This is a genomic window from Algoriphagus confluentis (assembly GCF_036245625.1).
GTDB lineage: Bacteria > Bacteroidota > Bacteroidia > Cytophagales > Cyclobacteriaceae > Algoriphagus > Algoriphagus confluentis.
Window position 1 is genome coordinate 115,344 of sequence record NZ_BTPD01000009.1, and the last position, 115,343, is coordinate 230,686.

Annotated in this window: 109 protein-coding genes and 5 tRNA genes (2 of these 114 cut by a window edge); 44 read left to right on the forward strand and 70 right to left on the reverse strand. The window is 44.9% G+C overall.

The window, feature by feature from the left end:
* From AAA943_RS14640 to AAA943_RS14655, 4 genes are all read left to right on the forward strand, one after another.
* A protein-coding gene (locus AAA943_RS14640) for a T9SS type B sorting domain-containing protein (RefSeq protein WP_338225016.1) crosses the window boundary here: on the forward strand, positions 1–914 show its 3' portion. It extends 2,566 nt beyond the left edge of the window; 914 of the gene's 3,480 nt are visible here — the last part of the coding sequence; its start codon lies beyond the left edge, outside the window; the stop codon is at positions 912–914.
* Positions 915–1,057: 143 nt separating this feature from the next.
* The gene (locus AAA943_RS14645) at positions 1,058–3,760 is read left to right on the forward strand and encodes a T9SS type B sorting domain-containing protein (RefSeq protein WP_338225017.1); all 2,703 of its coding nucleotides are present in this window, start codon (positions 1,058–1,060) and stop codon (positions 3,758–3,760) included.
* Between the two features lie 227 nt (positions 3,761–3,987).
* On the forward strand, positions 3,988–5,214 hold the full coding sequence (locus AAA943_RS14650; protein WP_338225018.1) for an MFS transporter: 1,227 nt from the start codon (positions 3,988–3,990) through the stop codon (positions 5,212–5,214).
* Between the two features lie 42 nt (positions 5,215–5,256).
* The gene (locus AAA943_RS14655) at positions 5,257–6,630 is read left to right on the forward strand and encodes a glycoside hydrolase family 140 protein (protein ID WP_338225019.1); all 1,374 of its coding nucleotides are present in this window, start codon (positions 5,257–5,259) and stop codon (positions 6,628–6,630) included.
* Here AAA943_RS14655 and AAA943_RS14660 read toward each other — a convergent pair.
* Together AAA943_RS14660 and AAA943_RS14665 are read right to left on the reverse strand one after the other, a co-directional pair.
* Positions 6,627–6,857, reverse strand: a complete 231-nt coding sequence (locus AAA943_RS14660; RefSeq protein ID WP_338225020.1) for a hypothetical protein — start codon at positions 6,855–6,857, stop codon at positions 6,627–6,629. The two genes, AAA943_RS14655 and AAA943_RS14660, sit on opposite strands and share 4 nt — an antisense overlap.
* A 71-nt stretch (positions 6,858–6,928) precedes the next feature.
* A tRNA-Arg gene (locus tag AAA943_RS14665) sits at positions 6,929–7,005 on the reverse strand.
* Between the two features lie 174 nt (positions 7,006–7,179).
* On the opposite strand from AAA943_RS14665, the gene AAA943_RS14670 reads away from it, so the two are divergent.
* The gene (locus AAA943_RS14670) at positions 7,180–7,926 is read left to right on the forward strand and encodes a porin family protein (protein WP_338225021.1); all 747 of its coding nucleotides are present in this window, start codon (positions 7,180–7,182) and stop codon (positions 7,924–7,926) included.
* Between the two features lie 57 nt (positions 7,927–7,983).
* Here the strand turns inward: AAA943_RS14670 and AAA943_RS14675 are convergent, their stop codons facing one another.
* Positions 7,984–8,604 (reverse strand): phosphatase PAP2 family protein, encoded by a 621-nt coding sequence (locus tag AAA943_RS14675; protein WP_338225022.1) that lies wholly within the window; start codon positions 8,602–8,604, stop codon positions 7,984–7,986.
* Positions 8,604–10,061 (reverse strand): RNA polymerase factor sigma-54, encoded by a 1,458-nt coding sequence (gene rpoN / locus AAA943_RS14680; protein WP_338225023.1) that lies wholly within the window; start codon positions 10,059–10,061, stop codon positions 8,604–8,606. The genes AAA943_RS14675 and rpoN overlap by 1 nt, the downstream gene beginning before the upstream one ends.
* A gap of 174 nt (positions 10,062–10,235) precedes the next feature.
* Between rpoN and asnS the strand changes: the two genes are divergently transcribed.
* Positions 10,236–11,687 carry an asparagine--tRNA ligase gene (gene asnS, locus AAA943_RS14685; protein WP_338225145.1) on the forward strand — a complete coding sequence of 484 codons (1,452 nt, stop codon included), beginning with the start codon at positions 10,236–10,238 and terminating at the stop codon, positions 11,685–11,687.
* A 34-nt stretch (positions 11,688–11,721) separates the two neighbouring features.
* On the opposite strand, the gene AAA943_RS14690 is transcribed toward asnS, so the two are convergent.
* The 22 genes from AAA943_RS14690 to AAA943_RS14795 all read right to left on the reverse strand — a co-directional run bounded on the left by AAA943_RS14690 (position 11,722) and on the right by AAA943_RS14795 (position 31,671).
* Entirely contained in the window at positions 11,722–12,567 is an 846-nt protein-coding gene (locus tag AAA943_RS14690) for a DUF3667 domain-containing protein (protein WP_338225024.1), read from the reverse strand.
* Between the two features lie 65 nt (positions 12,568–12,632).
* A complete protein-coding gene (locus tag AAA943_RS14695; protein ID WP_338225025.1) occupies positions 12,633–12,959 on the reverse strand; it encodes a DMT family transporter in 327 nt (108 codons plus the stop codon).
* A 75-nt stretch (positions 12,960–13,034) separates the two neighbouring features.
* Positions 13,035–14,225: an MFS transporter gene (locus tag AAA943_RS14700; RefSeq protein ID WP_338225026.1), complete on the reverse strand. Its 1,191-nt coding sequence runs from the start codon at positions 14,223–14,225 to the stop codon at positions 13,035–13,037.
* 61 nt (positions 14,226–14,286) lie between these two features.
* On the reverse strand, positions 14,287–15,753 hold the full coding sequence (locus AAA943_RS14705; RefSeq protein ID WP_338225027.1) for an NAD(P)H-hydrate dehydratase: 1,467 nt from the start codon (positions 15,751–15,753) through the stop codon (positions 14,287–14,289).
* Positions 15,754–15,756: 3 nt separating this feature from the next.
* Entirely contained in the window at positions 15,757–17,070 is a 1,314-nt protein-coding gene (locus AAA943_RS14710; RefSeq protein WP_338225028.1) for an MFS transporter, read from the reverse strand.
* A gap of 61 nt (positions 17,071–17,131) precedes the next feature.
* Positions 17,132–17,596, reverse strand: coding sequence for an ExbD/TolR family protein (locus AAA943_RS14715; RefSeq protein ID WP_338225029.1), 465 nt, complete (start codon positions 17,594–17,596; stop codon positions 17,132–17,134).
* Position 17,597: 1 nt separating this feature from the next.
* Positions 17,598–18,233, reverse strand: a complete 636-nt coding sequence (locus tag AAA943_RS14720) for an ExbD/TolR family protein (RefSeq protein WP_338225031.1) — start codon at positions 18,231–18,233, stop codon at positions 17,598–17,600.
* A 2-nt stretch (positions 18,234–18,235) separates the two neighbouring features.
* Complete coding sequence (locus AAA943_RS14725) at positions 18,236–18,565, reverse strand: hypothetical protein (protein ID WP_338225032.1); 330 nt, start codon at positions 18,563–18,565, stop codon at positions 18,236–18,238.
* 53 nt (positions 18,566–18,618) lie between these two features.
* The gene (locus tag AAA943_RS14730) at positions 18,619–19,425 is read right to left on the reverse strand and encodes a MotA/TolQ/ExbB proton channel family protein (RefSeq protein ID WP_338225033.1); all 807 of its coding nucleotides are present in this window, start codon (positions 19,423–19,425) and stop codon (positions 18,619–18,621) included.
* Positions 19,426–19,793: 368 nt separating this feature from the next.
* Entirely contained in the window at positions 19,794–20,720 is a 927-nt protein-coding gene (gene egtD / locus AAA943_RS14735) for an L-histidine N(alpha)-methyltransferase (protein ID WP_338225034.1), read from the reverse strand.
* 6 nt (positions 20,721–20,726) lie between these two features.
* Positions 20,727–21,884 (reverse strand): ergothioneine biosynthesis protein EgtB, encoded by a 1,158-nt coding sequence (egtB, locus tag AAA943_RS14740; protein ID WP_338225035.1) that lies wholly within the window; start codon positions 21,882–21,884, stop codon positions 20,727–20,729.
* Positions 21,881–23,356 (reverse strand): BCCT family transporter, encoded by a 1,476-nt coding sequence (locus tag AAA943_RS14745; protein WP_338225036.1) that lies wholly within the window; start codon positions 23,354–23,356, stop codon positions 21,881–21,883. Before AAA943_RS14745 ends, egtB begins: the two co-directional genes overlap by 4 nt.
* A gap of 19 nt (positions 23,357–23,375) precedes the next feature.
* Positions 23,376–23,657, reverse strand: a complete 282-nt coding sequence (locus AAA943_RS14750) for a DUF427 domain-containing protein (protein ID WP_338225037.1) — start codon at positions 23,655–23,657, stop codon at positions 23,376–23,378.
* A gap of 76 nt (positions 23,658–23,733) precedes the next feature.
* Positions 23,734–24,966, reverse strand: a complete 1,233-nt coding sequence (locus AAA943_RS14755) for a bifunctional alpha/beta hydrolase/OsmC family protein (RefSeq protein WP_338225038.1) — start codon at positions 24,964–24,966, stop codon at positions 23,734–23,736.
* A 341-nt stretch (positions 24,967–25,307) separates the two neighbouring features.
* Positions 25,308–25,398 (reverse strand) — tRNA-Ser (locus AAA943_RS14760).
* Positions 25,399–25,493: 95 nt separating this feature from the next.
* Positions 25,494–26,561 (reverse strand): asparaginase, encoded by a 1,068-nt coding sequence (locus AAA943_RS14765; RefSeq protein ID WP_338225039.1) that lies wholly within the window; start codon positions 26,559–26,561, stop codon positions 25,494–25,496.
* On the reverse strand, positions 26,558–27,334 hold the full coding sequence (locus AAA943_RS14770) for a TatD family hydrolase (RefSeq protein ID WP_338225040.1): 777 nt from the start codon (positions 27,332–27,334) through the stop codon (positions 26,558–26,560). The genes AAA943_RS14765 and AAA943_RS14770 overlap by 4 nt, the downstream gene beginning before the upstream one ends.
* On the reverse strand, positions 27,334–28,437 hold the full coding sequence (locus AAA943_RS14775) for a glycosyltransferase (RefSeq protein ID WP_338225041.1): 1,104 nt from the start codon (positions 28,435–28,437) through the stop codon (positions 27,334–27,336). Before AAA943_RS14775 ends, AAA943_RS14770 begins: the two co-directional genes overlap by 1 nt.
* Positions 28,434–29,060 (reverse strand): polysaccharide deacetylase family protein, encoded by a 627-nt coding sequence (locus AAA943_RS14780; protein WP_338225042.1) that lies wholly within the window; start codon positions 29,058–29,060, stop codon positions 28,434–28,436. The genes AAA943_RS14775 and AAA943_RS14780 overlap by 4 nt, the downstream gene beginning before the upstream one ends.
* 3 nt (positions 29,061–29,063) lie before the next feature.
* Positions 29,064–30,278, reverse strand: coding sequence for a PP2C family protein-serine/threonine phosphatase (locus AAA943_RS14785; protein WP_338225043.1), 1,215 nt, complete (start codon positions 30,276–30,278; stop codon positions 29,064–29,066).
* A gap of 2 nt (positions 30,279–30,280) precedes the next feature.
* Positions 30,281–30,532 (reverse strand): hypothetical protein, encoded by a 252-nt coding sequence (locus AAA943_RS14790; protein ID WP_338225044.1) that lies wholly within the window; start codon positions 30,530–30,532, stop codon positions 30,281–30,283.
* A gap of 32 nt (positions 30,533–30,564) precedes the next feature.
* Positions 30,565–31,671 (reverse strand): glycosyltransferase, encoded by a 1,107-nt coding sequence (locus AAA943_RS14795; RefSeq protein ID WP_338225045.1) that lies wholly within the window; start codon positions 31,669–31,671, stop codon positions 30,565–30,567.
* Between the two features lie 18 nt (positions 31,672–31,689).
* Here AAA943_RS14795 and ruvC point away from each other — a divergent pair, with 18 nt between their 5' ends.
* On the forward strand, positions 31,690–32,265 hold the full coding sequence (gene ruvC, locus AAA943_RS14800) for a crossover junction endodeoxyribonuclease RuvC (RefSeq protein WP_338225046.1): 576 nt from the start codon (positions 31,690–31,692) through the stop codon (positions 32,263–32,265).
* A 47-nt stretch (positions 32,266–32,312) separates the two neighbouring features.
* Here ruvC and AAA943_RS14805 read toward each other — a convergent pair whose 3' ends face one another.
* A complete protein-coding gene (locus tag AAA943_RS14805; RefSeq protein ID WP_338225047.1) occupies positions 32,313–32,858 on the reverse strand; it encodes a porin family protein in 546 nt (181 codons plus the stop codon).
* Between the two features lie 78 nt (positions 32,859–32,936).
* Here AAA943_RS14805 and AAA943_RS14810 point away from each other — a divergent pair, with 78 nt between their 5' ends.
* From AAA943_RS14810 to AAA943_RS14820, 3 genes are all read left to right on the forward strand, one after another.
* On the forward strand, positions 32,937–33,500 hold the full coding sequence (locus tag AAA943_RS14810; protein ID WP_338225048.1) for a Crp/Fnr family transcriptional regulator: 564 nt from the start codon (positions 32,937–32,939) through the stop codon (positions 33,498–33,500).
* A 69-nt stretch (positions 33,501–33,569) separates the two neighbouring features.
* Positions 33,570–34,892, forward strand: a complete 1,323-nt coding sequence (locus AAA943_RS14815; protein ID WP_338225049.1) for a parallel beta-helix domain-containing protein — start codon at positions 33,570–33,572, stop codon at positions 34,890–34,892.
* Entirely contained in the window at positions 34,889–36,007 is a 1,119-nt protein-coding gene (locus AAA943_RS14820; protein ID WP_338225050.1) for an SO2930 family diheme c-type cytochrome, read from the forward strand. Before AAA943_RS14815 ends, AAA943_RS14820 begins: the two co-directional genes overlap by 4 nt.
* Here AAA943_RS14820 and AAA943_RS14825 read toward each other — a convergent pair whose 3' ends face one another.
* The 6 genes from AAA943_RS14825 to AAA943_RS14850 all read right to left on the reverse strand — a co-directional run bounded on the left by AAA943_RS14825 (position 36,008) and on the right by AAA943_RS14850 (position 42,633).
* On the reverse strand, positions 36,008–37,078 hold the full coding sequence (locus AAA943_RS14825; RefSeq protein WP_338225051.1) for an alanine racemase: 1,071 nt from the start codon (positions 37,076–37,078) through the stop codon (positions 36,008–36,010).
* A 3-nt stretch (positions 37,079–37,081) separates the two neighbouring features.
* A complete protein-coding gene (locus tag AAA943_RS14830) occupies positions 37,082–37,525 on the reverse strand; it encodes a GNAT family N-acetyltransferase (RefSeq protein ID WP_338225052.1) in 444 nt (147 codons plus the stop codon).
* Positions 37,522–38,955: a sodium:solute symporter family protein gene (locus AAA943_RS14835; protein ID WP_338225053.1), complete on the reverse strand. Its 1,434-nt coding sequence runs from the start codon at positions 38,953–38,955 to the stop codon at positions 37,522–37,524. Before AAA943_RS14835 ends, AAA943_RS14830 begins: the two co-directional genes overlap by 4 nt.
* A gap of 270 nt (positions 38,956–39,225) precedes the next feature.
* The gene (locus AAA943_RS14840; protein WP_338219908.1) at positions 39,226–39,975 is read right to left on the reverse strand and encodes a succinate dehydrogenase/fumarate reductase iron-sulfur subunit; all 750 of its coding nucleotides are present in this window, start codon (positions 39,973–39,975) and stop codon (positions 39,226–39,228) included.
* A gap of 29 nt (positions 39,976–40,004) precedes the next feature.
* Positions 40,005–41,939: a fumarate reductase/succinate dehydrogenase flavoprotein subunit gene (locus tag AAA943_RS14845; RefSeq protein WP_338219909.1), complete on the reverse strand. Its 1,935-nt coding sequence runs from the start codon at positions 41,937–41,939 to the stop codon at positions 40,005–40,007.
* Positions 41,940–41,952: 13 nt separating this feature from the next.
* Positions 41,953–42,633, reverse strand: a complete 681-nt coding sequence (locus tag AAA943_RS14850; RefSeq protein WP_338225054.1) for a succinate dehydrogenase cytochrome b subunit — start codon at positions 42,631–42,633, stop codon at positions 41,953–41,955.
* A 317-nt stretch (positions 42,634–42,950) separates the two neighbouring features.
* Between AAA943_RS14850 and AAA943_RS14855 the strand changes: the two genes are divergently transcribed.
* Together AAA943_RS14855 and AAA943_RS14860 are read left to right on the forward strand one after the other, a co-directional pair.
* A complete protein-coding gene (locus AAA943_RS14855; protein ID WP_338225055.1) occupies positions 42,951–45,728 on the forward strand; it encodes a T9SS type B sorting domain-containing protein in 2,778 nt (925 codons plus the stop codon).
* Complete coding sequence (locus tag AAA943_RS14860) at positions 45,725–46,129, forward strand: thiol-disulfide oxidoreductase DCC family protein (protein ID WP_338225056.1); 405 nt, start codon at positions 45,725–45,727, stop codon at positions 46,127–46,129. The genes AAA943_RS14855 and AAA943_RS14860 overlap by 4 nt, the downstream gene beginning before the upstream one ends.
* A 6-nt stretch (positions 46,130–46,135) precedes the next feature.
* Here the strand turns inward: AAA943_RS14860 and AAA943_RS14865 are convergent, their stop codons facing one another.
* A complete protein-coding gene (locus tag AAA943_RS14865) occupies positions 46,136–47,095 on the reverse strand; it encodes a sodium-dependent bicarbonate transport family permease (protein WP_338225057.1) in 960 nt (319 codons plus the stop codon).
* 85 nt (positions 47,096–47,180) lie between these two features.
* On the opposite strand from AAA943_RS14865, the gene AAA943_RS14870 reads away from it, so the two are divergent.
* On the forward strand, positions 47,181–48,110 hold the full coding sequence (locus AAA943_RS14870) for a LysR family transcriptional regulator (RefSeq protein ID WP_338225058.1): 930 nt from the start codon (positions 47,181–47,183) through the stop codon (positions 48,108–48,110).
* A gap of 145 nt (positions 48,111–48,255) precedes the next feature.
* A complete protein-coding gene (gene fabD, locus AAA943_RS14875) occupies positions 48,256–49,128 on the forward strand; it encodes an ACP S-malonyltransferase (protein ID WP_338225059.1) in 873 nt (290 codons plus the stop codon).
* A gap of 31 nt (positions 49,129–49,159) precedes the next feature.
* Here fabD and folK read toward each other — a convergent pair whose 3' ends face one another.
* Complete coding sequence (folK, locus tag AAA943_RS14880) at positions 49,160–49,645, reverse strand: 2-amino-4-hydroxy-6-hydroxymethyldihydropteridine diphosphokinase (protein ID WP_338225060.1); 486 nt, start codon at positions 49,643–49,645, stop codon at positions 49,160–49,162.
* Positions 49,646–49,793: 148 nt separating this feature from the next.
* On the opposite strand from folK, the gene sppA reads away from it, so the two are divergent.
* Positions 49,794–51,560, forward strand: coding sequence for a signal peptide peptidase SppA (gene sppA / locus AAA943_RS14885; RefSeq protein ID WP_338225061.1), 1,767 nt, complete (start codon positions 49,794–49,796; stop codon positions 51,558–51,560).
* A 59-nt stretch (positions 51,561–51,619) separates the two neighbouring features.
* Here the strand turns inward: sppA and AAA943_RS14890 are convergent, their stop codons facing one another.
* Positions 51,620–52,513: a flavin reductase family protein gene (locus tag AAA943_RS14890; RefSeq protein ID WP_338225062.1), complete on the reverse strand. Its 894-nt coding sequence runs from the start codon at positions 52,511–52,513 to the stop codon at positions 51,620–51,622.
* A gap of 60 nt (positions 52,514–52,573) precedes the next feature.
* Here AAA943_RS14890 and AAA943_RS14895 point away from each other — a divergent pair, with 60 nt between their 5' ends.
* The gene (locus tag AAA943_RS14895) at positions 52,574–53,425 is read left to right on the forward strand and encodes an endonuclease/exonuclease/phosphatase family protein (protein WP_338225063.1); all 852 of its coding nucleotides are present in this window, start codon (positions 52,574–52,576) and stop codon (positions 53,423–53,425) included.
* 336 nt (positions 53,426–53,761) lie between these two features.
* On the opposite strand, the gene AAA943_RS14900 is transcribed toward AAA943_RS14895, so the two are convergent.
* From AAA943_RS14900 to AAA943_RS14955, 12 genes are all read right to left on the reverse strand, one after another.
* Positions 53,762–54,961: a phosphoglycerate kinase gene (locus AAA943_RS14900; protein WP_338225064.1), complete on the reverse strand. Its 1,200-nt coding sequence runs from the start codon at positions 54,959–54,961 to the stop codon at positions 53,762–53,764.
* A gap of 216 nt (positions 54,962–55,177) precedes the next feature.
* Positions 55,178–56,134: an L-threonylcarbamoyladenylate synthase gene (locus AAA943_RS14905; RefSeq protein WP_338225065.1), complete on the reverse strand. Its 957-nt coding sequence runs from the start codon at positions 56,132–56,134 to the stop codon at positions 55,178–55,180.
* A gap of 3 nt (positions 56,135–56,137) precedes the next feature.
* Positions 56,138–56,848: a tetratricopeptide repeat protein gene (locus AAA943_RS14910; protein WP_338225066.1), complete on the reverse strand. Its 711-nt coding sequence runs from the start codon at positions 56,846–56,848 to the stop codon at positions 56,138–56,140.
* 37 nt (positions 56,849–56,885) lie between these two features.
* The gene (locus AAA943_RS14915) at positions 56,886–57,320 is read right to left on the reverse strand and encodes an acyl-CoA thioesterase (RefSeq protein WP_338225067.1); all 435 of its coding nucleotides are present in this window, start codon (positions 57,318–57,320) and stop codon (positions 56,886–56,888) included.
* Positions 57,320–57,871, reverse strand: a complete 552-nt coding sequence (locus AAA943_RS14920; RefSeq protein WP_338225068.1) for an NUDIX hydrolase — start codon at positions 57,869–57,871, stop codon at positions 57,320–57,322. The genes AAA943_RS14915 and AAA943_RS14920 overlap by 1 nt, the downstream gene beginning before the upstream one ends.
* Entirely contained in the window at positions 57,864–58,466 is a 603-nt protein-coding gene (locus tag AAA943_RS14925) for a hypothetical protein (RefSeq protein WP_338219925.1), read from the reverse strand. The genes AAA943_RS14920 and AAA943_RS14925 overlap by 8 nt, the downstream gene beginning before the upstream one ends.
* Positions 58,459–60,381: a RecQ family ATP-dependent DNA helicase gene (locus AAA943_RS14930; protein ID WP_338225069.1), complete on the reverse strand. Its 1,923-nt coding sequence runs from the start codon at positions 60,379–60,381 to the stop codon at positions 58,459–58,461. The genes AAA943_RS14925 and AAA943_RS14930 overlap by 8 nt, the downstream gene beginning before the upstream one ends.
* Positions 60,382–61,158 (reverse strand): enoyl-CoA hydratase/isomerase family protein, encoded by a 777-nt coding sequence (locus AAA943_RS14935; protein WP_338225070.1) that lies wholly within the window; start codon positions 61,156–61,158, stop codon positions 60,382–60,384.
* A 57-nt stretch (positions 61,159–61,215) separates the two neighbouring features.
* The gene (locus AAA943_RS14940; protein WP_338225071.1) at positions 61,216–63,156 is read right to left on the reverse strand and encodes a ComEC/Rec2 family competence protein; all 1,941 of its coding nucleotides are present in this window, start codon (positions 63,154–63,156) and stop codon (positions 61,216–61,218) included.
* A gap of 85 nt (positions 63,157–63,241) precedes the next feature.
* Positions 63,242–63,814, reverse strand: coding sequence for a DUF3575 domain-containing protein (locus AAA943_RS14945; protein WP_338225072.1), 573 nt, complete (start codon positions 63,812–63,814; stop codon positions 63,242–63,244).
* A 34-nt stretch (positions 63,815–63,848) separates the two neighbouring features.
* Positions 63,849–64,283 carry a GNAT family N-acetyltransferase gene (locus AAA943_RS14950; protein ID WP_338225073.1) on the reverse strand — a complete coding sequence of 145 codons (435 nt, stop codon included), beginning with the start codon at positions 64,281–64,283 and terminating at the stop codon, positions 63,849–63,851.
* Entirely contained in the window at positions 64,255–65,241 is a 987-nt protein-coding gene (locus tag AAA943_RS14955; protein ID WP_338225074.1) for a PhoH family protein, read from the reverse strand. The genes AAA943_RS14950 and AAA943_RS14955 overlap by 29 nt, the downstream gene beginning before the upstream one ends.
* Before the next feature lie 104 nt (positions 65,242–65,345).
* On the opposite strand from AAA943_RS14955, the gene AAA943_RS14960 reads away from it, so the two are divergent.
* The 3 genes from AAA943_RS14960 (at position 65,346) to AAA943_RS14970 (ending at position 66,567) form a co-directional block, all read left to right on the forward strand.
* Entirely contained in the window at positions 65,346–66,116 is a 771-nt protein-coding gene (locus AAA943_RS14960; RefSeq protein ID WP_338225075.1) for an SAM hydrolase/SAM-dependent halogenase family protein, read from the forward strand.
* On the forward strand, positions 66,116–66,415 hold the full coding sequence (locus AAA943_RS14965) for a putative quinol monooxygenase (RefSeq protein WP_338225076.1): 300 nt from the start codon (positions 66,116–66,118) through the stop codon (positions 66,413–66,415). The genes AAA943_RS14960 and AAA943_RS14965 overlap by 1 nt, the downstream gene beginning before the upstream one ends.
* A gap of 68 nt (positions 66,416–66,483) precedes the next feature.
* Positions 66,484–66,567: transfer RNA gene (locus AAA943_RS14970), tRNA-Leu, on the forward strand.
* Between the two features lie 334 nt (positions 66,568–66,901).
* Here AAA943_RS14970 and AAA943_RS14975 read toward each other — a convergent pair.
* Positions 66,902–69,427, reverse strand: a complete 2,526-nt coding sequence (locus tag AAA943_RS14975; protein ID WP_338225077.1) for an ABC transporter permease — start codon at positions 69,425–69,427, stop codon at positions 66,902–66,904.
* Positions 69,420–70,097: an ABC transporter ATP-binding protein gene (locus tag AAA943_RS14980; RefSeq protein WP_338225078.1), complete on the reverse strand. Its 678-nt coding sequence runs from the start codon at positions 70,095–70,097 to the stop codon at positions 69,420–69,422. Before AAA943_RS14980 ends, AAA943_RS14975 begins: the two co-directional genes overlap by 8 nt.
* Before the next feature lie 250 nt (positions 70,098–70,347).
* Between AAA943_RS14980 and AAA943_RS14985 the strand changes: the two genes are divergently transcribed.
* The 7 genes from AAA943_RS14985 (at position 70,348) to AAA943_RS15015 (ending at position 79,860) form a co-directional block, all read left to right on the forward strand.
* Positions 70,348–71,034 (forward strand): arylesterase, encoded by a 687-nt coding sequence (locus tag AAA943_RS14985; RefSeq protein ID WP_338225079.1) that lies wholly within the window; start codon positions 70,348–70,350, stop codon positions 71,032–71,034.
* A gap of 168 nt (positions 71,035–71,202) precedes the next feature.
* On the forward strand, positions 71,203–72,945 hold the full coding sequence (locus AAA943_RS14990) for a GMC oxidoreductase (protein WP_338225080.1): 1,743 nt from the start codon (positions 71,203–71,205) through the stop codon (positions 72,943–72,945).
* Between the two features lie 3 nt (positions 72,946–72,948).
* Positions 72,949–73,653, forward strand: coding sequence for a gluconate 2-dehydrogenase subunit 3 family protein (locus tag AAA943_RS14995; RefSeq protein ID WP_338225081.1), 705 nt, complete (start codon positions 72,949–72,951; stop codon positions 73,651–73,653).
* Positions 73,654–73,760: 107 nt separating this feature from the next.
* Positions 73,761–74,966: a hypothetical protein gene (locus AAA943_RS15000; RefSeq protein ID WP_338225082.1), complete on the forward strand. Its 1,206-nt coding sequence runs from the start codon at positions 73,761–73,763 to the stop codon at positions 74,964–74,966.
* Entirely contained in the window at positions 74,963–76,090 is a 1,128-nt protein-coding gene (locus AAA943_RS15005; RefSeq protein ID WP_338225083.1) for a hypothetical protein, read from the forward strand. The genes AAA943_RS15000 and AAA943_RS15005 overlap by 4 nt, the downstream gene beginning before the upstream one ends.
* Positions 76,087–77,256, forward strand: a complete 1,170-nt coding sequence (locus tag AAA943_RS15010) for a hypothetical protein (protein ID WP_338225084.1) — start codon at positions 76,087–76,089, stop codon at positions 77,254–77,256. Before AAA943_RS15005 ends, AAA943_RS15010 begins: the two co-directional genes overlap by 4 nt.
* A 93-nt stretch (positions 77,257–77,349) precedes the next feature.
* Positions 77,350–79,860, forward strand: a complete 2,511-nt coding sequence (locus AAA943_RS15015) for a WD40/YVTN/BNR-like repeat-containing protein (RefSeq protein WP_338225085.1) — start codon at positions 77,350–77,352, stop codon at positions 79,858–79,860.
* Between the two features lie 55 nt (positions 79,861–79,915).
* Here AAA943_RS15015 and AAA943_RS15020 read toward each other — a convergent pair whose 3' ends face one another.
* The 12 genes from AAA943_RS15020 to AAA943_RS15075 form a co-directional block, all read right to left on the reverse strand.
* Positions 79,916–80,515, reverse strand: a complete 600-nt coding sequence (locus tag AAA943_RS15020) for a porin family protein (protein WP_338225086.1) — start codon at positions 80,513–80,515, stop codon at positions 79,916–79,918.
* 64 nt (positions 80,516–80,579) lie between these two features.
* The gene (locus tag AAA943_RS15025; RefSeq protein WP_338225087.1) at positions 80,580–80,939 is read right to left on the reverse strand and encodes a response regulator; all 360 of its coding nucleotides are present in this window, start codon (positions 80,937–80,939) and stop codon (positions 80,580–80,582) included.
* A 128-nt stretch (positions 80,940–81,067) separates the two neighbouring features.
* Positions 81,068–82,453: a sodium-dependent transporter gene (locus AAA943_RS15030; RefSeq protein ID WP_338225088.1), complete on the reverse strand. Its 1,386-nt coding sequence runs from the start codon at positions 82,451–82,453 to the stop codon at positions 81,068–81,070.
* A gap of 39 nt (positions 82,454–82,492) precedes the next feature.
* A complete protein-coding gene (locus AAA943_RS15035; RefSeq protein ID WP_338225089.1) occupies positions 82,493–83,428 on the reverse strand; it encodes an SDR family oxidoreductase in 936 nt (311 codons plus the stop codon).
* Positions 83,406–84,251 carry a peptidylprolyl isomerase gene (locus tag AAA943_RS15040; RefSeq protein ID WP_338225090.1) on the reverse strand — a complete coding sequence of 282 codons (846 nt, stop codon included), beginning with the start codon at positions 84,249–84,251 and terminating at the stop codon, positions 83,406–83,408. Before AAA943_RS15040 ends, AAA943_RS15035 begins: the two co-directional genes overlap by 23 nt.
* A gap of 1 nt (position 84,252) precedes the next feature.
* On the reverse strand, positions 84,253–85,188 hold the full coding sequence (hemC, locus tag AAA943_RS15045; protein WP_338225091.1) for a hydroxymethylbilane synthase: 936 nt from the start codon (positions 85,186–85,188) through the stop codon (positions 84,253–84,255).
* Entirely contained in the window at positions 85,185–86,096 is a 912-nt protein-coding gene (gene rimK / locus AAA943_RS15050; RefSeq protein ID WP_338225092.1) for a 30S ribosomal protein S6--L-glutamate ligase, read from the reverse strand. The genes hemC and rimK overlap by 4 nt, the downstream gene beginning before the upstream one ends.
* Positions 86,093–86,533: an ATP-dependent zinc protease family protein gene (locus tag AAA943_RS15055; RefSeq protein ID WP_338225093.1), complete on the reverse strand. Its 441-nt coding sequence runs from the start codon at positions 86,531–86,533 to the stop codon at positions 86,093–86,095. Before AAA943_RS15055 ends, rimK begins: the two co-directional genes overlap by 4 nt.
* 3 nt (positions 86,534–86,536) lie before the next feature.
* Positions 86,537–87,676 (reverse strand): DNA polymerase III subunit, encoded by a 1,140-nt coding sequence (locus AAA943_RS15060; protein ID WP_338225094.1) that lies wholly within the window; start codon positions 87,674–87,676, stop codon positions 86,537–86,539.
* Positions 87,677–87,682: 6 nt separating this feature from the next.
* Entirely contained in the window at positions 87,683–88,879 is a 1,197-nt protein-coding gene (locus AAA943_RS15065; RefSeq protein WP_338225095.1) for a GlmU family protein, read from the reverse strand.
* A 68-nt stretch (positions 88,880–88,947) separates the two neighbouring features.
* The gene (locus tag AAA943_RS15070; protein WP_026950917.1) at positions 88,948–89,193 is read right to left on the reverse strand and encodes a type B 50S ribosomal protein L31; all 246 of its coding nucleotides are present in this window, start codon (positions 89,191–89,193) and stop codon (positions 88,948–88,950) included.
* Between the two features lie 120 nt (positions 89,194–89,313).
* A complete protein-coding gene (locus AAA943_RS15075; protein ID WP_420915611.1) occupies positions 89,314–89,955 on the reverse strand; it encodes a carboxypeptidase-like regulatory domain-containing protein in 642 nt (213 codons plus the stop codon).
* A 102-nt stretch (positions 89,956–90,057) separates the two neighbouring features.
* Here AAA943_RS15075 and AAA943_RS15080 point away from each other — a divergent pair, with 102 nt between their 5' ends.
* The 5 genes from AAA943_RS15080 to AAA943_RS15100 all read left to right on the forward strand — a co-directional run bounded on the left by AAA943_RS15080 (position 90,058) and on the right by AAA943_RS15100 (position 94,950).
* Positions 90,058–90,441 (forward strand): ArsR/SmtB family transcription factor, encoded by a 384-nt coding sequence (locus AAA943_RS15080; protein ID WP_338219957.1) that lies wholly within the window; start codon positions 90,058–90,060, stop codon positions 90,439–90,441.
* Positions 90,442–90,448: 7 nt separating this feature from the next.
* The gene (locus AAA943_RS15085; RefSeq protein WP_338225096.1) at positions 90,449–91,144 is read left to right on the forward strand and encodes a YjjG family noncanonical pyrimidine nucleotidase; all 696 of its coding nucleotides are present in this window, start codon (positions 90,449–90,451) and stop codon (positions 91,142–91,144) included.
* A gap of 72 nt (positions 91,145–91,216) precedes the next feature.
* Positions 91,217–92,851 (forward strand): L-glutamate gamma-semialdehyde dehydrogenase, encoded by a 1,635-nt coding sequence (pruA, locus tag AAA943_RS15090; RefSeq protein WP_338225097.1) that lies wholly within the window; start codon positions 91,217–91,219, stop codon positions 92,849–92,851.
* Positions 92,852–92,970: 119 nt separating this feature from the next.
* A complete protein-coding gene (locus tag AAA943_RS15095) occupies positions 92,971–94,125 on the forward strand; it encodes a hypothetical protein (RefSeq protein ID WP_338225098.1) in 1,155 nt (384 codons plus the stop codon).
* Positions 94,126–94,389: 264 nt separating this feature from the next.
* Positions 94,390–94,950: a transposase gene (locus AAA943_RS15100; protein WP_338225099.1), complete on the forward strand. Its 561-nt coding sequence runs from the start codon at positions 94,390–94,392 to the stop codon at positions 94,948–94,950.
* 87 nt (positions 94,951–95,037) lie between these two features.
* Here the strand turns inward: AAA943_RS15100 and fabG are convergent, their stop codons facing one another.
* Positions 95,038–95,784 carry a 3-oxoacyl-[acyl-carrier-protein] reductase gene (gene fabG / locus AAA943_RS15105; RefSeq protein ID WP_338225100.1) on the reverse strand — a complete coding sequence of 249 codons (747 nt, stop codon included), beginning with the start codon at positions 95,782–95,784 and terminating at the stop codon, positions 95,038–95,040.
* A gap of 293 nt (positions 95,785–96,077) precedes the next feature.
* Between fabG and lpdA the strand changes: the two genes are divergently transcribed.
* The 4 genes from lpdA (at position 96,078) to AAA943_RS15125 (ending at position 99,493) form a co-directional block, all read left to right on the forward strand.
* Positions 96,078–97,475, forward strand: a complete 1,398-nt coding sequence (gene lpdA / locus AAA943_RS15110) for a dihydrolipoyl dehydrogenase (RefSeq protein ID WP_338225101.1) — start codon at positions 96,078–96,080, stop codon at positions 97,473–97,475.
* A gap of 94 nt (positions 97,476–97,569) precedes the next feature.
* The gene (locus tag AAA943_RS15115) at positions 97,570–98,103 is read left to right on the forward strand and encodes an RNA polymerase sigma factor (RefSeq protein ID WP_338225102.1); all 534 of its coding nucleotides are present in this window, start codon (positions 97,570–97,572) and stop codon (positions 98,101–98,103) included.
* A 1-nt stretch (position 98,104) separates the two neighbouring features.
* Complete coding sequence (locus AAA943_RS15120; RefSeq protein WP_338225103.1) at positions 98,105–98,938, forward strand: anti-sigma factor; 834 nt, start codon at positions 98,105–98,107, stop codon at positions 98,936–98,938.
* Positions 98,939–99,040: 102 nt separating this feature from the next.
* Positions 99,041–99,493, forward strand: a complete 453-nt coding sequence (locus tag AAA943_RS15125) for a DUF2721 domain-containing protein (RefSeq protein WP_338225104.1) — start codon at positions 99,041–99,043, stop codon at positions 99,491–99,493.
* A 270-nt stretch (positions 99,494–99,763) separates the two neighbouring features.
* Here the strand turns inward: AAA943_RS15125 and AAA943_RS15130 are convergent, their stop codons facing one another.
* Both AAA943_RS15130 and AAA943_RS15135 read right to left on the reverse strand, forming a co-directional pair.
* Positions 99,764–100,498: a LytR/AlgR family response regulator transcription factor gene (locus AAA943_RS15130; RefSeq protein ID WP_338225105.1), complete on the reverse strand. Its 735-nt coding sequence runs from the start codon at positions 100,496–100,498 to the stop codon at positions 99,764–99,766.
* Between the two features lie 7 nt (positions 100,499–100,505).
* Entirely contained in the window at positions 100,506–102,245 is a 1,740-nt protein-coding gene (locus tag AAA943_RS15135; RefSeq protein ID WP_338225106.1) for a tetratricopeptide repeat-containing sensor histidine kinase, read from the reverse strand.
* Positions 102,246–102,489: 244 nt separating this feature from the next.
* Between AAA943_RS15135 and AAA943_RS15140 the strand changes: the two genes are divergently transcribed.
* The 3 genes from AAA943_RS15140 (at position 102,490) to AAA943_RS15150 (ending at position 105,808) form a co-directional block, all read left to right on the forward strand.
* On the forward strand, positions 102,490–103,440 hold the full coding sequence (locus tag AAA943_RS15140; RefSeq protein ID WP_338225107.1) for a glycerophosphodiester phosphodiesterase family protein: 951 nt from the start codon (positions 102,490–102,492) through the stop codon (positions 103,438–103,440).
* Positions 103,437–104,450 (forward strand): threonine aldolase family protein, encoded by a 1,014-nt coding sequence (locus AAA943_RS15145; protein WP_338225108.1) that lies wholly within the window; start codon positions 103,437–103,439, stop codon positions 104,448–104,450. Before AAA943_RS15140 ends, AAA943_RS15145 begins: the two co-directional genes overlap by 4 nt.
* 95 nt (positions 104,451–104,545) lie before the next feature.
* On the forward strand, positions 104,546–105,808 hold the full coding sequence (locus AAA943_RS15150) for a replication-associated recombination protein A (RefSeq protein ID WP_338225109.1): 1,263 nt from the start codon (positions 104,546–104,548) through the stop codon (positions 105,806–105,808).
* 139 nt (positions 105,809–105,947) lie between these two features.
* Here AAA943_RS15150 and AAA943_RS15155 read toward each other — a convergent pair.
* The 3 genes from AAA943_RS15155 to AAA943_RS15165 all read right to left on the reverse strand — a co-directional run bounded on the left by AAA943_RS15155 (position 105,948) and on the right by AAA943_RS15165 (position 108,086).
* Positions 105,948–106,022 (reverse strand) — tRNA-Val (locus tag AAA943_RS15155).
* A gap of 27 nt (positions 106,023–106,049) precedes the next feature.
* Positions 106,050–106,124 (reverse strand) — tRNA-Val (locus AAA943_RS15160).
* A gap of 135 nt (positions 106,125–106,259) precedes the next feature.
* Positions 106,260–108,086: a TonB-dependent receptor plug domain-containing protein gene (locus AAA943_RS15165; RefSeq protein ID WP_338225110.1), complete on the reverse strand. Its 1,827-nt coding sequence runs from the start codon at positions 108,084–108,086 to the stop codon at positions 106,260–106,262.
* Positions 108,087–108,313: 227 nt separating this feature from the next.
* Here AAA943_RS15165 and AAA943_RS15170 point away from each other — a divergent pair, with 227 nt between their 5' ends.
* Complete coding sequence (locus AAA943_RS15170; protein WP_338225111.1) at positions 108,314–110,272, forward strand: M1 family metallopeptidase; 1,959 nt, start codon at positions 108,314–108,316, stop codon at positions 110,270–110,272.
* A 181-nt stretch (positions 110,273–110,453) separates the two neighbouring features.
* Here AAA943_RS15170 and AAA943_RS15175 read toward each other — a convergent pair whose 3' ends face one another.
* Positions 110,454–111,557: a trans-sulfuration enzyme family protein gene (locus tag AAA943_RS15175; RefSeq protein ID WP_338225112.1), complete on the reverse strand. Its 1,104-nt coding sequence runs from the start codon at positions 111,555–111,557 to the stop codon at positions 110,454–110,456.
* Positions 111,558–111,854: 297 nt separating this feature from the next.
* Here AAA943_RS15175 and AAA943_RS15180 point away from each other — a divergent pair, with 297 nt between their 5' ends.
* The 3 genes from AAA943_RS15180 to AAA943_RS15190 are packed head-to-tail and all read left to right on the forward strand — an operon-like array spanning position 111,855 to position 113,852.
* Positions 111,855–112,385: an RNA polymerase sigma factor gene (locus AAA943_RS15180; protein ID WP_338225113.1), complete on the forward strand. Its 531-nt coding sequence runs from the start codon at positions 111,855–111,857 to the stop codon at positions 112,383–112,385.
* Positions 112,382–113,089 (forward strand): hypothetical protein, encoded by a 708-nt coding sequence (locus tag AAA943_RS15185; RefSeq protein ID WP_338225114.1) that lies wholly within the window; start codon positions 112,382–112,384, stop codon positions 113,087–113,089. Before AAA943_RS15180 ends, AAA943_RS15185 begins: the two co-directional genes overlap by 4 nt.
* A 4-nt stretch (positions 113,090–113,093) precedes the next feature.
* Positions 113,094–113,852 carry a hypothetical protein gene (locus AAA943_RS15190; RefSeq protein WP_338225115.1) on the forward strand — a complete coding sequence of 253 codons (759 nt, stop codon included), beginning with the start codon at positions 113,094–113,096 and terminating at the stop codon, positions 113,850–113,852.
* A gap of 50 nt (positions 113,853–113,902) precedes the next feature.
* On the opposite strand, the gene AAA943_RS15195 is transcribed toward AAA943_RS15190, so the two are convergent.
* On the reverse strand, positions 113,903–114,379 hold the full coding sequence (locus tag AAA943_RS15195; protein ID WP_338225116.1) for a DUF4293 domain-containing protein: 477 nt from the start codon (positions 114,377–114,379) through the stop codon (positions 113,903–113,905).
* Positions 114,380–114,476: 97 nt separating this feature from the next.
* Between AAA943_RS15195 and truA the strand changes: the two genes are divergently transcribed.
* Both truA and AAA943_RS15205 read left to right on the forward strand, forming a co-directional pair.
* Entirely contained in the window at positions 114,477–115,235 is a 759-nt protein-coding gene (gene truA, locus AAA943_RS15200) for a tRNA pseudouridine(38-40) synthase TruA (RefSeq protein ID WP_338225117.1), read from the forward strand.
* A gap of 6 nt (positions 115,236–115,241) precedes the next feature.
* On the forward strand, positions 115,242–115,343 hold the beginning of the coding sequence (locus tag AAA943_RS15205; protein WP_338225118.1) for an ABC transporter ATP-binding protein. It continues 1,671 nt past the right edge of the window; 102 of the gene's 1,773 nt are visible here — the first part of the coding sequence; its start codon is at positions 115,242–115,244; its stop codon lies off the right edge, out of view.

Consider the following 115,343-nt stretch of genomic DNA (forward strand, 5'->3'; position numbering starts at 1 on the left):
GTACTTTGGTCAGCACTCAAGCGATCCTTACCACTTCGACTTATGGAACCTTTTCGCTGGAAGTACAGCCCAAAGGTTCCATTCCCTGCGGGATAACTCCAGTGGAATTTGAAATCCCTGTGCCTATTCTTGAAGTGGAGGTAGACCTGATTGGTGAGACCCTTTGTCCCGACCAGCCTGATGCCGCCCTAACCCTAAGTGCTAATCTCGAAACAGTCCAAACCATCCAATGGTGGTTTACCGACCTCAGCAACAACACCTCCCAGCTGGCTACAGAAAGCGGGAAGACTGAAATCCTAGCATTGGAGGAAGGCACCTATGAAGTCAGGCTATTCAATGCTTTTGGATGCTTGTTGGGAATGGATTCTGTTTTGGTCATCAGAAGCACTGACCAAAACCGACCGAGATTGGAGGAGTCCTATCAGATATGCCCCAGGTATGAAATAGCCCCTATGCTGAATCCCGGCAATTTCGCCTCCTATGAGTGGTATTTTGAGGATAATTTGGTTTCTACAAGCCCTACTTATAAACCTTCCCAAATCGGAACTTTCCACTTGATCGTCATCAGCCAAGAAGGCTGTGCTTATCGGACGGAGTTTGAAACCGAGGAGGAATGTGAACTCCGTGTGATATTTCCCAATGCGATCCAACCGGGGAACCCCAATTTGCCCTTTTTGATCTATACCAATTACCTGATTGATGAACTGGAAGTGTGGATTTACAACAAATGGGGAAATCCGGTTTTTCACTGTAAAAATTCCGATCTGATCAAAGAAGAATCTACTTGCTTTTGGGACGGGTATGTGAATGGAGAAAAAGCCCTTCCGGGAGCCTATGCCTACCGGGTATGGTATCGAAACATAGAGAAAAATATCAGCAAAGATGAACTGGGAGCTATTCTTGTCATCGACTGATCGGAAAAGGCAGAAATAAGTGGAACATTTTTTGAAAAGCTATTTGACTGTAATTCCAGCATTTGGAGTTAATTTTGCGGTTCACCCTTAGTATTACAAAATTCCCTTTGAATCCGACTCAATATCCAAAAAGGAATATTGAGATGTGGTCTTGGTTGCTGATCTTATTTGCATTTATCCCCTCTCTGGAGGGCAGAATTGGACACAGCACAGAAATTTCCCCAAGCGATCTCACTTTCCGGACTGACCCATTATTGGTGGGGCCGGAAAATCTATGCATTGTTTTCGGCGGAGTAGTGGGAACCTACAGCGGAGGAGGAGATCCCGATACCGATGTCTACAGCTGGCTGGTCACGGATACACAAGGCCAGGAAATCTTCAATCGAAGTGGTGGCAGGCAATTTGAAACGATAAAAGTTTCATTTAATCAAACAGGAAGGTACTCCCTTTCGCTCAATGTGAGGAGAAACAGTGCCATCATCTATTCGCAGACAATCACGGTCAATGTCCAGCAAGGCCCCAGCCTTGCCTTGCTTCCGGATTATCTTCTCTGCGGAGATACACCTACCGAAATCACGGCCATTGACCCTTCCACTCCAAATTTCGAGAATTACAACTTTATCTGGACGGATATCGGAGATAATGTAGTAGGCACGACAAACAGCATTTTTGTAAGCCAGGAAGGATTCTACAAAATCGAACTTTTCCTCAACGGGACCAGCGGAGCACAAGAATGTTTGATTTCCGGCTCCACCTACGTAGGGCCATCCCTCGATTTTGAGCCGACTGTTTCCAAATCAGTGATCTGTCAGGGGGAATCCATCACCTTGGGTTCTGACACGCCGCTCTCCGGAGAATGGTTTCTGCAATCCCCCGGCTCTTCGATAGTTGAATCTTTAGGCACTTCGTTCAGTGTGACCTTAGACCCCGGGAAAATTCAGACTCCTGGTGTGTACACTGCCAAATTCAGAGCCAATGATCCGGAATTCCAAGATTGTCCTTCGGAAAGAAAAATAACCTTTGAAGTCAATGAAACTCCGAAAATCACCATTCAAATCTTAGAAAATCCGGACAACTGTGCTGAACCAAATGGTTCTTTTTCGATAACCGCAATCAACGACTTGGATTCCTTAGTGGTAGTGGAGGCGCCACTTCTCGAACTGAATGTAGTCTCAGGCCAGCAAATCATTCTTGATGACCTCAAACCCCAGCTGTATACCGTTGCCATATATTCCAATGGCTGTCAATTCATCACTCTTTTGGATTTGGAGTCCAAAGAACCCCCAATTGTCAATCCCACCACACCGGACATTTCGCTGCCAGCATACACCTTGACCCCAGAGACCTGCTCAGATTCCGGCGTTAATTTGGGTGCTATCGCCATGGCTTTTGCCCAAGGGCAGGTCAATGGAGAGTACCGAATCCTGTCTCCGGGTGTCGGACTTATCACTCAGGGGACGATCAATGATCAGGACTCCCTACTGATCCCGGTAAAAGGAGGCAGGTACCTATTCGAATTAAAAATCGATGGCTGCACCTACCCTGTGGAAGACTTCATAATTGACTCTAAGCCCTCGGTAAGTTTTGATGTACCGGGAGAAATTACCATCTGCCAAACCTTTGACCTGATGCCTGAAACCACAGAAAACCTCATCTTCAGGCTTACCTATCCGGACCAAACTATCCGGACTATTTCCTCGGGGGAGGCATTCTCTCTCACTCAGGGAGGAGAATATACACTGAGAGGATCGCCTGCAGACCCCAACTCAACACTTTGTCCCAGAGAGCAAAAAATCCAAGCTACCCTTGCCAGGGACTTTTCCTTTGGATTGTCGCTCTATGAAGAGGACTGCTTTGGCAACCAGGTGTACAAAGCTGACCTCACCGGCCTGACCGCGGAAGAAGCTTCTATCCGATGGATCAATTCAGAAGGAGTGATAGTGGGACGAAATGAATTGTTCTTTTCCACAGCTGTAGGAGATTATTCTCTGATCGTCCAGCCACTTCAAAGTGGATTCTGTCCCAAAAACCCAATCTTCTTTACTGTAGAACCACCCATCCTTCAGGTGGACGTAAATATGGAGGCAAATAAAATCTGCCCTATCCCCGGAACCAGTACCATTCAGGTCTCTACCAATATGGACGCAGTAAGGCAAATTGAATGGATATTTTTTGATGATGCAGGTAACCGAAGGAGCCTTCCTGAGCTGGAAGGCCAATTTGAAATCACCGTAGAAGAGACGGGAAACTATGAAGCTGTGGTATACAATCGAATAGGTTGCGAAATCGGACGAAACTTTATACTTATCGAAAACAGTGACTTGCTGACTCCTCCTGACTTGGAAGAGGTGTATGGAGTCTGTTCCAAAGGAAAGAGAGGACCTGCGCTGAATCCAGGCGGCTATGCATTCTATTATTGGTATTTTGGCGAGCAGCTGGTATCCCAAGATCCTATCTTTACCCCTCGGGAGGCCGGCAACTATTCCCTAAAAGTGATTACCGAAGACGGGTGTGAATTTTTCGACAGTTTTAGGACTTATGATGCCTGTTCGTTTGAGGTGAGAATGCCTACTGCTATGATTCTGGGAGATCCTTCCAAAAATTTTGAAGTCTATTTGAGTGAAGGGGTCACCGAGGCTGAACTGTATATTTTCAATCGGGGAGGTAATTTGATTCATTTCGAAAAGTCAATGGAAATCCCCTTCGAGCAGGCCTTTCTGGAATGGGACGGCGTTTCTTTTGGTCAACTCGTTCCTTTGGGTACTTATGTAGTCAAACTTAAAGTCCGCAACCCACTTTATGAGTATGAAGAAGTGATCACTTCTTCTCTGCTGGTTATCGAGTAATTCCCCGGGGAATTGATTGAACAAACTCGGAGCTTCATTGCAGTGGGGCCCTAGGCTTCGGGAATGCTTTTTCCTTCCAAATCTTGAACAAGTGCTTTTTTGGCAAAAGATGGCAGACCCTACTCCACATAATATTTTTTGCACGGGAAAGCTAAATCGACTTTTTTTTCTATTTTGAGCGTCTTCTGAACGTTTATTTCAAACCCAAAAACCAAAAGCACGCATCTATGACTCAAACCATCAACCGAGGCGCTCTGTTCAACGCAAGTTGCCTGGCGCTAATCACGACCGCCTTTTCGTTTTCGATCAGGGCAGGTATTCTTCCTCAATTGGGGGATTCATTCGGACTGACTGCCGAACAGTTAGGTTTTATCAACTCCATGTGGTTTCTGGGCTTCCCGATTTCCATGATTTTGGGAGGTTTGTTTTACCATATCGTAGGCCCAGCCAATATCATGAGAATTGCTTTCGTCACCCATACTTTGGGGATCCTGATGACCATTTATGCAGGAGGGTATACCACCTTACTGATTTCTACCTTGTTTATCGGATTTGGCAACGGCTGTACAGAAGCTGCCTGTAATCCCATGATAGCAGACATGTATTCGGGTACTACCTTGAACAAAATGCTCAACCGATTCCACATGTGGTTTCCCGGAGGAATAGTATTGGGGAGTTTGGTTTCCAAATTTATGACAGACAGCGGGTTTGCCTGGCAAGCTCAGGTTTGGGTAATGATGATTCCGACCATCGCGTATGCTGTCCTGTTTTTTGGCAAAGCTTTCCCAAAACCTTCTGTAGAGGGAGTCACCTCTGTGGGATCCAATATCAAAGCCATGTTTAGCCCAGTATTCATCTTCCTGTTTTTCTGCATGGCTTTAACCGCAATTACCGAATTTGGTCCTCAGCAATGGGTAGGATTGATCATGAGTGCAAGTGGTGCCAGCCCGATGTTGATTCTTGCGCTGACCACAGGAGTGATGGCCGTAGGTAGATTCTTTGCCGGTCCGGTAGTCAAATCTTTGGGACAAACCGGGGTACTTCTGGGAGGATCCATCTTTGCTGCTTTGGGAATCTTCATGTTCAGCACGGTAACCGGCCCAATGGCTTACTTGGCAGCTTTGATCTTTGCTATTGGAGTATGTTACTTCTGGCCAGTCATGGTTGGGGCTGTGGCACAGCGAGTCCCACTATCCGGAGCATTGGGTATGTCAATTATCGGGGGTGTGGGCATGTTTTCTACTGCTATATTCCAACCTATTATCGGTGGATGGATAGACAGCGATAGAGCTGCTCAGGCCGCTGCAGGTCTCAGTGGAGATGCCTTGGAATTGGCCGCAGGACAAGAAACACTAATGAAAATGGTGTCTTTCCCCGGAATTCTGATTGTGCTCTTTATCATCTTCTTTATCTGGCAGCGTGGCAGTAAACCAGCCACTTCAGCCGCTCACTAATTCTCCATCGGGCAGCCCCAAGGGCTGCCTTTTTTTTATCCCATGAAAAAATTTCTGATCCTCTCCCTCACATTTATCCTGAATTATGGCTTTTCCCAGCAAATTGATGGGCCAATTCAGATTCACTCCAGTCAGCGATACTTGATGACCTCAGAGGGGGAACCCTTTTTCTGGATGGCAGACACGGCTTGGGAGCTATTTCACAGACTGGATGAGAAGCAGGCCACTTCCTATTTGGACATTCGTCAAAAGCAAGGGTTCAATGTAGTTCAGGCGGTGGTATTGGCGGAATTGGATGGAATCCATACCCCCAATGCCAACGGAGACCTCCCTTTCTCAGACTTGTCTGCTTGGAGCTACAATGAAGCTTATTTCCGGCATGTAGATCGCATTTTGGAGTTGGCATTGGAAAGAAACATCCATATTGCCCTACTTCCTACTTGGGGGGATAAGCTTTTCAAAGAATCTTGGGGAATCGGACCCGAGATCTTTACTCCCAGTACTGCCTACACCTATGGAAAATGGATCGGAAATCGGTACAGAAACCAAAAAAATCTTATCTGGGTATTGGGGGGAGACCGTAATCCAAGAGCTAACTCGGAGGATATCGAGGTTTGGAATCAAATGGCTAAAGGAATTCTGGAAAGCCAAAATCCAGACAATAAAATCCTCATCACCTTCCACCCCCAGCCTGCAGGTCCAGGGGGAAGTAGCAATTGGTTTCATCAAGCTGCCTGGCTGGATTTCAATATGCATCAGACGGGTCATTGTCCTAATCAAGCCACTTATGAGAAAATCACCCATGACCTGAATCTGGCTCCACAAAAACCAACACTCGATGGAGAACCCGCCTACGAAGAACATCCCAAATGCTTTAATGCCAAGGAATTGGGATACAATGAGGCCGCAGATATTCGGAGAATCATGTATTGGAATGTTTTTGCCGGTGCTGCCGGACAAACTTACGGCTGCCATGCAGTATGGCAAATGTATGATTTGGATAAAACACCGGTCAATGCTCCCCTTAAGCCTTGGCACAAATCCCTGGATTTGGAAGTGGCCAATCAAGTAAAGCACCTCAAAAAACTCCTACTAAGCAGATCCTATTTTGATCGAATTCCAGACCAAGGTCTGATCGATGAATCTCAAGACTACAGCGAAGCCTATTTGGCAGCAACCCGAAATCAAAGTGGAACTTATGCTTTAATCTACAGTCCTGAGGGATCAGAAATCCCCATCAATATGTCTACACTCAAAGGCGACCGATTCCAGTTGACTTGGTATGACCCAAGGACAGGGGTGCAATTCCTCGAAAATGATGGAAAAACAGTAGGAAAAGAAAAGAATCTCCGGGTGAATCCTCCCAGTTCAGGCAGGGGAAATGACTGGGTGTTACTGATTGATGCTTTGGATTAATTTCCGCAGGTATACCTTTCGTATCGGTCCACAGCAATGGACCAAAGCTTTCCGTCTTGGTCCCTGTAAGTGAGCGTTCCGGTGCTTTTGAGCAACTCGATGCCTTCTGTTTCGATGAGGGTCCCGTCTTTAAGCTGAATGGTGCAAGGGCCGTCTATCTTCTTAATATCCACCAACTCATCACAGCCTAAAAGGGCGATCAGCAAAACAACAAAAAGCTTACGCATACGGGAAAGTTTATTCGAATATGGGAAAAAGTGGGTGAAATAAAAAAGCCCAGTTTTTGCGAACTGAGCTCTGGTGACCTCGTCAAGATTCAAACTTGAAACCTCCTGAGCCGTAATCAGGTGCTCTATTCAGTTGAGCTACGAGGCCGAATGGGTTTGCAAAAGTACCTATTTTAATTTTTTCTCCAAGAACCTATTTCAAGATTTTTTATGAGACTATTTCATTTCCCTTTTTCCCTTAAGAATAATTAAGAGCTTTTAAGGGGTTTATCCTCTTGGATTTTATATTTTTGCCCACATTCCAAGCAAAGAAGACCCCTTGATGAAAAAATTATTTATTCTGGCTTTGGCCTTGTTTTCCCTGAATGCTGTCCATGCCCAGGAGACTGAAAAAAAACCAAAAACTCCCATCGGAGGCCGCCCCAATATCCCTAGCGATCTTAATTTTGAATTTGGCTTCAATGTGTTAACCAACCGCCCCGCAGACCTGAGAACAAACTTTTTCCCATCCAGGACATTCAATATTTCCTATCAATTCCCCATTGCCGTGGGAGGTGACGCATCCGGGTTTACCATCAATCCAGGCTTTGGGATTGGGTCAGACAAACTCCAGTTTGGAGATGACAACAACCTTTTCCGTAATCCTGATTTAGGCCCTGAATCTTCAGAATTGGTAGATGTCACAGAAGTATACGGGGACGACCTCATCCTCAAAGCCAATAACTTTGCGATGAATTATTTCGAGATCCCGTTGGAGCTTCGCTATCATTTCAACAAATCCAACTACAGCAAAAGCTTCAGGGTCGCTGTAGGTGGAAAAGTAGGCTTTCTCTACGAGGCACATACAAAAACCAAGTACGAAACTGCCGATACAGGCAAAGTAAAAGTAAAAACCTCCGAAAACTACGGGGTAGAAAAGATTCGATATGCTTTGACCGTAAAAGCAGGCAGTCCTGGATTTTATGCTTGGGGCAACTTCTTCCTCAATGATTTATGGCAAGCGGGACGAGGCCCATTTGCCAATCAGGCCAGCCAAATCAATTTTGGAATAGCAGTTACGGTGTTCTAATTACAAATAAAACAAGTTCTCCACCCCCGTTAAGTTTTCGCTTAATGGGGTTTTTTTTTAGGACCAAATCCAAGAAAACCCATACCAGCATACCAAAAATCCGGAAGCAAAACCTGCATAAACTTCCAGCGGCTTATGTGCATTCAGGTAAAGCCTCGAAGTAGCTATGGCCCCACTCAAGACCAAAACCAAAATGAGTGGATAAAGAGGTTGGAAATTTGAGAAATTACGGGCCAAAACCAGCACCAAGGCCATCAGCCCACCCACTCCTGTCATATGAGCGGACATTTTCCAGACAAAAGTAACCAAGGTAAGTACTACGACTGCAGTCAAAATCACTGCCATTCCCTGCCATAGAATGGGGTCTAGATCACTTTTTTGGTAAAGAAAATAGGTAGTCAAAAAGAAATAAATGCAGGTAATCAAAAAGGGAATGATCCGGTCTTTTACTTCAGGCATATGCAGGCTTTTCACTGTACCCATCAGCCGCAGTCCAATAATCGAAATCATCGGAATCAGTAAAGTAGACAGGATGATTAGGTAAAAAACTCTGTCCTTGACCTGTTCCGGAATGCTGGTTGCTTCAGGTACTGCAAACAGGATCATTCCATAAACCAAGGCAGGCATCAATAGCGGCTGAAAAACAACCGTAATTACCAAAGCAAATATCCTCCCCACTAAAGTTCCTTTCTTAATCTTGCCACCGGAATCTGAAGCTGTTCTCTGTACTTGGCGACTGTCCTTCGGGCAATATTATATCCTTTTTTATTGAGCATTTTGACCAATTTATCATCAGAAAGCGGCTTCTTCTTGTCCTCGCCATCGACCATCCCCTGCAGCACTGATTTCACTTCACGGTTACTCACATCCTCTCCGCTGTCTGTAGAAATCCCCTCTGAGAAAAAGTACTTCAAAGGATATACGCCAAATTCAGTTTGAATGGATTTGCTGTTGGCCACACGGGAAACGGTGGAGATATCCATATCGATTTTTTCTGCAATATCCTTCAGAATCATAGGGCGGAGATTGGTCTCATCTCCATCCAGGAAAAACTCATATTGGTATTTCAAAATGGCTTCCATGGTCCTAAGCAAGGTGTTTTGCCGCTGCTTGATCGCATCGATAAACCATTTGGCAGAATCTAGCTTCTGCTTGACAAAAGTGACGGTCTCTTTAAGTTTTTTGTCCTTTTTATCACTCTTGTCATAAGCGTCAAACATCTCTGCATAAGATCGGGATATCCTCAACTCTGGCGCATTGCGAGAATTAAGGGATACCTCTAGTTTGCCACTATTGTTGGTCAGGATAAAGTCGGGGATGATGTACTGAGTACGGACCAGCCCATCGGATATTCCTCCCGGCTTGGGATTGAGTCGGGTAATCAGGTTGACCGCTTCTTTGATTTCTTCCTCAGACAGGTCCAGTCTCTTTTGGATTTTGGAGTAATGCTTTTTGGTAAACTCATCAAAGCAATCGTGAATGATCAATAACGCGTGCTGCACATTGGGGTCATCGGGATGCTCTTTTCGTTCGAGTTGGATCAAAAGGCACTCCTGAAGATTCCTGGCAGCAATTCCGGCAGGGTCAAAAGTCTGGATCTTTCGCAGGATCTCTTCCAGCTCGTCGAGATCGGTCTCAATATTCTGTCCGAAAGCCAGATCATTGATGATTGCTTCCAGATCTCTGCGGATATAGCCGTCATTTTCTATACTCCCGATCAGCTGCTGACCGATGACTTTTTGTCGGTCATCGAGCTTGAGAAAATTCAATTGGGAAATCAGTTGCTCATGAAGACTGGACTGACTGGAAATCGGGATTTCCCGATCATCCTCGTCGGAATTGTAATTCCCGTCTCCCTGCATTTTGTATCCACTGTACTCATCGTCCAGGTAGTCATCCAAATTCAGCTCATGGTCGTCTCGACCCAAGTCGTCATCAAAGGAGTCTTCGTATTCCTCTTCTTGGGCCGTTTCCTGCTCTTTTTCTTTTCCCTCTTCCAAAGCAGGATTGATTTCCAGCTCCTCTTCTATTCTTGCATCCAGCTCAGCAGTAGGCACCTGAAGCAGTTTGATAAACTGAATCTGCTGGGGAGATAGCTTTTGAGAAAGTGACTGAGAAAGATTTAACTTTTGCATTGAATTGAGATAAAACCACCAAAATGGGTTTAAAAAAAGCTTTTTCACCAGAAAAAGCCCACTGACCAAATTTAGGAAAAAGAGGCAATTTTTTGATAAAAACGTGATTTAATCGTTTTTTTGCATTCCATTTTATTCATGCAGGAAATCTATTTTTCCCAAAAAAAATCATCCATGGCATTCAACAAGCGGGTCAAAATCAAGACCATACTCGAACAAACCCCAATCGGACAGGAAATCACCCTGATGGGCTGGGTTCGAACCAAAAGAAGTAACAAAAATGTCTCCTTCATTGCCCTCAATGATGGCTCTGTGATCACCAACTATCAGGTAGTCGCCGACCCAAACCTGATCCCTGAGGAGATTTTGAAAAAATGTACCACAGGGGCCTGCTTGAAAATCATCGGAACAGTAGTGAAGTCTCAGGGTGCCGGTCAAAACTCCGAGCTGAATGCAAAAACAATCGAAGTACTGGGTGAAGCCGATCCTGAAAAGTATCCCCTTCAGCCTAAGAAGCATTCTCTGGAGTTTTTACGGGAAATTGCCCACTTGAGAATGAGGACCAATACCTTCAGCGCGGTATTTCGGGTGCGTCATGCCTTGGCTTTTGCTGTGCACAAATATTTCAATGACAAAGGTTTTTTCTACATCCACACGCCGATCATCACGGCTTCTGATGCAGAAGGAGCTGGCGAGACATTCAAAGTCACCACCTTGGACATCTCCAATCCTCCCCGCACACCGGAAGGAGCCGTGGATTTCAAGCAGGATTTCTTCGAGCGGGAAGCCAATCTTACCGTATCCGGTCAGCTGGAGGGGGAATTGGCCGCCATGGCTCTTTCGGAGATTTATACCTTTGGGCCAACTTTCCGTGCGGAAAATTCCAACACCACCAGGCATTTGGCCGAGTTCTGGATGATTGAGCCGGAGATGGCTTTTTACGATGCAGAGGACAATGCCGACTTAGCAGAAGATTTCCTCAAATACCTGATCAGCTACGCCTTGGAGCATTGCCGGGAGGATTTGAGCTTTTTGCAATCCAGACTCGAGGAGGAAGAAAAATCCAAACCGGCAGACCAGCGGTCTGAGATGGGCTTGATGGACAAGCTTCGTTTTGTGGTGGAAAATGAATTTGTTCGAATCACTTATACGGAGGCAATCGAAATCCTGAGAAACTCCAATCCCAACAAAAAGAAGAAATTCCAATACCTAATCGAGTCATGGGGAGCCGACCTGCAATCTGAACATGAGCGATACCTGGTGGAGAAGCATTTCAAAAAGCCCGTAATCCTGACCGACTATCCCAAGGAGATCAAGTCCTTCTATATGCGTCAAAACGAAGACGGCAAAACCGTGGCTGCTATGGATATTCTCTTCCCTGGAATCGGAGAGATCATCGGTGGCTCACAGCGGGAAGAGCGCCTGGACTTGCTTCTGAAGCGAATGGAGGAGCTACAAATTCCAATCGAGGAAATGTGGTGGTTTTTGGATACCCGCAGATTTGGATCTACTCCTCATGCAGGCTTCGGTTTGGGATTTGAGAGAATGGTACAGTTTGTCACCGGTATGGGAAATATACGGGACGTGATTGCTTTCCCAAGGACTCCAGGAAATGCTGAATTTTAATGCTGAAATCCCCGATGAAAGTCGGGGATTTTTTTCAGGTGGCCATCCAAAAAGTGACCCAGAATAGCAAAAATCGGTAAATGGTAAAGCTGGGAATAATGAAAGCTGCCAACAATACACTTCTCCAAATAGCATCAGCAGTACCCGTAGAATAAGCCTTTTTGATCAAGAAAAACTGATAGGTAAATATCCCTACAAGAAACAAAACCGAAAGAGTGAGCTCATTCAAAAACCCGTTGAATTGAAAATCCCCTATCCAGTCGACCAAACTAATTAAGCTCGGAAATGCCACCAGAAAGACCAGAATGTAAAACCCATAGAAATAAGCAGAACCCGCAAAGAAATCAATGAGGTAAAACCTTCGGTCCCGAAGGAAAAGGAGCTTCAAAAACAAGCCCTGCAACAAAACCAGCAAAATCAAAAGTAGTTTCCCATTCGAATTGGAGGTGGCTTCATAGGATGTCCTGAAAGAAGTAGCATCTTCCGGGTGCTGTTCTAAATAGTTTTCGACTACGGGCCTGACCCAATCACTGTAGGGGAGATTGTACATTTGGATATCCAGCGAAGTATTGAAGGTAGAGATCAAGGGAAAAAGAAAATAAATCAGGTTGGCAAAGAAAAAGAGCTGAAGCGGGGATAAGTATTTTTTCCGCACTCCGTCCACGAAGCTCTTGGTGAGCTCTCCCGGCCTAGTCAGAAGCAGTCGCATGGTTTTAAAAAACTTCCCATCGGCCACAAACAAAGAAGAGATCAACTCTTCAATGAAAAAAGTAATCCTTTTGTCTTTGGGCTCGATTCGCTTTTCTCCACATCGATGGCAATAGGGGCCTTGGAGGTGAGTATGGCAACCTTTGCAGGTTGTGGATTGAATTGGAGCCATTTCAAATTGTAGTAGAATATTTTTCCCATTGCAGAGACGACTTCACCCCACTAGCACTTCCCAAATTAGTCGGAGACGATCTTCAGTCCTGCAATGGACCCAATTAAGGTAATCAAAAAGAATATCCTCCAAGCATGGGCGGGCTCTTTGAATATAAAAATACCTACCAGTACTGTGCCTACAGCCCCGATTCCTGTCCAAACGGCATAAGCCGTACCAATCGGTATAGTTTGGGTGGCCTTGATCAACAAAACCATGGAAATAATCAAGGTGACCGCAAATCCGCCATACCAGCCCCATTGCGTTAATCCAGTTGAAATTTTAGCCTTGCCCAGGCAAAATGCAAAAGCTGTTTCAAACAAGCCAGCGAGAATGAGAATAAGCCATTTCATAGGTTCTGGTATAATCCGAAATGATTAATACGTGATTCGTCAATTTTTCTATTCAAGGAAAGTGCTCGCACCAAGTCAACTGATTACCTTAACTCTCCGGGCCAAAGGGATGCAAAGCACACTGAAAAAGATAGCTAAATACCCGACAATATTAAAATTGGTCAACTGACCGGCTGCATTTTCCCCAATAATCAGCCCTGCAATCAGCGAAGCAAGTCCTGCTGCCAACTGCTGCACGGCCGAATTGAAACTGAGGAAACTCCCTCTGTTTTCAGGCTTGGCTGTGCCGGTGATAATAGCAGCAGCTGGAACATACCGCCCATTTGAAGTAACAAAAAACATCGTAGTAATCATCAGCACGAAAGGAATCGGCGTCACGCCCAAATGGGTAATCACCCCGATAGGAATCAAATTGAGCAGCATGAAAATGGTGAACACTTTTAGCTTGCCATGGCGATCCGAAAGCTTCCCCACCCAAGGAGAAGTAAACACCGTAAATCCTCCCCCTGCAATGTAAATATAGGTCAGTTGGATCTCGGTAAATCCCACATTGGCCACATTGAATGGGCTAAGAAAGGGAATGATCATAAACTGCCCAAACATCATCATCACAGAAAGCGTGATAGCCTTCATTTGATTTGAATTACTGGTGACTCGGGAAATCACCTCCATAGGGGTCGGTTTGACCAATTCTTGATCCATATGATCCCGAATAGAAGGAATGTACTTGAAAATCATTCCAAGACTGAGAAACGAAAGTCCGGTCAGAATATAAAATGGCATATGCCAGTCCGAAAGACTGGCCAAAAACAATCCGATAGGGACACCCATCACCGAAGCAAATGAAAAAGCAGACATGACCAACCCCATGGCCCGGCCTCTTCTTTCATACGGGACCACATCTCCAATAATGGCCAAAATCAAAGCTGAAGTTAATCCTCCAAAAACCCCACTGAGTACTCTAGCTACCAACAAAATGGGGTAGTTTGGTGACAATGCACAGCCTAAAGTTCCAATCGTAAAACCAACATAGACCCAAAGAAGGATCTTTTTTCGATCAAAGCGATCAAGCACAAATGCTCCCAAAAAACTGGAAATCCCAGCGCTGAAGGTGTAGGAAGAGACAAGCAGACTAAACTCACTGGGACCGATTTCAAAAATTCTCATCAACTGAGGCCCCAGGGGCATGAGAATCATAAAATCAACAATGTGTATGAAATTAATGACTGCTAGAGTCCAAAGCAGAGGTTTTTCTTTGGTGTTCATAAAAATCTATGGGTTCAAAACCGCATCAGGAAAAATTAAGTTTGGATCGGCTCTCATTTTTTCACAAAACATTTAAGAGCGTATAAGTCTTTCCTATATTTTCAGAAATATCAGAAGCGATCGTGGATCTTCGGTTCTGCTGTCCGGCGAGTTCACCGGCTTTTCCGTGATGATAGACCCCACAGATCAAGGCATTTTCAGGCGCGTATCCTTGGCCCAAAAAAGAAGTCAGCATTCCCGTCAGCACATCTCCAGCTCCTGCTGTAGCCATGTATTGTGTGCCTGAGGAGTTGAACAATTGCCGTCCATCAACCAAAGAAAGTACTGAATAAGCTCCTTTGATCAACAAATTCAATTGCCATTTCATACAAAATTCCTTGACCTTCATCAGCCGGTCAAGATGATCCGTAGATTTGCCAATTAATCGTTCCAATTCCCCGAGATGGGGAGTCAAAATACTGTTTTTGGGAATTAAGGAAATCAGATCCTGATTTGACGCTATCAAAGTGATCGCATCAGCATCCAAGACTATTGGCTTAGAACAGGCCTTGAGGATATCTTGAAGCAAATCCTTTTTGTCCAGGCCAATCGCAGGCCCTACTCCCAAGGCATCAAATTTATTCCAATCCGTGTTTTCATCGAATTCACACATCACTTCGGGAACCGCGCTTTGGATGATTCCTCTTTCATCCTCAGGTACAAAAGCCGTCACTAAGCCGGAACCAGTCCTCAATGCAGCCTTTGAGCACAAAATCGCCGCTCCCATCTTCCCTTTACTGCCTGCAACTAACGCCACTTTTCCAAAATCTCCTTTATGGGCAAATTGACCAAAAACACGGTGTCTGGATAGGATATCTTTTTCCTGTAGAAAAAAATAGGATGTCGGGAAAGATGCGTATTCCGATTCACTGATTCCAATATCTGCCAAAACCATTTTACCGGAAAAGGAGGAATTTTCAGGAAAAAGCAAAGCCAGTTTTGGGAAAGCAAAGGTTACTGTAAAGTCAGCTTTTACCCTTGGACCAAATGTAGGTGAATCGGCCAACAGCCCACTGGGAAGATCAATGGATATCTTGGTTCCTGGAAAGGAATTCATGCACTCAATAATTGGAACAGCGGAATTCCTAATTGGGCTTTTTAACCCAACTCCCAGAAAAGAATCAATTAAAAGGCCTTCTCTTGAAGAATTAAATTCCTTCCAATCATAAATCAAAACTCCTTCAGGAACCCAATCCAAATTTTTCTGCGCATCTGCAGATAAGACGCTTCCTTCTTCAAAACACCGAAAAACCTGAACCTCCCATCCCTCTTTGAAAAGAAGCCTCGCTATGGCAAAACCATCTCCCCCATTATTTCCAGCTCCACAGAATACGAATACAGGGAGATTTTTTGGAAACTCCATGGATTTCCACCAGCTGATAAAGCTCAAAGCTGCCCGTTCCATCAATTCATGACTGGAAATCCCGGCATTTTGGATGTGGATTCGATCCAGTTCTTTGACCTGATCACCAGAGAGAATCTTAAGCATGGACTAGCTTGTTTTTGGGGATAAGGAGGTTTTGGGAATACTCACCAAAAGCAGAAATCCCAGGCCTACCAGGAAAAAGATTCCCAAAGAAGCCGCAGAGTTTCGCATACTTCCAGTCAATTGTTCAATGGCACCGTAGGAGAAGGTTCCCAGAACAATGGCTATTTTTTCGGTCACATCATAAAAGCTGAAAAACGAGGCATGCTCGGTCGTATCCTCGGGAATCAGCTTGGAATAAGTCGATCGGGAAAGGGATTGAATACCCCCCATGACCATCCCAACTACAAAGGCGAGGGCATAAAACTCATATACAGAATACACATAATAAGCGGCACCGCATATTCCTATCCAGATCAAAACCATGATCATCAAGCTGATCTTATTCCCAAATTTCTTGGATACCCAAGCAAATAAATAGCTTCCAATAATGGCAACAAACTGAATAATCAATACCGTCAAGATCAACTGGTCCCCGGGCATACCCAATTCTTTATCCCCAAAGGAGGCTGCGAGATACATGACCGTTTGTACACCCATGGAATAAAAGAAGAAGGAAGCCAGATATTTTTTCATTACCGGGATTTGCTTCACTCTTTGCCAAACAGCCCTGATTTCCTGATACCCTTTTAGAAAAAGCTGACGCTCAATTTTCTTTTTGTAGGGATTGTTTGGCAAGAACCGAAAGGGAATCTGAGAAAAACCTGCCCACCAAAGCCCTGTGATCAAAAACGATAGGCGGGCAGGAAGACTGCCTTCCGACAAGCCAAACATCTCAGGAAACTGGATCATGAGCAGATTGAGCACCAATAGAATCACACTGCCAATATAGCCTAAGGCAAAGCCTCTTGCACTTAGGAAATCATATTCTGATTCATCGGCTATTTCTGGCAGATAAGCATTATAAAACACAATACTACCTGCATAGCCAATACTTGCCATCACACTGCAGAAAATCCCAAATTCCAAATTACTACCGTCAAAGAAAAATAAGCCTACACAGGAAATAGAGCCCAAATAGGCAAAGAGTTTCATGAAGAGAAGCTTTTTGCCAGATGCATCAGCTATTCCCGAAAGAAGGGGAGAAAACAGGGCAATTACAAAATAGGAAAAAGAAATAGAGTAAGAGTATAGCACCGTATTTACCACTTCCCATCCAAAAAATTGAACTCGGTCAGATCCATCCACTCCTTGGGTGACACTGTTATAATACACAGGAAAGATGGTAGAGGTGATTACCAGGCTATAAACAGAGTTTGCCCAGTCATACATGGCCCAAGCACCCTGCACCTTGGACTTATTGGTAAGTTTTATTTTCATTGTGCAACAAAAAAGCCATCCGGAACGAGCAGGATGGCTTTAAATATAAGAATTCGATTAGTTAATCTTCATAAATCTTACCAGTAGAGGCATAAAGCACCCGTCTGGCATCAGCATTTCTCAATTCGGTCTGAACGTCAGAGATAGGACCCATCTTCACTTCTTTGTCTACTTTGAGAGAGATGGTGATCAGGCCTCGATCTGCTTCAGGAAGCATATCTCTTTCTTGATTGACCCACTGCACGATATCAGGTGAGGTGATCAACACATCATTAGCCTGGACTCTTGGCTCTGAACCATAGAGTGAAGGGTTTTTAGGCTTTCCGATGTAGATATAGGAAATCAACGTTTTTTTCTGAAGCTTCTGCAGCTGAGTAGCCTGAGGGATCTTCTGCTCTACCAGGATAGTCTGCTCTCTCAACACGGTAGTCACCATGAAGAAGAACAGAAGCATAAAGATAATATCAGGCAAGGCTGAGGTAGGAATGCTTGTCGCTGTATTGGTTTTTTTCTTGAACTTTGACATATCAATTTCCTCCTATTTTATCAGGTTCTGCAATAGAGATCGCCATTGGGATCCCGGCTTTTCCACGATCCTGAAGGGCTCTGGAAGCCTCATCATCTCCGGTCAATGCTCGGTATTCATCAGCGGTCAATCCCACTCTTTCTCCGTAGATTTCGAAATATGCTTTCTTGGCTAGGTCAAAAACCTCCAAGAAGACATCATAGCTTGTACCTCTGTTGGTTTTGATAGATACCACTGCCTCTCCAGGATGATCTGAAGATTCTGGTCTTCTTAAAGCCTGAGCCTGCAAAGAAGCCGGCAAGGAATTAAACAGAGCTACGGCATCCTCATTCGGCGCGCCAAAATTCAAAACAAACTCTTTGATATCTTTATCCAAGCCTTCTGCTCTTCTTCTGTATTCGCCTTCTACAAGCAAATCGTCATTGGCATTGACCAGAATGTTAAAGATATTTCTTTCGTTTTTCTTAATGTCAGGCGGCGGAACGTTAGGATCTAACTTCGGAGGAAGGATATTCAAAATACCCTTGTCAGAAGCGATAGTTGTGGTCACAAGAAAGAAGATCAACAACAGGAAAGCGATATCCGCCATAGATCCTGAGTTTACCTCCTGACTCATTCTTCCTCTCTTCCTAGCCATAATTACTTGATTGCTTTGTTAAATTCAGTAACAACAATTCCCACCACTGTAACAATAGTGAGGATGTATGTTGTAATCAATAAGCCACCAACCATTTGGGACAGACCCGGAGTAAGGTTAAACGGCTCACCTTCAAACTTTGGCAGTACTTCATTAGTGGAAATAGAATAACTGATGAAGAACAAAACCAAGATTACTACGATACCAAGTCCTGTTTTCAACAGGGCCTTGGGATTGTCCAGTGACTTTATCAATGGTAAGGCGATAGAAACCAAGGCTCCTAATCCTACCAAAGCATAGCTCACATAGAGCATAATATCAAAAGAATCCATACTATTTTCTTTAGTTAATTAAGAATAGAATTAAGACAAACAGAAAGCAAAGATTACTTGCCAGTCAATTTGTGCTTCACCAGTACATCTACCAATGAGATAGAAGCATCTTCCATGTCATTAACCAAAGAATCAATTTTAGCAACCAAGTAGTTGTAGAACAACTGAAGAATGATAGCTACAATCAAACCCGCTACCGTGGTCAAGAGAGCGATTTTGATACCACCTGCTACGATGGATGGAGAGATATCACCAGCTGCCTCGATGGTATCGAAGGCGAAGATCATACCGATTACCGTACCCATGAAACCCAACATCGGCGCAAGAGAGATGAAAAGAGAAATCCAAACAAGACCTTTTTCCAATCTGCCCATTTCGACAGAACCGTATGCAATGATGGACTTTTCGACCATCTCAATTCCTTCGGAATATCTCATCAATCCTTGGGTAAAAATTGAAGCCACTGGACCTTTGGTGTTTCTGGTCACGTCTTTTGCTGCCTCAATACCACCGGAAGAAAGTGCATCCTCCACTTTGGAGATCAACTTCTTGGTGTTGGTTGTAGAAAGGTTCAAAGTGATGATTCTTTCCAATGCGATGGCAAGACCCAAGATCAAACAGATCAATACCGGAGTCATGTAGAACGGATCACCTTCGATAAACTTCTCTTTGATGACCTGGTGGAAGCTTTGCTCCTCAGCGACGATCTCATCGTCCACCATGGTTGGAGATGCAGCAGGGGTTTGTACTGCTGGGGTAGCTTCTGCGGCAGCAGAATCTGCTGAAGCTTCTTGTGCGTTAGCGAAAACAGGAACAAATAGAATCCCTGCAAGCATGAACAAAGCGATTAACTTTCTCATAATGTGATTTTTAAATAGACTTTTGATAAAGGTTAAATGGTTTCCAGATTAAAATCGAGTTTTAAAGTTATCATTTTTTAAATTCAAAAAACAAGCGACTCTTTTAACTTTTTTGAAAGAATCGGCTGTTTAAATCCAAATCGAGGCAATTTTTACATGAATGGGTGAAGATTTGGCCAATTCACCTTCACGCAATTATCACAAAGTAAACAGGACCAATAGATTACTCTGCAGGATGATAATTTCATCACTTTCTTCCTCAAATTAAGTTATTTTCTTCGCTTTGGAACTTTTTTGACTTATTCAAATTCCCACTACACCCCCAACAAAAGTTTTAATCAACTGATATACATGTACTAATCGGCCAATTACCGCTTAAATAAAACCCAAGAAAATAAGGATTGGGTGTCCGAATAGGCAGAATCCCATTTCAATCCCGAGCCTTCTGCCAAATCTATCAACTTTTCTTGATCATACTTTTGTGAGATCTCAGTCTTGATTACTTCATGGAGTCCAAATTCAATTTTTTCCGTCCCGATTGTTACCGTCTGTTTTTTCAAACTGACTAAAAAACTTTCGGCTGCACCCGTCATGGGATGATAAGTGGCATAATGCTCAAAGGCTGATAGGTCAAAATCCGCAGACAGTTCTCTGTTGATCCTTTTGAGTAAATTGAGGTTAAACCTAGCGGTAATTCCTTTCGCATCGCTGTAGGCATCCAATATCATCTTTGGGTGCTTTTTCAGATCTGCTCCCAGCAAGAAATAATCCCCCGGCTTCATTTCTTTTTTGATCATCTCCAAAAACTCGGAAGCCTTGGAATCAGGAAAATTCCCTATGTTGCTCCCTGCGAACAAAATCACCCTTGGAATATTTCTTTGCCTGATTTGAGAAAGCGTCAGGAAATAATCCCCCTTCATTGGCTTGACCCGAATTGTAGGTACTTGATTATTGACAAGGTTTTCATTTTCCCTTAGGATGCTCTCATCTATATCCAAAGGAAAATAAGTCAACTGGGTAACTTTTGAGCTTAATACTTCAAGAAAATGGACCGTTTTCCGACCATCTCCAGCCCCAAGTTCGATCACATCCAGTTCCTTTTTCCTGATTTTTTCAGCAATGTATTCAGACTGATTCCGAATGATCTCCATTTCTGCCTTGGGTAGGTAATATTCCGGCATATCCATGATTTCCTGAAAAATCCTTGAACCCTCCGAGTCGTAGAAATATTTGGAAGAAAGACTTTTGTTTTTTTTGCTTAGGCCCTCCAAAACCTCCTTTTTAAAATCATTCATAATTATTTATTTGGCTAAGCGAATTCCTGAAAAAATCCACCGGGAGGAAGGATGGAAAAAATTCCGATAGGTAGGACGAGAATGTCCTTGAGGAGTGGCCACGGAGCCTCCCCTTAAGACCTGCTGACTGACCATAAATTTGCCATTGTACTCTCCCAAAGCTCCGGGAGCTTTCTTAAATCCGGGATAAGGTAAATAGGAACTTCCTGTCCATTCCCAAAGCTGCCCCCAATCGAATTGCTTTGCAGCTACTTCCCACTCAAACTCCGTGGGAAGTCTGAATCCCTTCCACGAAGCAAAAGCCTGAGCCTCATAATAGCTGATGTGCTGCACGGGAAGATTCCAGTCCACTTTTTCAAATCCCCGAAGCGTGTAGTTCCACCACTCTCCCTCGACCTCATGCCAGTACAAAGGCGCACGGATTTGTTCCTTTTGGATAAAACTCCAACCCTCATCTAGCCAAGGATCAAAATTAAGGTACCCGCCGGCCTGAATAAACTCCAAATACTCCCCGTTGCTCACCAAGCTTTCGGAAATTTCAAATTCCTCCAAGAATACCCGATGTCTGCCCAACTCATTATCGTAACAAAATCCTTCTCCTTCAAATCCAATTTCAAAGACTCCCGAACTGACTTTACTAAATTGACCTTCGGAAACCGGTTTGGTTCTAAAGCCCTCTCCATAAACTGGAAAAGTAGGTTGATTTCCCAGAATATACTTCATGTCGTAGACCAAAAGCTCCTGATGTTGCTCTTCGTGGTAGATTCCTAAAACCACTCTTTCTTCCGCCTCCTGTTCAAAATCTCCTTTTTCCAACCACAGGGACAGGCGCTCTGTGACATGGGACCGATAGGCCATCACCTCTCTCACGGGCGGTCTACTCATCAATCCCCGATTGGGACGAAGAACCCGATTACCGGCATGATTGTAATAGCTATTGAACAAATAGGCAAAATCTTCTGAAAACACACGATAGCCCGGGTCAAATGGCAACAGAACAAACTGTTCGAAAAACCAAGTCGTATGTCCCAAGTGCCACTTCGGAGGAGATACGTCCGCGATTGGTTGTGGTACGTAATCCTCCACTTCCAAGGGGGCACATATTTCCTCGGTCTTTTTTCTGGTAGAAATAAATTTGGCCAAAAGGGCTTCAATTGAGTTCATCTTAGGGTAGAGTTGATTTGATAACGAATAAACTGTCCTATCAGCAAGATAAAAATCAGGCTGAAAGGCAGGGCAAAAAGGATCAATAAATTACTGACAGACTCAAGCAGGCCTTCCTTTCCCACCCAAATCAAGATGGCGGTGAAAATGAAAATGCTTACTCCCCAGAATACCCGAATTCGCGAATTGGGCTCTGCTTTTCCCTGGTCGGAAAATATACTTAGGACGAAAATGGCGGAGTCAATAGACGTAATCAAAAAGGTGGCAACCAAGACAGTTACCACCAGATTGCTGATAGGCGAAAAGGAGAAATGCGAGAAGAAAATCAGAATTGAACTGTAAATGGAGGAAAAAGCCTCAGGGGAAACTTGACCTGCCTCGATTAGACCAAAAGACCGGGTACCAAAAACCGAAAACCAAAGAAAAGTGCCCAAGGCCGGAATTAGGAGGGCTCCCGACACCAATTCCCGGATAGTTCTTCCCTTGGAGATTCTCGCAATAAAAACCCCGGTAAACGGGGCCCAAGAAAGCCAAAAAGCCCAATAGAAATAGGTCCAGTCTTTCAGAAACTGATCCCCGACCTGCGCTTTTCCAAGATTGAGACTCAGGGAAACAAAGTCTCCCAGATAAGTGAATAGCCCCAATCCCAGACTTTCGATTATCTCCCAAAAGCTTCCCAAGGTCCAGGCAAAAACCATCAATAGGGATGCCCCGGCCATATTCAGGTTGGAAATCAAACGAATCCCCTTCCTTACCCCCAGAAAAGCCGAAAGAGTCGCCAAAAAACAAATGAAAAATAAGGGAATAATGACTTGGGCAGGCAGAAAATCCCAGCCTGTCCAATACCGAATGGCCTCCATCAACTGCCTACTGCCCAGTCCTACTCCTGCGACCACACCAAATAGCGTGCAGAGCAGAATAAACAAATCAATGATTCCTGCCCAAAGCCGATGGCGACCCCTGCCAAGCAAAGATTCGGAACTTAGGGAAGAGCCCTTTTTGATATAAAGATTAAAGGAAACCACCAAAGCCATCAATCCATAAAAGGCCCAAGGGGTAAGTCCCCAATGAAAAAAGGTATACTCCAACGCGAATGTTTTTGCATCTACATCTGCAGCCCTAGGCGGATCCTGAAAAAAATAAACAGGCTCCTGAACAGCCCTTAAAATCAAGCCTCCTCCCATTCCGGTACTGTACAACATCGCCAACCATGACCACCAGCTAAACTCTGGTGGTCCTGAGCCTAATTTGATTTTTCCGGTGGGCAAAACCGCGAGCATGATCAGGACCACTACCGAGGCAAAACCCAGAAACAAATAATACCCACCAAAATATCCCAAAATCGTCAGGGTAAACTTGGCAAGCAGCTCGGCTAAGCCATCACCAAAAAAAAGAGCCAAAATCAAAAACAAGGCTAAGACACCAAAGGTCAGCCTAAGCAAAAAAGGAGAGGAAGCAATCGCTTTCAGCATTTAACACGCTTAATTTGACTCAGTGATGAACTTCTACTCCTTTCCAAAATGCCAAATAACCTTTGATCGGGAAGGCTGCAGGTTTCGGTTCGGGATAATACCACGCCGCATCGGGATTAATCTTCCCGTCTACCTCGATAGTATAATAAGAGGCGGTTCCCTTCCATGGACAAACGGTGTGCGTATCGGAGGCCGTCAGGTATTCTTTATTGACTGAATTCGGAGGAAAATAATGATTTCCTTCAATGACTAGAGTTTGATCACTTTCTGCGATCACCTTTCCATTCCAGCTGGCTTTCATTCTTTTTGATTTAAACGATGATTATTATGGATTTCTGAACATCAGTAAAGGGGAAAACAACCCCTTTTTAAAACTCTCAAGATTTAGATTCAGTCTCTTTCAATTGGGTCTCTACCTCTATCGGTTCGTGGAGGGTTTTATGAACCGGGCATTTATCGGCTATCTCCAATGCCTTTTCCCTCATCTCTTGGGTGAGGTCCTTGGCACGGATTTCTATCCAGCGGGTAAACTTTGAAATCTTCCCTCCCTTGTTTTTTCCAACCCCTGCGCTGTCTTCCTGATGCACTTTTTCATGGTTGAGGTAGACGACCACCTCTTCCCAATTCCAACCTTTCCTCTCTGAATACATTTTCAAAGTCATCGCGGTGCAAGTCCCCAAGGAAGCCATCAGCAGATCATAGGGTGTGGGACCGAGATTTTTCCCGCCTACAGATTCCGGTTCGTCGGCAATCAGGTGATGAAATGGGGTCAACACCTCGGTGGTATAGTTGTCTCCTGCAAGCCTTACTTTGACCTGATGCCCTTTGACGTCATTCTCTGACCGAAAGGTGGGAAGATACTTTTTGGACCAGGCACTGATCACTTCAGCTGCATAGCTGCTTTCTTCCGGATCGGAAAGCAGGTGGTCAGCCCCATTCAGTGAAACAAAGCTCTTCGGATGGTGGGCAGCCTGATATAGTTCGGCGGCATTGGCAATCTCTACAATCAAATCCTGGGGAGAGTGGAGTATCAGCAATGCCTTTCTCATAGTATGAAGCACTTCCTGGAGATTTTGAGACTCCAAATCATCCACAAACTCCTGGCTTAGCTCAAAAGGCCTGCCGCCAATGGTTACTTTGGCCTTCCCTTTTTCTTCAATTTCATCCAGCTCTTCCGAAAACAAGTGTTTGACATGCTCCGGACTCGAAGGGGCACCGATGGTCACCAATGCTTCCACTGTATCCAGTTGTGCCGCCGCAAATACCACCGCAGCTCCTCCCAAGGAATGCCCGATCATTAATTTGGGGGCTTCGTAGTGCTCCTCGAGAAATCGGGAGGCGTAAACCAAATCCGAAACATTGGAGGAAAAACCCGAAGTGGAAAAATCCCCTTCCGAATTGCCCAGACCCGTGAAATCAAAGCTCAATACCGCTACACCCAACTGACTCAGGGTATCAGAAATTGTGCTAACTGCCTTGAAGTTTTTGGAACAGGTGAAACAATGCGCAAAGAGGGCAAAGTACCTTGGATTTTCATCCAAAGGCAGGTACATCTTAGCAGCAAGTTGCTGGCCTTTGGCATTGGGAAAAGTAAGATTTTGGGTTTTCATGGGAAAAATCAAATGGGATGAAAGTCAAAGTAAGAATAAATCCTTTGATAAGCCACCCAAAAAAGAGCTTTGGTCCGCGAAAAGACAAGAACCAACGGCTTGAGTTAGCTCCCGGACCCTTGAAATTCTTCATTTTCAAAATTTCCAAAAAAAAACCACTCCAATGCTAAAGTTAGCTTGAACGCAAATCCCAAGAGATTACCCCTGCCCTTACTCATTCCGTGCTACCTATCGCGAATCTCCACGTGGTCGATTTCAGACCCGAGGGTTCTCATCTCTTCCCGTCAATTTATTCTGAAATGGAAAAAAATAAAGCCAACTCTATTTCTAAAGTTGGCTTTTGGCAGAGAGGAAGGGATTCGAACCCTCGATACCCTTTAGGGGTATACACACTTTCCAGGCGTGCTCCTTCAACCACTCGGACACCTCTCTGTGTTGAATTTTCCTATCTTTTCTGAATCGGAGTGCAAAGAAAAATATTATTCTACCCTTATCCAAATCAAAGGCGAAAATTCCCAAATCGATTTCTACCCGGAAATCTCTCCTGCCAAGGATTGGGTCAGTTGAGTTCGTATTTCTTCCGTAGTCAAATTCTGCCCCAAAAGAAACATCAACTTGGTCACAGCTGCCTCTGTCGTCATATCTGCCCCGCTGACTACCCCCACTGCCAACAGCTCTTTGCTGGTTTCATATCGTCCCTGAATCACCCGCCCACCATTACATTGGGAAACGTTTAGGATAATCAGTCCTTTTTTTATGGCTTTTTCCAAAGACTTCATAAACCAAGCCTCGGAAGGGCTGTTTCCGGAACCATACGTCTCCAAAACCACTCCTTTCAATCCGGGAACAGAAAAACTGTGATCGAGGATTTTTTCAGTGATCCCGGGAAAAAGCTTCAGCACCATTACATTATTGTCCAGCTGATTCATATTGACCAGCTTCTTGGCAGGCTTGTAAGGTCGGATGGCGTTGGTGTTGTAGTCGATTACAATACCGGCTTCGGCGAGAGGCGGATAATTCTCGGACTCAAAGGCATCGAAATGGATACTCTGCACCTTTTTTGACCGATTTCCCCTCAAAAGCATGTGGTTGAAGAAAATACAAACCTCAGGCACAATCGGAAGACCATTCACTTTGGCACTGGCGATTTCCAAAGAAGTAACCAAATTCTCCCGGGCATCCGAACGCATGGCAGAAATCGGAAGCTGAGCCCCGGTAAAAATGACCGGCTTATTTAATCCTTTCAGCATATAACTCAGCATGGAGGCAGAATAGGCCATGGTATCTGTGCCATGCACCACGACAAACCCATCGTAGCTGTCGTAGTTTTCATAGATAATATAGGCCATGTCCTTCCAGTGCCGGGTGGTGACATTGGATGAATCGATTGGTTCGGGAAAGGAAATAACCGTAATGGCAATGTTCATATTGGACAGAATCGGAATCTTTTCCAGAATCAATCCAAAATTGAAAGGAACTAAGGCCCCAGACTCGTCATAAGCCATGCCCAAGGTGCCTCCTGTATAGATAATCAATACCGAAGCGGTATTCCGGCCATTGCCAGTGGTTTTCAGTCGTACAATTTTATAATTCATCTTTCGAATTCCTTGAATAGGGCAAGGGCATTTTGCTTGGTATCCAAGGCGATTTGCTCTGCCGATACATGAAGTAGATCCCCCACCCGCTGTGCGATGTGGGGAAGATAAGCAGGGGTATTTCTTTTCCCTCTGTGGGGTACTGGAGCCAAATAGGGTGCATCCGTCTCCAAAACCATATTTTGTATTCCGATAAATGGAATTACCTGATCCAGTCCTCCATTTTTATAAGTGGACACTCCGCCTATTCCCAAAAGGAAGCCCAGTGAAATGATGCGTTTTGCCTGATCCAAGGTCCCGGTGAAGCAATGGAAAATTCCTTTCAGTTGCCCATTTTGGTGCTCTTCGATGATCTCTATCGTCTGGTCGATGGATTCTCTGCAGTGAAGTACCACGGGGAGGTCCTTTTCCAGAGCCCAAGAAAGCTGAATCTTCAGCGCTTCTTTTTGAATCTCAAAGGTGCTTTTGTCCCAATACAAATCAGTCCCGATCTCTCCCACTGCTGCAAAGGACCGTCTGTTCAGCCAATCTTCCATGATATAAAGCTGCTTTTGAAAATCCTCCTTCACATCGCATGGATGAAGACCCATCATGGGAATGCAGAGATCACCGTATCGGGATTCACATTCGAGCATCCGGTCGATGGTCTCCACATCTACATTGGGCATATAGATGCGCTCAATTCCGGCACCACGGATCTCCTCGATCACCTGGTCTCGGTCTGAATCAAATTTGCTTGAATAAATATGGGCGTGGGTGTCGATCAGATTCATCAGTAGGGTCTTGACTTCCAAATCGTGGGAGAGGGCCAAAAGTAATAAAGAATCGTCAGGCTGTAGGCAGCCAAAAGGTAAAAATCAAAGAAGATTAAGTCTCTCCACAAGAGTCTCTGCCCGGTTCTCATTGACATATTTCTAAAGAACAACCCCTGCAGAACCAATTTCACCCCCCAACAAACCAAGGCTAAAACCCAATTGGAGAAAAACATCATCCCAAGTCCAACAAAGAACAAGACCTGCATTCCAAGCATTATTTTCCAACCCAGATTCAAAGTCATCGCCCCGGCCATCCATCGTTTTCTTTGTTTTAAAAGTGCCTTCCAGTTGTTTTCTTCCTGGGTAAGAACCAGGTTTTCTGGGCTGACTACTTGCTCCATTCGGAAACCTTTCTTTTGGATGGCTTTGGAAATTTCCAAGTCCTCCGTCAATGAAAAAGGAATTCCCGAAAACCCGCCACAGGCTTGGTAGGCTTCCTTTCGGATGGCCATGTTATTGCCCAACCCCGTGGTAGCAAAGCCCAAATCATTGACCACTTTGACAATTCCAAGTGTATTCCACCAGTCGATTTCCTGCATTTTTCCCAGCCAAGTTTCACTCTGTACTCGGGTAATTCCTATCACCAAACCTGTTCTCTCCGAAAAACCAGCCAAGGTCTTTTTTATCCAGAAAGGAGGAACAAGGCAATCCCCATCGGTAAAAAAATAAAAGTCTCCTACTGCATGGTCTTCCAACTGAGCCAAAGCATTTGCTTTTCCGTTTCTCTGAGTCAAAGATTTTTCATCCCTCAGGGCAGAAATCCAAACTACATTCGGACGATTTTGAGCCCATTGGCTAAGGATTTCCCCAGTACGATCCGTACTTTGATCATCCGCCAACAAGATCTGAAGCTTTTCCTTGGGATAGTCCAATCGATCCAGGCTTTGAAGTAAACGGGGTAGATTTTCCTCCTCATTTCTTAAGGCTATCCAAATTGAGACCTGCGGTAAGGGTTCCGTGGCGGTTCCCCAGGATTTCCAGTGGGTTCGGGCCAAAATCAGCAGGATAAAATACTGGATCGGTACCCAAGCCACAAACAGCCAACTGATCAATTCAATCAAAACAATTGGGTTTTGAATCCTTCACTGAGCAAAAAATCAAGGTAATGCGGAAGCACCTTAGGCAATAATTCAGCAGTTTTTTCCTGATCATGAAAGACGACCACACTCCCGTTTTGGGTACGCTTACAGCTCTGTTCAATCACCCTCTCTGGTGAAATCCCCCTTCGGTAATCTCCGCTCAAGACACTCCACATGATGACCTGATGCGTGGTACGGATGGCCGAGGCCTGGGAGGAGGTAATCAATCCATAAGGAGGTCTAAAAAACCGTGTTTTTTGACTCAAAATATCCTCAAGAGTCTTTTCTGCTTTTTCAAAATTGGAAAGGTAGCTCCCCGTATCTGTTTTCCAGCCATTCAGGTGATTATGGGTATGATTTCCGACCTGATGCCCGGCTTGAATCACTTCTCTGGCAAGTGAAGGGTTTTTATTCACATTGTCTCCCACCACAAAAAAAGTGGCTTTTTGTCCTCTTTTATCCAGTTCGTTGAGTACAAAATCAGTAATCCTGGGGACCGGACCGTCATCAAAAGTGAGAAAAACCGATTGGCTATCGGGATTCCCTTCCCAAACTCTATTGGGGAAAATTCGCTGAATCAGACGGGGCACACCGTGAAAAACCATGGACTAAGAAAACCTCAAACTCATAAATGTCAAATCATCCCGAAGGGGTATGGGACCTTTGAAAGCTTCAATTTCCTTGAAAAACTCCAAATGAAACTGGTCCGGATCCATACACATATGAGAGGAAACAAATTTCTGGAGTCGTAATTCCCCAAACTCCTCATCGCTCGGATTCAGTGTCTCGGTGAGTCCGTCCGTATAAAGATGGATCGTAAAGGAATCCAAATCCTGTCTCTCCCCCATCTCCAAGAAAGGAAGATGCTCAAAGGCCCCCAAAATGGTCGTCCCTGCCTCCAGCAATTCGGTTGTCCCTTCCTTTTCCCAACAGAGAATGGGTGGATTATGCCCGGCATTGACATAGCGAAGCCTTTTCTTCACAAAATCATATTCCCCCAGAAAAAAGGTGATGAATCGTTCTCCTTTGGTATTTTCAAAAAGCGTGTAGTTCAGCTGATGCAAAATCACCTCAAGACTGGCATCGCTTCGAAGTAAAGTACGGAGTGCAGCCTGAAAGTTGGACATCAAAAGCGCAGCGGCGATCCCTTTGCCGGACACATCCGCCACACAGAAGTAGACCTTTTCTTTGGATTTTCTGATCAAATCGTAATAGTCCCCCCCCACCATACTGTGCGGAAAATAGGTCACTTTTACCTTCAATTCTTGGGTATTGGGCAGATCAGAAGGGAAAAGCATTTGCTGGACCTGAGAGGCAATGGCCACCTCCCTGTTTAGGATTTCCTGCTGGATTTGTCTACGGGCAAATCGCTTATTCTCCAAGGCCACCACCAGGATATTGGCTATAGCTTGGGTAAAGTCCAGGTCGAGTTCCACCTGGTCTGACTTTCTTCTCAGGAAGAGAAGAGCAAGAAGTTTCTCTTTATGATACACCGGGAGATAGGTTTCCAGCTCCGAAAAAGAAAAATCCCCAGGAAGATCCAATCGGAGTTCTCCACTCTCTTTTTTGTCCACTATTTGGGAAGAATGAAGCGTATCCGGAATTTTTCCTTTGACTCCGTGGGCAATTTTTTTCTCAAATTCCCCCTCTTTGGCCACATAGAGAATCATAGCTTTGATTTCCAAGTGAACCAAGCAGGTAAACTTGAAAATATTGAGCAGCACACTTTCCGGCTGATTTTCATTGATCGCCTGGGTGATCTCAAGGAGTGCCTTGAGCTCCAATTCCTTCCGCTGATATTTATTGTAGGCTTGCCCTTCCACAATCACAGTGCGTTATGGGCCATCAGCCCCTTTTTAGTGGCTAAATAATAGAGGTCTTCTCCCTCCGAATACACATCAACCTGATCAAATCGCTCTTCATCCGGACTGCTGAGGCATTTGATCAGCCCTGAAGAATAAAGCGAAGTCAGGGTTTTGAGGAGCAGCTGATTTTCCCACCCAAGGGAATCTTTGAGGTGGGAAAAATGCTGGACAAAATACAATTCGTCCAAAAGATCAAATTCAGCGTCTGTCATCGTTGGTGGTTTGAATCCAAAAATAAGCAAAATCAGTTGGACCTACCTTTCCATTCAAATTTTCCCCAAATCGACCCCAAGCTAACCCCGATCACGTAGAAGGGATGAAAAAGAGAAGTCAAGGCCCAGTATCTTCCCGGAGTTCTCCCAAAGGAACGAAGGACTTTTTGCAGGGCCCATCGTTCGATGGCCAGTTTTCCAGCCCAAAGGCCAACCAAAACCCAAATTCCCAGAATGCCTGCTAAGGGCAAAACAAAGCTAAACAGCCAAACCCACTGGGATAAAGCAGCAAGAATCGCAATCCCCCCATGCACCAAGGATCCATGCTCCTTCCACTTGCTTGCCCATCGAATCCGCTGATTAAACAGAAAATACAAACTGGGCTCCGGGAGTGTATAGACCAAGGCCTGTTGGTATGGCAAGTAAAGGCAGGACGCCGCGCCAAATTCCATGGCTATTTTTTTCAACAAAAACTCATCATCCCCTGACAGCAGGTGATCATTTCCCATGTATCCCCCTACCCGGAGAAAAGCTGATTTCCGGAAGGCGAGATTAGCTCCGCTACACAGGAGGGGTTTAAGGGATCGAAAGGAAAACTGGGTAACCAAGAGTATGCTGGCCCACTCAATCTGCTGAAACACTTCCGGGAAGATTCTTGCGTCAGCTTTGGACAGGACTGGACCTGCTACCAGCTGGACTTCAGGATTCTGAAAAGGGGTTGCCATTTCTTTGGCCCAGCCTTTGGCAAAACTACAATCCGCATCCGAGGTAAGGATGATTTCTCCTCTGGCTTGCCGAATTCCCCACTCCAAAGCTGCTTTTTTGCCGACTCCGGGGCTCTTCAATAGGTCAAACTTGGAATGGGATTGGATTTGACCGGAGAAAAGGGAAAAGGAATCATCCTCACTTTGATCGTCTACCAGGAGGATTTCTTGGATTTCAGGAGAGATTCTCTTCAGTTCTTCCACCATTGACCCCACAAGATTGGCTTCATTTCGGAAAGGAATGACTAAAGTGATGCTGGGTAGAACTGCTGGTTCATTTAAGTTTTTTCCTTTTTCTGAAGGCCATTTTCTGACCAGAAGAAGGAGCAACAGGAAATAGCCAAAAATCCAGAGGAGATAAAAATAGACCATCATTTACACTAACTTGCAGGGGTGAGTAAAGAAGTAGAAAAACCGCTGAAAGAAAAAATCATTTTGGGAATTGATCCCGGCACCACAGTGATGGGCTATGGATTAATTCTTACTGAAGGCAAAAAGTATAAAATTCTTCAGTATGGAGTCATTCATCTGAAAAAGTACGAAACCCATGAGCTCAAACTCAAAAAGATTTTTGAGCGGATCACAGGAATCATTGAAGAATTCGCTCCAGATTCTGTGGCTTTGGAAGCTCCTTTTTACGGAGCCAATGTCCAATCCATGCTCAAGCTCGGCCGGGCTCAAGGAGTAGCCATGGCGGCGGCCTTATCGAAAGAAATTCCAATCACGGAATATTCCCCAAAAAAAGTCAAGCAATCCGTCACAGGAAACGGGAATGCTTCCAAGGAGCAAGTAGCTGCCATGTTACAGACCCTTATGGGAATCACCGAGCTGCCCAAATTGCTGGATGCCACTGACGCCCTTGCTGTGGCCTTGTGCCATCATTTCCATGAAGGAAGAGTACAGTCCCGAGGCAGGACTGCCGGCTGGAAGTCTTTTTTGGAGGAAAACCCGGATCGGATCAAAAAATAACTCCCGGCCATCGCCAGCCAGGAGTTTTCCTTACCAGATTTTTAGCATCAAAAGGAATAGCCTAAGGAAACTTTGAAGGCCTGATTTTTCACTTCAGTATTGAAATAATTCAATGACCGAATACCAAAATCATAACTTGCCTGAATATTGAAATTCAAGGGCAAAACCAATTGAGCTCCTGCCACGCCAGCCAAATCATACCCGGTCAACACCTCTAGGCTATTGGAGGTCACATCGCCTAATTGGTAGTTTCTGGATGCAAGAAAAGAAATCTGAGGCCCAAGAAACACATTGACCGCGGGAATAAGACTCAATCTGAACAAAATGGGAATCTCTACATAATTCAGCTGCTCGTCGATAGACCTTCCCTGATCGTCAGTGCCTGTATACCCTTTTTGGGAATAAAACAGTCCGGGTTCTACTTTCAGGAAATTTTCCCCGAAACTGTAATATACTCCGGCGTGAAATCCTGATCTCGTATCAAAATTGGTGTCAGAGAAATTAGACGAGGTAAATCCTGCCCTTACACCAAACTGTGCCTGAGCAGATCCAACTATACCCATCACAAACAATAACAGCAAAACCTTTTTCATAAGCCTACAAATTTTTAAATTCCTCAAAACTAACGCTTGAAATCTGAAATATGATTCCTTCTTGTAATTTTTAAGTTTATGGAAAATATTTTAAGCATTTTGGACCCTTTCCCCCAAGTAGAGGAAGAAGCAAAAACTGCTTTTGGGGAAAAGCTCCAATGGATGGAACTTGAGCGTGGCGAGCTCATTGAAAAATCAGGTACCCCCTGTGATCACCTTTATTTTGTCATCGACGGATCTCTACGGAGCTTTTATCTGAAGGACGACAAAGATGTGACGGTATCCTTTACCCTCAAGGGAGAATTTACCACCTCCATGTATTCCTTTATTTCCCGAAATCCATCCTATGAAAATATAGAAGCTATGGAAACCACTCGGTTGGCGCGAATTCATCATCAAGACTTAATGGGTCTATTTGACCTCTACCAAAGCTTGGAGCGCGTCTACCGCTTGCTTTTGGAGCAGTATTACATCTCGCTGGAGGAGCAGTTGGTCTTTGCCAAATTCAAATCAGCTAAGGATAGGTATTTAGAATTAATGGAAAACAGACCCAAAATCATTCAAAAAGCCAGTGTGGGTCAGATTGCTTCCTATCTGGACATGAGCATTGAGACTCTTTCGCGAATCCGTGCCAAAATCTGATTATTTGACTTTTCTCAAACAAAATCACCTGTAGATCAAAGTACATTTGGTGCAATTATCCCCGCACAAATGAAAAACCTGAAAGCACTATCCTTTATCTTGTTCTCCTGGCTCCTCCTCATGGGTTGTGATTCATCCAATTATGAGCAGACCTTTGACACCTCAAAAATCCGAAGGGCAAGCTTGGAAGAAACCGAGGCCATCGTGGAAGCATTTATTCTTGCGGAAGATTCTACCACTATTGTCATCCCTGAGGGGTTTTACATGCTCAATACCCAGCTGATCCTGGACAATAAAACAGGGGTGAAAATCAAAGGGGCCGGAATGGACAAAACAGTTCTTTCCTTTCGAAATCTGCAGACCGGAGGAGAAGGAGTGAAAATAGTAGGCAAGCAGATCTCAATCGAAGACCTCAGCATCGAGGATGCACCCGGAGATGGCATCAAATCCCAACATACCGACGGGATCACCTTCCGACGGATCAACGTCACTTGGACCAATGGAGACAAATCCCAGAACGGGACCTATGCCATTTACCCCGTCCAGTGTAAAAATGTAACAATAGACGAGTGCATCGCTTCCCATTCCAAAGACGCAGGAATCTACGTCGGCCAATCCGAGAACATCGTTGTCAAGAATTCACTGGCCTTCGGAAATGTAGCCGGAATAGAAATCGAAAACTCAGACAATGCTGAGGTATTTGGAAACACTGCAAGGAATAACTCCGGAGGAATTTTGGTCTTTAACCTTCCCGGACTACCCAAATCCGATGGTAAAGGCACAAAAATCTACGATAACGACATCATCGACAACAATCATAAGAATTTTGCAACGCCGATTGGCGACGGTCCAAACGGAAATACTGTGACGATGATCCCTCCGGGCAGCGGAATCGTACTTTTGGCAGCCAAAGAAGTCGAAATCTACCACAACCGAATCCATCACAACAAAACCTCAGGTGTCTCTATTGCCAGCTATCAGGTTACCGGATTTCCTGCAGAAGCTCCCAATTGGTCTCCCTACACCACGGATATCTATGTACATGACAACGAGTACAAGAGAAAAAGACTTTCCACTCCTGACTTGACCAGAGAACTCGGTCAAATGGTCAGCATCTACAATGCACATGGAAAAGGGAAAACTCAGGATATCATTTATGACGGAATTTGGGATGAAAACATCAGTCCTACCATCGAGAGTAATCCTATGAGAATCTGCATTCAGGAGAAAAATTGGGAGAATCTACACTTTACCCGATTTTACCTCATGGATGGAGAAGACAAGATCACTTCATTCAAAGACCATGAACTCTTTCAGAACTGTCAGGTAAAGGTAAATACGGACATTTCCGGACTAGCGGGACTACAATTAGACGATCAATCAGGCAGATGATGAGGAGAAGCAGTAGAAATAATTGGGTATTGGGACTGATTTTGGGATTAGTCATTTCCTGTCAGGGTAAAAATGAAAACAGCATTCCGGAGACCTCCCAAGCTAAATCTGGAGAAAGAGCTTTGGCCCCTGAGGAAGCAGATGGAAACTACCCCTACCGAAGGCTATCTACCTATGGATTTTTTGAAGGAGAAATGAAAAAGCTTGAACCGGCTTCTACCCTCACCCTGTATCGACCGGCTTCGTCCTTATTTACCGATTATGCTTGGAAAAGCCGCTTTGTTTATTTCCCTGAAGGTAGCCAAGCTGAAATCGTCGGAGACGAAATGGAACTGCCTATAGGCTCAATTTTGATCAAAAATTTTTACTACCCCAATGATTTCAGAAACCCTGAAGAAGGAAAGCGAATTATCGAAACCCGTCTCATGATTCATGAGGAAGGGGGATGGCAAGCCTATCCTTACCTTTGGAATGAAGAGCAAACCGATGCCGTACTCAAGGTGGTTGGCGCTCAATTAGAGGTCAAGTTTACCGATGCATCCGGCAAAGATCAGATCATTAACTACTTGGTGCCCAATAAAAACCAGTGCAAAAGCTGCCACAACAAGGATGAAAAATTGGCTCCCATAGGCATACAACCCAAGCATTTGAACCATGAGCTGGACTACGGGGGATTCAAATCCAACCAATTGGCACATTGGGCACAACAGGGACATTTAAGTGGGTTTGAAGGAGTCGATGCCTATCCAAAGGTCATTGATTATGAAGATCAAACCCAAGCATTGGATGACCGGGCCATGGCATACCTGGATATCAACTGCTCCCATTGTCATAGAGCGGAAGGCCCTGCAAGCACTTCAGGATTATTCCTTACCTACGATCAGAAAGATCCTTTGAAACTGGGGGTAAATAAAACTCCGGTCGCAGCAGGAAAAGGAGCAGGAAGTTTTACCTATGATATCCACCCCGGCAAGGCCGATCAATCCATTTTGACCTACCGGATGAATTCCACCGAGGTGGGCGTGGCCATGCCTGAGCTTGGTCGGACCACCGTTCACGAGGAAGGCGTGGCACTCATCCGTCAATGGATCAATAGCATGCCTCAGAGCAACTAATCAGATCACGGCTTTTTCGATATACCGGGAATTCATCAATCCAAGCACGCCTAGGTATTTCAGTTTAAACTTGATCGAATCCCCGACTTTCAGCTGTTGGGGATTTTTGTTTAGGTTAAGAATCATCATATCGGAACTCGCTCCCAATACCTCTATCTCCTCATCCTCAGGCTCGAGATATTTCGGGTCAATGTCCAAAATCCCCAAGTCCAAAATAGCCCTAAAGGAGGATTTACCCAAGTTTCCTTCTTCGATTTCTACTACTTGTCCCTGTGGATTGGCGGCTAGATTCCCGATCGGCACCAAGGGCTTCTCCTGAAGTTCGATGATTTGAGCCTGAAGCTCAAAAACATCTCCATGCATGCCGTCGATCACTTTTTCCTCTACCAAATCCACTCCGAAATAGAGGGTTTCCCCGACACGAAAATGATTGACCCCCGCCGGCAGCTGATGCGAAAGCATCAATGGGATAGTCACAGAAGTACCTGCGGAAACCCAAGGAATGGATTTTCCGAATTTCAGTTCAATGATTTGTTTGTAGAGTGAAAGCTGAATCAGCTTATCAGTACTCGGCATCACACCATTGAGACAGTTTAGGTTTGTCCCCAGACCAATCACCTCAATATTGGGGAGCTCAAAAACACGGGCATAAAACTCCACCAAGTCCTGCCCCATTACACCTTCCCTGAGATCACCTGTCTCTACCATGATGATGACTTTGTGAAGTTTTTCCTGCTTGCCAGCTTCTTCACTGATGAGGCGGATGGTTTCCAACTCACTGTTAAGACTCACATCGGCGAACTCCACCATCTGAGCCACATTTTTCTTGGCTACAGGCTTGATATACACGGTTTGGATGTCTCTTTTCAGCCTTTTGACCATTGCCAAATTAGAAATCCGGGAATCATGGATTTCATCTATTCCCAGATCTATCAGCTCTTGAAGAAATCGTTTGTGTCCGCAAAGCAGCTTGGATACTACTCCCCAACTGACCTGCTTTTGTTCGAAAAGGTCTTTTAAAAAGCGATAATTCTCTTGGAGCTTTTGTCTGTTTAGCGTAAGAACAGCCATTTTTTAGTTTTTGGTTAGTCTCATTTCGAGGTATTTGTTGGTAAAGCCAAGTCGCTCGTACAACTTTCTTGCTGGATTGTCCGGCTCCACATGAAGAGCAATGGCTCCATTGGCCATTGTAATAGCCAAATCCATGATTTTGCCTCCTATTCCTTTTCCTCTTTGTGAGGCATCTACTGCTATGTAGACCAGGATATTTTCAGGAATATATCCTGACATCCCGGTTTTGTTCATCACCAAAGTTCCTACGATCTTTCCGTTTTCTCTGGCCAAAATCACAAAGCCTCCGGCATGAAGCCCTGGATCTAAAGCATAGTCCAGACATTTCATGATGTCTTCCTTAGGGTCACCGTACTTTCCCAAATGGTGAAAAAGGAAGTCTGCAATCTCGTTTTTTTCAAGAAAAGTCGCATTATTGATCGCGGAAAGGGTTTCTAATTTGATCATAGTTTTGTTGTTCTATCTTCTTTTTTTCTAAAATAATAAACCAAGCCATAACTTATTGCTGAGCAGGCTATTCCAAATAGATTAGCATCGAGACCAAAAGGCAATTTTATACCTGCCAAGGTCAGGCCTGCTGTGACACTTCCCCCAATAATCATCGAGAAAATAGCCGCTGTTGGGTTTCTTTTATTCAAGAACAACCCCGCTACCACCGGTACTAGAAGTCCGGAGACCATAAATGCGTAGGAATAAAGCATCAAGCTCAATACCTCGGTCATCTGCCAAGCAATCAAGACCGCAATAATTCCAATAGCTAAGGTGAGAAGCTGACTGATTCGTACTTCTTGGTTCATTGATTTGCCTTTGAGCTGACTGGAAAGAAGATCTGTGGTCAAGTTTCCAGAGGCTGCCATCAGACAGGAATCGGCTGTAGAAAGGACTGCCGAAAAATAAGCGGACATCATCAAACCTAAGATTCCGACCGGAAGAATCTGACTCAATAAAACGGGAAGCCCCATCTCGGGATCCATCGCGGTCGTAAAGCCCTCAAGTGCTCCCTGCTCGACCGCTACTCTGGATAAGAGTCCTAGGCTCACCCCCAAAAAAGCCATAATCGGCCATTCAAATATACCGGCTATAAACCAGGCTCTTTTGGCGGATTTTTCATCCCTAGCGGCGAAAATCCGCTGATAGAGTGTCATACCAACAAACCAAATAGGAATGATCGTCACTCCCCAATTGACCAAATCTTGCCATGTCAAGTTGCTAAGAGAGAAAAACTCTTCCGGCAAGGTCCGGGTAATTCCATCCCATCCTCCGACGAAAGAATAGGCTACAGGAATCCCGATCAACATAAGACCTAACATCAAAATAATCCATTGTACAGTGTCAGTATAAATCACGGCCTTCAATCCTCCCATCACGGTATATACCACCGCAATCACACCCATAATTAAAAGTGCAGTGTGCAGATCTAGAGATTCAAAGGTACCGGAGGCCAACTTGGCACCGGCTAGAAGCTGAGAGGAGGTAAATCCCAAATACCCAATGAAGCAAATAAGTGCGGCGATTTTGGCTGCTTTTTGATCAAAAAGATAACCGATGATCTGAGGAAAAGTGAAAAATCGGGCGAAAGAAGGATTGGCTTTTACTTTTGGAATCAACAGCACAGCAGCCAGCCAAGCACCGATCAATCCCGTAAACAACATCCATGATCCGGAGATGCCCATAGCGAAGCCTAGTCCGCCCAATCCAATCGAAAACCCTCCGCCTACGTCAGTGGCTACTACCGAAAGCCCGATATGCAGACTTCCAATAGATCGCCCTCCTACATAATAATCCTCCTGGCTGGAATTCTTTTTCATGAAATATACTCCTACGCCCAACATGGCCAGCATGTAGGCTAAAAAGATCCCCAGATCCAGTAAATGCATTATTATCTAACTTGTGTAACAAAAGAAATTTAAAATATAATTTTTCAAAGTTAATCAAAAAGAGTCAAAAGGCCAATTTTATTTGGTTTTTTGACCTAATTCGATTTATTTAATCAAATTTACCCTTGGAATAATACCATTTTAAGGCTTAAATTGAAGCTGAGATGGTGATCATATTCAGGTAGTATTTTACCCCAATCATCTAGTAGTAAGGGCAAAAAAAAACCGGAGAGATCTCCGGTTTTCTTTGAATTATTCTCTAAAGTCCAATTACAAAGATTCACTGCTGACTACTGCACTGAAATATTCTCTGTTCATTCGGGCGATGTTGGTAATGGAAATTCCCTTTGGACATTCAGCTTCGCAGGCACCCGTATTGGTACAAGCTCCGAACCCTTCAGCATCCATCTGGGCTACCATTTTTTCTGCACGGGTCTTTCTTTCCACCTGACCTTGTGGCAACAGAGCCAACTGGGAAATCTTGGCCGAAGTAAACAGCATTGCAGAAGCATTTTTACAGGCGGCTACACAGGCACCGCAGCCAATACACTGAGCTGCATCCATGGCTAAATCGGCTACTGTCTTCGGAACAGGAATCTCATTGGCATCCGGCACCCCCCCTGTGTTTACAGATACATATCCACCGGCTTGGATGATTCGGTCAAAGGCCGAGCGATCTACCACCAGGTCTTTGACTACCGGAAAAGCTTTGGCTCTCCAAGGTTCTATCGTAATGGTCTCTCCGTCGTTGAAAGACCGCATATGCAGCTGGCAAGTGGTGGTCTGCAAGGGACCGTGAGGCTTACCATTGATATACAAGGAGCACATGCCACAGATCCCTTCCCGGCAATCGTGATCAAAGTGAACCGGGTCTTCCCCCTTTTCGGTCAATTGATCATTCAGCACGTCCAACATCTCTAGGAAAGACATGTCCTTTGAAATCCCATCCACAGGGTAGGTCGCAAAACCTCCCTTGTCTGAGTTATTCTTCTGTCTCCAAATTTTTAATGTCAATTTCATATTTCTAGCTATGAATTATTGTCAAATGATTATTTATAACTACGCTGGGTCAACTTCACATTTTCAAACTCAAGCGGCTCCTTGTAAAGCTCTTCCTGAGTACCCTCTCCGACGTATTTCCAAGCGGCTACGTATGCAAAGTTTTCGTCATCACGAAGGGCCTCACCCTCTGGAGTCTGAAATTCTTCACGGAAGTGGCCACCGCATGACTCTTCTCTATTCAATGCATCATCCACCATCAATTCACCCAATTCAAGGAAATCAGCTACTCTGTGGGCTTTTTCAAGGGATTGATTCAATTCCTCATTGGTCCCCAATACTTTCACATCCTTCCAAAAATCAGCCTTCAAGGCCTGAATCTCAGCTTTTGCTTTTTTCAAGCCTTCTGCTGTTCGAGCCATGCCACATTCGTTCCACATGATTTTGCCAAGTTTTTTGTGGAAATAATCCACTGTCTTAGACCCATTAATGGATAGAATAGTCTTTATTCTATTCTGAACCTCTTCTTTAGCCTTGGCAAATTCAGGGTGATTTTCATCCACTTTCTTTGGCGGCACTTGAGCGAGATAGTCTCCTACAGTGTAAGGAATCACAAAGTATCCATCTGCCAATCCCTGCATGAGAGCTGAAGCTCCCAATCGGTTGGCTCCGTGGTCAGAGAAGTTAGCTTCTCCCAATGCATACAGCCCCGGAACGGTCGTCATCAAATTGTAATCTACCCAAAGACCACCCATGGTGTAGTGGACCGCTGGATAAATCATCATTGGCACCTGATAGGGATCCTCTCCTGTGATTTGCTTATACATATCGAAGAGGTTGCCGTATTTCTGCTCAATGATATTTCTTCCGTCCCGCTTGATCGCGTCACGGAAATCCAAGAACACCGCTTCCCCGGTTTCATTGACTCCACGTCCTTCGTCACAGACATACTTGGCATTTCGGGAAGCCACGTCACGGGGAACAAGGTTACCGAAGGAAGGATATTTTCTTTCCAAAAAGTAATCTCTGTCTTCTTCCTTGATGTCATTAGCCTTAATCTGACCTTTTCTGAGTTTTTCAGCGGTTTCTTTAGTGGCAGGCACCCATACTCTACCGTCATTTCGGAGAGATTCAGACATCAAAGTCAACTTGGACTGATGGTCACCTGACACGGGGATACAAGTCGGGTGAATTTGGGTAAAGCAAGGGTTCGCAAAGTAAGCACCGCGCTTGTGAGCTCTCCAAGCCGCTGTCACATTGGAACCCATTGCATTGGTTGATAAGAAGAAGACGTTTCCGTATCCACCTGTGCAAAGCAAAACTGCATGAGCTGCATGGGTTTCGACTGCACCTGTGATGAGGTTTCGGGTCACTATCCCTCTTGCATGGCCATCAATGACGACCACATCCATCATTTCTGTTCTTGGGTAAAGCTTTACTTTTCCATTCGCTACCTGACGGCTGAGCGCAGAATAGGCACCCAATAACAATTGCTGTCCGGTTTGGCCCCGTGCATAAAATGTTCGGGATACCTGAGCCCCACCGAATGAGCGGTTGGCCAATAGCCCTCCATATTCTCTGGCAAAAGGCACTCCTTGGGCCACGCATTGATCAATGATTTTTACAGACACTTCGGCAAGTCGGTAGACATTGGCTTCTCTTGCCCGGTAGTCACCGCCTTTGATCGTGTCATAGAATAGTCTAAATACAGAGTCACCGTCATTCTGGTAGTTCTTGGCAGCATTGATCCCTCCCTGAGCAGCAATTGAATGCGCTCTTCTAGGGCTGTCCTGGAAACAAAAGGCCTTGACATTGTATCCCAACTCCGCTAACGAGGCTGCAGCAGAGGCGCCTGCCAAGCCTGTACCCACTACGATGACATCGTATTTTCTTTTGTTTGCCGGATTGACCAGCTTGCTGTTAAACTTGTGCTTTGTCCATTTTTCGGCCAATGGACCAGCAGGTATTTTGGAATCTAGTATCATACGGGACTATGGATTAACTAGTAAAGTAAATATATAAAGGCATGCTGGCGAATAGGATCGGAACTGCAATGCAGTAAAACTGACCCACCGCCTTGATAGCAGGTAAATACTTTTTATGATTCAGGCCTAAGGTTTGGAAAGCAGAAGCGAATCCGTGGGAAAGGTGAAATCCTAGAAATCCCATGGAAATCACGTAAAGGGCCACCAGCCACTCTTGCTTGAAGGCTTCACTTACTATTAGAAACAAATTTTTGTATTCTTCTCCTTCGATGGTAACCATGGGCATCTCACCCCAGTGCATTTTGGCCCAAAAACCCTGCAAGTGAACAACCAGGAATACCAAAATGATCGTACCCAAGATTCCCATATTTCTGGAAGACCAAGTACTGCTAGTTGCTGCCTTGGATTCGGCATAACCTACCGGCCTTGCTGATTTGTTGTGTTTGGTCAAGAAAATGGAATAGATGACGTGACCAATAATAGAGATGTAGGTCAGATAAGAGAGAATTTTAACTGCCGGATTGGTAGTCATAAACTTGGCATATATATTAAATGCCTCTCCACCGTCATTTTTGAACAAAAGCAAATTACCGGATACGTGACCTGTCAGAAACAGAATCAAAAACAAACCGGTCAAGGCCATGATCAACTTTCTACCTAAGGTACTACTCAAGGTTTTTGTAACCCAACTCATACAAGTGATGCGATTAGTTTAGAACGAATTTCTTTTGCATTAATTTGAGGCCAAATTTAAAGGGGAGCAGACTAGCAAACAATGCAATCGAGTTCCATGCGCTTATTTTAATTGTTTCTAAATAATAATATTCCTAAGCTTTTTTCCCTTCATTCGTATTATTGCCAACAGCCTGTTTATTTTTATTGTTCGAAAAACTCCAAAAATTCTCTTTTCTTCCCTTCGAATCAGAAGAAATGAAAAATTACTCCGTTATATGAAGTAACTTTTACTGCTGTAACGGCGTTTTTCACAAACAAAGACCAAAGCAAACCCACATGAAGCTTAAACTTTCGATTTTCACATTTTTCCTATTTCTGCTTGGGATGATCCATGAGTCTTTTGCCACCCACATCAGGGCAGGTGAGATCATTGCAGAGCGGATTTCCGTACAAAGTTTAACCTACAAAATTACCGTGGTAGGCTATACAGACACCCGGTCCAGTGTAGTCTTCGGTCCAGGCACAATCAATTTTGGAGACGGTAGGGAAGTGCAGTTGAATACAGAAAGTAGCTTTTCCTTCGTGGAAGATGTAGGTGACTTGATCGAAAAGAATACCTTCGTCATCGAGCACACGTTTCAAGGACCTGGAAAATACAAAATCAGGTTTCAGGAATTCAACAGAAATGATCTGACCCTGAACATGGACAATTCGGTGGACACTCCTTTTTATGTGGAGACCGAGATCAACATCGACCCATTTATCGGAGTAAATAATTCACCAATTCTCACCATTCCCCCGGTAGACAATGGAGCGGTAAACGTGCGCTATATTCATAATCCGGGAGCCTATGACCCAGATGGAGACAGCCTATCCTATGCGCTAGACATCCCCAAGCAGGCTTTCCAAAGAGAAGTAAACAACTACCGTGATCCCAATGTACCCGAATTCAGTACACGGCAGGAATCAGGTGCCACTCCGGCACTTTTCGGAATAGATCCGGTATTTGGAGATTTGATTTGGGATGCTCCGGGCACAGCCGGTCAATTCAACGTTGCCTTTCGAATCATCGAGTGGAGAAAAATCAACGGGAAATTTGAACAGATCGGTTACGTGGTGCGGGACATGCAGATCATCATCGAAAACTCCAACAACCGGCGTCCCGAACTGATCTTGCCCCCTGATCTCTGTGTTGTGGCCGGTACCTTGATCGAAGAAATAATCCAGGGTCAGGATCCGGATGGAGACCCGATCAAAATTGAAGTTTTTGGAGAACCGATGGAGATCAATACATCCCCAGCCACCTATTCTCCTGAAAGTATGTTCCAACCTCAGCCTGGAATTGTCAATTTCACCTGGCAGACGGTCTGCAGCCATGTGAGAGAAAGAGAATACGATGTGAGAGTGAGAATCACAGATCAGCCTCGATCGGGGCCCAAGCTCGTAGATATCAAAACTTGGAGAATCAAAGTAATCGGTCCTCCACCGGTATGGGACCAAATTGAACAAATGCCAGGCAGAACAGCTGAACTCTCGTGGGATCCCTACACCTGTGCGGCTACTGCACAGGAAATGCAGGTTTGGAGAAGAATCAACTCAGATCCCTATCAGCCAGATTCCTGTGAAACAGGGATTCGTCCGGGATATGAGCTTGTCGGTATTACCGACATGAACACCTTCAAGTTCAAAGATCTCAATGGAGGAGAGGGGCTCGCCCCCGGAAATACTTATTGCTACCGATTGGTAGCTGCATTTCCAGTGCCTAGATCAGGCCTCAGTGTAGTCTCTGAAGAAATTTGCATCACAATCGATGTGGATGTCCCCATCATTACCAATGTTAGTGTGGAAGAAACCGATGAAACCGATGGGGAGGTTTTTGTCAAATGGACTCCTCCCTATGATATCGATGTGACTCAGTTTCCGGGACCTTACACCTATGAATTGCTCAGGAGTGATGGATTTGAAGGAAATCAGAATCAAGTCAGCTTGGGGATCACTTCCGACACCTTATTTACCGACACCGGACTGAATACTGAAAACCTCGTTTACAATTACCGGGTAGTGCTCTTGGATCAAAACATAAAAATAGACACCTCCTCGTCCGCATCTTCAGTCAGGCTGGAACCGACAATAATCAATCAGGCCATCGAACTGAATTGGACCTTTCAGGTGCCTTGGAACAATCAGGTAGCCCAATTCCCTCACGAGGTTTGGAGAAACAGAACCGATCCGGAAGCAACGGATGAGGATACCTTTGAAAAAATTGCGGAAGTAGACGTCACCACTCAAGGTTTTTCCTACTTGGATGATGGACGATTTAACGGGATGCCCTTGGACAGAGACACAGAATACTGCTATTTCGTAGTGACCAAGGGAAGTTACAATGTGGACAGAATCACCTACCCCTTGGAAAACAAGTCACAAATCATCTGTGCCAAACCGGATGACGATAGGCTTCCATGTCCTCCGGTGCTTACTTTCGAAGGTCCTGAATGCTCCGCCTACGTTGCAGAACAGCCCTGCAATTCCAATACCTTCGAGCATGAACTGAGCTGGGAACCGGATTTCTCAGGAAATTGTGATGATGAACTCAGCGGCTATCGCTTGTATTTCACTCCAGACGGAGAAGAAGGGGTATTCAATCTGGTGGGCGAATATTCCAACCTCACTCTTAATGCCACCCTTACCAATCTTCCTAACTATCGAGGCTGCTATTATATCACCGCAGTGGATAGATCGGGCAACGAAAGTGAGCCTAGCAATGTGGTCTGCGTAGACAATTGTCCTGTATATAACCTACCCAATGCATTCACTCCGAATGGAGACGGAAACAACGATACCTTTATCGCCTTTGATAATCCCTTCTCCGCTTGTCCTAGATTTGTTACGGGAGTAGAAATCTTCATCGTCAATCGATGGGGAGCGGAGGTATTCCGGTACAATAGCTTAGAAAGCAATGAAAATGATATCTTCATTCGCTGGGATGGAAGAGATTCCAATGGAAACGATCTGCCGGCTGGAACCTATTTCTACTCCGGGAAGGTATTCTTTGATGTTTTGGATCCAAGTCGCCGAGAGCGAGAATTGAAAGGCACCATTCAAATCCTGAGATGATCGAAGGCAGATCAGTCATTCTCTTTGACGGAGTCTGTAATCTTTGCAATACCTCAATCGATTTCATCCTAAAACGAGACAAAAACAATCGTTTTTTGGTTGGGGCATTGCAAAGTGAAGCAGGGAAATCCTTACTTGAAAAGCTCCAAATCACAGGAGATTATCTGGATTCTTTGGTTTTGATCGAAGGAGATAAGGCGTACTTCAGAAGTACAGGAGCCCTCAAGATTGCCAAACACCTTTCCGGACTTTGGCCTTTGCTATATCCCTTGATCTTCATTCCTTCCTTTTTCCGTGACCCCATTTACGATTGGATAGGAAAGAATCGATACCGATGGTTTGGTAAAAAAAACACCTGCCGACTTCCCTCACCTGAAGAAAAAGCAAAATTCATCAGCTGATTTTTTTCAAAAAGCTTGGATAATCATCCAATAAATCGGCATACCCAAAGTAATGTTGAAAGGGAAAGTAATGGCCAAAGCCATGGGAACGTACAATCCTTCGTCAGCCTCCGGATTGGCCAGCTTCATAGCCGCAGGTACTGCAATGTAGGAGGCCGAAGCAGCCAGAATAGAGAAAATCAACCGATCCCCTACCCCTGGTGCAATCCAATGAGTCAAAAATGCAACTGCACAGCCATTGATTAAGGGAATGACTATGGCAAATACGGTAGAAAAATAGCCGGTTTTGAAAAAGGCCTTTAGCTTTCGCCCACTGTTGATTCCCATATCCAAAAGAAATACAGCCAAAAACCCCTTGAAAATATCCGTCACAAAGGGCTTGATTCCCTCTGCCTGCTTTTCATCTGCGATCAAGCCAATCACCAAGCTTCCCAAAATCAGCAATACGGAACCATTGGTAAAAGCATGAATGATGATTTTTTTCAGCCCGCCTTCTGGTTTTTGTTCGGAATATTTCCTTAGCAAGATCACCCCTGAGATAATTGCAGGAGCTTCCATCAAAGCCATTACCGCTACCATATGCCCTCCGAAGGTAGTGCCCTGTGCGTCCAAAAAGGCTACTGCCGCCACAAAAGTCACCGCAGAAATGGAGCCGTAGGAAGCCGAGATTGCAGAAGCATTGGCGACTCCTAGTTTTTTCTTAAGAATAAAAAAAGTATAAAAAGGAATAGAAGCAGATAGAAACAAGCCGAAGACCAAAGCCCAAAGAATCCCCGAATCAAACTCACTGTGGGATAATTCCTGCCCACCTTTGAATCCTATCGAAAGCATCAGATATAGCGCGATAAACTTGGCACTGCTGCCGGGTATTTCCAGATCGCTTTTGAACCTCACCGCCAAAATCCCCAAAACGAAAAAGAGCAAACTCGGATTCGTGAGGTTGTTAATCAAAATTTGAAAATCCATGGCCCAAATATCAGGCGAGAATTTTTTAAAAAAAACAAACCATAATAAATTTCAATACGTAATGGTTTTTAAATTAAAATAATTTATGAATTTTTCTCTCCAACAACTTCGGGCCTTTCAGATTGTAGCCAAGCATCAGAGCATCACCAAAGCAGCCAAGGTGATGAACCTTACTCAGCCTGGTGTATCCATTCAGCTCAAAAATCTACAGGAACAGTTTGATGTCCCGCTGACAGAGATCATCGGAAAAAAAATCCATATCACTGAATTTGGTCAAGAGTTGGTGGATACTGCTGATCGGATTTTTTCGGAATTGGAACAGATTCAACAACGAATGCTGGAGCTGAAGGGCCTTTTGGGAGGAAAAATGAGAATCTCATCCGTTTCCACCGGAAAATATTTAGTACCCTACCTGATGGCCGATTTCATGAAAATCCATCCTCATGTAGAAATCAGCTTGGAAGTGTCCAACCGGTTTACGGTACTATCCCATCTACAGGAAAATACCACAGACTTGGCTTTGGTTTCTGTATGGCCAGAGGACATGGATTTGGAGAGCATCACCATTGCCGAAAATAAATGGTACCTCGCCTGTTCCCCGGAGAAAAAAGAGCTGTATCAAAAAGAAATCAATGAAGGAAACTGGCACAAAATCCCCTTTGTCCTCCGGGAAAAAGGATCCGGAACCCGGACAAAAATGGAGGCCTTTTTCAACGAGAAAGACATTCAATTGGAAAGCAAACTGGAATTGGCAACCAATGAGGCTGTAAAGCAGGCCGTAATGGCTGGATTGGGAGTTTCAGTCCTCTCTATTTTTTCCATGCATCAGGAGATTTATGACAAGCGGATTGAGATTCTGGAATTTGAAGGACTTCCTCTCCTTGCTGATTGGAAGCTGATTTGGCTAAAGCAAAAAAATCACCCCCCTGCTATCAAAGCCTTTATCCGATGGCTGGGAGAAAACAATAAAGCCATCATCCATGACCACTTCAAGCTGGTCGATCAGCTGATGTAATGGGTGGAGGAAGTAAAATCGCCTATATTTGCCCCTTAAACCTACCCTTCCCAGTGAAATCTAGCCCAAGGGATAAGCCAAGTTCATGGAGCTCTAGACACTTATTTAGATTTTAGGTGAGGGTTAAAATCGTTAACAAAAACACATGAAAGCATTTGTTTTTCCGGGTCAAGGCGCCCAATTCTCAGGGATGGGAAAATCACTTTATGAGGAAAACCCAGAAGCCAAAGCGCTCTTTGAGCAGGCCAACGAAATCCTGGGGTTTCGGATCTCCGACATCATGTTTGATGGAACAGACGAAGAGCTAAAACAGACCAAAGTGACCCAACCTGCTATCTTTTTGCATTCGGTTATTTTGGCCAAAACCACTCCTGATTTTGCTCCGGACATGGTCGCCGGACATTCCTTGGGGGAGTTTTCAGCCCTAGTTGCCAATGGCACCCTTTCCTTCGAAGACGGCCTCAAACTCGTTTATCAGCGAGCATTGGCCATGCAGGAAGCCTGCGAAATCAACCCCTCCACCATGGCTGCTATCCTCGGACTGGCTGACGAAAAGGTAGAGGAAATCTGTTCGGAGGTAGAAGAAATAGTCGTTCCGGCCAATTACAACTGCCCCGGGCAGCTGGTCATCTCAGGCACTAACAAAGGAATTGAAATCGCCTGCGAACGAATGAAAGCTGCAGGAGCCAAGCGGGCACTCCCTCTTCCTGTGGGAGGAGCTTTTCACTCTCCCCTTATGGAACCTGCCCGTGAAAAACTCCAAAAAGCGATTGAAGCAACTGAATTTCATACCCCATCCTGTCCGGTCTATCAAAATGTAAGTACGACAGCAGTCTCCGACGTGGCGACCATCAAGCAGAATCTCATCGCTCAGCTTACTGCTCCTGTCAAATGGACTCAATCAGTACAAAACATGGTAAAAGACGGAGCCACCCAATTTGTAGAATGCGGACCGGGAAAGGTTCTCCAAGGGCTGGTCAAAAAAATCCATCCTGAAGCCGAAGTGTCAGGCCTGTAATCAAAAAAGAATCCCGCCTTTCAAGCGGGATTTATTTTTTATAAAGCTTCACCTCGCTGGGGTCACCACATTCCTGAAGCATTTCCAGGGGAGTTTTACCTAATAGAGGATCTCTAAAGTGAGGAAGAAGCTCTGCCAAGGGGACTAGCACAAATCTCCGATCGGCAATAAAAGGATGAGGCACGGAGAGTCTCTCATTTTCAATCTTTCGATCTCCGTAATACAGGATGTCAATATCCATGGTTCGGTCGCCCCAGGGATCTTCCCGTTTTCTCCCCAAATCCCGCTCAATTTCTTGGAGGATATCCAAAACATCTTCAGGAACGAGTCCGGTGGAGATTATGGCCAACTGATTTAAAAAATCCCCCTTTGCCACTCCTCCCCAAGCCGCTGTTTCATAGATTTTGGAAACCCGAAGGAGCTGGAAATGATCATTCAAACACTCAATTGCCCGAAAAAGCAACTTTTCCCGGTCACCTTTGTTCCCTCCTAAACATAACACAACCTCTGTTTGCATCGCTTATCACTTCGGTGATTGTAATCACGGCCCAATTTGAGTTAATTTTGGGCAAATTAAAATTCCAATAGACTGCACAAAACTAATTTGCTTTTGTAGTTGTAGTAAATTGGATTTGAAAAAGAAAGAAAAAAACAAAGTATAAAAAATGAAATTTCTAGGTAACGTATTGGCCGTCATCATCGGTCTTTTTGTCTTTTCGATTCTCAGTTTTCTCGTCCTTTTTGGGATCATTGGGATCATTGCCTCCTCTTCCGAAAAAGAGGTCAAAGTGAAGGAAAACACAGTTTTGCACCTGAATCTCAATGGCAGGGTGCTGGTAGAAAGAACCACAGATAATGACTTCGATTTTGGTGGCCTCGGAAACCCTTTCGGAAATCAAATGAATGCGGGTTTGATCAATTTGAAGAAGGCAATCGCAGAAGCAAAAACCAATGATAATATCAAGGGAATTTATCTCAACACCGGGTTGATTTTGGCCGGACAGGCGGGATTATTGGACCTGAGAGAAGCACTTCTTGATTTCAAAGAATCCGGAAAATTCATCATTGCCTATGACGAAGCCTACGGAGAAGGAGGTTACTTTTTGGCCTCTGTAGCTGACGAAATCTACCTCAATCCCTTAGGAGGCATTGACTTCAACGGACTCGCTTCCGAATCTATTTTTCTAAAAGGCTTCTTCGAAAAAGTGGGAATCCAGCCTGAGGTTTTCCGTGTGGGTGAGTTCAAAAGTGCTGTTGAGCCTTTCATTTTGGACAAAATGAGCCCGGAAAACAGACTTCAGACCCAATATTTTCTGGATGACATCAATGCCCATGCTGTGAATCTCATTGCGAGCAGTCTGAAAATGACGCCGGATAGCCTGATGAGAATCAATTCCCAAATGCTGGTAAGAAAGCCTGCGGATGCAGTGACCTATGGCTTGGCTACCGAGTTGCTCTACGAGGATCAAGCGCATGCTAAGCTGAGAGAAAAGCTGGGATTGGAGGAAGATGCAGACATCTCCAGAATTAATGCTACTGATTTGGCGTCTTTGGCCAAGTCAAAAAATATCACCTCCAAAAATCGAATCGCCGTCATCATTGCCGAAGGAGAAATTGTCGGTGGAAGCGCAGAGGGAGTAATCAGCTCGGAGAAGTTTGCCAAAGAAATCCGAAAAGCACGCAAAGACGACAATATCAAAGCCATCGTACTTCGTGTCAACTCACCAGGTGGATCTATTCTAGCCTCAGATGTGATTTGGAGAGAGCTGACCGAAGCCAAGAAAGTGAAGCCGGTAATTGCATCCATGGGAGAAGTGGCCGCATCAGGGGGATATTACATCTCAGCCCCAGCAGACACGATCGTAGCTCAACCCAATACTATCACGGGTTCTATTGGTATTTTTGGCTTGTGGTTTAATGTCCAGGAACTGATCAACGACAAGTTGGGCATCACCACAGATGTCGTTGCTACTGGTGAGCTCTCTGACTTTATGAATCCGGGCCGACCAACCACCGAAGTAGAGCGCATGATCATCCAATCCTCGATAGAAGAAGGATATGAAACCTTTATTTCCAGAGTGGCTGAAGGCCGGGGAATGCATCCTGATTCTGTTAAGAAAGTAGCCTCAGGACGCGTTTGGACAGGAAATCAGGCCAAAGCCAGAGGCTTGGTGGATGTTTTGGGTGGATTGGATACGGCTATTGAAATTGCCGCTGCCAAAATCGACGCAGGAGATGATTACAGGGTGGTATTTTATCCTGAGCAAAAGCCTTGGTTTGAGGAATTCATGACCTCATTCTCCGACAATGTCCAGGCAAAACTTCTTCAGGTATACCTTGGAGACCAATATCCGCTTTATCAAAAAATCCAGAAAATCAAGCACTATCAGGGAGTGCAAGTTCGGATGCCACAAGATATTACCATCAAGTAAATCAAAGTATTCTAAACCAAAAAAACCCCTCAAATTCCGGAATTTGAGGGGTTTTACTTTTACGGCTTTTGAAGGAGAATCATCCAAGCCTTATCTACATTTCCGGCTTCTAATTCCATTTTTGCCCAGCGGTGCAAATGATCCGTCCATGAATCTTGGTCATTTTGGAATCGAATCCGCATTTCCTCAACTTCTGAAGATCGGGAAAGTTGCTCCACTTCTTCTCGGGAGGGTAAATGTTCCACATTTCCTAAGCGTCCCAGATTGTTTCCGGTCAGTACAGGACTTTTTCTGATTTCCTCGGGAATCTGGTCCACCCCGATTCCAAGCTTGGTTAAGGGTTTAGGGATTTGAAAAAGGGAATCCGGCGTAATTCTGGAATACCAACTTCCTCCCAATCGGGCGACAGGTGCTAGAATGTGTGGATCTATAGCCCCATGCTCATCCAGAATCCTTTCATCCAGATGAATTCTGAGAATCTCACAGATTACCAAATTCCCGGCCCCTCCTTGATCACCTAGGGGTTTGACCTCATTCACCCGGCACTCAAAAGCTACCGGGGACTCTTTGACCCGAGGAGGAGTAATCAAGTCGGATTTAACAGCTGTCAGTCCCGCCTTTTCAAATTCATTGACCCCCTTAGGATATTCTGTACTGGCCAGAGACATCTGCTCAACCTGGTCAAACCCTACGACGTGAATCACTACCTCTGGCACTTCCAGTACATTTTCCAAGGTATGTTTAGTGGTATTGTCACGGACTCTCCTGCTGGGAGAAAAAACCAGAATCGGAGGATTGGCACTGAAAAGATTGAAAAAACTGAACGGACTGAGGTTTACATTTCCTTCCAAATCCACCGTACTGGCAAAGGCAATCGGCCGAGGAGCTACTGCCCCTTGCAAAATGGCCTGCAAATCTTGGGTTTTGAGTTCGTTGGGATCAATGGTTTTCATACTTTTAAAATAGCATGTGTTTTCTAGATCAATAAGCCTTTTTACACGAATAAGTTCATCATGACCTCAAAAGCCAACCTAATCCACTCGCTGCTAGTGGGATTACTTTCCCTCTTGTTAGTGGGACCTGTTTCAGCTCAAACCCACCGTTTTGCCACCTTTAATATCCGCTGGGACAACCCCAACGATGAGGGCAATCTTTGGAAAGACCGGGCACCCCATGTCATTCATTTAATTCAGTTTCATCAGATTGGGCTTTTTGGAACTCAAGAAACCTTGGTTCATCAATTGAGGCAAATCAATGAAGGCTTGGGATACCAATCCATCGGAGTAGGCCGGGATGATGGCATGGAAAAAGGCGAGTTTTCACCGATTCACTATGACCCCGATTTATATCAATTGGAAGATTCGGGGACTTTTTGGCTTTCTTCCACTCCAGAAAAACCAAGCAAAGGTTGGGATGCATCCTTAAATCGGATTTGCACTTGGGGAAGGTTTAAAAGTAAGGATGGGGCTAGGTTTTATGTCTTCAATATTCACTACGACCATATCGGACAGCTGGCTAGAGAGGAAAGCAGTAAACTAGTCGCTTTACAAATTCAAAAAATCAATACCGAAAATCTTCCGGTCATCTGGATGGGAGACTTCAATGTAACTCCGGACAATCCCGCCTATGAAACCATCGTTTCCAATACCAACTGGAAGGATGCCCGTCTGATTTCAAAAATACCTTCTTACGGTCCAAAAGGGACATTTACCGGTTTTGACTGGGAAAAAATGCCGGATGGAATTATCGACCATATTTTCGTTTCCGGGAAAATCGAGGTTCTCCGCCATGGAATCTTGACGGATAATTATGGAAAAAAATACCCATCGGATCATTTTCCGGTGATGGTGGAGTTGAATTTCTGACCCTAAGCTTTTCCAAAGTTTGCCCTTTTGGAGAGGCTTTTGGTGTCAAAAAAATTAAGATGTTATCTCTTAAATCGTTTCGTTGTCAGCCTGACTCTTCGATTTCGAAACTCTCGTCACTCAAGTGCTACCAATGACAGTTTGAATTAAAAGGACGGAGCCTGAGTCAGTCCGAGCGGAGTCGAGGACGTTTCGACTCCGCTCAAAGTGACAATGACCCTACTCCAAGGCAAATTACCCGTCATTTCCTTTTTGTATGTTCGCGAAATATTTAAGGCTCAATGTGACAAACTTCACTTTTTAGACAGCCTCTTCGCTGTTGAATAAAATTTTTTATTACTCTGCCAAAGCAGCTACTCCAGGAAGTACTTTTCCTTCCATGTGCTCCAGCAAAGCTCCTCCACCGGTGGACACATAGGAAACCTGATCCGTGAATCCAAACTTATTCACTGCAGCGGCTGAGTCACCTCCTCCGATCAGGGAGAAAGCTCCTTTTTGAGTTGCCTGAGCCACATACTCAGCGATTGCAATTGTTCCTTTGTTGAAAGATTCCATTTCAAAAACCCCCATTGGACCATTCCAAAGGATAGTTTTGGATTCCAATATGGTTTTGCCGAAAAGCTCTCTGGTCTTTGGTCCGATATCTAAGCCCATCCAGCCATCTGGAACCTCTCCGCTACTTACCAAGTCTTGGTTGGCATCATTGGCAAAGGCATCCGCAATGACTGTATCTACCGGCAAAATTAAATTCACTCCTTTTGCTTTGGCTTTTTCCATCAGTTCGAGGACATAATCCATTTTATCGGCTTCTAGAAGGGATGTTCCGATTTGGCCACCTTTGGCTTTGGCAAAAGTGTAAGACATTCCACCTCCGATAATCAGATTGTCCACTTTGTCCAATAGACGCTCAATTATCAGGATTTTGTCTGCAATCTTGGCTCCTCCCATTACAGCAGTATAAGGTCTTTCGGCTTTATCCAATACCTTATCGGCATTGGTCAACTCGGACTCCATGAGGTAGCCTGCCACCTTATCTTTGAAAAACTCAGCAATCACCGCTGTGGATGCATGCGCCCGATGGGCTGTACCAAAGGCATCATTTACATAGACATCTCCTAGTTTAGCCAATTTGCCTGCAAAGTCCTTGTCTCCTTTTTCCTCTTCTTTGTAAAAGCGGAGGTTTTCCAGCAAAAGTACCTCTCCCGATCCCAAACCAGCCGCCAACTTAACCGCTTCTTCTCCAATACAATCTCCTGCAAACTTGATCTTTTGTCCCAAAGCTGCTTCCACTGCCGACACAATGTGCTTCAAGGAATATTTATCCTCCGGTCCACCTTTGGGCCTACCCAAGTGAGACATCAAAATAGCAGATCCTCCATCTTTCAAAATTTTCTTGATCGTGGGGATTGCAGCCTGAATACGGGTATCGTCAGTGACAGCGAAATTCTCATCCAGAGGTACATTGAAATCCACTCGAACGAGCGCTTTCTTCCCTGCAAAACTCAGGCTATCGACATTATTTACGGTTGAACTCATAAGATTAGTTTAATGGTTTTTCAATTTTATCTTTTAAAAAGAGTTTGAATTTAAGCCAATTTCATGCAAATCTTGCCCTTTGCCCATGATCAATTTGCTAATTCTTTGGCTTGGGATTCCGTAATCGATTGAATGGATAGGATGATTGGAAGATTCAAAAATTGAAAGATTGAAAAATTTGTCTTTTGAGGAAGACATCGAAATTATACTTCGAAGTTATTTGACTGCAGCTCTTCTCAACCGGTCATTGATTGCTCTTCCCAATCCTGTTTCCGGCATCAGCTCTGCTAAGATTATTTCGGCGTTGCTTTGATCTAAACTACGCATAGCTGCAAAAAGATTTTTGGCGGCTTCTTGAAGACTAGCTTTTTCACTCAAAATGAACTGATTTTCTACTCCGGGAAAATGCTTTGAAAAACTCAGCACCCCAAACAATGCTCTTTCTTCTTTCTTTTCAGAAATGAGCTTTTCCAAATCCCCCAGTAGAAAGGGCTTTCTCGGCGCATAATGGCTCTCCAGCTGACCCGGGGCGGAAGGATTGCTGGAACTATGGTCTTTCACTTTTATGGGACCGATTTGCTTTTCAATTTCTGAAATATCCAATCCTCCCAATCGATAGATCACCACGTCATCTCCTTCCAAACCCACTATCGTACTTTCCAAGCCTACTTCGCAAGCCCCTCCATCAAGTATGTAAGGAATCTTATCTCCCAATTGAGCCTCTACATGGGCAGGAGTGGTCGGACTGATGTAGCCAAAAGGATTGGCACTGGGAGCAGCTAAAGGGAAATCAAGAGATTCCAGCAAAGTCAAGGTCAGGGGATGCTTGGGCACCCGAACAGCTACCCGCTCCAATCCCGAGGTTACCAAATCAGGCACAATGGGCTTTCTCGGCAGAAGCAAGGTCAGTGGCCCAGGCCAAAAGGAATCCGCAAGTTTTTTCAGCCTTTCCGGAAAATCCATAACAAAATCCTCTACTCTATTCAAAGAAGAGGTGTGTAAGATCAGCGGATCAAAACTGGGGCGATTTTTTGTCTCAAAAATCAAAGCAACTGATTCAGGATTCAAGGCATTGCCGGCAAGACCATAGACAGTCTCGGTGGGAATACCTACGAGCTGCCCATTCTTCAAAAAAGATTGAGCCAGAGCAATATCCTTTCCGATTTCAGCCATGGCTTAGTCTTCGCAGAAGTCTTTGATCCAGGTTTCCGCTTGGGTATAGCCCAAAGAAAGAGCCATTTTCAGATCAGCACAACCTTCGCTTTTCTGTCCCAAAGCACTCATACGGGTCACTCCCAAAAGGTAGTAAGCCTCGGCGTTTTTCGGGTCCAGATTGACGGTGTTGGTGAGCGACTCCAGTCCGTGGAGAGGGTCGTTCAAGCCCAATTCAGCCTTTGCCTTTCGAAAATGTGCATCCGCTTGATTGGGGTCTGACTCCAGCACAGCCTGAAAATCCAAGAGCGCGTCTTCGTATTCCTCCATATTCAGCAGAGCGGTACCCCTGTTGAAAAAAATATCCGTCTGACTGGCGTCCAAGGCACTAGCAATATTGAAATCGGCTAGGGCTTCCTTGTATTTCTCCAGCTCCATTTTGGCATTTCCCCGATTAAACCAAGGCTTGTAACTGGTCGAATCAGCCGTGATGGCTTGGTCAAAAACAGGAATCGCTTCCTGAATTTTTCCTTGTTGGAAAAGCGCAACTCCCTTGGCATTAAGTGCGGTGGCATTGGTAGGATTTTTTTCCAGCAATTGGTCAAATATGCGAACGGCATCTGACCAAGCTTGGGAATCCATGTTTTCCAGGCCTTTTTGCATCAATTCATCTTCACTTGGGCTGCATGCAAACAGGCCTGCAAAAAGCAATGTAATCAACCAGATTTTTCTCACGGGAGGGTAATTTTTGCGCAAAGATAGGCAATTGGGCTTAGGAGTGCTCCAATTTGGTTCGGTATTCGGGAGGAACCGGTACCGGTTTCATGGTTTTCATATCCACAGAGACCAAAACGCATTTGCATTTTGCGAAGACCAATTCTTCCCCGGCGGCATTTTTTCCCACCAGGTATTGATCCAAGTCAAAGGAGGAATTTCCAACCCGGGTGCATTTGACCAAGGCCTCCACCTGATCTTCCATATGGATGGGACGAAGGTAATCAATCTCTACCCGACCGACCACAGTCCCCACAGTCAGCACGTTCCAGCCACAGGCTTCATAGAGAAATACCGCCCGTGCATGCTCAAAATAGCTAAAATAGATGCCATTATTCACATGGAGATATCCGTCAATATCGGAAAAGCGGACTTGGATGGGCTTTGAAAAAGAAAAAGCAGAGCGGATTTCTGCGGGATTAACCTGAGGCATTAAAGTAATATTTCTGATTTGCTTGTCTTTTCCAACATCCTCAATATGGAGGGATTGTATCCGATCATGTCCACTACCGAGTCAAAAGCGATCCAAGCCAAAGAAATGCTCTCCTCAGAAATCTGCAAGGGCTCCTGAATATCCGCTTCCAACAGATAGCGAACATCGAAATGAAAATGCTCGGGCACGTGGGGACGCTCCAGGATGATATGCTTATCCAGATCGAATATGGTGGAATCCACCAAACGCAGGCTTCGAAGACCGCTTTCTTCTTGTGCTTCTTTCATCGCCACCTCGATCAGATTCTCGTTTCCATCGGCATGGCCTCCCAATTGCAACCATCGGCCCAACTTGCGATGCAGGGTTAAAAGTGTATGGGTTCGTTTCTTATTGACAATCCAGGCAGATGCAGTAAAGTGGCCCGCCAGCCTTTCTCTTTTGTAAGCCAAGGGGTCTTGGGTCAATTCCAGAAAATCGGCAATAAAGGGGGATTCTTCCTCGTAGGGTGTTCTGTATACCTGAAGTTGATTTCTCAGACTGAGTCTATCCATTGTTGTTTTTTTTGAAGATGCCATCCAACAGCTGATCGAAGGAGCCGGCATCCTGGTACAGGCGATCGGAATATACCGTCGCCAGGCATTTGATATAGCTGGGTTGATTGTCAATCGAGACTTTTTCCAAGGCCACATTTCCAAAAAGCTGAGAAATCAACTCCCCTTCTTTGGGCACTTGCAAAGGCGGTTTGAAATAAAATTTCTCAGTCACCTTTACCTGTTCGTTGATTTCTTCAAATTTTCGATCCAAACTGACCTGATGATATCCCAAAGCTAAAATACGACGGCTAAAAGCCAAGAAAATCCTGGAAAAGGATTGAAAATCGAAGGGTTCATCGTAGGTCACCGCAAATCCGTTGGCATAGGGAGACTGCATAATGTGAACTTGTGGTCTTTCGTTGATTTGGGTTCGCTTGAAATGATAGTTTCTGAATATCAGATCAAAAAACCGCTGGCACTCGGCAGACTCCATCCACTCATCCAGATCTTTTTGATCTTCCTCTTGGATGACAAAGTTTTCCTTCACCTTCATCGGGGTATTTTCCGAAGGCTTGAAAAGTTTCTTGAATAAATCATCGAGGAAATTAGCCATGATTGATCAATTTCAGTTTTCCCTCCTTGGTTTTGGTGATCTTTCCCTGATCGATCAATTGACGGACAAGTTGGAGATGAGGAGGAGTAGCGGGTTTATTGATCTTTTCCAAAAGATCACTTTCACTTAACTCACCGCCTTGAGCTAAAGTTTCCAAAATTTTCTCAGTGAGCCAATCTTCTACTTTTTCGGGAATCTTGGCTTTTTTCTTTGAAAGACAAACATCACAAATCCCACAATCTGCTGTGCTTGACTCCCCAAAATAACCCTGAATAAATCTTGATCTGCATATTCTGCCCTGATGGGCATATTCCACCATACTTTTGGCTTTCTCCATAGTGAGCTCCTTTCGAGCTTGGATTCGCTGAAAATTGAGCGGAAGCTTGCCCGCGTCGTATCGCTGAGTCAGAAAAGTGAGTTGGGGCTGATCCTTTTTCTGATCGTAGTCCAGCACTTCCATTTGGTGGAGCTGACGCAAAGCTTTGACTAGCTCGGATTCCTTCATCTCAAGCACTTTGGCCAATTTGTTTTCCTGAATTTTGAGGTATTCGGAAAAAAGATTACCACCGTAAGTCCTCAGGAGCACTTTGATGACCGGATCAAGCTTGGCATGGGCAATCTGAACTTCATAAAGCCGGGTAGGATTGACCAAAAAATGAATCCTGGAGGGGACATAAAAACTCTCACTCAGCTCAATAAATCCCTCCTCTTCGAGTACTTTAAGCGCATAAAAGGTCTCCAAAACCCCCAACTGGTAGGTGTCACAAAAATCCGAAATCACAAAATCAAAACTGCTCATCAGATTGGTGCCAACTGCCAACTGAAAATAATTGGCCAAGCACTGATAGACCTTCCGAAGGTATTCGATCGGCGGATAGACTAGAGCCGATCGATTCATCACCTGTTCAAAATCCTGTTCATTTGCCATCAGCACGGCAAAGGCTTTGGCCCCATCCCTCCCTGCCCGTCCGGCTTCTTGGTAGTAGTTTTCCAGATTTTCCGGCAGATCACTATGCAAAACCACCCGAACATCCGGTTTGTCAATGCCCATTCCAAAAGCATTGGTACTGACCATCACCCTGATTTGATTTTTTTTCCATGCCTCCTGTCTGGACGAACGTTCTTCATTGGAAAGGCCGGCATGATACGGGGAAGCGGAGATTCCGAGCTGTTGAAGACTTTTTGCTATCTGATGGGTACCCTGCCTATTTCGCACATACCAAATCGCCGTGCCGGGAATCTTGTTCAGAATCTCCACTCCTTTCTCCAGTTTGTTTTCCACTTGCCGGACACTGTAACTGAGATTTTTTCGTGCAAAACTCTGCTGAATTACCTTCGGGGAATTCATTTCCAGCTTTTCCTGAATATCCCTAGCTACCTCAGGGGTCGCTGAGGCGGTAAGTGCAAGGACTTGGACTCGGGGATGATAGGCCCGGATTTTGGCAATTTCCAGATAGCTGGGGCGAAAATCATAGCCCCATTGAGAAATACAGTGCGCTTCGTCGACAGCAATCAGATTGACATTCATCTGCTTGAATCGCTCGATGAACAGCTCGGTTTTCAATCGTTCGGGAGAAACGTACAGAAACTTGTAGTCTCCATAGATGCAATTATCCAGCGTGGTATCAATTTCTCTGCTGCTCATCCCTGAAAATATCGCTGCCGCTTTGATTCCTTTTGCTTTCAGGTTGTCTACCTGATCTTTCATCAGGGCAATCAAGGGAGAGACGACCAGACAAATCCCCGGTCTAGCCAATCCCGGAATCTGATAACATAGACTTTTTCCACCTCCGGTAGGCAAAATGGCCAAGGTGTCCCGAGTGGAAATAACCGAGTCAATCACCTGCTTTTGGACCGGACGAAAGTCCTCAAATCCAAAAACCTGCTTGAGAATATGACTCAGTTGATCTTCCACTTACCAATTGGGCTTGGTTTTAGACAAAAAGGCGGCTATTCCCTGGACACAATCTTCACTGGCACGAGCCTTTGCATTGGCCTCTGCTGCGGCGTTCAGCGCTTCATCCCTTTGTTTCTTTCCAAGGGATCTAAGAAGACGCTTAGTTTCTTTCATGGCTAGACCGGAATTGGATTCTATCAACTTTTGAGCAAAATCCTCGGTGAATTTTCCCAAAGAGTCCTCCAAAACCACTTGAGAGATCAGCCCCAGTTCCGCAGCTTTCTGAGCAGAAATCAATTCACCGGAAAGCAAGAGTTCCGTTGCTTTGGCCTGCCCGATCTGCTCAGCAAGAAACACTGAAACCAAGGCGGGAATAAAGCCGATTTTCACCTCAGTGTATCCAAAAAGGGACTCAGGGGCCGAAAAAGCAAAATCACATACCGTGACCAGACCACAACCCCCTGCTAAAGCATGACCCTGAACCTGAGCAATCACCGGCTTGGGATATTCATAAATATTAGAAAACAGCTCGAGAAGTTTTTGACTGTCTTCCAGGTTTTGTTTGTAATTGAAATTTTGCAATTGTCGGATGTAATCCAAATCTGCTCCGGCACAGAAAGCTTTTCCTTCAGCTTTCAGCACCACCACTTTTACCTCCGTATTGGCTGCAAATTCATCCAGTACCCCTGACAGCGATGCAATCAGCTCCGGACTCATCGCATTTCTTTTCTCAGGGCGATTGAGCGTGACCCAACCTATGCGGTCTTTTACCTCTGCAAGTACTAATTTTTCCATTCTATTTGGGTTATTCGGATAAAGTTGGGGCAGAAAATGCCAAGGTCAAAAAAGAATTCAGAAAATCACCTGAAAGCTACTTTCTTCAAAGGAACTGCCAGTGGATATCTGATCTGATTTCTCTTCCATTCCTTTAAAATAGCGAATCGATCTAGGCTTTTCCCCATTCCAGAAAATCCTTTTTTGATCAGGAGAAAAAGAAAAACCATATCCGGGAACACTAAAAATTGAATCTATATGGGTTGTTTTCAAAGATCCCGGATAGCAACTTCTTCCTTCTTGAATACGATTGGGATCGATAGCAAAGCCAAGCTGATCCGGAGGAAAGCTTTGATTCCAAACCAAGGTTTGGCTTCCGGATTGCAGTTCGAAAAGAAGCCCTTTTTTCCCTGAAAAAACCCACAGAGACCTGGAAGGCTTGCTCCATTCGAGGACCAATCCATCAGCAATCCAAAAAGCCCAAGCAAAAATTAAAAGTGCGGTTAACTTCCTTCGGTCTCCCCATTCCCAATTCCCCCAAATCAAAAGAACCATCCAAACCAAGAGCATTCCGGAAATGGAGATGGTGAGTCGGTCAAAGCTCCCAATAGGAAAACTTTGGAATCCCTCAGCCACCCAAATCTGAATTCGGATCAATTGATCAATCGTCCAACCCAACACCTCTCCTATTCCCTCGATCCAGCCAAAAGCTAAGAAAGGCAACCCAACAGCCATGATCAGAAAAGCCAAGGGTACTACCAAAAGATTGGCGAAAAGAAAATAGGTGGGGAATAAATGAAAGTAGTATACAGAAAGAGGAAAAGTTGCCAACTGGGCGGCTATACTCACCGCCGCCAATTGCCAGAAGTACTCTAAAATCCGGTTGGGAGGAAGCCACCATCTCACAATCAGGGGTTGTAAACCCACAATCCCCGCTACAGCGGCATAGGAAAGCTGAAAGCCGATTTCAAACAGCACATCAGGATCCCAAGCGATCATGATCATGGCAGAAAAAGCCAGAATATTCCAGATCGATGGTCTCCGCTGCCTCATTTGCCCTACCGAAAACAGGGAAAACATTGTAGAAGCCCGGACCACTGAGGGAGAAAGGCCAGTCAATGCCGCATAAATCCAGATAATCGCAATCACAGCAATCAAATACATTTTCTCGGGTTTTCCTTTGAGCTTTATAAGGCGAAGAGGGAAAAGCAAAACCAAATAAATGATCCCGACATGCAGGCCTGAAACGGCCAGAATATGCATGGTTCCAGTCTCTGCATAAGAATTCCGCAGGGTTTTATCCAGGTTTTCTTTTTGTCCCAAAAGAAGGGCCTGAGCGATCTGCTGAGAAGAAGCCGAGGAAACTTTGGTTTTTATCAACTGAGAAAAAGAGTCCCTGAGTCGATCCTTGGCAAATCTTCCGGAACCAATCGGCAAAGCGTCCAAAATCTTGAAGTTCTTCCCGATAAACTGTCGATAATTGATTCCTTTTTTGGCCAAGAAGTCCCGGTAATCAAACTCATTGGGAAATTCAGGAGGTTCAATCATTTCTGGAGTTTTGGAAATAAAAACCAAGTCACCCGGACTTATCCGAACGGTATCCTGATGGTAGACCAATACCTTTCCTTCTCCCTTTTTCCAGCCGCTCGAGTCCCTGATTGCAAGAATCCGCATCAGATTTTCCCGGGAACTGGGCTTATCAGCATCAAATTTTTGAGCCTCTGCCAAGTAGCCGAGGACTTCAGGAGAAAATGAATTTAAAGGTTCTGGATTGGACTTTTGATTCCAAAGAGAAAGAGCAAAGCCGGTCAAAATCAATTGGATATAGGCTAAAAGCGCAAAAGGGGGACGAAATCCACTGTTTTTCTTAAAGAGGAAAATCAAATAAACCACCCAAATTGATTCCAATAGGACAAGGGCTGGAGCAAAAAGTAACTGAAACGGCAAAATCTTTCCGAGAAGAATTCCGGCTATCAAAAAGGGCAGATAGCGTAAAAATGGAAAGTCGCCAAATCTCATGATCTGAAAAATTAAAGCTTTAATTTATAAAAATTAGGCAAAAAAAAGAACCCTAGCGGGCTCTTTTCCTATCGATTCATTGATCTTAGAATCGATATCCAAGGCTAAAGCCTCCATTGAGTTCAATTGAGGCGAATTTATCATTCACTGCTTCGCTGAAATTTCTGGCAACACTAACATAGGGTCCAAAGGCAAATTGTTCGGAAACTTCAAATTTATACCCCACACCTGCACCAAAAATGAAAGCCGTCATGTCTGTAATCACTACTCCTCCATCACCCGGCTCCTCAAAGTCCCCAAACCGGAACTTCATAAACGGATAGAGATGAAATCTTCCGTTGGAATTATCACCAAAGTAAAAATTCATGCCTGCCTGTACAGCGTTGGTTTTGTAATTTTTACCATTGCCCTGACTGTTGTATCCAAAACGGTCATTGATATGGAGCTGAAGATCGAGTGAATGATTTTCGCTCAAAAAACGCTCGTAACCTACCTCGAAAGACCCCAAAAGGATCAAATTGAGGAAATTGATTTTTACCTCATTTTCAAAATTACCCAAGTTGGGATTGGAAGAAGAGGAGGATGAAATCACCTGCTGGGCATTGACCATGCTGACAGTCATTCCCACAAAAAGGAGAGAAAGGAAAATTTTTTTCATTTGTTCAAAATTTGTTAACTAAATACGACAAGGATTAGGCCAATTGCATTTTGAAGTGCTGAATGCGGCATTCTTCAAACATTTCACCTACTTTTTTGAATCCGAATTTTGAGTAAAGTGGAATTGCATCTAATTGAGCATGAAGATACTTTACTTTTCCGTTAGAATTTGTATCCAAGCTGATATCCTTCAATACAGCTTCGACCAAAGCTTTCCCCACTCCCTTTCCACGAGCCTCCTTCAGCACGGCAAACCTCTCGAGCTTGATTCCATTCTCGGTAAATCTCCATCTTGCCGTCCCCACTGGTTTCCCGTCTAATCTAGCGAGAAAATGAGTCGAACTTTCTTCAAACTGATCATACTCGTCTGCTTTGCTTACTTTCTGCTCAATTACAAATACCAGTTCGCGGATTTTGACGGCTTCTTCAAATACGGAGGTATCAAAGATTTTTTCGACCCTGAGACTCATGACGCAGCTGATCTTTTTCCTCCTGATTTTTTTCGTAGGCCTCGATTATCGCTTTCACCAGTTTGTGTCGGATGACATCTTTTCCACTTAGATTGACAATACCAATTCCCTTGACCTCTTTGAGAATCCTTAATGCCTCGGATAGGCCGGATTTCTGGCGTACCGGCAAATCCACCTGAGTTTGGTCCCCGGTGATAATCACCTTGGAATTAGGCCCCATTCGGGTCAAAAACATCTTGATCTGCTCACTTGTGGTATTTTGAGCCTCATCCAGGAGTACAAAAGCATCGTGGAGCGTTCTTCCTCTCATGTAGGCCAAAGGCGCAATCTCAATCACCCGGGTTTCTTGATAATACTTGAGTTTTTCGGGTGGCACCATGTCCTGAAGGGCATCATAAATCGGTCTCAGGTAGGGGTCCAATTTTTCCTGCAAATCTCCAGGCAAAAATCCCAGATTTTCCCCTGCCTCCACTGCCGGGCGGGTGATTATGATTCGCTTGACCTCCCGATTTTTTAAAGCTCTCACGGCCAAAGCTACAGCGATATAGGTTTTTCCTGTCCCAGCCGGTCCCAAGGCAAAAACCAAATCATTTTTCGCCGCTGCTTCCACCAGCTTTCGCTGATTGGGAGACTTGGGTTTGATGACCAGTCCTTTGTTCCCAAAGACAATCACCTGATCTCTACTGGCTTCTGCGAAAGGTATCCCCTCCATATCGAGGTAGTCTTTGACATTTTCGGGAGTGAGATGACCAAATCGGTCAAAGTGCTCCAAGAGCAAATTGATCACATCATTAATCCGGAGAATTTCCGGAGCACCTCCCTGAATACGGATTTCATTCCCTCTGGAAATGATTTTACTTTGGGGAAAAGCCTGTGAAAGTTGCCTGATGTTTTCATTGGCAGCACCCAAAAATTCAGGCAACGGGATATGTTCTAATGTAATTACTTTTTCGACCAAACTGATTTTTGATTTTGATAAGCCACAAGGGCAAAAGAAGAAAATTTCTATTTTTGTTCGACCCCTTACAAACAAAATTACACAATTTTAATAGACTTGCTCTTATGGCATTGGTTACTTTCCTCTCAGATTTCGGGGACCAAGATTATTACGTACCGGCTGTCAAAGCCAAAATGCTTTCCATTAATCCACAGTTGAATATCATTGATATTTGTCATCACATCGAGCCTTTTGAGATCGAGCATGCTGCTTTTTTGCTGAAGTCCGTTTTTCGTGAATTTCCCAAAGGCACTGTTCACCTTGTAGGAATCAATACTGCGGAAGATTTGACCCAAGGATACATGGGAGCCAAACTTGAGGACCATATTTTTATCTGTCCAAATAATGGTATCCTAAGTCTGATTACCGAGCAGGAACCCGGAATTATGGTGCAGTTTGCTGACATTCACCTGCAGGACACTCCCTTTCCAACCAAGGATATTCTTGCCCCAATCGCAGCAAAAGTGGCTAGTGGAGCTGCAATCCATGATTTTGGAGGTCCGCTAAAGGGCTTCCGCAAGCTCATGTCCCGACAGGCCAAAGCTACGCGGGAACACATTTTGGGCCATGTGATCCGAATCGATCGCTATGGAAATCTGATCACCAATATTCAGCGGGATGTATTTGAAAAGCTCAATCCAGGCAAATTCACCATTCAATTCGGCAGAGAATCAGTCCAACGCCTCCAAAAAGGCTATGGACAGGTAGAACTTGGCGATCCCTATGCCTTTTTCAATAGCTTGAACCTATTGGAAATCGGAATCAATCACGGCCATGCAGGTAATCTGCTCGGTTTGAAGCGGGATAGTGTAGTATATATCAATTTCCAAAACTAATGCTGACTCGAATCGTCCGTATGGTTTTTCGCCCCGAAGAGGTCTCATCATTTCTGGAAAACTTTGAAAAAAACAAAAAAGCGATCCGAAATTTTCCGGGATGCCATCATTTGGAGCTGTGGAGGGATTTTACTGAAGAAAATATTTTCATGACTTACAGCTATTGGGAAAGCGAGGAAGCACTAAACAAGTATCGTGATTCTGAGCTCTTTAAATCTGTATGGAGCTATACCAAGACCCTTTTCGCAGAAAAGCCACAGGCTTTTAGCGTAAAAAAATTGCATGAAGTCGAAAAATGAGTTTGTAGGAAATCATTTTTGTTTTCATATTTGCAGCCCGTTCGGCAAGGAACGGAAACAATTGAAATGCCCAGGTGGCGGAATTGGTAGACGCGTTGGTCTCAAACACCAATGAGGTTACACTCGTGCCGGTTCGACTCCGGCCCTGGGTACATGACAAAAGCTCACAGAAATGTGAGCTTTTTTTGTTTCAGCCTCTTGCTGGCTGAAGCTTTTCCAAAGTTTAAATCTTAGGAAAAGTCTTGTTGAGCCGATCGATACACTTTCAGATTGCATACTTTTTTGATTAAATATCATGCAAATTGAAAGTTTGACTTTCAATTTGCATGGAGTTTAATTTTCTACCGCCACTAATCTCCCCAAAAACCGATCACTCAAAACCGTCAACCCGAAAACAAGAATGGATAGGATCATAGGGTTGGCTCAAACCATCGATTAGGTACTGGATAATATCAAAAAAGCCCCCTTTCGGAGGCTTATTTGGTTTTATCCATTCCCGCGGAGAATCTCCATCGGAGGCTGATTGATGATTCGACGCCCATTCAGCCAGCCCAACACAATTGTCAGACCGGTGATGGCTAAATAAATGATCAATCCTTCCTTCCAAGCCAAGCTGAAATTCATCTCGAAGACAAATTCTCCTAAAAGGAAGGTGGCCATAAACGAAAGTAAGATTCCAGAAAGAGAAGCCAAGCTTCCCAAAAAGAAGTATTCCAAGGTATTGATTACTCGGACGATGCCCGAGCTTGCACCCAAAGTCCGCAAAAGGATACTTTCCCGCATCCGCTGATACTTGGAGATAATCAGCGAGCTGATCAGCACCAATATCCCTGTGGCAATGGAGAAAAAAGCCATAAACTGGATTACAAAGCTGATTTTGCCCAAAATATCCTCCAAGGTCTCCACAATCGTCCCGAGATTGATGATAGAAATATTCGGAAACTCCCGGACGATCTCTGACTGCACATCGGCAGCTTGACGGTCGTTTTGGGTTTTGGTGATGATCACATGGAATTTGGGGGCCTGTTCCAACACGCCACTCGGAAACAGAACCAGGAAATTGGTAGAAACCTGATTAAACTTCACATCCCGAAAGCTGCCGATGTAGGTTTTGATCGGTCGACCTTGGACATTGAAGATCAGCTCATCGCCGATTTTCAGTCCATTGCCTTCTCCAAATCCCTTTTCCAGCGAAACAAACACACTGTCACCCTTAGCGCCCAAAGGGATCAGTTCGCCTGAAGTCAGGGTTTCGGAAGAAATCAAGGTATCCCGATAAGTTACCCGAAACTCCCGGTTGTACAGCCAACGACTGTAATTCTCCTCGTCTGAAAGGTCTTCATTTTTCCGCTTATCTATTCCATTGATCTCGTTGAGCTGCATGGTCACAATGGGTACCTCCTGAATGATTCTCATTTTTTGGCTGCTTATCCTTGACTTGACGTCCATAAGCTGAGGAGTTTGAATATCAAACATCAGCATATTCGGCTGATCTTCCTTATCGGCAAACTTGGCCTCCTCCAGCAGTTGGTTTTGGAGGAAAAAGAGCGTACTGATCATCGCCGTCCCCAAACCAATCGTGGCAATCAATGATATCGTCTGATTGTTTGGCCGATAAAGATTAGCCAAAGCCTGCCGCCAAGGATAGCTGAGTGTGATCGGAAGAAACCTGCGAACTGCCCACATGATCAACTTCCCTACTCCCCAAAGTGCTCCAAAAGCCACCAAAACAAAGGCCGTAAAACCTATAGCCCAGGCCACCTGCTTCAAAAGGTAAAAGCTAAATCCAAAGATAAAGAGTAAAATCCCGACGATTACCGCCCAGCGGGCCGGGTCCTTAAGCAAGGTGGAATCGGCAGTTTCCGGTCTCAATGTAGCCATTGGAGAGACATTCCTGACCTTCAAAAGCGGAAGCAACGCAAACAGCACACTGACCAAAAGTCCAGTCACCAATCCAAATCCCACCGACTGCCAGGAAATCCCCACCGTCACCTCCACTGGAAGGAAATCCGCAAAAACCGCCGGAAGAACAAACTGGAGCAAGGTTCCTAAAATCGACCCGATCAAGGCTCCGAAAAGTCCCATCACCACGATTTCGACCAAATAAATCATCAATACATCCCGGGAAGCCACACCCAAGCACCGAAGAACCGCCACAGAGGCAAGCTTTTCTTTAACAAAAACATTGACTGCTGAGGCGACACCCACACAACCCAGAAGCAGGGCGATGAAAGCTACCAAGCTCAGGAAGTTGGACAAGTTGCCGAAAGAACGACCGGTGGATCTCTTTCTATCCTCGACGGTGTCAGCATCTACCCGATCGATCTCCCATTGATCCTCGTAGGGCTTGATCAGTTCTTCCACATCTGTACCGGGAGTAAACTGCAAGTATCGATTGTACTCCACCCTGCTTCCGTATTGTACCAGCCCGGTTTCCTCCAGGTAGGCCATGGGAATATAGACTGCAGGAGCTACGGTGGCTGTGATCCCTGTCTGACCGGGGACTTTTTGGAGTTCGCCAACGATTTGGAACTTTACCGCCCCAACCTTGATCGAGTCACCGACTTGTGCATCAAACTGCGCCATGAGCGTCTTTTCCACCAAGGCTTTTTTGCCTCCACTTCTAAAATCAGCATCTCCTTCTGCAGGCACGGTTTCCAATTTTCCATAAAAAGGAAAATCTCCCTCCAAAGCCCTAACCTGAGTCAGTCGGCTGGCATCTTTGGCAGGAAAAGCCACCATGGAAGCAAAATTGACCTCAGAAGCCAGCTGTATGGCTACCGAATCCAAGGCTTGATCGCCAAGAGGCTTATTATTTTCCAGTACCAAATCCGCTCCCAAAAGCTCCTTGGCCTGATTATCTATGTCTTTGACTAGATTTTCCCCAAAGCTGCTGATCGCAACCAATGCAGCTATCCCAACCACGATGGAGGACACAAACAGCAACAGGCGGGAGAGATTTTTGCGAAAATCCCGCATCGCCATTTTCAAAATCCAATTGAAATCAGGCATGGGCGTCCTCCTGTATTTTACCTCCCTTGATATGGATGATTCTTTGGGTTTTGGCAGCCAGGTCCAAGTCATGTGTCACCAAAACCAGAGTGGTTCCTTTTTCCTTATTCAGGTCAAAAATCAATTTTTCGATCATCTCTCCCGTTTCGGTATCGAGATTTCCGGTGGGTTCGTCTGCGAAAAGAATTTTCGGCTCATTGGCAAAGGCACGGGCAATCGAGACCCGCTGCTGCTCACCTCCGGAGAGTTGGGTGGGATAGTGCGTGGCACGATCTCCAAGTCCTACTTTTTCCAAAAGCTCTTGGGCTTTTTGACGCGCATCTTTTCTTTTTTTCAGTTCCAGGGGAACCATCACATTTTCCAAAGCGGTCAGCGTAGGCAGAAGTTGGAAGTTTTGAAAAATGAACCCCACATCTTGGTTTCGCACCGCTGCACGCTGATCCTCATTGAGATTTTCAAGAGCCTTGCCGTTTAAGACCACCGATCCGGTCGAGCCGGAATCGAGTCCTGCGCAGAGTCCCAAAAGAGTAGTCTTTCCACTACCAGAAGGCCCCACGATGGAAATGGTCTCCCCTGCTTGGATTTCAAAATTGACATTTTCCAAGACAGTCAGTTTGCGGTTGCCGCTTTGATAGGTCTTGGAAAGATTGCGAATAGCTAGTATGTTCATGGAATGTAAATAGGCGATAAGTAGAAAAGAAACGCGGTTGAGGCCAATTGGTTAGCCAAATTAAAGTCTGACACTTCAACCCACGTAAAGAAAATAAAATTCCCCGGCATGGGCCAAGCCGACTCGACAGACGGGGAGATTTGCTCGACCAACGAGGAAAAAGCTATTTTTAAAGAAAATTTCAGACTTTGGAGATGCCAATCTGAACCTTTTTCTCAGAATTCCTTTCTAAAGGTAAATCACTCAAAAAATGAAAAGACAAAAGTCCACCCTTGCGCTTTTACTGCTCCTGTTCACTTCAATGGTTCTATTTTCCTGCGGGGGAAATTCATCGGAAACCCAAACTGCAGAACAGACAGAGACCACGTCTGAAAGTCAGGAAGAAAAGCAAAAGGTAATTCTGTTTTTCGGAAATAGCCTTTCTGCAGGCTATGGCATCGACCCGGAGGATGCTTTTCCGGGGTTGGTTCAGGCTAGACTGGATAGCTTGGGTGAAAACTTCAAAGTCATCAATGGAGGGCTGAGTGGGGAAACCACTGCGGGTGGTTTGAGCCGGTTGGATTGGTTTCTGGAAGAGGAACCTTACATTTTCGTACTCGAACTGGGAGGAAATGATGGGTTAAGAGGCATACAGCTGAGCGAAACGAAGAAAAATCTGCTTGCCATCATCGACAAAGTCAGCGCGAAATATCCAAACACCAAAATCATTTTGGCAGGGATGCAGATTCCACCGAATATGGGTCAGGAATATACAGATGAGTTTATGAAAATCTATCCTGCCGTAGCAGCTGAAAAGCAAGTCACGCTGATTCCCTTCCTTTTGGAAGGCGTAGCTGGAAATCCCGAGTTGAATCTTCCTGATGGAATTCACCCGACAGAGGAGGGTCATCAGATTGTATTTGGGACGGTTTGGCCTTTTATAGAAGAAAATATCTAATCAATAAATAGCCTCTGTAATTGGAGGTTATTTTTTTGAGACGATTATTTAAATTGAACGGAGGCAAGAAATAACCTACCCTCAAGCGTTATTTTCGAAATTGGGAAAATTGACTTCCATTCACGAAAATTTTACTCTATATTTTCGACTTCATTAAAATTTTTAAAAATGAGCTTTCAAATCAAAGAAACCCCAGACAGCTACGATGTGATCATCGTCGGTTCTGGTGCTGGAGGTGGGATGGCCTCCAAAATCCTCTCTGAGGCAGGCTTGTCCGTGGCCGTGGTAGAAGCAGGCGGGGATTTCGACCCTGCCAAAGAGGAAGACCGGACTCAGCTTCGTCCCCCTTGGGAATCTCCCAGACGGGGAGCAGGTACCCGGATTCGCCCCATGGGTGATTTTGATCAGGCCATAGGAGGATGGGATATTGAGGGAGAACCCTACACCCGCAAAGACGGAACTTCCTTTGACTGGTTTAGATCCCGAATGGTCGGTGGACGAACCAACCATTGGGGTAGAATTTCTTTGAGATTTGGGCCTAATGACTTCAAGCGTGCCAGCATTGACGGCATGGGGGATGACTGGCCGATTGGCTACGAGGATCTCAAGCCGTACTACGATCGAGTGGACAAACTGATTGGGGTCTTTGGCTCCAAAGAGGGGATATTTAATGAGCCAGATGGATTTTTCCTTCCACCACCCAAGCCAAGACTTCACGAATTATTTATCAAAAAAGGAGCGGACAAGGCAGCCATCCCGATGATTCCGGGGCGTCTTTCCATGCTCACCCGACCGATCAATAACGAACGGGGAGTTTGCTTTTTCTGCAATCAGTGCAATCGTGCCTGTCAGGCCTATGCGGATTTCTCCGCTGGGACCTGCTTGATCCACCCTGCCATGAAAAAAGGAAAAGTGGATCTCTACACCCACTCCATGGTGCGTAAGGTCACTACCAACGATCAGGGATTGGCGACAGGAGTGTCATTTGTGTCCAAGATCGACATGAAAGAATACAAGCTAAAGTCCCGAGTGGTCGTCCTGGGTGCTTCTGCCTGCGAATCTTCCCGAATACTGATGAACTCCAAGTCCAAATCCCATCCCAATGGGATCGGAGGAGATTCGGATGCCTTGGGAAGATACTTGCACGACTCCACCGGAGCAGACCGGATGGGCATCATGCCTGACCTTATCGATCGGGATCGCTACAATGAAGACGGCGTGGGCGGCATGCACATGTACACCCCTTGGTGGCTGGACAATAAAAAGCTGGACTTTGCCCGCGGATATCATATTGAATATTGGGGAGGTATGGGACAGCCCGCCTATGGTGCCGGGAACGGAATGGATACCATGCGGAAATACCTCAAAGACGAATTTGGTAATCCAAGTCCTGCAGGAGGCTATGGAGAGGGATTGAAAAAAGATATCCGCAGAATCTATGGCTCCACGCTGGGAATGTCCGGTCGAGGGGAAAGCATACCCCAGTACAGTAACTACTGCGAAATCGACCCGAATGTGGTAGACAAGTACGGAATCCCGGTCCTTAGATTCCACTACAAGTGGACCGATCAGGAAATCAAGCAAGCCAAGCACATGCAGGATACATTCGAAGAGATTCTGACCAATGCTGGAGCGATCCTCTTGGGCAACAAGCCCGGACCGGAAACCATGTACGGACTGGCCGCACCGGGAAGAATCATTCACGAAGTGGGGACAACGAGAATGGGAAACAACCCCAAAACCTCCGTGCTCAACTCCAACTGCCAAGCACACGACTGCAAAAACGTATTCGTAGTGGATGCGGGACCATTTGTATCTCAAGCGGACAAAAACCCAACCTGGACTATTCTCGCTCTTTCTTGGAGAACCTCAGATTACATCGTTGACCAGTTAAAACAAAAAAACATCTAAGCCATGAACAGAAGAGAAAACCTCAAATTGCTCTTTACCGGCTCCGTGGGAGCGGGTTTGTTGCTGACCGGCTGCGAGCCGGAGCAGGTGGCTATACAAGGTCAGGTAATTAATGGAGGCACACCGGGTGGGCGCACAGAGGAAGAAAAGGCGAGGGATGCCCGTTTGCTTTCGGAGACATTTTTCACCGAGGAAGAAATGAAAAAACTGAACACACTGGTTGATATCATCATGCCCGCTGATTCAGAGTCGCCTTCTGCGACTGATCTGAAAGTCCCGGATTTCATCGAATTCATGATGAAAGACCAGCCCGGAATGCAGACCCCCATGCGGGGCGGGCTGATGTGGCTGGATTTTGAAGCGGATGAGCTCTTTGGAAAAAAATTCAATGACTTGTCCAAAGAAGAAGTTATCCAAATCGTGGACTTGGTCGCTTGGCCGGAAAAAGCCACCGAGGCTTATTCAGGTGGCGTTCGGTGGTTCAATATGCTTCGAAATTTGACCTGCTCAGGCTATTTCTCTACCGAAGCCGGCTGGAAATACATGGGCTACATGGGCAATAAAGCCAATGTCTGGGACGGCGTCCCACAAAATGTATTGGACAAACATGGACTTTCCAACCCTGAAAAATACCTAAGCATCTATCTCAAGCCTGAGGAAAGAGGCAAGGTGGCAGAATGGGATGAAGAAGGGAATCTGATTGGATAAGCCGAACCATTAAAATTGTAAACCCGTCAGTTAATTCTGGCGGGTTTTCCTTTTTTAAAAATATTCCAGTGACTTTGTTGATTTATAAAAATTCATTGATTTTTTTAGTGAAAAAACTGGAAATGAATCGATATCCTTACCTCTTACTTTTATCTTTTTGGTTTTTGATCTCGGGCTGTAATCCAAATGCCCATGAGACGGTTGTAAACAGAACTCCTGCCAACTGGGAGTTTGAAAAAGTGGATTCGCTTCGGATTGACATTCTGGGCAATCCCGTCTTGGCAGATGTGGAGTTTGGCAAAGTATTGATCTACGATACCCAAAGTCGGGAATTCTTAATCCTGAATCTTCAGGGAGAAGTGCAGAGCCGGTTCATAAAAGATGGAGACTCCTTTGACAATTTTGGGTTTCCCCTCTTGCTCCCCGCCTTTTTAAACGAAAATCAGGTGATGATTCCGGGTACTTCAGGCCTGTTAATTTATGATCTGGAGGGAAAGATGGAAGCCAAAATCCCCCATCCCGAGGTGCTTTCCGGAAGTACTTTTACCAATTTCCCGGGCTATTCCATCGACTATTTAAACAGTGGTGACAGAAAAAAGATACTCAGCAAATCTTTTCGAATCTTCGAATCCTACGTCGGTCAAAAGGAATTTTATTCCCGGTTTCGGGCCTTGGAAGTGCTCAATTTGGAAGACACCACAAGCCGGGCTTGGATTCCCTTCCCGGAAGACAGCCGATTTAAGAATGGGAATGGCTATATCCAAAGTGACTTTGAGCCTTATTTCGCAGCAGACGAAAAAGATGTGTATTTGGCCTTCGCCGGAGAACCCCGACTTCATCAGTTTGCCTGGTTGGGAGATTCACTCAGCTACCAAATAACGATGGACTTGAAGCTTCCCGATTTTGCAGAAATCACCGGGAAGCCCTTGGAAAAGCTGGCAGATGTTGGGGTATCCACCAACCTTTCCACAGCAGCAATTCGAAAAGTCAGCCTTTGGGGGGATCGTATCTTAGTTTTGTTTTACCCTGGATTATCCACCGAACAAGCGGAAGCCATCACTATGGAATTCCAAAAAGGAAACAGGGAGGAAGCCTTGGCAATGAGAAAATCATTCTTGGGCGACCGAAAGATGGGCATGGCCGTGGTGGACAAAACCTCATTCCAGCAGCTGGGCATAGCCCAGTTTCCTGATTGGGTCAATCCTGGTGGATTTGTGAGAGAGGGCGAAGATTTTTGGTTCCAAAAAGCCTTCAATCCCGATGAGGAAGAGGATTTCTTGAAGATTTACAAAGTAAAACTGGTGGAGAAGTGAGAATAGCAGTTGTATTGTTATTTGGCATACTTTTCCTGAACTCTTGTCAGCCTTTGGAGGACAAGAGGAAATCAGAGTCCTACGAATGGGAACTGGTCATCCTAGACTCAATCCAAGTAGATTATTTGGGCCGGGTGGATGGATTGGAGTTCAAAGATGGGAAAGGGGTCCTGTTCAATTTCAAGGAAAACAAGCTATTGGAATTTGACTCAAGTGGGAAAATTCTTCATGAGCAAAGCTATCCCTTCGATGGTCCGGATAAGGTATTTTATCCTGTTCAGTTAAAATACACGAATGACGGCAAGCTTTACGGGGCAAGTTTCATCGGATGGCTTTACGAATTCAACTCGGATCTGACATTCCAACGGGAAATCAAATTGCCCTTCCTGACAGAAGCAAAAGACGGTGGAGGCTTGAGAAGGGTCCTTGAGGAATGGAGGGATAAATTAATCCTATATTATCCGGGGCGGGATGGAGCCAACCCGTATGACCCATTCTTTTTCAGAGATCATTTTTTACTGGAAAAAGTGGATCCATCAACAGGAGCAGCTGAGCCGATTATTCGGACACCTTCCACGTCCCGGTATAGTTCGGACAAGTACTACGAAAGGCCTTGGGTCAATTTTGGGATTCTGGGTGATACGCTCTACTTCACTTTGGATAATGAACCCCTAATTCATCTGTATGATTTGAATCAAAACGGAAAGTATCTAAGCACCTTAAATTTCCGGCCCAGTAGGTTTGAAGACAATGGAGAACACACAGAAAAGTACCAATATATCTCCGGTACCCAAATGCTGGATGGTCGGATCAAGCAACTTTTCCCAACAAAGGAGGGAGTCGTAGTCACTTTCGAGGAAGGGATTACAGCCGATATTTTTGCTCAAAACAACCTGAAAGATCCAAAAAACTTCCCGCTTTATGCCCAATTCCAAAACCAAATCCTAAAGATCGTCCAGCTGGACGGAACCCTTTCCAACGAAATCATCATCCCAAATCAAGTAGACCGCTTGGTAGGTCTTCAATCCCTCGACGAACCCTTTTTCGCCGTTCGGGACGACGAATGGATTGGAGAGGAGCAGGATTACATCACGTTTTATAAACTCAAATTGGTCAAAAAATGAAAAACCAACTTTCTTTACTACATCTCCTGATTCTTTTGGCCATTTCCTGCAGCCAAAAGGAAGAATCCCTTTCCGAAAAACCCCTGTCCGAACAGCAATTAGAGTTTGAGATTTACGATTCGCTGGTAGTGGATTATTTGGGGAATCTGTATTTGGCGGATATCTCTGAGGATGGAAAGACTTTTCTGTTGATTGATCAACAAACGGATACGCTTTTTGTAACTGATTCTCAGGGAGCAATCATTCATAAATTTGGCAAAAAAGGAGAAGGCCCCGGAATGTATCCTCAAGGGAGGTTAGGCCCACCAAGATTTTTAAACAAGGAGGAAATAATCATTCCGTCGTGGAAAGGATTTTACCTTTACTCCTTATCAGGAGATGCTACTCGGAGCTTTTCTCCTGAGTTTAACCCCACGACTTCTTTTGTTAATCAATATGACAATAGCCTAGTGGACTATCAGGAAAAGATTTATTATCCTCTGGAAGGAAGGATAGCAAATGAACATGGGGTAGAAGGCCGGAAATTTCAAACTCATGTCAAAAGAGTGGAAGTGCTAGATCTAAACAGTGGAATATTTACTCCTGCGATTCCTTTCCCGAAAACATCAAAATTTAGCACTGGTGAGAAAAGCTTCCTCAATATCAATTACACCACCTCGCTAGCTAGAAAGGAAGATTCGCTTTATGTAGCCTTCAGAAATGAGCCAGTTATTTATGGATACCATTTTTCACAGTTGGACACTCCTACCACCCGATACACTATTCCATTTGAGGGATTTATTGAAAAGGAGCCAAAGGATGCCGAAAAATTCGGGCCTTATGAGGTAAGGGATGTGTATGTCGGTGCGATAAATTCCTTTTACCGAACAGAAAAAAACCGGTTTCTAATTAAATATAATCGAGGTCTTACTGATGAAGAGTATCAAGAGATTTTTGCGCTTATCGAAAAAGATCAGGAGGCAGGCTTTGCAAAAATGAGACAGATCAATACCAATGGAAGCATTCTTTTCGATGGAAAATCACTGAGCTCACTGATCAAAAAACCAATAAGTTTAGGCTTTACCTACGAGTTTATTTCTGAGGATGAAATTTGGTTTACCCCAAATTTTGAAGAAATAGAAAACGACTATTCAGTTCTCTACAAAACCCGCATTATCTCCAAATAATCACCGCTCAAAAAGACCTTTTCCCGCCCAAAAGCGCCTTGGCAAGACTTTGATCTCCTTTGCTTATATTCCCTCCTGATCAAAAAGAACCCCATGCAAAAATCCACCTACCTGATCTTGGCCGCTGCGGGAATGCTATCATTCAATTCCCTTGCCCAAGATATCAAGCCAACTTCTGAAAAAACCCTTCAGGAATCCATAGACAAGCACAAAGCCCTTTTCGAATCCTCGCCTCTGAGGGATTTCAAAGCCCGAAACGTAGGCCCAACCAACATGTCCGGCCGAATTGTCGATATCGAGGTAGCCAATAACCCCAACACCTATTACATCGCCGCCGCATCGGGTGGAATCTGGAAAACCACCGACAACGGGCAGTCTTTCACACCCATCTTTGACCATCAGAGTGCTTTAGGCATTGGAGCTATGGCTCTTTCGGCTTCTGACAACAATATCCTTTGGGTAGGCACTGGAGAGGACAATTCAAGCCGATCCACCTACGCCGGATCGGGAGTGTACAAGTCCACCGACGGAGGACAAACCTGGCAACATATGGGGCTCGTTCATTCCCAGCATATCGGTCAGATTCTCATTCACCCGACCAACCCGGATGTGGTATGGGTAGGCTCCATGGGCGGTCTTTATTCCAAAAACAAAGAGCGTGGACTCTACAAAACTACCGACGGAGGCAAAACCTGGAAAAAAGTCCTCTACATCGATGACAATACCGGAATCATTGACATTCAGATTCATCCAACCAATCCTGATGTGCTCTTAGCCGCAAGCTGGGAGCGCTTCCGTCAGGCTCACGACTTCATCGGCAACGGAAAGAGCTCTGCCATCTGGAGATCAGAAGACGGAGGCAATACCTGGAAAAAAGCCGTCGAAGGCTTCCCCCAGGATGAATTTGTTGGAAGAATCGGTTTTGATTTCGCAAAAAGCAATCCCGATGTAGTCTATGCACTTTTGGACAATCAAGGGAAATCCGACAAACCTGCTCCAGAACCCCGACGTCGAGGAAATCAGCAGCAGGAAGAAAATCCAATCAAAATCGAAGACTTTAAATCCATGTCCTTGGAGGAGGCACTAGCCCTGGAAGACAAAAGGCTGGAGACTTTTCTTCGCAGAAATCAATTTGCTACTCACTACACCCCATCCGAGCTAAAGCGTCAGCTAAAAACAGGTAAAATCACCACAGCTCAAATCGCCGACTACAACGGCGGTGCAGTAGATGCCAATGCTGCCATGTTTGGACAGCCCATCATAGGTGCAGAAGTTTATCGCTCTGTGGATTCAGGTAAAAGCTGGCAATTGGTCTCCGAATCAGATATCCGGCAGCTTTACAACACCTACGGTTATTACTTTGGTGAAATTCGGGTGAGTTCCTCAGACGAAAATGAGGTTTTTGTATTGGGCGTTCCTTTGTTGGTTTCCAGAGATGGAGGCAAAAACTTCTCCCGAACCGACTCTGTCGGCCGACCCCACTCTGACCATCAGGCGATGTGGATCAATCCAAAAGACAGCAAGCATATCCTTCTGGGAAATGACGGGGGACTTTATCGAAGTTACGGTGGAGGAGCGATTTGGGATCACCTGAATACCCAAATGCCCATTTCCCAATTCTACTCCATCATGGTCGATCAAGCCACACCCTACAATATCTACGGTGGTATGCAAGACAATGGAGTTTGGTATGGAAAGTCCACCAACAAACCGGAGGATCCATGGGAGCCTTTGCTTGGGGGTGACGGAATGGTCGTCGCTGTGGATACCCGGGACAATGACATCGTGTATACCGGGTCACAGTTTGGAAACTACATGCGGATCAACAAAAAGACAGGGGAGAGACGGCGAATCACTCCTGGACATGATATCGGAAATGCTCCCAATCGGTGGAACTGGAGAACTCCTGCCGAGCTGAGTTACCACAATCAAGACATCGTGTATATGGGTTCACAGTACGTGTACCAGTCCCTCGATCAGGGTAATACTTGGGCTACGATCTCGCCTGACCTCACCAAAAATCAAAAGAGCGGCAATGTTCCTTTTGCGACACTTACTGTAGTAGAAGAATCGCCTTTGGAGTTTGGGACGCTTTACGCAGGAACCGATGATGGAAACGTGTGGATCACACGCAACAACGGAGGAAACTGGACCAGCTTGAATGCAGGATTGCCACAAGACCGCTGGGTGAGCAGTATTTCTCCCTCCAAATTCAAAGAAGGCCGAGTGTATATCACCTTAAATGGGTATCGTTTTGATGAATTCAATACCTATGTGTACATGAGTGAGGACTATGGAAAGACTTGGAAATCCATCAAAGGAAATCTTCCGGAAGAGGCAACCAACATCATCATCGAAGACCCCAAAATGCCTAATTTGCTTTACTTGGGGACTGACCAAGGCTTGTATGTAAGCTTGGACGAAGGAAAAAATTGGAACCTATTCCAAGGGGAGATTCCGAATGTGGCCATTTACGATATGGTCATTCAGGAAAGAGAAAACCACCTTGTAGTGGGTACGCATGGACGCAGTGTGTATGTCGTCGATCTGAAACAGATTCACGAATGGGCCAAGCCCGGACCCAAAGTCATGGAAAACAAGTAAACTAAAAAAGCCTCTGAAGTCGAAATCAGAGGCTTTTTTATGGAAAATCAGAAAATCAAAACAAACGAAATCCAACGGAAAGAATCCATTGATTGATTCGGTTATCGGTCTGGAATTGCCCCACGTTTTGGGTAACTTTAGAAAGGCCTCCTTCATATTTTCCTTCTAAGGAAAGATTGCCGATATCCACACCTACACCGGCTTGGTAGCCTAAAGTAGCGTTGCTGAAATTGACTTCTCCCACGGTGTCGATCGAATCTTCCAGCTTAGAATTGATGTTGATACTGGCCACAGGACCTGCCATCAATCGGATGACTTTAAACACTCTGAAACCAGCTAATACAGGAATATCCAAGCGATTGAACTCCGCTTTATAATTTTCAGGAGGAGTGCCACCGCTTACCTCACCGGGGACAAAGGCAAACTCTCCCTTAGTTTGGGTGAAAAGCAATTCGGGCTGCACAAAAAAGCCTGCTCCGCCAAATCGCCCAAATAAACCAATATGGTACCCTGTCTGTGCACCAGCTGGAACAAAGTTTTCATTTTTAAAATCAAGTTCAGTACTGCTAAGTCCTGCTTTGATTCCAACTCCATTCTGGGAAAAAGCCCAATGGGAGACCAGTAGTAATGTGAAAAGAAATGTGAGTTTTTTCATGAGTAGTGCGGTTTAGTTTTGGTATAAACGCACTTTTTGCAATTCTCTTGCCAGAAAAAAAAGTTTAAGCTACTTGAGACTTTGCCAGCTGATACAAATCGAAAAAATCCATAGGTTTTGGAACGAGGCAATCAAACATTCCTTGGGACTTTTCCTTGTAGTAGTTTACGTCTCCCGCAGTAAAACCAATGATGGGAATTTGCTTGGTCTCCTCACTTTCCCGGATATGCATCGTCAATTCCAACCCATCCATCTCCGGCATCATGATGTCTGTAAGGATAACCTGAAAATCCGGATCAAATTCCAAAAGGACCAGGGCCTCCTTTCCGTTTTTTGCTACTACCACTTCGTCATTTGAATTTTCGAATATTCTTTTCAGAATCATGAGATGGACCGTATCGTCATCTACCAATAAGACTTTCATTAGGCGATCGCGTAGAATACAAAATGCTTTTTCAAGTATGCAAACCTACAAAAAATAATAACGAAATACTACTCAAAAAAAATAGCCAGTATAATTATACTGGCTATTTTCATACGGATCTTTGGATATCAAGCCGCCTGAGGGGCTCCAAACAACCCAATCATATTCAGGATAAGGAGTATAATGACAATCGGGCAAACCCACTTGATAAAGAAAATCCAGGCCGAACGGGAAACACCTTTGAATCCGGGAGCTCCCAGTGCCAATTCGTCTGCGTATTCACTGATTTTCTGACCCCAGCCGGTGTACAGAGAAAGCATCAGACAGATCACAATTACAGCGAAAGTTCCGAAGATAAAGTCCATTGCACCAAAGAATCCCTGAACTGGATTACTAAGGAAGGTGAAGTTGATTTCAGCAAAGAAATTGCCCTCGATTGAGGAAAGTGCCGAAGGAATAGAAAGCAACATCGCTGCGATTCCCACAGTCCAGGTAGCCTTCTTTCTGTTCCACTTGCGATCGTCAATCAAATAGGCTACAGGCACTTCAAGCATGGAAATGGTAGAAGTCAAGGCTGCCACCATCAAAAGTAGAAAGAACAAAGCTCCGATAAAACTTCCTCCTGGCATGGCATCAAATACTCTTGGAAGCACATCAAAAACCAGCGCAGGACCCGCTGCAGGATCTTTGCCAGGCAACAAAGCAAACAAAGCTGGGAACACCATCAAGCCTCCCAACAGCGCAACCGCAGTATCCATACCCGCAATCCAACCGGAAGACTGAATAATATTGGATTTTTTATCCAGATAAGACCCAAAGGTGATCATCAAACCCCATCCCACCGACATGGAGAAAAATGCCTGTCCCAAAGCCTGAAGAATGACCGTCCCGTTGATTTTAGAGAAATCAGGATTAAGGTAGTATTGAATTCCAGCCTCCGCACCTTCGAGGGTCACAGATCTGCCCGCAATAAACAGAATAATGATGAAAAGTATCGGCATTAGAAATTTAGCTGCCTTTTCAATTCCTCCTGAAACTCCTCCCAAAACGATCAAAATAGTCATTAGGATAAACAGGAAGGTCAGAGGAATTACATAAAGAGGAGTTTGTACGAATTCTTCAAAATCCACGGGAATATTGATGATTTCAGTGACTATATATCCAACGGTCCAGCCGGCAATCACTGAATAATAACTGAACACAAAAAAACATACCAGTACACAAAGGACGCCGGCAAGTTGCCAGAATTTGTTACCCCCTGTATCCCGGATAGCACCGATAGGATTTTTTCCGGACTTTCTACCTAAGGCAATTTCATTGAAAAGCAGAGGCAAACCGATAAACAGCACACAGAGAATATATACAAAGACGAAGGCTCCCCCTCCGTTTTCTCCTGTGAGGTAGGGAAATCTCCAAATATTTCCTAAACCTACAGCGGAGCCGGCCGCCGCCATAATAAATCCGAGACTGGATCCAAACTGACCTCTGTCCTCTGAATTAGAACTTACTGCCATAGATGATGCTAAAGTTAAATTAAGGGTATAAACTGCATTTTAAGAGCGGGCTAAGATAATTTGTTTTGCCAAAATACCTATTCCCGCTTGGAAAGTTTTGGGCTCAAAACCGAGTTGTTTTCTTGCTTTATCGATAATAAAGCCTGTTTTTATGGGTCTTTTTGCAGGCTGGGTGAAGCGAGTCGAGTCAGTCCTTCGGATCAGGGTCTTATCCAGTCCAAAAAAATCTGCCGTTTGTATTGCCATATCATATGGAGTCAGCAATTCTTCTCCGGATATATTGAAAATTCCTGTTGCTCGCTTCTCTGCAATCAGAATGCAACCGGCAGCAAGATCTTCAGCCAAAGTCGGAGTCCGGACTTGATCATCCACTACTTGGATTTCCTTTCCCTGCTCCAGCGAAGATTTTACCCAAAGAATGATATTACTCCTGCTTAGCCCCGGAGCGATTCCATAGACTAAGACCGTTCGGGCGATGGCCCAAGACAAAGCGGAGTTTTTTACCAATTCCTCTCCCTCCAGCTTGGTCTGACCATAAAAATTCACCGGCTCAGGGGAGGCGTTTTCATCGTAGGGGTTCATTCCGTCTTCCCCGGAAAAGATGAAGTCAGTGGAAACAAAAATAAAATGAGCGTTTACCTTTTCAGCTGCCGAAACCAAGAAACGGGTAGCAGTGACATTGGCAAGATAGCAAGCTTCTTGATTCAGCTCACATTCGTCCACGTGGGTCATTGCAGCGCCATGAATCAGCACGTCCGGCTGGATATTCCCAATCACTTCTTCCACGTTGGCTTGATCTTCAATGTCCAACATCTGATAGTGAAAGCCTTTTCCGGATAAACGAGAAGGCCCTCTTCCTGTGGCTATGACCTCAAAATTCCCCTGATTAATCAACTGATCCACCAACTTCTGTCCCAAAAGCCCATTGGCTCCGGTGATCAGTATTTTGGGCTTATTTGGATTCGGGGTAGACATAACCAAACTCTTTTTCAATCTTCTTTTTGGAAACTTTTTCTACCGTCACCTTCATGTACACCGGATTATTGGGTATTTCCCGAGTGGTAGGCTCAGCGGCAATTTTATCCACGACCTCCAATCCAGAGAGGACTTGCCCAAAAACCGTGTATTCAAAATCCAGGTGAGGAGCACCTCCAATCTCTGCATAGGCTTTGACTTGCTCCGAAGTGTAATCTTTGGTCAGCTTTATTTTTAATGTTTCTGCTATTTCATCCCGTTTAGAAAGAAGCAAATTGGTCAAGCTGTCAAACTTCTGCTCTTCGTATAAGCGGGTGTATTCCTGCTTGAGATCCTGAGCAGAACCCAACTGCATGTACTGAAAGACGGCTTTCTGGAGAGCGGGAAAATCGGTGGTCAATTCCTGTTCCTCGTAGGTTCTTCCATCTACAATATAAAACTGCGACCCGTTACTTCTCTTTTGGGGATTAATATTGTCTCCCTGTCTGGCAGCCGCTATCATCCCTTTGGTATGGACATGATTGGTGCGGATCTCAGCGGGAAGGGTCGGCCACTCCTGTGCTGGCAAATCTTCTTTTCCGAAAACATCCCCGCCTTGGACCATGAAGTCTTGAATGATCCGATGAAACTGAGTCGAGTCAAATCTGCCAGCCTCTGCCAAAGCAATGAAATTGTTCTTGTGCTCCGGTGTGTCATCAAAAAGAATGGCTTTGATAGCTCCATGCCTAGTTTCTATAGTGACCAAATAGTCTTTGTTTTGTCCACAAGCAGCAAAGCTCAATAGGACCAGGATCAGCGCGAGCCCTCTCCAGTGAAATCTCATATCAGCGAATTGTTTTTTTTATTTCTTCCAAAATTTCTTTGCCTCCCGCTTGAAGAACTTGCTCTGCGAGTTGCTCTCCTAAGCGCTCAGGGGCATTTTTGGCACCGGAAACGGAAAGACGAATTCTCTTTTGCCCGTCCAGACTGATAATTCCCCCGTCTAAGGTCAGTTTTTCGCCCTCAACAGAGGCAAGAGCAAAAACAGGAATACTGCATCCCCCCTCCAAAACTCTGAGATAGGCACGTTCTGCCCGAAGCTGAGCTTCGGTCTCGGAATGATTACATGCCTGGATAATTTTTTCCCTGATTTCAGGATTCAATGATTTGGCCGATTCGATGGCTACTGAGCCCTGTCCCACCGCCGGAATAAACTCCTCCAAACTCAACAACTGCGCTATTTGACTATCATATCCCATCCGGTGGACTCCTGCGAAGGCTAACAACAAGGCATCACAAAGCCCTTCTTCCATCTTTCGGATTCGGGTTTGAAGATTTCCCCTGACCTCAACTGTTTTTACATGGGGATAAAAATGTTTCAAAGTCGCTACTCTCCGGGTCGAAGAAGTGCCGATCACCAGTGGTTTTTCGGTAGAAGAGAGACTGATCTCTTTGTCATTGGACAGCAACACATCATTGACTTGCTCTCGCTCAGTAAAAGCGATCAGCTCAAAAGCCTCATCCAGTCTAGATTGCATATCCTTTGCCGAGTGGACCGCAATATCAATCCTCCCGTCCTGGAGCTGATCTTCCAATTCCTGGGTAAAAACTCCTTTGCTCCCGATTTTGGCAATGGAAACATCCAAGACTTGATCCCCTTTGGTGTCGATCAGCACAATCTCGGTCTCCATCCCGGCTTGCCTAAGGAGATCCTCTACATGATAGGCCTGCCAGAGAGCCAGCTTACTTCCTCGGGTACCGATTTTTACTTTATAACTCATTGATTTTTGTCTCTTTTTAAGGTGGGCATCTTTCGGACTCCCGCCTCCACGTATTTGATAATTTCTGCCGCCACATTGACCCCGGTGGCACTTTCTATTCCCTGAAGTCCAGGTGAACTGTTCACTTCCAAAATCAAAGGGCCCCGGTCGGATTGAAGCAAGTCCACTCCTGCTACATCCAAGCCCAGAGCCTTGGCCGCATTGAGAGCTGCTTGTTTTTCTGCCCGGCTAAGTTTGATTACTGTGGCTACCCCACCTCGGTGAAGATTGGAGCGAAACTCACCCTCAGCACCCTGTCGCTTCATTGCGCCGACGACCTTGCCATGCACGACAAAAGCCCGGATATCAGCTCCTTTGGCTTCTTTGATGTATTCCTGCACGATGATTCGGGCTTTCAAGCCATGAAATGCTTCAACTACAGACTGTGCGGCTTTTTTGGTCTCGGCCAAAACCACCCCAAGCCCCTGCGTACCTTCCAGCAATTTGATGATGACAGGAGCACCTCCTACCTGTCCGATGAGCTGCTTTTCTCCTCCTTTGGAAAAATTGGTAAAGGCTGTTTTTGGCATCCCAAGGCCATTTTTGGAGAGAATCTGAAGACTTCTCAGCTTATCTCTACTCCGGACAATCGCTTGGGAAGTCACTGCTGAAAATGCCCCCATCAATTCAAACTGACGGACCACAGCGGTGCCATAAAACGTAACAGAAGCGCCAATCCTTGGAATGATGGCATCGATTCCTTCGAGTAGTTGGCCTTTGTAAAAAATGGAGGGGCCATTTTGCTCAATGATCAGATCACAAAGACTGTGGTCGACAATCAATGCCTCATGCCCAGCCTTTTTGATCTCTTCAAAAAGCCTTCTGGTGGAATAAAGCTTAGGATTTCTGGATAAGATGGCAATCTTCATTTTTTGCTGCGATAGGGTTTTCCCAAATTGGTTTTGGATACATCTACCAGAAATCTCCCTCTCAGGATTTTTCGTCCCAACAAGATGGAATTCTTCATTGTAGAGCGGTCGGAAAGGGTAAATTCTGCAATGAATTTTTCTCCCGCCAAGCTAAGTTCGGTCTCGATCAAATATCGGATTTCAGCCTGACCGAAGGAATTCTTGACTTTCTTCTCCCGGTATTTTTCAAAGACCAGGGTTTTGCCTGTAAATTTATTATGGGCTGGCATCAGAATCTGAAATTTCAGCACTTTTTTCCCAGCCACTACTTCTTCCCGGATTTCTTCTGCATGAAGACTGCTCGTATAGGCCCCTGTGTCTACTTTTGCCCACACCAAACTTAACCCCAGTTTTGGAAGGCTGATTTTTTCTTTCCGTCCGATTATTCGCTGGTCCATAGGTTAGGATTTAGCCATCAGCAAAAGCAAGTCCATAGAAAGGTCCGTAAAAATCATTTTGGCATTTCCATTTCGCTCCAGGTGGTAGTGCGCTTTGTTGAATGCCTCATACATCTTCTCCACATGATCTTCTGTCAGGACTTTTTTGCTGATTTTGGAGATAAAATCCAAGTCTTCTTCCGTGGTGCGAAGGAGCTGATCGATATCCAGGTTTTTCAGCATGATCTCCCGGGTCACATTCAGTCCGGCCAGCATCATGGATTTTTGGGCTTCCTTATCTCGTTTATGAAAAAGATCTGAAAGCGAAAAAATCTCCTTCATGTTTTTGCTTGCGCAAAGTCGAAACCAATCCCTGATTTCCCGGACGGTATGATCCTCCGTATTGTCCAAAAGCCTAAAAGCTTCTCCTAAATTGCCATCAGCAAGCATGGCCACTTGCTCGGCGGATTTGGGATCACAAAGTCCCTGATCGACCAAATGGGACTTGATTTCCTCATCAGTAAAGGCTCTCACCAGAATCTTTTGAGTTCGGGAAAGAATGGTTGTCAGCAATTGATCTGCTTGAGCCGTCACGAGGATAAAAATGGTCTTAGCAGGCGGTTCTTCCAGGATTTTAAGCAATGAATTGGCTGCAGAAGGATGCATGTACTCCGGTGCCCAGATCAACATGATCTTATATCCGCCTTCGAATGACATCAAAGAGAGGGTCTGAATGATCCGTCTTCCCGCTGCACGGGAGATGTTGAGCTGCTTTTTCTCAAACCCAAGAAAATAAATAAAGTCGTGGATGGATCCATAAGGCTGATACTGAACAAATTCTCTCCAGCGGGAAAGATTGTCCGTCTTATCCTCCTCATCATCTTTTTTATCCTCATCCTTATCCTTTCCTACCTCCGGAAAGGCGAAATTCATATCAGGAAGAATCAGCTTTTTCATTCGCTGACAGGAGCTGCAAGTGCCGCAGGAGTCTAATTCTCCCGGATTTTCGCAGAAGAGGTAAGTAGCCAAAGCCAAAGCCAAAGTTAGATTGGCGGAACCTTCCGGACCGTGAAACAGGAGCGCATGTGCCAAATGATTGAATTTGACAGCGTTGATAAGTTTCTCTTTGGTCTCTGGCAAGCCAGGAATTTCAGCAAATTGCATGGTGTATCAGGTCGTTTTATCCCAAATCCTGTAACTCTTGGTCAATTCAAAAACCTGCTCCAAAATCTCCTGTTCGGTCGTATCCCATTCTTTGGATCTTCTGGAAAAGACGACACGAGCAGCTTCGACAAATTTTCCAAAACTGAAGGTAGAGAATCCGGCAGCCCCTCCCCAGGAGAAGGAAGGGATAAAATTTCTTGGAAACCCGTCTCCGAAAATATTGGCCCCTACTCCGACTACAGTACCGGTATTGAACATGGTATTGATCCCACATTTACTGTGGTCTCCCATCATCAGACCGCAAAACTGAAGCCCGGTGTTGGTAAATCCACCCTTGGTATAGTCCCAAAGTTTGACCGGAGCGTAATTGTTTTTCAAGTTGGAGGTATTGGTATCTGCACCGAGATTGCACCATTCACCGATCACGGAATTGCCCAAAAAGCCTTCGTGCCCCTTATTGGAATAGCCGAAAATGACTGAATTGGAAATCTCTCCACCCACTTTAGAATAGGGGCCAACAGTAGTATCGCCTCTGAGTTTGGCCCCCATATTGACCGTCGATCCCTCACCTAGGGCAAAGGGTCCTCGAATCAGGGAACCTTCCTGAACTTCAGAATTACGACCTAGATAAATCGGTCCATTTTCTGCGTTGAGTACGGCAGCTTTGATTTTCACCCCTTCCTCCACAAAAATGTTTTCCGGAGAATATACTATCGTGTGGGGATCCGTAATTTTTTGGCTAGTACGTCCCTGAGTAATCAATCTTAAGTCAGCACGGATTGCCTCTCCGTTGAATCGAAAGATATCCCAAGTATGTTGAACGAAAGGAGGCTGAAAATCCAGCTGAATCGGTTTCTTGTGTGCGAAAAAGGAAAGATTTTTCTCTGTCTCTCCGATGTAGGCAGCCACAGGAATTTTGCCCAAAAACAAAGCCTCATCCGTGTTGAGGGTTTTAAGCGATTGGATCAATTCTCTGGAAGGAAGAAAACCAGCATTGATCGCCAAATGGTCGCCTTCAGTCCGAGAAAACTTCTCTTCTAAATACGGCTGAGTAAGATAAGAAACTGGGCTACCACTGATTTTCTCCCACTTTTCGGATATTTTCAGGATACCTACGCGGATATCCGCAACAGGCCGGGTGAAGGTGAAGGGCAAAAGTGATCCCCGGATGGCAGGATCGTCGAACAAAAGAATTTGCTTCATGGGACAAAAATAAAAAAGTCTCCCAGAATCCATGCTCCGGGAGACTTTTTACCAAGTGTGTCTTGGAATTACTTCTTTGCGTATCTCTTGTTGAATTTCTCCACTCGACCAGCGGTATCAAGAAGCATTTTCTTACCGGTGTAGAAGGGATGAGATTCAGAGCTCACTTCGATTTTGTACACTGGATAAGTTTTGCCGTCGGTCCACTCGATAGTTTCGGAAGTCTCGATGGTGGATTTGGTCAAGAACTTAAACTCGCTTGAGGTGTCGTAAAATACTACGTCTCTGTAGTTTGGATGAATATCTTTTTTCATGCTATAGCTAGTTTTCTTTTGCCTTTTTCAAATGAGGCACAAAGATATTGTTTTATACAAAATGCACCAAATCTTTGTCAAGGATTTATTAACTCTCTGGAAAGAAAGTCGAAAAAGGCCCTATTTACTCTTCAGATCACCCCGCTTGATCGAGCGGATAAACTGAGACCAAGCAAATGGATCAAGAATTCGGAGTGGTCTGGGGCCGTACAAGTCCTGATTTTGGAGCATTTGCCCCTGTTGAAAATAGCGGAAATTCTCGTTACCTGAAGCGGGCATGGTCTCTGCCCACCTGAGGAGCATTTCCGGACTCATATTGGACCGGCTGATGGACATCGGGTCGACCACATTCATAGCCACCACGGCTTTCTTGAATTCATCCTCGGTAGGATATGGCATGACTTCGATCTCGGCAAGGGCGATTTCATCTACCTCCATCGTCAAAATCAAGCTGATACGGTCATTTTCAAATCCATCTGGCACTTTGAAAGTCTGTTTTTTCAATCCAATGAAAGTAAAAACCACACTGTCACCCTCAAGTACCGGCATGGAGAAATAGCCAAATCTGCCGGAGACCGTCCCCCTCCCTTTTTTGGGAACATAAATATTTACTCCGGGCACAGCATCGGTGCTGTCGGCATTGAGGATAATACCAGAGAGCTGGATTACTTTTTTGTCCCGGTCATCCTGGGCCAAAGCACTTTGAAATAGGCTGCAAAAACCCAAAACCAAAGCAAAAGAAAGAAAGTAGGTTATTTTCACGAATTATTAAATCAATTTAGTCCGTAGACCTCAGCCTATTTACTAGGCCCAATTTCGGCCTAAATTTTAATTTTACACCTGCTGGCAAGTTAAAACTTACAAATGAGACTCAAAAATATCAGTTTGACTTATGGATTGCGAATTTTTAAGGCGCTTTCCGAAGAACCTCGAGTGAGAATGATCCATTTGCTTATGCTTAACAAAGAATTGAGCATTTCGGATTTAGAACACATATTGGATTTTACCCAGACTAAAACCAGCAGACACCTTATTGCGCTCAAAAATGCCGGGCTTTTGGGTAGTCGAAGGGTGGACCAATGGATGTTTTATTACATCCTGGAAGAATATCTTGAAATCATTCAGCAGATTTTCAAGTTTATCCAAAAAGATCCCAGCTTAATCAAGGATCAGGAGACCTTCGAAATCCTCAAATCCAACCGTGAGCTGGCCATCAATAAAATCCAAAACAACCCTTACCGTCGCTGAATCTATCTTGAAAACGTACCAACATCTATTTTTCGATCTGGACCATACCCTTTGGGACTATGATCGAAATGTCACCGAATCACTTTCCGAACTGTACCAAATTTACCAACTGCAGGAATTGGGAATTCCAACGTTCGAAAAGTTTTTTGAAGCCTTTCATGCAGTCAATTTCCAGCTATGGGATTGGTACAATGTGGGTAAAATCGACAAGCACAACCTAAGAAAAGAACGCTTTCCCCGGATCTTTGCCTATGCCGGGGGAAGGGCTGAGGCCATTCCGATGGAATTTGAAGAAGATTTCATGCACCGAACCTCCTCCAAGCCCCATGTTTTTCCCTATTCCAAAGAAATCCTGACTTACCTTAAGGAAAAGTACCAAATCCACGTGATCACCAATGGATTCAATGAGTCTCAGGCAAAAAAGATGAAATCATCCGGCTTGGATGTGTATTTTGACCTCATTGTTACTTCCGAAACCACCGGACATAAAAAACCCGATCCAAGGATTTTTCACTATGCTCTGGATAAACTGAGCACTCAACCAGAATATTGCCTGATGATCGGCGACAATCCCAACTCGGATATTCTTGGCGCACAAAGAGCTGAGATTGATCAGGTTTTCTTCAATCCTGATGGAAAAACCATCGAACTCAAACCGACCTTTGAAATCAGACATCTCAAAGAATTAGAGTCGCTTTTGTAAGTGAAATCACTGCCCTTTCGGTCAGGAAAACTTATCTTTGGCCACTCAGAAATCAAATAAACACCAAATATCATGTTAAAGGGATTTTTCAACGTACCTGCTCCTGTCAATGAGCCGGTAAAATCATATGCTCCGGGCAGCCCCGAGCGGAAAGAACTCCAAGCCATGCTGGCGGAGCTCCGATCCAAGCAGATCGATGTGCCCATGTACATCGGAAGTGAGGAAGTGAGGACTGGCAAAACCCGTCCGATGTCTCCGCCACACGATCATCAACATATCTTGGGACACTTCCACGAGGGCGACGCCTTTCATGTGGAGCAGGCGATCAATGCAGCTTTGGGAGCCAAAGAAGCTTGGGAAAACCTGGAATGGGAACAACGAGCAGCTATTTTCCTCAAAGCGGCGGACCTTTTGGCTGGCCCTTATCGGGCAAAAATCAATGCAGCCACCATGTTGGGTCAATCCAAGAATGCATTTCAGGCAGAAATCGACTCCGCTTGTGAGTTTATCGACTTTCTCAGATTCAATGTGAAATACATGACCGAAATCTACGCCCAACAGCCTCCCGTATCCGGAAACGGCGTTTGGAACCGCGTGGAGCAAAGACCACTAGAAGGTTTCGTGTTTGCATTGACTCCCTTCAACTTTACAGCGATTGCAGGAAATCTCCCAACTTCGGCTGCGATGATGGGCAATACCATCATTTGGAAACCAGCATACACGCAGATTTATTCAGCTCAGGTTTTGATGGAAGTTTTCAAAGAAGCAGGGGTACCAGATGGGGTAATTAACCTGATTTATGTAGATGGCCCAACTGCCGGAGATGTCATTTTCAAGCATCCGGACTTTGCGGGAATTCACTTTACAGGTTCTACCGGGGTATTCCAGCACATTTGGAAAACTATCGGTGAAAACATCAAGCTGTATAAATCTTATCCAAGAATCGTCGGAGAAACCGGAGGAAAGGATTTTGTTCTAGCCCATAAATCTGCAGATGCAAAAGCTGTAGCCGTAGGATTGGTCAGAGGCGCTTTTGAATACCAAGGACAAAAATGCTCCGCCGCATCCCGTGCTTACATCCCATCCAACCTATGGGAGAATGTGAAAAAGTACATGCTGGAGGATTTGGCTTCCATGAAAATGGGTGGCACGGAAGACTTCACCAATTTCATCAATGCGGTGATTGACGAGAAGGCATTTGACAAAATCTCCAATTACATCACCCAAGCGAAATCCGCTCCTGGAGTAGAAGTAATCGCAGGAGGTAATTTTGACAAGTCTAAGGGTTACTTCATCGAACCGACCGTTCTTTTGGTTCAAGACCCGATGTACACCACCATGTGTGAAGAGATCTTCGGTCCGGTCTTGACCATCTATGTGTACCACGAAGAACACTTCGAAACGGTACTCGAACTGGTGGATCAAACTTCTCCTTACGCCTTGACCGGCGCAGTTTTCTCTCAAGACCGCTATGCGATCGAATTGGCAACTCAAAAACTGAGAAATGCCGCAGGCAACTTTTACATCAACGACAAGCCAACAGGTGCCGTGGTCGGTCAGCAGCCATTTGGCGGCGCAAGAGCCTCCGGCACGAATGACAAAGCCGGGTCAATGATCAACCTGCTCCGCTGGGTTTCTCCACGGACTATCAAGGAAACCTTTGTGTCTCCGAAGGATTATCGATATCCGTTTTTGGGCAAAGACTAAAAAATGCTCAATGAGCAATGATCAAATTCAATTTTAAAGAGCCTTGGAGATTTCCAGGGCTTTTTTTTAATTCTTATATTTAGGCATATTTAGTTTTTCTACTGAATTAAACCGTGAAAATGAGATCAATCTTTCCAATCCTTTTTTTACTTCTTTTCATATCATGCAAATCCAGATCTTCTGAAGATGCATATCAAGGAAAACTTGATGAAGTTATTGTGGGTGAAATGAACTTTGAAAGAGACACCGAGTCGGGTTATTTATCTTTTCAGGAACCTGTTACTCATGAAGGAAAAGAGTTAATATATACCAAATGGAATGAGATAATAAGTTTCTTCGATCCAAAAACAGGAAGAAAAATTAGAACTTTTAGGATCCCAAAAGAAGGACCGCAAGGGATTAAAGGAGGGGCAGAAATCGCTAAAGTTTTTGATAATGGACTTATAGCGGTTACCAACTCCATTGGCATGACTAACTATTATCAAAACGAAAAGCTTGTTTATTCATTCAAAAGAGATATTGAATCCTATGAACCAAAAGGCTATCTATACTTTCCAGACAATAGGAATGCATTGCATCAAATTTCTGAAAACCAATTTGAGATCACCTTCAATCCATACAATTTTATGGGCTTTCGAGAAGGGAAGGATGGCTTAGATTTGGATTTTGTCTCTTGGGTTGGCTCCTACGATCAAGAGGGAAATTTACTTTGTAAGTCAAATTTTAAAGCTCCTTATGATGAATCCTTCAAAAATTCTTCTTTAGGAGGAAAACTTTTAAGGTTAGTAGATCAAGAGAAATCCTGGCTTATGTTCCCCTATTCAGATTCCTTGTATCAAATCAAAAACTGTGAAATTATTAATCGCTTAAAACTCGATTCAAAAACTTTAATCCAGTATTTCCCAGAAAAAATTGAAGGTAACTCAAGAAGCGCCAGATGGATTAGGCCTGAAAACGGCGCACTAAATACCCATCTTCTTTATGACATTAATTCAAATAACTATGTGAGAATGATCCATCTAAAGGAAAAAAGGAGCCAACCAGAAGTTACGGATGAACGGAAAAGGTTACTTATGGACGAAGTCACCTATTTATTGCTGGTATATGACCCGGACTGGAAGCTCAAAGCAGAGTTTGAAATAACTTATCCATCAGGAACACGGTTTGAGAATTTATTCTCCACTTCCCAGGGACTTTTCATCAACAAACCCGAGCAAAAGTCGGAAGATGAGTATGAGTTTTACAAAATCGATTTGAGTCAGTTTCGGAATTGACCTAATTGTTTCCCACAGATTCACACAGAAAAAGCCACAGATTTCTACGGATAGAAGTGTTCTAGAATTTCTGTGAAAATCTGCGTTTTTAATCTGTGCTTATCTGTGGGACAAAAACAAAAAAACGGCTAAGTCTCCCCAGCCGTTCGTTTGACCTTTGAGGTTTTCAAAAAACCTCGAAGGTCTAGATTGAAAATCTCTATCTGCATCGTTATTTTGGTTGTTAAAAATTTGCCTTTCAACAATTTATAAAAATTCATTTTTATGGCCGATCCCTTTTACCCGGAAAAATTTTTCCATGTTTACTCTAGAACAAACGGAGCAGAATTACTTTTTAGAACCGAGGAAAACTACACCTATTTCCTTCAGAAATATCAAGATCATTGCTCTCCCTATTTTTCAACCTTGGCCTACTGTTTACTACCCAATCATTTTCACTTTTTGATTCGAGTAGAAGAAAGTGCCGAACCAGAAGCTGCCTTAAGTGCTTTTTCAAACTTCTTGAATGGCTATGCTAAAGCATACAACAAGCTTTATGATCGACATGGTGCATTATTTCAACGGAAATTTAAAAGGAAACGAGTCGGTCAAGAAAGCTATTTATCCCAGGCTATAATTTATATTCATAAAAATCCTCAAAAACATGGTATTGTTAAGGACTATAAAAACTGGAAGTTTTCATCTTTAAATGCCTTGATCTCACGGAAACCTACGAACATTGAAAGGGATTTCGTCTTAGATTGGTTTGCAGGACTACAACATTTCAAAAAAGTCCATGAATTGGAACAGGCTGAGGACTTTCCTGAAGAACTGTCTTTAGAATAGAAAACTCTTGAACGACCATTGAGGTTTTCAAAAACCCCAAAGGTTAGGTTTAAAATAAAACCTTCGAGGTCTTGAAGACCTCAAAGGTTAAGTATACATCGCCCCATTCACATGGATTACCTGTCCGGAGATGTAAGTGCTCATATCTGAGCCTAGGAATACGCAGACATCGGCGATTTCTTCCGGCTTGCCTCCACGCTTCATCGGGATGGCATCTCTCCAGCCTTGCACGGTTTTTTCATCCAATACTTCCGTCATCTCAGTTTCGATAAATCCAGGAGCTACCGCGTTGCAGCGGATATTTCTGGAGCCCAATTCCAAGGCGACTGACTTGGTGAAGCCGATGATTCCGGCTTTGGAGGCTGCGTAATTGGCCTGACCGGCGTTTCCTTTGGCACCGACCACAGAGGTCATGTTGATGATCGAGCCGGACTTAGCTTTCATCATGGTGCGGGTAGCCGCTTTGACGGTGTTGAAGCAGGATTTAAGGTTGACGTTCATGATTTCATCCCAGGATTCCTCGGTCATCCGCATCAGTAGGTTGTCGCGGGTGATCCCTGCATTGTTTACCAAAATATCCAAGGCCCCGAAGTCAGCCACCACAGAATTGACAAGCTCATCAGCGGCTTTGAAGTCCGAAGCATCTGATCGATAGCCCTTGGCTGTTACCCCAAAAGCAGCCAATTCGGATTCGAGTGCCTGACCTTTTTCTACGCTGGATAGGTAAGTAAAAGCTACGTTAGCGCCTTCCTGCGCAAAACGGATGGCAATTGCCCGGCCGATCCCTTTAGAGGCACCGGTGACCAAGGCAGTTTTTCCTGAAAGTAATCCCATGAAGATCAAAATTAATTTTGGCCAAAATTAGAAAAAAAGCCCAGACTTTGGGTTTCTTACCTTCCCTCAGACTCCTTAAAAACTGAATCACAGCATTTTAAATGTCAATAATGAGGTTTTAAAATAGAAGACTTGGTCAACTTTTCTTTTGACCAAATTTTTCAAAAGAATTCCTTCTGAATTCATTCTCAGGCCGATCAGCTACGTATTCCCTCCTACAAAATGAGTTTTTTTCTGAACCCAAAAGGCCTATTTTTGCACAGTTTCATTTTGTAATCAAACCCATTTTAAATATGTCTTCGACAAAATTTGACTTGATCGTGCTGGGAAGCGGACCGGGAGGATACGTGGCGGCTATTCGCGCTTCTCAACTCGGATTGAAAACCGCCATCATTGAAGCTGAAGAGCTAGGCGGAATCTGCCTCAACTGGGGCTGTATCCCGACCAAAGCTTTGCTGAAAAGCGCCCAGGTCTTCGAATACATCAGCCATGCTTCCGACTACGGGATTTCTGTGAAAGACGCTAAAGCGGACTTTACCGGAATGGTGAAAAGAAGCCGAAACGTAGCCGATGGCATGAGCAAAGGCGTGCAGTTTTTGATGAAGAAAAACAAAATCGAGGTCATTGCAGGATGGGGGAAAGTTCAGCCTGGCAAAAAGGTTGAGGTAGCAGACAAAGACGGTAAAAAAACGGTCTATTCTGCTGACAACATTATTATCGCTACCGGAGCAAGAGCCCGTGAATTGCCTTCGATGAAAATCGACAATGAAAAAATAATCGGGTATCGCAAAGCGATGACCTTGGAAAACCAACCCAAGAAAATGGTGGTGGTAGGTTCCGGCGCCATCGGAGTTGAGTTTGCTTACTTCTACAATGCCATCGGCACAGAGGTGACGATCGTGGAATTTATGGATCGCATCGTACCCGTAGAGGATGAGGAAGTATCCAAAGCTTTGGAAAAAATCTACAAGAAAAGCGGGATCAAAATCATGACTTCCTCCGAAGTCACCGGAGTAGATACCAAAGGAAAAGGATGCAAAGTGACCGTAAAAACTGCCAAAGGCGAGGAAACTTTAGAATGTGATATCGTTCTTTCCGCTGCAGGGGTGGTTTCTAATTTGGAAAATATCGGCCTTGAAGATGTAGGGATTTTGGTAGACAAAGGCAAAATCCAAGTCAATGACTACTACCAGACCAATATGCCGGGCTACTATGCCATCGGAGACGTTGTCCCCGGACCAGCATTGGCGCACGTAGCTTCTGCAGAAGGAATCATCTGCGTGGAAAAGATCGCTGGACATCATCCGGAGCCTCTAGATTATAAAAACATCCCGGGATGTACCTATTGCTCTCCTGAGATCGCTTCTGTAGGCTACACCGAATCCAAAGCCAAAGAAGCAGGGTATGAGGTAAGAGTAGGTAAGTTTCCTTTCTCTGCCTCCGGAAAAGCTTCTGCAGCTGGTGCAAAAGATGGATTCGTGAAATTGGTTTTTGATAAAAAATACGGAGAGCTCCTAGGTGCTCACATGATCGGGGCCAATGTCACCGAGATGATCGCAGAGATCGTGGCTATCCGCAAATTGGAGACCACCGGGCACGAACTGATTAAGACCGTTCATCCTCACCCAACTATGTCTGAGGCCGTCATGGAGGCTGCTGCGGCGGCCTATGATGAGGTAATTCATCTTTAATCTCAATTATTTTGAAAATAAATGAGACACCGGGACCAAACATTTGGCCCGGTGTTTTACTTTTAGCAAACAGATATTCCTAAACGATCGACTTTTGCAGGAAGAAGAAATCATAGCTGGCCTTCGAGCTAGAGACCGTCACACTACAGAATACCTCTACGAGAAGTACTCACGTGCCCTTATGGGGGTAATCCTGAGAATCATCTCTGACCATGACATTGCTGAGGAGGTTTTTCATGATTCTTTTATCAAAATCACTCGGAAGATTGACTCCTATGAAGAGTCCAAAGGCCGTTTATATACATGGATGGCCAATATCTGTCGTAATTCTGCCATTGATAAACTTCGGTCCAAAGAAATTTCTCAAACCGGAAAAACCAATGCCATCGATGACTTCGTATTTGGAATCGAAAGTCAATCAGGCACCTTGGAACAAATAGAAGGCATTGGAGTGAGAGAGTTGATGAACCCCCTTACCTCAGATCAAAAATTCATCATTGAGTATATTTATTTCCAAGGATACACCCACTCGGAAATCTCGGAAGAATTTGATATCCCACTCGGCACGGTTAAATCCCGAGTCCGTGCAGCACTACAAGTATTGAAAAAGAATTTAGAACGAATCTAGCGTGAACATCCAAGAATACATCGAATCAGGCAAACTGGAACTCTTCCTACTCGGAGAGTTGACCGAGCGTGAGCGAGAGGAAGTGATCGCTATGGCCAAAGCCCATCCCAAAATCCAGCAAGAACTGGATGCTTTGGAGGAGGTGATGTTTGCCTTTGATGAACTGACCGGAAAAGCTCCATCAGCTCAAGTCAAAGAAAAGATCTTTGCTTCCCTAGAGGAAGAGTTTAAAAAGGAGAAAGCACCTAAAGGAGCCCCTTCGCCCATTTCTGCCCCTGTAGAAACCAAAGTGGTTAAGCTCAGCCCTTGGAAACCTTTTGCGGTTGCTGCTTCTTTGATAGCTATCCTTGCGAGTGCCGCGGCGATTTATTTCGCAGGAAAGTTTTATGAAACCGATCAGAAATTCACTGCACTCCTTCAGGATCAGCAGGTATTGGCCGATAATTTGAATCAAGTCAAACTCCAATATGAGGAAACCGACTCTCGATTAGACAGATTAGTTTCAGGAGATTTCCGAAGAGTGGAAATGAAAGGGGAAGCCCTTCCTATGCAAAAAGATGCCAAAGTGGATGTCTTTTGGGATCAAAAAGCTCAGGAGGTCTTCGTAGCTGTAAATAACTTGAATTCTCTTTCTGCAGAATTTGACTACCAACTTTGGGCGATCGGAAAAGATGGTCCTGTCGGAATCGGTCTAGTGAATCCGGGTGAAAAATTTACGCTTCAACAAATGCAAGCAGTAGCTGAGGCAGGAGCTTTTGCCATCACCATTGAGCCGAAGGGTGGGTCTCAGTCACCTACCCTAGAAAAGCTCGTGGTACTTGGTGAGGTGGCTTAACCTCACTCCATATTTTAATTGCTACAAGCCTGCTTTGCAAAGAGCAGGCTTTTTTCATGCCTTTTACCGAACTTACTTTTTCCAAAAGCACTTTCTAATTCTATGGAACTCCAACTCTCCACTCCTGCCCTGCTTTTTTCTGCGATAACGCTTCTGATGCTGGCTTTTACCAACCGATTTTTGGCGATTGCCACTCTGATTCGGGGACTGCATAAAAACTACCTCAAGGAACCCGATCAGGAAATTATTGTAGAGCAGATTCACAACCTTCGAAGAAGATTAACGCTTATCAAAAACATGCAGCTTTTTGGGGTATTCAGCTTTTTGATGTGTGTGATTTGTATGTTTTTGCTGTTTCAGGGATTTACTTCAGCCGCCAACTGGGTCTTTGTGGCGAGTATGATTTCTCTCTTGATTTCGCTGGGGATTTCTCTAGTCGAAATCCAGATTTCCACCAAAGCACTCAATCTGGAACTCTCCGACATGGAAGATATCTTCGAAAAGCGGAAAAGCAGTTTGGATGCCTTTTTCCGTTTGGATCAAAAAAAAGAATAAAAAGATCAGCTTAAAAAATCTGCCCAATACACCCCTGTTTGATGCAGTTTAGCTGTTAGAAAAAAAGATGGAAAAAATGGTTTAAAGAAAAGACGGTGACAATATAAATCCCCAACCAAATAACCAGTTTGAAGAAAGTTTTGAGTATCATATCCATCCGCTATCCTTTATCCATGCCCGAAAATAGGCCCACTATTCTGCCGAAATTCACCAAATGAGAATTTGCAGGGATTCCTTGAGAAAGCGAATCCGAATGGATAGAATCTGAAATCAGGCTTCTCTCAGTGCCTGGAGTAGCTGATCTTTTTTGCGGGTGGCCAAGGGCACTGTGGATCCGTCCTTGAGAAAAATGGTTCCCCCATCCCGCTTGTCCAAATGATCAAAATAGGCCAAATTGATCAAATGGGACTGATGGCATCGGAAAAACCCGGATTTCTCCAACAGCTCTGCAAACTCCTTAAGGGTCTTGGAAATCAGCAATTTTCTTCCGTCAGAGAGAAAAAACCGGGTGTAATTGTCCTCTGACTGGCATCTAAGTATATCCTCGACCTGTACCCGATAGACGCTGTCGGCATCAGAAAGCACCAACTGCCTTACTTTTTCCTCTTTTTGAGCATTCATCGCTTCTTCTACCTGAAAGTCCTCGATGGGCTTTTGGTTTTTGGCTTTGGCCACTGCCTCCACCAAATCATCCGGATCTACTGGCTTGAGTAGGTAGTCTATCGCAGCCACCCGAAAGGCCCGGATGGCATACCCTTCATGCCCGGTCACAAAAATAACCCGGAAGGATCGGTCCTTGACCAGATTCAGCAGATCAAACCCTGTCCCGTCAGCCATTTCGATATCCAAAAACACAAGTTCAGGCTTGTATTTTTTCAGACATTCCAAACCAGACTTCACACCGTCTGCCTCTGCAATGACCTCCACTTCGGGAGCAAATTCCTTAAGAAGCAATTTGAGATTTTCCCGGATATGGGATTGATCATCTATGATAGTGGCTTTCATTTTCCAATCAATTAGCTAGGTAAGGAACCAAAATCTGAACTTCTGTTCCCTGCTCATTTCGCTCGGAACGATCCAGAAGGCTAAGCTGAATCCGGTTTTTCAGCTTTTTGTTGTAGTTGTCCATCCGCTCCCTGATGATGGAAGTGGCTAGGGAGCGATGGCTTTCTTTTGCTTGGAAAGCAGAAAGGATTCCCACGCCATTGTCTTTGACAATAATCTCCACATACTCCCCGGCAAGGCTAAACTCCACTTCAATTTTCCCTCCAGACTCCTTCAATCCGTGCTGAATGGCATTTTCCAAAAAGGGCTGGACAAACATTGGCGGAATGGAAATTTTATCCGGATCCAAATCTCCCCTGCATTCGATCGAATAGACAAATTCCTTCTGCAAGAGAATCTTTTGGATCTCCAGGTAATTTTCCAGCATGCGGATTTCCTCCTCGAGTAGGATGTATTCCTCTCGGGAGTTTTCCAATACTTGGCGCATCAGCTTGGAAAACTTCCCCAAATACCGGGAAGCCAATGCCCCCTCGGATTTAAGCATAAAGTTTTGGATGGAAGAAAGAGCGTTGAAGATAAAGTGGGGATTGAGTTGGGAGCGGAGAAAGCGCTGTTCCAACTCAGCCATTTGGGCTTCGGATTTGAGCTTTTTCCGTTGGTAATAGCTATATCCCAAACCAGCGATAAGAAGTACTCCTATACCGCCAAACCAAAGCAATTGATTTTTCTGGGTCAGTTCCAGGCTTTGAATTTCATTTTGTTGGGAAAGGGCTAGGATTTCCGATTCTTTCTTTTCCGATTCATACCTCACCTTAAGTTCTTCCAGGGTTTGGGCTTTTTCGAGGGAAAAAATACTGTCCTTGGCCTGCTGCCATTTTCGGAAAGAATCCAAGGCCAAGGCTAGTTTTCCGCTTTTCTCCTGCACTCGGGACAAACCTATGTATCCATCCTGAATCAAAGGCAAGGCCTGAATCTCCTCGGCTATTTTTATCCCCCGCTGATAGTAAGCTTCCGATTCCCTGAGTTGATTTTGCCCGGCATACACATCCGCCAAACCCAAGAGGATGGTGGCGATATTCCTCGTGTATTGTCCCTCTTCGGCGATTTCTAAGCCCATGAGGTATTCTTCTTTCGAGCGGTCTAAGTTTCCGAGAGAAAAATAAACCGAGCCCAGATTGCTTTTGGCCATCATAATGCCTACCTCTATTCCTCCTTCTTTACTGACCTCTTCCACCCGGCCAAAAGCCCAAAGTGCACTGTCATAAACCTGAAGCTTGTCGTAGGCAGATCCTAGGTTATTATACAAAATAGCCTGACTCTGAAGCATTTTTTCCTTTTCAGCCAGGAGAATTGCATTTTTATACACGGAGATCGCCTTACGGGTATCGCCTGTCCGATTGTAAATGATTCCTAAATTATTGTAGACCGCCAATAGATTTTTGCCAAAACCTCCAGCATTCAAATACACTCGCTCGGCTTCAAGCACAAATGGAAGCGCTTTTTCCAAATCCCCCACCTGCAGGTAATAGGCTCCGATGGAGTTATTGGCCAAGCCTATCCCTAATGGATACTTGATCCGGGTCGAAATCTCCAAGGCTTGTTCTGCAAAGTACTTTCCTCCCTGCTCTTCCATAAAGGTACTTGCCTCGCAGAGTTCAATCAAGAGAGCTACACGAACTGTATCCTCCAGGTCACCTTTCTGAAGCACCTGCTTGAGGCTATCCATCCGCGCTACCTGGGATAGCACAGGACAAAAGTTCAAGGCAAAAAGGATCATTGACAGGAAAAGGCTCCTTGGATTCGTACTATTCAAAAGAATCAGGGGATTTCAGGGTGAATTGTGCCTTGAAATTGGAGAAAAACGGGCAATTCTAAAAGCCAAAATCCCACTTTTGCGAAAGCTGCTGGGATAATTCCTATGCACCATTTGAAAAAATCAATTTTTATTATCCCCCGCTTTCCTTCTATTTAGCAGAAAATAAAAGTACCTCATGAAATCTACCCGATATTTGCTCTTGTTCTTCCTGATTTTCACCTTTTCACTGGCATGCAAAAGGCCTCAATCCACCGAAGAGCTTGTTTCGGCTGAAACCACCTCCCATAGCATCCGGCTTTTTGATCTGGAGGAGACCCTGGACTTTTATTCCTGGACAGCAGACCGAATCCCTATGGTCTCGGCCCATCGGGGTGGACCGTATCCAGGCTTCCCGGAAAATGCAATCGAGACCTTTGACAATATCCTAAACTATACCCCCGCGATCATCGAATTGGATGTGGCTATGACCCTGGACTCCGTGTTGGTATTGATGCATGATGACGATTTGGAACGAACGACCAACGGAAACGGTAAAGTCAACGAAGTCACTTTTGATTATATCCAAAGTCTCTATTTGGAAGATAACGAGGGAAATCTGACCGAATTTAAGGTCCCAACCTTAAAAGAGGCCCTGCTTTGGTCCAAGGGCAAAGCCCTGCTGACGGTGGATATCAAGCGTAGTGTGCCCTTTGAAAAAGTAATTGAAGAGGTAAGAGAAACAGAAAGTGAAGCTTATGCGGCATTGATTTCCTACACCTTTCCCGCTGCCAAAAAGCTAAACTCACTAGCTCCTGAATTGATGCTTTCGGTGACTATCCGAAACGAGAAAGAGATTAAGCGACTGGAAGAAACAGGAATTCCCTGGAATCGAGTGATTGCCTTTACCGGATTGGCAGAGCGCAATCCGGAGTTCAACAAAGCGCTCCATGACCGGGGAGTATTTGCCATTTTGGGCGTCCTCGGCAACCTGGACCAAAGTGCTGAAACCAGAGGAGATCAATTGTATGCCAGTTTTATCCAAAATGGAGCTGACATCCTGGCAACCGACAGACCTATTGAAGCGGCGGCAGCCATTCAGTCCCTTGTCCCAAAAAACAGTTCAAAAGCAAAGTATTTCGCCCGATGATTATTGATTTAAGAAGCGACACCGTGACCCGGCCTACTCCGGGGATGAAAGAAGCCATGTTTTCTGCCCCTGTGGGCGATGACGTGTTTGGAGAAGATCCGACTGTCAATGCTTTGGAGGAAAAAGCAGCCCAACTCTTCGGAATGGAGGCGGCGCTTTTCTGTCCTTCCGGCACCATGACCAATCAGATCGCAATTCGCCTTCATACGGGACCGCAGAGGGAAGTCATCTGCCATCAATATTCCCACATTTACCTCTATGAAGGTGGGGGAATCATGGCCAATTCCTTGGCATCGGTAAAGCTTTTGACCGGAGATTTGGGAAAAATCACTGCATCCCAAGTCGCAGAATCCATCAATCCGGACGATGTCCATGCACCAGAGACAACCCTGGTTTCTCTGGAAAACACGATGAACAAAGGCGGGGGAAGCATCTATACCTTGGATGAAATCAAGCCAATTCATGCACTTTGCAAGGAAAAAGGGATCAAGCTTCATTTGGATGGAGCCAGATTGTTCAACGCTTTGGTAGAAACCGGCGAAAGCCCTGCCGATTGGGGAGCACATTTTGATACGATCTCGATTTGTCTGAGCAAAGGTTTGGGTTGCCCGATCGGGTCAGTTCTTCTCGGATCAAAAGCTGACATCAAGCGAGCCCGAAAAGTTCGAAAAGTATTTGGAGGAGGCATGCGCCAGGCGGGATTTCTGGCAGCAGCGGGCATTTATGCCTTGGATAATCAGGTGGAGCGACTAAAAGAAGATCACGCTAGAGCCCGAGCTTTGGGTGAAATGCTAAACAAGCTGCCTGTGGTGTCGGAGATTTTCCCGGTTGCCACCAACATCGTCATCGCCCGATTGGAAGGAATTACTCCGGAGGAATTCATGAAAAAGCTGGCGGGGCAGAACATCAAGTCGGTTAAGTTTGGCAAAGACTTGGTTCGCTTCGTGACCCATTTGGATTTTGGGGATGAGCATTTGGAGGAGTTTGGGAAGAGGATTGGGGAAATTTAAGATCCAAGATTCTAGACACTAGACATTAGATTTATCTTATATTTTCTCCATGCTTGAGTCTAGCTTCTAATTTCTATTGTCTTGATTCTAAAAAAATGAACCCCACTCCCCTAGCCGAACGCATGCGCCCAACCCGATTAGAAGACCTGATCGGACAGGAGCATTTGTCTGCACCTTCTTCCTTTTTGTATAAGGCCATCAAGTCAGGAAATGTGCCTTCACTCATTCTTTGGGGACCTCCGGGTGTGGGCAAAACGACTATTGCCAATATCATCGCCAATGAAATCAAAGCACCTTTTTATACGCTGAGTGCTATTAGTTCAGGAGTGAAGGACATTCGGGAAGTCATTGACAAGGCCAAATTTCAGCGGGGCACGGTCTTATTTATTGACGAAATTCACCGATTTAACAAATCCCAACAGGACGCGCTTTTGGGCGCTGTGGAAAAAGGAATCATCCGACTCATCGGCGCCACCACAGAAAATCCTTCCTTCGAAATCAATTCGGCTTTGCTTTCCCGCTGTCAGGTATTTACGCTGAATCCTTTGGGTAAAGCCGAAATGGAAGCGATGATGAAGCAGGCGTTAGAAAAAGATCCAGACCTTAAAAAAATCCAAGTGGAGCTTCAGGAAACTGATGCGCTTCTTCGGATTTCGGGTGGAGATGGACGAAAACTCCTCAATCTGCTGGAAATCGTCATCGATGGGATTAACGAAAATCCCTGCCTGATCACAGATGAAAAAGTGATGCAGATCGCCCAGCAAAAGGTCGCCCTTTACGACAAATCCGGGGAGCAGCACTACGATATCATTTCAGCCTTTATCAAATCGATCCGTGGGTCAGACCCCAATGCGTCAGTGTACTGGCTGGCTCGGATGATCGAGGGTGGAGAAGATGTCAAATTCATCGCCCGCAGGTTGGTGATTTTGGCATCGGAAGACGTCGGCAATGCCAATCCCAATGCCTTGCTTTTGGCGACCAATTGCTTTGAAGCAGTGAAAATCATCGGCTATCCAGAGGCCCGGATTATCCTTTCGCAGTGCGTGACTTACTTGGCGAGTTCGCCGAAAAGCAACGCCGCTTACCTTGCCATCAACCAAGCCCAAGCCTTGGTCAAGGAAACTGGAAATCTTTCCGTCCCACTGCATCTCCGCAATGCTCCTACGAAGCTGATGAAGGATTTGAACTATGGCAAAGCCTACAAGTATTCTCATGATTTTCCGGGCAATTTTGTAGAACAGGAGTTTTTGCCCGATGAAATCAAAGGCACCAAACTCTACGAACCCGGAGAAAATGCCCGAGAGAATGAGTTGAGGAAGTATTTATCCGGGAAGTGGAAGGGGAAGTATGGGTACTGACTAGCTGGAAGAGCGGAGACAGGAGACCGAAGGTTCAAAAAAACAAATCATAATAGTCAAAAATCTGCGAAAATCTGTGTCTTTTTCTGTGTCAATCTGTGGGAAACAAAAAAGCCTTGAATTTCTCCAAGGCTTGATGTGGAAGTTGAGGGATTCGAACCCCCGACCCTCTGCTTGTAAGGCAGATGCTCTGAACCAGCTGAGCTAAACTTCCGAAGTATTTTCAGTTAATATTGAAATGTGGAAGTTGAGGGATTCGAACCCCCGACCCTCTGCTTGTAAGGCAGATGCTCTGAACCAGCTGAGCTAAACTTCCTAATTCCTTTCCTTTCGAAAGGGAATGCAAAGGTAATTCGATAAATCTTTCTTCCAATAGGACTTGTTTACTTTTTCCATCAATCATTCTCAATTCATTGAAAATGAGATGAAAAAAGTATTACTAAAAAGCCACTTACTCCAAATTCACCATAAATCCTGCTCTGAACCATCTTCCCGGCATCTGTACGGTACCCGCTTCGATGTAATCTTCATTAGTGATATTGGAGGCTTCTGCAAAGAAGCCCAGCTTACCCAATCGATTGTAATCCACCCGCATATCCAGGAGGAAATAGGGATCCAAAGACATCCGCTCCACATAGCGCATTTTGGTATTCCATTCTACCTTTTCTCCAAAACCAACTAGCACCCCTGTGATGACCTGATTCCTTAATGCGGTCAAAGCATAGCGGGATTCAAGCCCTTCTTGTCCGGAAAAGTCAGCGTCGATGAAGTTGTAGGAAAGCATAAACTCCCGGACCTGAATCGGTCTTCCATTGGAATTGATGGCATAGTGAACAGAGGCCTCCACCCCGTTGAAAGTGACTTCATTGAGATTTCTAGGCTGCCATGGGTCTTGGTCGGATGATCGCGTCCACTCGATCAGATTTTCAGAATATCGGTTGAAATAAACCAATTCGCCTCTCCAGCCCGATCGATTCCATTTTCCTCCCACTTCAAAACTCCTCGCCTGCTCAGGGACCAAGTCAGCATTTCCGATATTGGTTGGACCGACGTAATACAAATCGGTATAAGTGGGAATCCTATAGCTGGACCCAATCCCACTATAAAACCTAAGGCTTTTGGAGGCTTGAAATCCTAATTCAGCTCCCGGAAAATGCTTCCAGCCATATTCCGAATAGTAGTTGGAGTAAAGTCCCGCTCTCAGGTCTGTCTTGGACCCCAACTGAACCAACTGCTCCAAGAAAAGGCCGGAAAGGGTCCGATCATGGTTTCCCAGATTGGTACTCTCGATTTGCTCTTTTCTTACCTCTACTCCAAATCCAGTCGTGCCCAACTTGCTCTGATAGCTTCCGTTGGCTTCCAGGGCGAATACATCCGAGGTATGGAAATTCTGGAAAAACTCCGGTTCATTTCTTCTCAAGCGATACTCGTCCTCATTTCTTCTCCAATAGGCTCGGGTATTGAGGTAAAATCTGTCTTTTTGAAAGGTATGTGCCAATGAGGCCAAAGTCGTCTGAATGCTTTCCCATTGATCAGGAAAAGCAGAAGTATAGAATCCATTAGCACCAAAAGTCCGGTCGGTATAGGCAATCATCCCCCGGATTTCATTGGCCTCATCAAGCTGAGCCCCTCCTTCGTAGAAAATATTGCTGACTTTATAATCCGAATTGTACTGATGCCCATCCGATTCATCGTAGGAGACAGCCAGATTTTGACGGTATTTTCCCGCTGGAAGAGAACCTGCAAAATTCACTCCTCTCATCCCAAAATCCCCTCCATAGCCTTGGATTCTCAGATTTCTTTCTTCGCTCAGTCGGGTGATCACATTGACTGCCCCTGCAAAAGCATTTTGTCCAAAAATCCTCGAGGCCGGCCCCTTTAGCACCTCTACCCGGTCAATATTGACCAAAGGAACCGGAATATTCATCATGTGATGACCGGTCTGGGGATCGGTGAGTTTGATTCCGTTGAGCAGCATGAGCGTCTGCTCAAATGACCCTCCACGAATCCCGATGTCCGCCTGAACTCCCGAAACTCCCCGCTGACGTACATCTACACCAGGCACAAATGTCAAGACCTCCTGAAGGGAACGTGCAGGAGTGGTTTCAATCTGGTTTTTACCCACGACGCTGATGTTTCGGCTTTGCTTGGAAAAAGGAATCTGAATCCGGTTTTCCTGAATCAGGACTTCTTCCAGATTTTGGGAGGTCGTATCGCTCTGGGAAAAAACGGGCACAGCAAACCCGGCAAGTAAAATCAGAACTAGTGCTTTTTTCATTGAGGTAGTTGGTATTCTCAGACAAAGGTAAAGCAGGACTTTTTCCAAATCCAACCCCTGAAGATTCTAAAAATTGGTTAAGAGGGGATATTTCGAAAAGAAAAAGTTTTTAGTCAGGCAAGGTTCGCTTAATTTCATGCCAAATAACCAATTCTGAAATTTCTAAATGAATATACCTGAACTGCTTTGCTATTCCTGTTCAGGGTAAACCATTTAAATTAAATCGTATGCTAAAAAAAACCTTGAAATTTGGCCTTGCCTTTACTTTTCTCACCCTGACTTATTTTGGTGATACTTGGGCGCAACAAGGCAAAGACAACAATCAAAAAGACTTTTCCGAGTTTATGGACCGGAAAGGAAATGTCTATCGAACTGCCTCCGGTAAACCCGGAGAAGCCTACTGGCAGAATGCTGCCGACTATCAGATGGAAGTAAGCCTGGATGAGGCTAATCACGTCCTTTCCGGGAAGGTGACCATCACCTACACCAACAACAGTCCGGAAAGCTTGGAATTCATTTGGCTTCAGTTGGAACAAAACCGATTCACCCCTGACTCTCGGGGCACTTTGACCACCCCAGTGCAAGGCAATCGCTACAACGGAGACGTGGACGGAGGATACGACATTACCAATGTCGCCGCCAAGGTAGGTGCCAAGGGAAGTATTTCTTCCCGTCATTTGATCGAGGATACCCGTATGCAGGTTTGGTTTGCCGAGCCTATCCCGGCCAAAGGCGGCAAGGCTACGGTTTCCATGGATTTTTCATTCAAAGTACCTCAAAAAGGCATGGACCGAATGGGCAGACTAAAAGTGAAAGACGGCTGGATCTATGCCTTTGCACAGTGGTATCCCAAAGTAGCCGTCTTTGATGAAATCGAAGGATGGAACGTGGAGCCGTACTTGGGCGCCGGTGAGTTTTATTTGGAATACGGCAATTTTGACTACAAGGTCACGGTGCCTTACAACCACATAGTAGTAGGTTCGGGCAAATTGATGAATCCGAATGAAGTCCTTTCGAAAGAACTTCAAAACCGCTATTCCAAAGCATCCCAAAGCGAAGAGACTGTTTATTTGATTTCTCCTGAAGAAATCAAAAACACCGCCCTCACCCGACCCAAGCAGGAGGGAATGATCACTTGGCATTTCCGGATCCAAAATGCCCGTGATGTAGCCTTTGCCACCTCGGATTCCTTCATTTGGGATGCTGCGCGGATCAATCTTCCTTCTGGAAAAACAGCGCTCGCTCAGTCGGTGTATCCCATGGAAAGCAATGGCGAGGGAGCTTGGACCCGATCCACCGAGTATAGCAAGGCCTCCATCGAGCACTATTCCAACATGTGGTATGAGTTTCCTTACGAAACCGCAACCAATGTGGCCGCCGAAATCGGTGGAATGGAATATCCCGGCTTGAACTTCTGCCACTACAATTCCAAAGGCGCTTCCCTTTGGGGAGTGACGGATCACGAGTTTGGACACAACTGGTTCCCGATGATTGTGGGAAACAACGAGCGCCGCTATGCCTGGATGGACGAAGGCTTCAATACCTTCATCAACCACTACAGCTCCAATGAATTCAACAATGGAGAATACCCATCCACCCTGAATGAAACCCGCCGATTCAACGGCTATTTCACCAATGAAAACAGAGAGGGGATCGACAACTACCCGGATGTGACTGACACCAGAAATCTGGGCATGGTGGCCTACATGAAGCCGGCCATCGGACTGATTATGCTCAGGGAGTATATCCTGGGTCATGAGCGCTTTGACAACGCTTTCCGGTCCTATATCAATACTTGGGCCTACAAGCATCCTCAGCCTGCTGATTTCTTCAATCATATGGAAAACGTAGCCGGAGAGAACCTCAGCTGGTTCTGGAAAGGATGGTTCTATGGCAATGGCAACATCGATTTAGGCATTAGCTCGGTACAGCCTTACGGAGGCAATTACCTGGTCAATCTGGTGAATAAAGGTGATTTCCCCATGCCTGTGCTTTTGGAATTTTCTTACGAGGACAATTCCACTGAGCGGGTAAAACTACCGGTAGAAATCTGGCAAAGAGGTGACGCTTGGAGCCATCTCCACAAGACCGGCAAAAAAGTCACCGGAGTGGTGATCGATCCGGACAAGGTCATCCCGGACATTAATCTTGGCAATGACAGCTGGCCTGTTGAAATCTACAAATAATCAAAAAAAGGTCCTGAGCGCAAACTCAGGATCTTTTTTGTTCAGAGTTCGAAGTTATAAGTTTAGCGTTCGAGATTCATTACCTTTTTTACACAAAAGATAAAATCATTGCCTTGCGAGAAAGCTTCAAGCCTGATTTAAATGTCGTAAATCGTCATTCTCAAATCGTAAATTCAGTTTTTTATCCCAAAGCCTGATTCAAATCCTCCAGCAAATCATCGGTATGTTCCAGCCCTACAGAGACCCGAAGGAGGTTAGGCGGGGTCAAGGTATCAGGCCCTTCCACTGCCGCTCTACGTTCGATTAGGCTTTCCACCCCTCCCAAACTGGTCGCATTCATGAAGAAATGAAGTCGGGACACCACCCGATCAGCTTCTTCTGCACCACCCTTTACCATAAAGGAAACTATTCCGCCAAACCCACTCATCTGGGAAGCCGCGATTTCATGGTTTTTATGGGATTTTAATCCCGGATAGAAGACTTGTTCCACTTTGGGATGATTGAGTAAAAACTCCGCCAAAATCAGAGCATGCTCGGCATGTCCTTTCATCCGATAGGCCAAAGTCCGGATACTTCTCGCCAGCCAATAGCAGTCTGTCGGCGAAGGAACGGCACCTCCTACCCGCTGTACCGTTCGAATTTTTGTCCAAAAGTCATTTTTCTCCTTGGTCACCAAAGCTCCTCCCAAAATATCGGAATGTCCACCAAAATACTTGGTGCTGCTGTGCATGACGACATCTGCCCCGAGAAGTAGCGGATTTTGAAAGACGGGAGTTGCAAAGGTATTGTCGCAGGCAAGAATAGCCCCTTGGTTTTTGGCTAAGACAGAAATCGCACGAATATCAGTGATCTTAAGCAAGGGGTTGGAAGGTGTTTCTACCCAAAACAATCTCGTATTGGGCCTAATGGCAGATTTCACTGCTTCAAGATCGCTCATATCCACAAAACTCACCTCATGAATCCCCGTAAAAAGCTGCACCATGGAATTGTGCAATCCGTGATACATGTCATCAGGAGCTATAATATGTGACCCGGGCTCCAAGGCCTGATAAACTGCCGTACCGGCTGCATTTCCTGAGGAAAAAGCCGCTGCATCCTCCCCTTTTTCCAATGCCGCAATCACCTCTTCCAAGGCTATTCTGTTGGGATTGCCCGCCCGGGTGTAGAGCATCCCCCCTTCATTGCCATGCTCAAATGTCGTGCTGAGCGTAATGGGCTGGACTACGGGTCGGTTTTTGTCTGTAATCAGATTTCCTTTGTGAATGGCTAGGGTCTCGAATTTCATATCAACGTGTTTCTTGGAATTTAAAGAATCAATTTGGAATCAAAAGGGTGAAAAGACACAGACTCTTTAAATTTTTTCAATACCAGCAATAGTGCCATCTGCCATATTCCCTTCATTCATGTCGCCGGAACTAGGAAGACCGAAAACCGAAGCTTCCGAATTCTTAACCTCTGAGCTCAATTTGGGTCTTACTTTTTTTATTACTGGCAGAAATCGGATATCCAGATTATATTTTTTTCTTAAAGCCTTTCCAACCTTTTTCTTCTAAGATGACTCTTTAAGATAGAAAAAACCAAAATGAACCAAATCCAATTAGAATCTGAATTAATAGAGCGGGTAATTTCTCAGGAAAGGAAAGCTCAATTTCAGCTATTCGAGCTGACAAAAAGGATGGTTTATTCACTGGCTTTTCGAATGCTAAATGATGAGGAACTCGCTCATGATGTGCTTCAGGACACCTATGTTGAAGTTTTTCAACAAATACGAAACTTGAAGCATTCAGAGGCTTTGGTTTCCTGGATGAAAACGATCACAGCCAGAAAAGCAATAAAGGCCGGAAAAAAGCTATTTGAGTTTGACAAGTTGGATCAAAATCAGGATCCAGCGGACAACCAATTTGATTCTTGGTTTGATGGTGAATTATTGGATCAGGCAATCCGTGCCTTGCCTCCAGGCTCCCGAGCAGTTTTTATGTTAACTGCTGTGGAAGGTTATTCCCATAAAGAGGCAGCAAAACTTCTTGGAATCTCGGAAAGCACTTCCAAATCTCAATTGAATTACGCCAAGAAGCTGCTGAAAACTCGAATCCAAACTCTACTCCGCGCATGAAAAGCCTACCAGAACACGAACCAAGGAGCAACAGCTGGGAAAAACTAATGCAGAAGAAGGACTTTGATCTCCAGTTGGGTAAAAATTTAAATGAGCTCCCAGCCTATAGTCCATCCGATTTTGCCTGGGAAAGGATCGAAGAAAAGCTAGAAGATCAAAAGATAGTTTTTCCATGGAAGGCATTCTTAATTGCATCCTCAGTAGCAGGGTTTTTCCTTATCGCTTTCTTCCTCCTCAGGCAAGAAACTGTAAAAATCGATTCTCCCAAGCCTACTTCTCAAGCTACTCAGGAAAGGCAATTACCGGAAAAATCTATTCAGCCGGCAAAGCCTGAAACAGCGGAAAACACCACTATTCAAATCAATGAAAAAGAATCTCAACCGAAAGGGAAAGTAAAAAAACAGCGAATAAGAGACAACGGCCTAGCTGTTTCCAATCGGCCACCCATTTCAGTCCTGAATGAACCTACTTCAAAAGAGCTGAAATTGGATACCAGAGAAAAATACACCTCTGTCGATGAAGTACAAGAGAAAACCTACCATTCCGTGGCGATTTCATGGGAGCTTGATAAAATCAAGTTCCAGGTAAAAACAAATTTTGGAGCACAAGACCCTATTTTACTTGAATCTACCGGTGATGAGAAGTCTGAGTTACAAGCTCGAATCAGACTCCAACGAAAAAACATTACAAACAAAACCAACTAGAAAAATGACCCGATATCTATTTATTGCCTTGCTCCTTTATTTTTCCAATTCGCTCAGCTTTGCCCAGGAAGTCAAAAATAAGCTTTCAAAAAACCATCAGGAAGCTGCGGATCGAAATTGGCCCATCACCGATACCCTCGCTTTTGATTTTCCAAATGAGGGAAAATTTATCCTCCTATTCAATAGGGATGAGTTTGATTTGGAAGATTTGAAAAATGAATTTCAACTACTTCTGGAAGAGGCAACCCAATTCCCAAGCTTTAAAACCCATTATTACAGATTGTGCCAAAACTTTTACCCGACTAGCTTGGATCAGGTTAAGCGGGACATTCAGAAAAATTACTCGAAATGGCTCACGTCCATAGAATTGGGTTTTCCGGTTGGCCTCGATTTCACAGCTGGCAAATTCACCCCTGAGATTGGTTTTCAAATGGCTTTGAGTTTACCCGGTTTTCAAATTGGAGGTTCCATCACCAATACAGTCTATTTCCCTGAATCAGAGTCAGGCTTTTCGGTCAATAATAACTGGTTTGTAAATGCAGAATACCATTGGAAACCGGGAAGTCTGTATGCCAACCAACATCAAACCATACAGATTGGATACCTTCTTGACCCCTCCAATAGCCTGCTTTTTGAAGGGACGACCATGAGAGCGACTTATAAACAAACCCTAAGCCGGCACCTGAGTGTTCAGGCTGGAATAGTAGGAACAAAAAATATAACCACTTTTTACCCAGTTGTTGGGTTTAGGATAAGGTTCTAATCGGTTTAAAACAAAAAGAGCCAGATCGTGCCGGCTCTTTACTTTCTTAATTATCGAATCCGATCCACAGACCGGACCAGCATCTCATCTTTTCTGATAAATCGGTTGGCCAGCATATTGAACACCATGGCTGCCAATACCGACCAAAAACCGATTTGATAACTTCCAGCCGCCTCTGCACCGATGGCCTCATTGACTCCGTTAGTCGTCAAAAAAACCGCAGCCACCAGTCCTACCATAAGCAAGCTATTGATCATATTCAGCATCATCTGACGGGTTCTGTTTTTGTATTGAAAAATGGAAATCAAGGCCAAAAGCCCGGCAAAAGAAGCCAAAGCTGCTAAATACCACTTGGAAGAGGCCAGAATCACTTCACCGGAAGCATCCGACTGGGTCATGGCAAAGGCACTGAGTGACCAAGTCTCACCCGACGCTGCTAAAACTTGCTGCCAAAGTCCGGTTCCCAAGGTCACTCCCATGGAGACCACAACCAGAAACAAAAAGATGGTTTGAATTCGCTGAATCATTTTTTTCAATTTTCTGCAAAGAAAAGCCCATTTCGCAGGAATACCAAAAGAGGGTAAAAAGACAGGAATTGAAGCGGAATTGTATCTTTGCGCCGATATGGAAGGAAAAAAGCGGTATTTCTTGGAATTGAGCTATAAAGGAACTCCCTTTCATGGCTGGCAAATCCAGCAGAATGCCTTGACCGTCCAGGAAGTGATCGAAAAAGCACTCAGCCTGTATTTCCGGCGGGAGATCTCCATCATGGGAAGCGGGCGGACAGATACGGGAGTCCATGCCACGATGCAGGTTTGCCATTTTGACCTTGCAGACCAAGTCCCCAATGGCAATTTTCTCAAAGGTATCAACGCCCTTCTTCCCAGGGAGATCGCAATTCACTCCATCCGGCCGGTCCGGGAAGATGCCCATGCGAGGTTTGATGCAGAACGGAGGTCCTATTTCTACCGGATTATCTTTAGAAAGGATCCTTTTCTGGATGAATTGGCTTGGCTGTGTTTTCACCGTCCGGACATGGACCTGATGAATCAGGCCTGCGAAATCCTGATGAAACACGAGGACTTCGAATGCTTCAGCAAGGTGAAGACTGAGGTCAATCATTTTCGCTGCCAAATCTTTTCGGCACACTGGGAACAAAAGGACAACCAATTGTTATTTCATATTACCGCCAATCGGTTTTTGCGTGGGATGGTACGGGCAATTGTGGGAACTTTGATGGAGATCGGAAATGGTACACGACCCTTGTCTTCCTTGGAAGAAATCATCCTTTCCAAAGACCGGAACAAAGCAGGTAAAGCTGCTCCTGCTAAAGGCTTGTTTTTGAGCCAAATCGAATATCCAGCACAACTCTACCTAGACTGACCTAACTTGAGCTTAGAAAAAGAAAAAGAATCCTCCGGGGAAATCATTGACACCAAAGTTCTGAAAGAACTATACGGCTTTGTCAAGCCCTACAAGCTCCAATTCTAC

Bases quoted from the DNA above. Each gene is read 5' to 3' on its own strand.
- AAA943_RS15130 (WP_338225105.1), bottom strand. From the start codon at position 100,498: ATGAAAGCCACTATCATAGATGATCAATCCCATATCCGGGAAAATCTC.
- rpoN (WP_338225023.1), bottom strand. From the start codon at position 10,061: ATGCAAAAGTTAAATCTTTCTCAGTCACTTTCTCAAAAGCTATCTCCC.
- AAA943_RS14650 (WP_338225018.1), top strand. From the start codon at position 3,988: ATGACTCAAACCATCAACCGAGGCGCTCTGTTCAACGCAAGTTGCCTG.
- AAA943_RS15060 (WP_338225094.1), bottom strand. From the start codon at position 87,676: ATGCAATTTGCTGAAATTCCTGGCTTGCCAGAGACCAAAGAGAAACTT.
- AAA943_RS14935 (WP_338225070.1), bottom strand. From the start codon at position 61,158: ATGGAAAAATTAGTACTTGCAGAGGTAAAAGACCGCATAGGTTGGGTC.
- AAA943_RS14745 (WP_338225036.1), bottom strand. From the start codon at position 23,356: ATGCTGAAAGCGATTGCTTCCTCTCCTTTTTTGCTTAGGCTGACCTTT.
- AAA943_RS15175 (WP_338225112.1), bottom strand. From the start codon at position 111,557: ATGAAATTCGAGACCCTAGCCATTCACAAAGGAAATCTGATTACAGAC.
- AAA943_RS15100 (WP_338225099.1), top strand. From the start codon at position 94,390: ATGGCCGATCCCTTTTACCCGGAAAAATTTTTCCATGTTTACTCTAGA.
- AAA943_RS15145 (WP_338225108.1), top strand. From the start codon at position 103,437: ATGATTATTGATTTAAGAAGCGACACCGTGACCCGGCCTACTCCGGGG.
- folK (WP_338225060.1), bottom strand. From the start codon at position 49,645: ATGCAAACAGAGGTTGTGTTATGTTTAGGAGGGAACAAAGGTGACCGG.
- AAA943_RS15195 (WP_338225116.1), bottom strand. From the start codon at position 114,379: ATGATTCAGCGAATTCAAACCATCTTTTTGTTTCTGGTTGTGGTCTCC.
- fabD (WP_338225059.1), top strand. From the start codon at position 48,256: ATGAAAGCATTTGTTTTTCCGGGTCAAGGCGCCCAATTCTCAGGGATG.
- AAA943_RS14940 (WP_338225071.1), bottom strand. From the start codon at position 63,156: ATGAGATTTGGCGACTTTCCATTTTTACGCTATCTGCCCTTTTTGATA.
- truA (WP_338225117.1), top strand. From the start codon at position 114,477: ATGGAAGGAAAAAAGCGGTATTTCTTGGAATTGAGCTATAAAGGAACT.
- AAA943_RS15010 (WP_338225084.1), top strand. From the start codon at position 76,087: ATGAAAAACCAACTTTCTTTACTACATCTCCTGATTCTTTTGGCCATT.
- AAA943_RS15165 (WP_338225110.1), bottom strand. From the start codon at position 108,086: ATGAAAAAAGCACTAGTTCTGATTTTACTTGCCGGGTTTGCTGTGCCC.
- AAA943_RS14890 (WP_338225062.1), bottom strand. From the start codon at position 52,513: ATGAAAACCATTGATCCCAACGAACTCAAAACCCAAGATTTGCAGGCC.
- AAA943_RS14770 (WP_338225040.1), bottom strand. From the start codon at position 27,334: ATGAATCTGATCGACACCCACGCCCATATTTATTCAAGCAAATTTGAT.
- AAA943_RS15170 (WP_338225111.1), top strand. From the start codon at position 108,314: ATGCTAAAAAAAACCTTGAAATTTGGCCTTGCCTTTACTTTTCTCACC.
- AAA943_RS14975 (WP_338225077.1), bottom strand. From the start codon at position 69,427: ATGCCTGATTTCAATTGGATTTTGAAAATGGCGATGCGGGATTTTCGC.
- AAA943_RS14925 (WP_338219925.1), bottom strand. From the start codon at position 58,466: ATGGCTAATTTCCTCGATGATTTATTCAAGAAACTTTTCAAGCCTTCG.
- fabG (WP_338225100.1), bottom strand. From the start codon at position 95,784: ATGGGATTACTTTCAGGAAAAACTGCCTTGGTCACCGGTGCCTCTAAA.
- AAA943_RS14870 (WP_338225058.1), top strand. From the start codon at position 47,181: ATGAATTTTTCTCTCCAACAACTTCGGGCCTTTCAGATTGTAGCCAAG.
- AAA943_RS14730 (WP_338225033.1), bottom strand. From the start codon at position 19,425: ATGAGAAAGTTAATCGCTTTGTTCATGCTTGCAGGGATTCTATTTGTT.
- AAA943_RS14835 (WP_338225053.1), bottom strand. From the start codon at position 38,955: ATGCATTTACTGGATCTGGGGATCTTTTTAGCCTACATGCTGGCCATG.
- AAA943_RS15030 (WP_338225088.1), bottom strand. From the start codon at position 82,453: ATGGCAGTAAGTTCTAATTCAGAGGACAGAGGTCAGTTTGGATCCAGT.
- AAA943_RS14865 (WP_338225057.1), bottom strand. From the start codon at position 47,095: ATGGATTTTCAAATTTTGATTAACAACCTCACGAATCCGAGTTTGCTC.
- AAA943_RS14980 (WP_338225078.1), bottom strand. From the start codon at position 70,097: ATGAACATACTAGCTATTCGCAATCTTTCCAAGACCTATCAAAGCGGC.
- AAA943_RS14830 (WP_338225052.1), bottom strand. From the start codon at position 37,525: ATGATCAAATTAGAAACCCTTTCCGCGATCAATAATGCGACTTTTCTT.
- AAA943_RS14845 (WP_338219909.1), bottom strand. From the start codon at position 41,939: ATGATACTAGATTCCAAAATACCTGCTGGTCCATTGGCCGAAAAATGG.
- AAA943_RS14780 (WP_338225042.1), bottom strand. From the start codon at position 29,060: ATGGTTTTTCACGGTGTGCCCCGTCTGATTCAGCGAATTTTCCCCAAT.
- AAA943_RS14805 (WP_338225047.1), bottom strand. From the start codon at position 32,858: ATGAAAAAGGTTTTGCTGTTATTGTTTGTGATGGGTATAGTTGGATCT.
- AAA943_RS14900 (WP_338225064.1), bottom strand. From the start codon at position 54,961: ATGAGTTCAACCGTAAATAATGTCGATAGCCTGAGTTTTGCAGGGAAG.
- AAA943_RS15015 (WP_338225085.1), top strand. From the start codon at position 77,350: ATGCAAAAATCCACCTACCTGATCTTGGCCGCTGCGGGAATGCTATCA.
- AAA943_RS14655 (WP_338225019.1), top strand. From the start codon at position 5,257: ATGAAAAAATTTCTGATCCTCTCCCTCACATTTATCCTGAATTATGGC.
- AAA943_RS15025 (WP_338225087.1), bottom strand. From the start codon at position 80,939: ATGAAAGTCTTATTGGTAGATGACGATACGGTCCATCTCATGATTCTG.
- AAA943_RS14645 (WP_338225017.1), top strand. From the start codon at position 1,058: ATGTGGTCTTGGTTGCTGATCTTATTTGCATTTATCCCCTCTCTGGAG.
- AAA943_RS14820 (WP_338225050.1), top strand. From the start codon at position 34,889: ATGATGAGGAGAAGCAGTAGAAATAATTGGGTATTGGGACTGATTTTG.
- AAA943_RS14710 (WP_338225028.1), bottom strand. From the start codon at position 17,070: ATGAAAATAAAACTTACCAATAAGTCCAAGGTGCAGGGTGCTTGGGCC.
- AAA943_RS14705 (WP_338225027.1), bottom strand. From the start codon at position 15,753: ATGCTTAAGATTCTCTCTGGTGATCAGGTCAAAGAACTGGATCGAATC.
- AAA943_RS14755 (WP_338225038.1), bottom strand. From the start codon at position 24,966: ATGAAAACCCAAAATCTTACTTTTCCCAATGCCAAAGGCCAGCAACTT.
- AAA943_RS14920 (WP_338225068.1), bottom strand. From the start codon at position 57,871: ATGGATAGACTCAGTCTGAGAAATCAACTTCAGGTATACAGAACACCC.
- AAA943_RS14725 (WP_338225032.1), bottom strand. From the start codon at position 18,565: ATGGATTCTTTTGATATTATGCTCTATGTGAGCTATGCTTTGGTAGGA.
- AAA943_RS14860 (WP_338225056.1), top strand. From the start codon at position 45,725: ATGATCGAAGGCAGATCAGTCATTCTCTTTGACGGAGTCTGTAATCTT.
- AAA943_RS15185 (WP_338225114.1), top strand. From the start codon at position 112,382: ATGAAAAGCCTACCAGAACACGAACCAAGGAGCAACAGCTGGGAAAAA.
- AAA943_RS14765 (WP_338225039.1), bottom strand. From the start codon at position 26,561: ATGAATTATAAAATTGTACGACTGAAAACCACTGGCAATGGCCGGAAT.
- AAA943_RS14670 (WP_338225021.1), top strand. From the start codon at position 7,180: ATGAAAAAATTATTTATTCTGGCTTTGGCCTTGTTTTCCCTGAATGCT.
- hemC (WP_338225091.1), bottom strand. From the start codon at position 85,188: ATGAGTTATAAAGTAAAAATCGGTACCCGAGGAAGTAAGCTGGCTCTC.
- AAA943_RS15140 (WP_338225107.1), top strand. From the start codon at position 102,490: ATGAAATCTACCCGATATTTGCTCTTGTTCTTCCTGATTTTCACCTTT.
- AAA943_RS14840 (WP_338219908.1), bottom strand. From the start codon at position 39,975: ATGAAATTGACATTAAAAATTTGGAGACAGAAGAATAACTCAGACAAG.
- AAA943_RS15035 (WP_338225089.1), bottom strand. From the start codon at position 83,428: ATGTCTACCCCGAATCCAAATAAGCCCAAAATACTGATCACCGGAGCC.
- AAA943_RS14960 (WP_338225075.1), top strand. From the start codon at position 65,346: ATGGCATTGGTTACTTTCCTCTCAGATTTCGGGGACCAAGATTATTAC.
- AAA943_RS14905 (WP_338225065.1), bottom strand. From the start codon at position 56,134: ATGGCTGAAATCGGAAAGGATATTGCTCTGGCTCAATCTTTTTTGAAG.
- AAA943_RS14810 (WP_338225048.1), top strand. From the start codon at position 32,937: ATGGAAAATATTTTAAGCATTTTGGACCCTTTCCCCCAAGTAGAGGAA.
- AAA943_RS14825 (WP_338225051.1), bottom strand. From the start codon at position 37,078: ATGGCTGTTCTTACGCTAAACAGACAAAAGCTCCAAGAGAATTATCGC.
- AAA943_RS14985 (WP_338225079.1), top strand. From the start codon at position 70,348: ATGAAAAGACAAAAGTCCACCCTTGCGCTTTTACTGCTCCTGTTCACT.
- pruA (WP_338225097.1), top strand. From the start codon at position 91,217: ATGTTAAAGGGATTTTTCAACGTACCTGCTCCTGTCAATGAGCCGGTA.
- AAA943_RS15040 (WP_338225090.1), bottom strand. From the start codon at position 84,251: ATGAGATTTCACTGGAGAGGGCTCGCGCTGATCCTGGTCCTATTGAGC.
- AAA943_RS14700 (WP_338225026.1), bottom strand. From the start codon at position 14,225: ATGAACACCAAAGAAAAACCTCTGCTTTGGACTCTAGCAGTCATTAAT.
- AAA943_RS14815 (WP_338225049.1), top strand. From the start codon at position 33,570: ATGAAAAACCTGAAAGCACTATCCTTTATCTTGTTCTCCTGGCTCCTC.
- AAA943_RS14995 (WP_338225081.1), top strand. From the start codon at position 72,949: ATGAACAGAAGAGAAAACCTCAAATTGCTCTTTACCGGCTCCGTGGGA.
- AAA943_RS15190 (WP_338225115.1), top strand. From the start codon at position 113,094: ATGACCCGATATCTATTTATTGCCTTGCTCCTTTATTTTTCCAATTCG.
- AAA943_RS14895 (WP_338225063.1), top strand. From the start codon at position 52,574: ATGACCTCAAAAGCCAACCTAATCCACTCGCTGCTAGTGGGATTACTT.
- AAA943_RS15055 (WP_338225093.1), bottom strand. From the start codon at position 86,533: ATGGACCAGCGAATAATCGGACGGAAAGAAAAAATCAGCCTTCCAAAA.
- AAA943_RS14795 (WP_338225045.1), bottom strand. From the start codon at position 31,671: ATGATGGTCTATTTTTATCTCCTCTGGATTTTTGGCTATTTCCTGTTG.
- AAA943_RS15125 (WP_338225104.1), top strand. From the start codon at position 99,041: ATGGAACTCCAACTCTCCACTCCTGCCCTGCTTTTTTCTGCGATAACG.
- AAA943_RS14660 (WP_338225020.1), bottom strand. From the start codon at position 6,857: ATGCGTAAGCTTTTTGTTGTTTTGCTGATCGCCCTTTTAGGCTGTGAT.
- AAA943_RS14950 (WP_338225073.1), bottom strand. From the start codon at position 64,283: ATGAGTCTCAGGGTCGAAAAAATCTTTGATACCTCCGTATTTGAAGAA.
- asnS (WP_338225145.1), top strand. From the start codon at position 10,236: ATGGCATTCAACAAGCGGGTCAAAATCAAGACCATACTCGAACAAACC.
- AAA943_RS14945 (WP_338225072.1), bottom strand. From the start codon at position 63,814: ATGAAAAAAATTTTCCTTTCTCTCCTTTTTGTGGGAATGACTGTCAGC.
- AAA943_RS15065 (WP_338225095.1), bottom strand. From the start codon at position 88,879: ATGAAGCAAATTCTTTTGTTCGACGATCCTGCCATCCGGGGATCACTT.
- AAA943_RS14915 (WP_338225067.1), bottom strand. From the start codon at position 57,320: ATGCCTCAGGTTAATCCCGCAGAAATCCGCTCTGCTTTTTCTTTTTCA.
- sppA (WP_338225061.1), top strand. From the start codon at position 49,794: ATGAAATTTCTAGGTAACGTATTGGCCGTCATCATCGGTCTTTTTGTC.
- egtD (WP_338225034.1), bottom strand. From the start codon at position 20,720: ATGAATGATTTTAAAAAGGAGGTTTTGGAGGGCCTAAGCAAAAAAAAC.
- AAA943_RS14715 (WP_338225029.1), bottom strand. From the start codon at position 17,596: ATGTCAAAGTTCAAGAAAAAAACCAATACAGCGACAAGCATTCCTACC.
- AAA943_RS14690 (WP_338225024.1), bottom strand. From the start codon at position 12,567: ATGGCTCCAATTCAATCCACAACCTGCAAAGGTTGCCATACTCACCTC.
- AAA943_RS14790 (WP_338225044.1), bottom strand. From the start codon at position 30,532: ATGACAGACGCTGAATTTGATCTTTTGGACGAATTGTATTTTGTCCAG.
- AAA943_RS14695 (WP_338225025.1), bottom strand. From the start codon at position 12,959: ATGAAATGGCTTATTCTCATTCTCGCTGGCTTGTTTGAAACAGCTTTT.
- AAA943_RS15150 (WP_338225109.1), top strand. From the start codon at position 104,546: ATGAACCCCACTCCCCTAGCCGAACGCATGCGCCCAACCCGATTAGAA.
- AAA943_RS14965 (WP_338225076.1), top strand. From the start codon at position 66,116: ATGCTGACTCGAATCGTCCGTATGGTTTTTCGCCCCGAAGAGGTCTCA.
- egtB (WP_338225035.1), bottom strand. From the start codon at position 21,884: ATGAACTCAATTGAAGCCCTTTTGGCCAAATTTATTTCTACCAGAAAA.
- AAA943_RS15180 (WP_338225113.1), top strand. From the start codon at position 111,855: ATGAACCAAATCCAATTAGAATCTGAATTAATAGAGCGGGTAATTTCT.
- AAA943_RS14750 (WP_338225037.1), bottom strand. From the start codon at position 23,657: ATGAAAGCCAGCTGGAATGGAAAGGTGATCGCAGAAAGTGATCAAACT.
- AAA943_RS14855 (WP_338225055.1), top strand. From the start codon at position 42,951: ATGAAGCTTAAACTTTCGATTTTCACATTTTTCCTATTTCTGCTTGGG.
- AAA943_RS14850 (WP_338225054.1), bottom strand. From the start codon at position 42,633: ATGAGTTGGGTTACAAAAACCTTGAGTAGTACCTTAGGTAGAAAGTTG.
- AAA943_RS14990 (WP_338225080.1), top strand. From the start codon at position 71,203: ATGAGCTTTCAAATCAAAGAAACCCCAGACAGCTACGATGTGATCATC.
- AAA943_RS14720 (WP_338225031.1), bottom strand. From the start codon at position 18,233: ATGGCTAGGAAGAGAGGAAGAATGAGTCAGGAGGTAAACTCAGGATCT.
- lpdA (WP_338225101.1), top strand. From the start codon at position 96,078: ATGTCTTCGACAAAATTTGACTTGATCGTGCTGGGAAGCGGACCGGGA.
- AAA943_RS15080 (WP_338219957.1), top strand. From the start codon at position 90,058: ATGAGACTCAAAAATATCAGTTTGACTTATGGATTGCGAATTTTTAAG.
- AAA943_RS15020 (WP_338225086.1), bottom strand. From the start codon at position 80,515: ATGAAAAAACTCACATTTCTTTTCACATTACTACTGGTCTCCCATTGG.
- AAA943_RS15095 (WP_338225098.1), top strand. From the start codon at position 92,971: ATGAGATCAATCTTTCCAATCCTTTTTTTACTTCTTTTCATATCATGC.
- AAA943_RS15070 (WP_026950917.1), bottom strand. From the start codon at position 89,193: ATGAAAAAAGATATTCATCCAAACTACAGAGACGTAGTATTTTACGAC.
- rimK (WP_338225092.1), bottom strand. From the start codon at position 86,096: ATGAAGATTGCCATCTTATCCAGAAATCCTAAGCTTTATTCCACCAGA.